Below are 113806 nucleotides of genomic sequence, written 5' to 3'. Positions count from 1 at the left end.
CGCGTTGGCGCTCGTGAGGCCGCCCGGCTGGCCGTTCACGCACGGCGAGTCGTGGCCGTCGTTGCACAGGTTCGGCGTGATGAAGTTGAAGTTGGCCGTGGTTACGGTCAATTGCAGGTCATTCTGCAGCTGGTTCAGGTTCACGACGTTCGTCCCGCAGTCGGGCGAGTCGATGATCGAGTGGAAGTACATGAACGGATTGTGGCGCGTCGCGTACTGGTCGCCCTGCGGCACCGCCGCGCTCGGCGCTTCCGCTCGCTGCGTCTGGTCCGCGGTGTTCAGGGCCGGGTGGCCGCAGGTGGCGGCTTCGCGCGCCGGGTCGTTGCCCATGTCCTCCGCGTAGCCCTTCCACGTGTAGCCCGCCGCCTTCAACTGGTCGGGCAGCGTCTTGATGCTCGCCGGGAACACGCAGCCCGTGCCGATCGCCTGCCCATCGGAGGTCATCCCGGTCAGGTTGTAGTCCTCATAATCCGTGCAGTCGTTATCGGTTTGCGGGGTGGGCGCCTGGCCGCTGACCATCGCGATGTAGTTGTCGAGGCTCACGTGGCCCGTGCCGTAGTAGTTCTGCACGAGCGCCCCCTGCGAAGCCAGGGTCTGGGCCAGATAGGGCGCCTTCGAGCTGGAGCCGAAGGTGCTTGCGTAGTTCTCGTTTTCGAGCGTGATGACGAAGACGTGGCGGATTTGCTGCTGGCCGGTTGCGGCAGGCGTTGAAGAAGAGCCGCAGGCGCTCACGAAGAGCGCGGCGAAAAGCGCAGCGAAGACGGACGCGTAAAGCGCCCAGAGCTTGCCCCGGAAACGTATAGCCATGGATGTCCTCTGTTTTGTGGAGTTGTTGTGGGATTCTTTGTGAGTACGCGCTGCATGCACGCCGTTTGGAGCCGCGAAGGTTAGGCAGCCCGTGTGACGAACGCGTGAAAAAAGATGCTGATCTCGCACTAAAACGCGTGCATCGTCCAAATGAACTATGCCCGTGCACACAACCGCATGGCCTGACCAGCGCCCTCCAGAGATGCACGGCATGTGGGCGCCGTTATGTGTGCATGCATGGCGGCTGCCTGTGTTTTCAGCCGGTGTCACGCCAAGGGGCTATCATGTGCGTTCGAACTGTAGATGGAACGAACGAATCACATGGCCTCCCCCCAGGAAAACGTCAGCATGGCGGTGTTTTGCGACTTCGAGAACGTCGCGCTCGGTGTGCGCGACGCGAAGATCGACCGCTTCGATATCAAGCCCGTGCTCGAGCGGCTCTTGCTCAAGGGCAGCATTGTCGTGAAGAAGGCCTATTGCGACTGGGACCGCTACAAGGGCTTCAAGGCGTCGATGCACGAAGCGAGCTTCGAGCTCATCGAGATTCCACACGTGCGCCAGTCGGGCAAGAATTCCGCCGATATCCGCCTCGTCGTGGACGCGCTCGATCTCTGCTATACGAAGTCGCACGTGGACACCTTCGTGATCGTGAGCGGCGACTCCGACTTCTCGCCGCTCGTCTCCAAGCTGCGCGAAAACGCCAAGAAGGTGATAGGCGTGGGCGTGAAGCATTCGACCTCGGACCTGCTCGTCGCGAACTGCGACGAGTTCATCTTCTACGACGACCTGGTGCGCGAGCTCGCGCGCGAGCAAAAAGAGCGCGCCAAGGCCCGCGGCGAAAGCGGTGCGAACGCGAAGCGCCAGCCTGGCGACGACAGGCGCAATACTGCCGAAAGCGCCGCCGAGAGCGCCGAGGAGCGCGGCGAGGAACGCAAGTCCAAGGCGATCACGCTAGTGGTCGAGACGCTCGACGCGCTCGGCTACGAACGCGGCGACAGCGGCAAGATCTGGGCCTCGGTGCTCAAGAGCGCGATCAAGCGGCGCCGCCCCGACTTCAACGAGGCGCGCTACGGCTTCCGCGCGTTCGGCAACCTGCTCGACGAGGCGCAGGCGCGCGGCCTGCTCGAAGTGGGCCGCGACGAGAAGTCGGGCACCTATGTGACGCGCACAAGCCAGCCGGCGAGCGCCGCGACGAGCCCGGTGGAAGAAGCCCCGGCACCGCGCGCGGACGAATCGCGCTCGCGACGCAAGGGCCGGCGCGGTGGCCGCGGTGCGGCTGCGGCGGGCGAGAATGGGCACGAGCAGGAACGCGAAACGAGCGACCTGCGCGAAGTACGCGAGGCGCAGGAAACGGCCGAGGCGCACGTGTCGTTCGAATTCGAACAAACGCGCGAGTCCGAAGCCAGCGCGGCGATGTCGAACGGCGACCTCTTCACCGAGACCGCCAAGACGCAATCGCGTGGCGCGCGTGCACGCGAGCGCGCACGTGAACACGCGCATGGGCACGCCCACGAGCACGACGAAGCGCGGCACGCCGCCGACATGCCGCTGTTCGGACAGCCGCCGCACGGCGCGCACGAAAGCACGGCCGGCGGGGCGCCGGCCGAGGCGCATCAAGAGCATCAAGCGCATCAAGCGCCTGATGCCCCCGAAGCGCCCGCAGCACCGCGACGCGCACGCAAGACCGCATCGCGCAAGAGCGCCGCACGCAAGAAGGCCGCCCCGCCGGCGGCGCAGGAGGCCCATGCGGAGCCGCGCGAGGTGACGGAGCCGCCCGCGCCTGAAGCCGACGCGGACCGCGAACCCGCCAGGAAGAAAGCAAAAGCGCCGAAGAAGACAACGGCGCGTGCACGCCGTCCGCGCAAGGCGCCTGAGGAAAGCTGAGCGCCGCGAGCTCAGGCTGCAGGCGGCCTGAGATGTACCTTCAAAAGCGGCGCATGAGGCGGCGTCAATCGGCGGCATCAATCGTCGCCGAACGGGTTCGCCGAGCGCTTGCGCGGCGCCGGTTCGCTTGCGCTGCCCTTCTCAGACGAAGCCGTGCCGAACGGGTCGCCGCCCGCCTTCGATGGATCGGACGGCTTCGCCTCGGCGAACGGATTAGCTGCCGGCGCAGGCGTGGGTTCACCGAACGGATCGACGCTCGCCGGTGCGTGCGTGCCGCCGAACGGGTCGTCAACTGGAGCGCGCGGCGCCTCGCTCTCCTCCCCGCCGGACGCCGAGAGGTTGTACTCCGCCTGCACCAGCGCGAGCACGCCGGCGATGCTCGCCTCGAACCCCGCCGCGTTGCCAAAATTGCGCATCGTCCAGTTGCAGCCCGTGCGGTCGGGGGTCTGCAGTTGCGGACGCGGCACGCCGATCTTCACGCCGTCGTCCACGACTTCCTGCAGCCGGTGAATCCGGCGCTTCACTTCCTCCTGCAGCCGCGACGCGTTGAGAGTCTTGCGCAGCATCGGGCACCTCCTTTTCCATGCTCGAATCGAAGAGCGAGTCTAGCGCACGTGTGGCAAGAAGCGGCACGGCGCGAGCACGGCGGGCAATGCCACGCGAAGGCTCGCGATTACACGAGCGCCAGCCCGCTCATTGCTGCTGTGGCGCCTGCGGCGCCAGCGTGCGGTTCATATGGGCAAGCGCGTCGCGCATGGAATCGCTCGGGATCACGATTTCCCCCGTAAACGGCGTGTCGAAATCGACGATCACATACACCGTCGACGAAATCGACACCGCACCCAGCACGATCATCACCATGGCGAGCGCGTTATGTGGCGCGATCAGGCCGAAGCTCAGGAAGATCAGCATGAGCCACAAGGTGAGCATCGCGAAGAAGGGCCGCGAGATGGTGGCGTGCGCCTCTTCGATCAGGCGCCAGCGCGCATCGCGCACGCGCCCGAACAGATCGGTCAGGCGCGCCGCGAGCGCAGCCTGATAACGTTCGTGCGGCTCGAAACGGCCGATCTCCTGGCCAACCGTATTGAGCAGCGCCCCCAGCGTCTTGCTTTCGATCTCGCCGTCGGTTGCGGGTTGCACGCGCGGATAGTAGTCGCCAGGCGGCGGGCTTTCCTGCGGCCACGTGGAGGCAATGGCCGCCGCGGTGTAGCTGCGCAGGGCGTCGCGCGCGGCGGTGGCGTCGGGACCGTAGTCGCGCAGGCGATCGTCGAGCTGGATCAGATCCGCCGAGTAGGCGCGCATGTCGTCGGTGGCCGTGTCGTAGCTCGTTTTCGCCGACGCGATGAGCAAGCTCAGCACCAGCGCCGCGAACGTCACGAGCATGCCGAGCACCAATTGCACGAGCTGCACCGTTTCATGCTTGCGATGCTCTTCGGGCAGCAACGGCTTGAGCAGCACGCCGAGCCCCGTGCCGCCCAGCAACAGCACGAACACCAGCAGTGCGCTCCCGATTTCGGTCATGGCGCAGCGCCTCGCTGTGCTTCGTTTGCGTCGCTTGCGGTGCTTTCGGTGGTATCGGTGGTATCGGGAGTATCGTCGCGTGCCGCCGTCGCAACGGGCGCTGCCGTGCCTTGCACTTCGGGCGTGGGCGCTGCTTGCGCGTTTGCTTGTGCGTTTGATTGCGCGTTTGATTGCGCGTCCGCTCCAGTGCCGGCGAACGCCTTCGGCTCGCCGACGCCCCCCGCCTGTGCGTGCGCACCGTCCCCCAGCAGCAAGTCCGGATGCGCGCGCGGCACCGCCCGCTTCCAGGCCGCGTCCAGCTCGCGGCGGATCGAATCGTAGATCTCCTTCGAAATCGAGCGGTCCTCGTACATCGCCACCACGCGCGCGCGCCCTTCGCGCAGCGCGTAGAGCAGCATCATGCGACGCTCGAGCGCGTCCGCGCCGTTCCCGCCAAAGCACCGCCGCACGTTGTCCAGCCCGCGCTCGGCCTTCTCGATGCGACTCTTGAGTATCGTGCGGAGCAATTTGGCCAGCCGCTCGCCCAACAGCGGCGTGAGACTACCATCGGCGAATTCCAGCAGCTCGTGCAGCACCACGCGGCGACACATCAGGAGTTCGAACTGATCGGCGAGCGCATCCGCGTATGGCTGGTTGATATGCAGCCAGCGTGCCACGAAGCGCGCGACACGCAGCCCCGGCGGCTCGGCGAGTATCTTCGCCGCCGCGCGCTGGTAGCCAATGCGCCCGCTTTCGCGGGCCGCCTCGATCATCGCGTCGGTGTTGCGCATCATCGCGTCGAGATTGCGGATCGTGATGATGCCGCTGCCGTACCGTGGAATCAGGTCGCGCTCCTTGCTCGCGAGCGTGGCGAGCCCGATGGCAAGACGCTCGCGCTCGGAAAGCGCCGCCTCGATATCGAAGGCCGTCGCGCTCAGGTCGATGCTGTGCCTGAAGCTGTTGCAAGCTTCGTCGGCGATCGACTCGGGTATGCGAAAGGTACGCGCCGCCAGATGCACCTGCTCGAACACGCCCAGCGAAGACAGCCGCACCGCCTGCTGCTGCAACGCCTCCTCCTGCGGCGAAAGCAGATCGAGCTTGAGCCGCTTGATGAGCAGCTTGAGCGACGAGCCGTTCACGATCAGGCTCACCAGCACAAAGCCGGTGGCGAGGATGGCGACGAAGCGGCGCGTGGTCTCGGGCAGCGCCTCGTTGTGCGCGAGGCCGAGCGCGAGCACGAGCGTGACCGCGCCGCGCAGCCCGCCCCATGCGATCACGAGCTTGTACGCGGCGCTCACGGGCTCGGTGAGCCTCAGGCGGCTCAAGAGCGGCAGCATGCCGAACGCCACGACGAGGCGGGCCACCAGTGCCGTCACCACCACCACCACAAGCGCGATCAGATCGAGCCAGTGCGCGTCGCGCAGCGTGGCGGGAATCTGCATGGCCGCGAGCAGGAAGATGGCCGCGCCCGCCATGGCCGCCACCTGCTCCCAGATCAGCTGCAGGTGCTGCCAGTTCACGGGCGAAAGCCGCGTGCGGCCAAGCCCGCTGATGACGAGCCCCGCCGCAACCACCGAGACCACGCCGGAGACATGGAGCGTTTGATCGGCGAACAGATAGAGCGGATACGGCAGCGCAAAGCTCAGCGAAATCTCGGCCTTGCCCTCGCCGCCGAGCGCCGGCAGCAGATACGCGAACGCGCGCCCGGCAAGCGCGCCCACTGCAAGGCCGCCGAGCAGTTCGATGGCAAGCGTGCGCAGCGCAGCACCACCCGTTGCGGCGGCGGTGTCGCCGGTAATGGCGGCGATCAGCACGGTCGCAATGGCGATGGCGGCCGCGTCGTTGAGCAGGCTCTCGCCCTCCACGAGGCGCACGAGACGCTCGGGCGCGCCCACTTCGCGGAACACGGCAAGCACGGCGGAAGGGTCCGTGGTCGCGATCATCGCGCCAAGCAGCAGACCATCGGTGAGCGGGCCAAGGCCCGTGAGACCGATCGCGCCCCCCACCATCGCCGTGGCGACGAATACGGCCACCACGGCAAGCAGCAAAATGGGCGCGGCGTCGCCCAGCATCTCGCGCACGTTGACGCTCAACGCGGCCTGAAACAACAAGAGCGGCAGGAAGATCCACAGATAAGCTTCGGGCGGTAGACGCGGCGCGAGCGCCGGCGTGAAGACGCTCGTGGCCAGTTGCGGCCAGGCCTCGCCACTCACGAGATAGATGCCGCCAAGCGCGAAGCCCCACGCGGCCAGCAGCACCGATTCGGAGAGTGCGAAGCGCAGGCTCACGGCCTGCACCAGGGCGATGCTCGCCAGCAAAAAGCCGCTCAGGAGTAGTACGTGGATGATCATTGTTACCCGCGTGACTATTTCAGCGCGCCGCCATCCATACCACGGTCAGCGATCTCACCCCTTGCGCGCCCTGTATCAGCACGCCCTCGATATCGGCCGTCGCGGAGGGCCCCGTCACCAGCGCCGCGTAGCGCGCGCCGCGAAAGTCGTCGCGCCGGTAGGCGTCCTGAAGACCCGCCACGAGTTCGCCGGGATCGAGCAGCACGTAAACATGCTGCACGAGGTAGCCCAGCGCATTCACCACGTACTCGCGCTCGGAAAGCCATACCGAGCCCGTCTCCGCCACGCCGAAGCGCGAGCGCACGACGCCCACCTCCACGTCTTCGAGCGACACGGGCGGCGTGGCCGCGTTCAGCGCACGCGTGCCCTGCACCTCGGGCGCGGCCGACGCGATCGACACCTGCGCGCCGAAGCGCTCGCGTATCAGCGCGAGCACGGCCTCGCCCGATTCGGCCAGCGCTTCTTTGCCGCCCATCAGCGCGAGTGCGGCGCCAAAGCGCGCGCGCAAGTCTCCGGGCGGCGTGTCGAACAAGGGCACCTCGGGCAGCGCCTGGGCTGCGGGCTGCGCGGCGCGCACGCGCGCGAGGAACGCTTCACGACTCGCCATCGCCGCCTCCCTTTCCACCTTTAGCGCCTTTGCCGCCTTTGCGATTCTTGCGGTACCACGCATGAAAGGTCGTGGACGGCGCGTGCGGCAGCGTGCGCTGCCGGCCCCAGAGATTGAGGGGGTTGTAGAGCACGAAATTGGGCAGGCGCCGCAGCGCGCCGTCGAGCGATGCCACGGCAGCCCGATACATCTTCGGACTCCCGAGCAGCCGCCCCGCCATCTTGAGCACTTCCTGCTTCACGAACGGCACTTCGTGCTGCGCGGCAATCACCTCGCGCCACTGATAGATCTGCTCGTGAATGTTGATCTTCACGGGGCATACGTTCGTGCAGCTGCCGTTGAGCGTGGACGCGAACGGCAAGGCGCTAAAGCGCTTCAGGTCGAAGGTCGGATTGATGATCGCGCCAATCGGCCCCGCATAGGTGCTGCCATACGAGAGGCCGCCGCTGCGCCGGTAGACCGGGCAGGTATTCATGCACGCGCCGCAGCGGATGCACTTGAGCGAGTACCAGAAGTCCGGCATCGCAAGCCGTGCGCTGCGGCCGTTGTCCACGAGGATGAAGTGCATCTCGGCGCCCTCGCGCGGCGCGCGGAAATGCGAGGTGTATTGCGTGATCGGCGAGCCCAGCGCGCTGCGCGAGAGCATGCGGATGAACACGCCCAGATCGGATACGCGCGGAATCAGCTTCTCGATGCCCATCGAGACGATGTGCACCGGCGGCACGTTGGCCGAAAGATCCGCGTTGCCTTCGTTGGTGCAGACCACCACCGTGCCGGTCTCGGCCACCGCGAAGTTGCAGCCCGTCATGCCCGCCGTCTTGTCGCGCACGAACCACGGGCGCGTGTTCATGCGCTGGCGCTCGGCGAGATAGTGGATGTCGTTGTTGGAAGGGTCGGTGCCTATCGTGCGGCCGAACACTTCGGCCACGTCGTCGCGCAGCTTGTGCACGGCGGGCACGACGATATGGCTCGGCGGTTGCCGGTCGAGTTGCTGGATGCGCTCACCGAGGTCGGTTTCCATCACCGCGATGCCGTGCTGCTCGAGGTACGCCCGCATCTCGCACTCGTCCGTGAGCATCGACTTGCTCTTCACGAGCGCCGTGATGCCGCGCTCGCTCAGGATGCGGGCGACCGTCTCGTTGTGCTCGCCCGCCGTATCGGCCCAGTGCACCTGCACGCCGTTCGCCTCGGCGGTGCGCGAGAACTGGTCGAGGTACTCGGACAGATGCGAGAGCGTGTGCGCCTTGATGGCCGATGCCAGCTCGCGCAGCGTCTCCCATTCGGCAATCGCATGGACTTGCGCATCGCGCTTCATGCGCAAGTCCCAGAGCCGTTTGTCGTGGAAGTCGACATGCTCGGGACGTGAAAGAAAGGCGCCCGCGAGCTTCGCATGCTCGACCCGCTTCGGGCGATCATCGGGTGACTTAGGTGTACTCATTCGCGCGCTCCGTTGAGCACCTGGGCGATATGGATGAAGCGCACGTCGGACTGCATGCGCTCCGCGCAGCCCTGCTGATGCATGAGGCACGACATGTCGCCCGAGACGATGTATTGCGCACCCGCGCTCACGTGGTCGACGACCTTGTCCTGCCCCATGCGCACGGAAACCGCTTCTTCGGTCACAGCGAACGTGCCGCCAAATCCGCAGCATTCGTCGGGGCGCTTCGGCTGCACGAATTCGATGCCCTTCACGCCCTGCAGCAACGCGAGTGGCTTCGAAAAGGGCTTGCCCGGCACCTCGGAAGTCGAGGCCTCATGGAGATGGCGCAGCGCGCTGCAGCTGTTGTGCAGCCCCACGCGCCAGGGGAATTCAGCCCACGGAAATTCGCGCACGCGCAGCACGTCGTGCAGGAACTCCACGAGCTCGAAGGTATGGGCGCGCACGCCACGAACGGCTTCGGTCTGCTCGATGGCGGTGAAATGATCGCGTACGTGGTTCACGCAGCTTGCCGAGGGGCCGACGATAAAGTCGTAGCCTTCGAAGGCGCGCGCGAACACGCGCTCCGCGCCGGCCGCTTCGGCCCGCGCGCCGCTGTTGGCCATGGGCTGGCCGCAGCAGGTTTGATCGAGCGGGTAGTCGACCTCGCAGCCGAGGCGCTCCAGCAATTCGAGCGTGGCGATCCCAACCTCGGGATAGAACGCGTCGATGAAGCACGGAACAAAAAGGGCGACTTTCATGCGAGGGCTCACGCGGGAAAGCGGACCAGAACATTCTAGCGCCGATCCGCCCGGCCGGCGCGCGAGGCGGGCCGTGCCGCCCTGCACACACCACGCTGGCCGCACCAAGCTGGCCGCACCATGCGGGCCACACCGCCCTGCTGCCATGCCGGCTCATTTTCCGCGCTGCAGCGAGACTCAAATCAAGGCACCGATCCCGCAGCCAATTACGTGATAACCGTGACCCTACAATTCGCGGACCGGCCGTTCACGGCATACCGGCGTTTAACCGCACGTTCGAATCGAAAATCAGCCCGTCTAACCAGGATCTCTGAACCATGTCACATCCCAATCGCCCCATCGCATTCATACTCGCGGCAACCAATCACGGCACGATGATCGTCAACCGTAACGACTACAACGTCAGCGAAGCACGCGGTGCTTTCGGTGTGGGCTATCAGCTCCTGCAGAAGTCGTGTTTCGATGCGAATGAGGTTGGATTCGTGCTTGCACTCCTCGACCGGCGACGCCAGTATTTCGGCGATGGCATTCTGGCGATCGATGGTGGCGCGAACATCGGCGTGCATACGATCGAATGGGCGCGGCACATGCATGGCTGGGGACGCGTGCTGAGCTTCGAAGCGCAGGAGGTCGTCTACTATGCGCTGACCGGCAACATCGCCCTCAACAATTGCCTGAATGCGCGGGCGAAGCTGGCTGCGCTTGGCGAGCGCGACGGCCAATTGGCCGTGCCGCAGCCGGATTACTTTGCGCAGGCCAGTTTCGGCAGCCTCGAATTGCGCCAGCAAGAGAGCACCGAGGATATCGGCCAACCCATTTCATACGACCCGTCACGCGGGCAAACCGTGCCGATGGTGAGCATCGATGCGCTTGCCCTCGAGCGCGTCGATTTCATCAAGCTCGATGTCGAAGGCATGGAAGTCGAGGTATTACGTGGGGCCAGAGCGACGCTGCAGAATCACAAGCCGATCCTGTTGATTGAAATTATCAAGTCCGATCAGGCCATCATCGAAAGCCTGCTCGGTGAGCTGGAATATCGCATTTTCCCGGCTGGCGTGAACCTGATTGCGGTTCACGCCAGCGATCCTGTGCTGCAACACCTGAGCCATCGTGATGGCACGACCGTCCTGAATTGAGGCGCGCCCGTTCACTACCAAGAAATGAACCCTGGCCGCCTTCCCACGGATCGCCGCCTCTTCAGAAGTTATGGCGAATGCCGGCAATGATCGCCAGTTGCTTGTCGGTATCCGAGTTCACGAGATTCGGAATCTGCGCGAGGTTTTGCGTGCCGCCACTGGCATTGATGCCGAGCCCGGCGCCCGACGACTTCTGGCCGATCGCCACGGCATAGAGCGCCGTGCGCTTCGAAAGGTTGTACACCGCGCCCAGGTTGATCTGATGGATGCGCGTGGACGAGCCCTGATCGGGATGCGCGTCGTTGAAGATATACGCGAAGCCAAATTGCAGCGCCGGAGAGAACTGCCACATCGTATTGAGCTCGGCAATGTCGAACGAGATATCGGCGCCTTGCGGCTGGGCCGTGCTCGCGAAATACTGGCTCTGCGAAAGCCGCGTATGCGTGTAGCTCAGCGCGATCGTCACCTTGTCGAGCGCATACGAACCGCCCGCGCCATAGATGTCGATTTTCTGCGCATTCTGTAGTTCGCAATACGAAGCATCGGCGTTGGCGCAGCTGAAGTCGCCGATATAGCCGCTCTCCCCGCCCAGCGCCGCCTGGAGCGGATTGCGCAGTTGCAGATAGCCCGCCGAGAGCGAGAGCGGCCCGTGCGTGTAGTTCGCCGCGAGCGACCAGCCGCGATTCTGCGAGAAATTGCCCGCCACGCCGCCAAGGCTGAACAGCCCGCCGACCGTGAGGCCGCCGAAGCTCGGGCTCGCGTACTTGATCGAGTTGTTGAAGTTGAACGCTTCGTTGAGGTTGTCGACGTCGCCGAAGTGCGAGCCGTAGAGCGTCGCCCAGTTGTTGCTCGACGCATAGGCGCCCATGTTGTCGGAGAACGGGTCGTACTGGCGGCCGAGCGTGAGCGTGCCGTAGTTCGCGTTCGCCACGCCCACCCACGCGTTGCGGTTAAAGAGCGTGCCGCCCTGCAGCAATGCGCCGTTCTGCGTGAAGATGCTGTTCTCCAGCGTGAAGTTCACCGTGGTGCCGCCGCCGATGTCCTCGCTGCCGGTCAGGCCCCAGCGCGAGGGCACGAGGTTGCCGCCGCCCAGTTGCCAGTTCGAATGGCCGTTGGTGCGGCCGTCCGTCTGCGTGGTCTGCTGATTCGTCGAATAGACGAGGCCGGCGTCCACCGTGCCGAAGAGCGTGACCGAGGACTGGGCGTGTGCCCCTTGCGTGAAGGTGGCGAGGGCGCACGAAGCCAGCGCCAGCGCCGTGCGCGTGACGAGTGTGTTTGCCATGTCGATGTCTTTCGTCTCGAAGTGAGCGATCGCGCAAGCGGTGCGACCCGGCCTGGCCTGGCGTGGCCCGCCTTGGCCTGGTCAATACGGGCGAGCGCGACCGGGCCGCGGCGCGCGGCTCGAATGCGCGCACCGCGTGCGGTTTGACTGCCTGGGAAATGCGTGGGTAATGCTTGGGAATGCCTGGAGAACAGCGGCCTGGTAATGCCTGGAGAGCAGCGGCCTGGAGAACGCAGCGCGGGATACCGCGCCTGCCCCGCCCGGCGGCGCCCTGCGCTACTGGCCGAAGCGCGCGTAGACGTCGGGCCGGTGGCGCCTGAACACGAAGCCCAGCGCGATGCCGACTAGCGCCACGGCGAGCACGATCCACGGGAACGCGCGCACGATCGGGCTATCGGAGCCGGAGAGCGCGTCCAGGTTGCCGATCAGCACGAAGCCGATGCACAAGAGGCCCAGCCCGCCCAGCACCGGTGCGACGAACGCGTGCCAGACCCGCGTGTCCTTTTTCGTGGCGCGGAAGTAAGCGGCCACCGAGAAGCTCGTCACGGCCTGCAGCATCACGATGCCGATGGTGCCGAGCGCCGACGTGCAGCTGAACACGATATTGAACGGATCGGCGCCCGCGAGCACGAAGAGTCCCACCGGCACCGCCACCGTGAGCGTCTGCAGATAGCTCGCGAGATACGGTGACCCGTACTTCGCATGCAGGCGGTCGAGCTTCGCGGGCAGGATGCCTTCGACCGAGAGCGCGTGGATATAGCGCACGATCGTGTTGTGGAACGAGAGCAGGCTCGCGAAGATGCTAGAGAGCAGGAGCAAGCTCATCGTCGTGGTCATGGCGCCGCCCAGGTACTTCGTGGACTGGATGAACCAGAAGTCGCCCGGCTGCTTCGTGGCCACGTCGGCCACGTCCTTCAGCCCATAGGCGCAGACGATGGCCCACGTGACGAACGCGAAGAACACGAGGATCAGCGTGACCGACACATAGGTCGCGCGCGGCACCGTGACCTTCGGATTGCGGCACTCCTTGCCGTAGATCGCCGTGGCCTCGAAGCCGATGAACGACGCGAGCGCGAACATCACCGCAATGCCCATGTGGCCGCTGAACACGTGCTTCGGTGCGAACGGCGCGAGCGTGAGGCCGTCGGGGCCGCCGTGATGGATCACGATGGCGATCGAGAGCACGAGCAGGATGCCCATCTCGAGGCTCATCAGCACGCCGAGCAGGCGGCTGTTCAGGTCGATGCCGCGCAGGCCCGTCACCTGCACGATGGCGATGCAGGCGAGCGAATACACGTACCACGGCATCGTGCTATGCAAGAGCGGCCCGAGCACGACCGTGCAGAAGAAGCCAAACAGGCCATACAGCGCGATCTGGATGCAGGTGTACGAGAGCAGCGCGACGAGCGCGCCCGCCATGCCGAGCGGGCGGCCGAAGCCCGCCGTGATGTACGCGTAGAACGCGCCGGCGCGCACGATATGCCGGCTCATCGAAGCGAAGCCGACGCTGAACACGAGCAGCACGACGCCCGCGATCACGAAGGCGCCGGGAATGCCCGCGCCGTTGCCGAGGCTGATGGCGGGCGGCACCGCGCCAAGCATGCCGGTGAGCGGCGCGGCCGCCGAGATCACGAGAAACACGATCTGCCACAGGCCGAGCAGGCTGCGCTGCGGCACGGCGGCATCGTCTGCCTCGACGCCGCCGACGAGTCCGGCTGGCGCGACGGGTATTTGCGATTCGTTCATCGTTGCCTCTGCTTGTATCGATTGGGGTCGCGCCGTGCGACACGATGAAAGACCGCGTGCCCCTGGCGCTCCTAGAAACGAATCTCGCGCATTCGAATGCGAGACTCGACAGGAGCGCATGGTAGGCAGCTAAAAATTATGGCGACCTGGCTGACCGCGCCAAATTCTCGATAAATTGCGCCAACGTACCTGCGGGTTTTTACTTAACGCCTTTGCGGCTGGGGGCGGTGCGGAAAATCGATTCGGATGCCGAATAAATTGGCAGGCGCTTTCCTCAGTCCACATGCTTTCCATTAGCCATCAACGAGCTTACATCCGTGAGCTGATGAGGCCTCATCCAGGCCGACCGGGTCTACGCCGACCGCGTCTAAGCCAAGTGTCTATTCCGACCGAGTCTATCCCGACCGGCCCCAGTTACGCGTCGCGCGCCACAGCACGGTGGCGTCCGCGTAGCCCACCGCACGCGCGACGGCCGCGTTGGTCATGCCCTCCTGCTCGCGCAGCACCGCCACGCTGCGCTGGCGTTCCTCGCGAATGATCTCGCGCACGGACGTACCCGCTTCGGTCAGATGGCGCTGCAGCGAGCGGTTCGAGAGCCCGAGATCGCGCGCGATGTCGGCCACCACGAGCTTTTCGCGTGCGAGCCGCCGCGTCACCAGATCGCGCACCTGATCGACGAGGTCGTGCGGCACCGTATCGCGCGAAATGAGGTCGGTGGCGTGGCGCTCCATCATGCGCGCGAGCTGCGTGTCGGCGCTCTTGAGCGGCGCGTCGAGATCGTGCGGATGAATCACCACGCCGCTCGCCGGCTGCTGGAAGCGCACCGGCACGCGGAAAATGCGCAAATAGGGCTTGAGATCCGCGGGCGCCGCATGCTCGAAATGGATCTCGACCGGTGTCCACGCCGTGCCGCGCACGAGGCGAATCATGTGACACATCGCGCTCACGCTGTATTCGGCGTCCTGGCGGCGCGGCCAGATCTGCGCCTGCGCAATGCGATAGCTCCACATCGGCCACGCGTTATCGCGCACCAGATCGACGAGCGTGCCGCTCTGCCATGAGGCGAGCGCGTCCGTGAACTTGCGGATCGCCGAACCCAGCGTGGGCGACGACATGAACACGAGCCCCGCGGGCCCGAGCTCCGTGAGCTGCAATTCGTTGCCGAGGCGCAGGCCCAGCCACGGCTCGTCGAGCAGCTGCGCCGCGCGCTCGAAGGCGCCCACGTAGCGCCCGAGCGGCAGGATTTCATAAGGATCCGAAAGTTGTCTGCGGCTCAGGCCGAACTCGGCCAGCAACGCATCGCAGTCCGCGCCGGCGGCATCGAGCGCGCGCACGATCGGGCCCATCACCGCGCCGCGAATCATCGGAAAACCGTTGCTGACAGGCACTTTTTTCATGTCTCGCTCCATTCTCCGGCGGCGTGCATTCACGTTCGCACCCAGATTCGTTCGCTCTGTCTCTGGCGCACTCTATCGTCCCTTTGGCGCGTTTTGCAAGCGCGAAAAAAATACGGCGTTTCTACGATGACGTCACGACATCGCCACTGCGGCCACGCCCTCCGCCCCTAAAAAACGCGGCCGGCCAGCCGCCCTTCACGCACTGTTGCGGTCCAACGTCATCCTTACGAAACGCTTATGAACACGAATCCGAACTCGCATCCGCTCGATCCGCTGAGCCTCACCGAAATGCAGCTCGCCTGTGACATCGCGAAGGCTGCCGAACAGCTCGACGAACACGCGCGCTTTCCCGTCACCGAGCTGCACGAGCCACCTAAGGCCGAAGTCGTCGCGTACCAGCCCGGCGACTACTATTCGCGCCGCGCCTTCACGATCGTCATCGATCGCACGCGCAACCAGACGCTCGAACTGGTCGTCGATCTGCGCGAAAAGAAAGTGGAATCGCGCAAGGCGCTCGCGCTGCACAGCGCGCCGTTCGGTCAGCCGCCCGTGATGATCGAGGACTTCATCAACGCCGAGCGCATCGTGAAGGCCGATCCTGCGTGGCGCGAGGCCGTCAAGAAGCGCGGCCTCACCGAAGACGATCTCGAACGCGTGCAGGTCGACCCGTTCTCGGCTGGCGCGTTCGACCGGCCCAACGAAGGCGGCCGCCGCCTCGTGCGCTGCGTGAGCTACTACCGCGAGAACCTGACCGACAACGGCTACGCGCATCCGATCGAAGGCGTGGTGGCCGTGGTGGATCTGCTCGAACACAAGGTGATCGAGCTCGTGGACGACGGACGCATCATTCCGATTCCGCGCGCCAAGCACAACTACGACACGCCGAGCATCGGCAAGCCGCGCGACACGGTCAAACCGCTGTCCATCAGCCAGCCCGAAGGGCCGAGCTTCACAATCGACGGCTGGCAGGTCGCCTGGCAGAACTGGACATTCCGCGTGGGCTTCACGCCTCGCGAAGGCCTCGTGCTGCATCAGATCACGTGGGACGACGGGAAGAGCGCACCGCGCCCCATCGTCTACCGCGCAAGCGTGACGGAGATGTGCGTGCCCTATTCCGATCCCACCACGAACCACTACTGGAAGAGCGCATTCGACGCGGGCGAGTACGGTCTCGGGAAGCTTGCGAACCAGCTCGAGCTCGGCTGCGATTGTCTCGGCACGATCCGCTATTTCGACATTCCGTCCGCCGACGATTTCGGAAACGGCTTCACGATGAAGAACGCGGTGTGCCTGCACGAAGAAGACTACGGCACGCTCTGGAAGCACTATGAATTCCGCACCGGCGTGTTCGAGATGCGCCGCTCGCGCCGCCTCGTGATCTCGTTCTTCGCGACGGTGGGCAACTACGACTACGGCTTCTACTGGTACTTCTATCAGGACGGCACTATCCAGCTCGAGTGCAAGCTCACAGGCATCGTCCAGACCTCGGCGGTCGCGGACGGCGACGCCTACCCGTGGGGCGGCATGGTCACCGAAAATCTCGGCGGCCCGACGCACCAGCACTTCTTCAATGCGCGCCTGCACATGATGGTGGACGGCGAGAAGAACTCCGTGACCGAGCACGAGTTCGTGCCGCGTCCGATGGGCGCGGAGAACCCGTACGGCAACGTCTTCGACACCACGAAGCGCGTGCTCAAGACCGAGCAGGAAGCGGCGCGCAACGCCAACGGCCAGACCGGCCGCTTCTGGAAGATCGTGAACCCGAACGTGAAGAACCGCGTGGGCGCGAATCCCGGCTACAAGCTCATCATCAACGACTCGCCGCTGATGCTCGCCGATCCCCACTCCAAGGTGCGCCAGCGCGGCGGCTTCGCGACACGCCACGTGTGGGTCACGCCGTACGACACGACGCAGCGCTACGCGAGCGGCGACTATCCGAACCAGCACGCGGGCGGCGACGGCCTGCCGCGCTATATCGAGGCGAACCGCAACGTGGAGAACGAGGACATCGTGCTGTGGCACAGCTTCGGCCACACGCATGTGTGCAAGCCCGAGGACTTCCCCGTGATGCCCGTGGAATACGCCGGCTTCATGCTCAAGCCGAACAACTTCTTCTACGGCAATCCGGCGATGGACCTCCCGGGCGGGCGCGATCCGCACAGCGTGCAGGACGGTGCGCCGGATGCGGGCAGCGCGCCGTCGTGCTGCCACGGCAAGCAGTAAGCCCGCGATGAAGCCCCGCGCGCGCCGCCCTATGACGCCGAAGGTCCGCGATACCCTTGCTGCCGCCTGCGTTTGGTGTGCGGTAACCGGCGGCGCCGCGGCGCTCGCGGCGGGTGTCATGCTGGGCGCGATGCGGGTCGGCGCGACTGCCACCGCACTCGCGGGAAGCGCGGTTGCGCTGCTTGCGATGGCGTTGCTGCCTGCGGCGCTCGCGCGCCGCTTCGTCTCGCGGGCCACCGTGCCGGTGGCCGCCTCGCTCGTCCTCGCCATGGCGGCGATGACGGCAGCCGCGGCGCACGCACGCGCGGGCTCGGTACCGGACGCCATGCCGGCCGTGCTCGCGTTGGCGGGTCTCGCGCTGCTCACAGCAGCCTGGCCGCACCTGAGCGCGCGGCACACACAATCTTCAGAGCCGCCACCGCAGATCGACAGGACTCCGATTCAACGCGCGCAGCAGGGTTTCATTGTCGCGCTGCCCGGCAGTGCCGCCCTGCTCGCACCCGCGTTGCTCGCGGGGCTTTCCAGCGGCGTGCTCGCGCGCTTCCAGTTCTTCGCGCTGTGCGGCGCTGGGCCTTTCTCGTACGCGCAGATGGCCGTCTCGCTGTGCGCGGCGGTTGGCTTCGGCCTGCTTGCCGAGCGCATCGATCATCGTTACGCATTGCTCGCGCTTTTCGCGCTGCGCGGCGCGTTGCTTGCCGCGCTCACGCTCGATGCGCTCGCGCCCTGGGCAGCATTGGCCGCGCCCGCGTTTGCCGTGCTCGACGCGCTCACGCTGCCCACGCTTTTGCGCATCGGCCGCGCCGCGCAAGCCGGCTGCCCCGGCGTCGCGCATCACATGGGCATGCTCGCGGGCGCCGCGCTGGCCACGACCTCGTGGGGCTTCGGCCAGGGCTTCCATGCGCTCTTTCTCGCGGTGGCCGCGCTCAATCTCATGCGTGCATGCGCACTCGCGGCACGCCGCTGCATGCGCACGGCCACGCAGCACCAACCGCATTCCACGCAGCACTACGCATCCCGCTTCACATCCCGTCATACACCGCACTTCACCGATCGCCCCGCATCGCCCGCACTCGCATCGGGCGGCGCGATCGAGATTCGCTGACACCCACGCACAGGACCGAACCGAGGAAACGACATGGACCGCCAGGACTTCACGCACACGATCCGCACACAGATGTTCGTCGACGGCCGCTTTTGCGCCAGCGACAACGGCCACACGTTCGCCGTATTCAACCCCGCCACGGGCACGGAAATCGCCCAGGTGCCGGACGCCGGCGACACCGACATCGATGCGGCCGTCACCGCCGCGCGCCGCGCCTTCGAGGCCGACACGTGGCGCCGCCTGCCGCCCGCCGAACGCGAGCGCCTGCTCCTGAAACTCGCCGATCTCGTCGAGCAAAACGGCGACGAGCTCGCCGCGCTCGAAACGCTCAATCAGGGCAAGCTGCTCGGCTTCTCGAAGATGCTCGAAGTGGGCGGCAGCGTGCAATGGCTGCGCTATATGGCGGGCTGGGCCACCAAGATCGAAGGCAGCACGGTCGATCTCTCGCTCGCCTTCCCGCCCGGCGTGCGCTACAACGCCTCCACGCGGCGCGTGCCCGCGGGCGTGGTCGCCGCCATCGTGCCGTGGAATTTTCCGCTGTTGATGGCGGTGTGGAAGATCGCGCCCGCGCTCGCCTGCGGCTGCACGGTCGTGCTCAAGCCCGCCGAGGAAACGCCGCTCACCGCCATTCGCCTGGCCGAGCTCGCGCACGAAGCCGGCTTTCCGCCGGGCGTGCTCAACGTCGTCACCGGCCAGGGCGAGACCGCGGGCGCGGCGCTCGTGCGCCATGCGGGCGTGGACAAGGTCACCTTCACCGGCTCCACCGAAGTGGGCCGCATCATCGGCAAGCAGTGCGCCAACGACCTCAAGCGCGTCTCGCTAGAGCTGGGCGGCAAGAGCCCCGTGATCGTGCTCGACGACTGCGACCCGCAACGCGCCATCGAAGGCGCGGCGGGCGCGATCTTCTTCAACCACGGCCAGGTCTGCACCGCCGGATCGCGTCTCTATGTGCCGCGCGCGCGCTTCGACGAGATCGTCGAAGGCATCGCTCAAGTCGCGCGCAACACCGTGCTCGGCTCCGGCTTCGACGCGGCCACGCAGATGGGCCCGCTCGTCTCCGCCCGCCATCGCGACAAAGTGGCAGGCATGATCGCGCAGGGCCGTGCGGAAGGCGGCGAAATCCTGGCGGGTGGTGGCGACGGCAAGCGCGCGGGCTACTTCGTCGAGCCCACCGTGATCGCGAACGCCGCGAACAAGCCGCTCACCGTGGTGCGCGAAGAAGTCTTCGGCCCGGTGCTCGTGGCGATGCCCTATGACGACGTCGATGAGGCCATTGCCGCCGCTAACGCGTCCGAATATGGACTCGGCGCGAGCGTGTGGACCAACCAGCTCGACCGCGCGCTGCGCGTGGTGGACGCCGTGCAGGCCGGCACGGTCTGGGTCAACACGCACAACATGGTGGACCCGGCGCTGCCCTTCGGCGGCTTCAAGGCCTCGGGCATCGGCCGCGAGCATGGCCGCGCCATCATCGACGCGTACACCGAAACGAAATCGGTCTGCATCGCGTATTGACGCGGAACGCGCTGACCAGCAACCGGCGCGCGCGGAGGCTGCCCGCCTTCCCGCGCGCCGCCTCGTGCATTGTTAATCGAAATGGAATAATGAAGCCAGGCGCCAGGCAATGATCGGGCGCCCGAATTCCTTCATGATCGACTCCGTTCCCGCTTCACCCTTTGCCCGAACCCGAACGAAAGGACCTCGATCATGAACACCGCAACGAACCACGCAGCGAACAACACCGTGAACGCCGCGCGCGGCGTCGCCATCGTCACGGGCGCCGCGCGCGGCATCGGCGCCGCCGTGGCGCTGCGGCTCGCGCGCGACGGCCACCCTGTCGCCGTCAACTACGCCGCGAGCGCACGCGAGGCCGAGGCGCTCGTCGCGCAGATCGTCGCCGCAGGTGGCCGCGCAATCGCCGTGAAGGCCAACATCGCCAAAGCCGACGAGGTGCGCCACCTGTTCGAGACCACGGCGGCCCAGCTCGGCGAGCCCGCCGTGCTCGTCAACAATGCCGGCGTCATGAAGGTGACGACGATCGCCGAATCGACCGATACGCTCTACGACGAAATGTTCGACATCAACGTGCGCGGCACGCTGAATACGATGCGCGAGGCCGCGGCAAGGCTCGTGAATGGCGGGCGCGTCATCAACTTTTCGACCACGGCGCTCGCGCTGAACCTGCCGGGCTACGGCATCTACAACGCCACCAAGAACGCCGTCGAAGCGCTCACGCGCGTCTTCGCGAAGGAATTGCGCGGACGCGGCATCACGGTCAACGCCGTCGCGCCAGGGCCGGTGGCCACGGCCCTCTTCCTCGAAGGCAAAACCGAAGAGCAGATCCGGCATTTCGCGAGCATGCCCCCGCTCGAGCGGCTCGGCGAACCCGACGACATCGCCGCAGTGGTCTCGTTCCTCGCGGGCCCGGACAGCGGCTGGGTGGACGGCCAGACGCTGCGCGCCAACGGCGGCCTCGCCTGAAGCCGGCGGCCACGCTTGTGGCGCGCGCCGCACGCGTGTCGTGTGGGTGTCAGGCACCTGGTGGGCCCAACAGCCGGCGCGCATCGCGGTGCTAAACTCCGGGGTCGAAAGCGGGACGCAATGGCAGGCAACGACTGGCCAGGCGGCGTCGCCTTTCATTGCGCCTACAACGACTCCACACCATGTATCTCTCGATTCTCGCCGTCGGCATTGGCGGCGCGCTCGGCTCGCTGCTGCGCTGGGTGCTCGGCCTGCGCCTGAACGCCGTCTTCCCCACGCTGCCGCTCGGCACGCTCGCGTCCAACATCATTGCGGGCTACATCATCGGCGTGGCGCTCGCCGCGTTCGCACGCCTGCCCGACGTCTCGCCGCAGTGGCGCCTGTTCGTCATCACCGGCTGCATGGGCGGGCTCTCCACGTTCTCGACCTTCTCCGCCGAAGTCGTCGCGCATCTGCAGAACGGCCGCTTCGGCTGGGCTGCGGGCGAGATTGCCATTCACGTCTGCTCATCCTTGCTGATGACGATACTCGGCATCGCAACGGTCGCCGCCGTGATGCGCTGAAGCCGCACCGCACGGTGCGAGCGCAGATGAGAAAGGCCGCGGCGCTTCACGCACGCGGCCTTTGTTTTTGACGGATCGGCCCTGTTTCAGGGCATCGTTGCGCTTGCAGCGATCACACCTGCGGCCGGCGATAGCCGCCGGGCAGTCCGTTCTTCGTCAGCACGTACTGCCACAACTGAATGTCGCGCGCGCGGAAAGCACCGGCGCACGAGAGCAGGTAGTAGCGCCACATGCGGTAGAAGCGGTGGCCCATTTCGGCCTCGAAGCGCGGCCACGCGGCCTCGAAGTTCGCGTGCCACGCCATGAGCGTGCGGTCGTAATCGGCGCCGAAGTTGTGCAGGTCCTCGACAACGAAAAGCCCGCCCGAAGCGTCCGCGACCTGGCCGATGGTGGGCAGCTCGCCGTTGGGGAAGATGTACTTGTCGACCCACGGATCGGGCGTGGTGTCGCGGCGGTTCTTGCCGATCGTGTGCAGCAAGAAGATGCCATCGTCGGCGAGGCAGCGATGCGCCACTTCCATATAAGTGCGGTAATTCTTGGGCCCGACGTGCTCGAACATGCCCACGCTCGCGATGCGGTCGAACTGCTCGTCGAGCAGGCGATAGTCCTGCAGGCGGAATTCCACGGGCAGGCCTTCGCAACGCCCGGCGCCCAGCGCGGCCTGCTCCTTCGAGATCGTGACGCCCACGCATGACACGCCGTAATTTTCCGCGGCGAATTTCATGAAACTGCCCCAGCCGCAGCCGATGTCGAGCAGACGCATGCCAGGCTTCAGGCCAAGCTTCCTGCAGATCAGGTCGAGCTTGGCTTCCTGCGCTTCGTCCAGCGTCTTCGCGCCGCCCGACCAGTAGCCGCAGGTGTAGGTCATGCGCTTGTCGAGCATGGCCTCGTAGAAAGCGTTGCCGATGTCGTAGTGCTGCTGCCCCACCTTCCACGCACGGCGCGCGGTCTGGCGGTTCATGAGGCGCGCCTTGAGCGCGTGAAAAACGAGCCGGGACGGATCGATCTGATCGTCTACATGCGCACGCAACACATGGGCGAAGAATTCGTCGAGCTGCTCGCAGTCCCACTGGTCGTCCATATAGGCTTCGCCGAGACCCAGATTACCGAGTGCGACTACGCGCTCCAGCGCCCGCGGATCGTGTACGCGCATATCCCACGGACGGGTGCCGTCGATCCTCACATCGGCGCGCGCCAATAGCTGGGCTGCGAACCGCCAGGCCCCTGATGCGGTGGCCTCGCGGGCGTGTTGGACTGCTTCGAGATCTGTCGTTGCCATACGCCCTCCGTATCAAGACGTTCGTCATCGCGCTCGCTGCGAGAAACATTATGATGCACCCACTTCAAAAAAACTGCAGGAAGCCCGACAGCCTCCCGGCGTGGGCGATAATCGGCGCTGCGCACCGCATTGCAAGGCGGGCGGACCCATAGGGCGGCCCGCCCGGGGCAGCCAGCCCGCAGCACGGCACTCACCTGCCCGCGCATGGCGGCGCAGCGTAGCGGCGCCCGGCGCTCCGTGCGGGGCGCCGCCTGCTTGATCCGCGCGGCGAGCATACGCCGCGCCCGAGACACTACCGAGGAACCCATGGCTTACGACGACAACAACATCTTCGCGAAACTCCTGCGCGGCGAAATCCCCTCCATCAAGCTGTGCGAGAACGACGCGGCGCTCGCGATCATGGACGTGATGCCGCAATCCGAAGGCCACGTGCTGGTGCTGCCGAAGGAGCCGGCTGAAGAGATTTACGAGCTCTCGCCCGAAGCGGTGTCCGCCGCAATGGCGATGGTGCAGAAATTGGCCATCGCCGTGCGCAAGGCGCTCGAGCCCGATGGGCTCCTGATCGCGCAGTTCAACGGCGCAGCGGCGGGGCAAACCGTGCCGCACGTGCATTTCCACCTCATCCCGCGCCGCAAGGGCGAAGAGTTGCGCCTGCACGCGCGCGACATGGCCGACAAGGCCGAGCTTGAAGCGACCGCTCAGCGCATCCGCGCGGCGCTGTAAGCCACGCGGCAAGTCACGCATCGGGTCACGCACCTGGCCACGCATTTGCCCCGTGTGGCGCGCGCGGCCCAATCGCGCGCGCCGTCCGCTCAGAACTTGTGACGGATGCCGACCACGGCAAGCGCCTGCGTATCCGTGCCCGAATTCACGCCGAAGTCGCCGATCGACGCCTGCGCATCCACGGCAGCACCTATCGCATTGAGCGTGTGGCCACTGGCCTGCTGCCAGCCGGCCAGTGCATAAAGCTCCGTGCTCTTCGAGAGCGCGTAGTCGCCGCCCACGTTCACCTGGTTGTAGTGCGCCGAGGCCGGCCCCGTGAGCGACGTGTAGTTGTAGCCCACGCCCGCACGCAACGCGGAGGTGACCTGATAGTTCACGAAGGCCGAGAGGCGTTGCATGTGCGGGTTCCGTAGCGTTTGTGTTTTGGGTTATCGGTTGCCGATGGGGGGCTGTCTTGCGATGGCGGCTTGCTGGAAGCCAATCGGCAAGATCAGACGGCAACGATACGGAATGCCCGCCGAGCGGTGAACGAAGCAATTCTTCGATGCTTTGCAGGGGGCTTGGCGGGGCGCGGGTGGCACGGATCCGGGGATGGATGACCCCGGCGCGATACGCGGCTACGGCGGCCCGGAAACGCATGCGGCACTGGACCGCATGGTCGATGCAGAGGCAGACTCTTGACGCCCTCTCCCACGCCGCCAAGAGTCTGCTATAATTCGCGTCCCGCCGGAGAGATGGATGAGCGGTTTAAGTCGCACGCCTGGAAAGCGTGTATAGGTTAATAGCCTATCGGGGGTTCGAATCCCCCTCTCTCCGCCAGGACACCAATGAATACGGGCCTCTCGGCCCGTTTTTCTTTTCTACCCGCCAAACAGCCCGCCAAACCGGGGAAAGCGGTTCCGCTGTCGCAGAAGTCCCAAACAATAAGCCCGTTAAGAGCATATGGACATCACGAGCGTCGACAAACTCCTTCTCGCAGTTGTCTTTCTTATCCCGGGCTTCGTGGCCATGAAAGTCTATAGCGTGCTCACGTCGAGCGAGCGATTAGACGCCTCGAAGGCTTTGGTCGACGCCCTCGCGTTCAGTTGCTTGACCTATGCCGCATTCTCTTGGGCAATCCTATGGGTCCGCGAGGTACAACTCGCTGCATTTCATCCGGTGTGGTTCGGGGTGTTTTGCGTGGCACTTCTGTTTATCGCACCCGCTATCGCGGCGGTCGCGCTCTTTGCGGCACGCCGCCTTCGCTCGGTCGCGCGATGGCTACCGCACCCTGTTGGAAAGCCTTGGGACTTCGTTTTCAGCCGTCGAGAACAAGCCTACGTTATCGTTACACTCAATTCCGGTCGCAGAATTGGCGGCTTTTACGGAGGTGAGTCGTTTGCCTCTAGCCACCCGTATGAAGAGCAAATCTTTATTGAGACAGTGTGGGACATCGACGACGAGCAAGGTTTCAAAGAGAAACACACGCGTTCGCGCGGTATGATGATCTCTGGCGCGAACATTGAAACGATTGAGTTCATAGGGCTATACGATGACGACGAACAACGGCAAGCCGACGCGGGGAATCGCGAACGAAGGGTATCAACCAACGGTGCAAAAGGGGTATCAACCGACCAACAAGGTGGGAGGCGGGTACCAGCCGCCGAAGAACATCGCCCCACCTCCTCCGCCGCCGGCACCCAAGAATAAAGGCTAGTTCGGCAATCCCCCAGAAGCCTTCGGCGTGCGCCGAGGGCGCCGAGTTCTTCACGCTTTGCGGCATCCACACTACGCATCGCGTGGTCACGCGGGCCGATTTTCGCCCTGTCGATGCACCGCGGATATTGGCGATCGCCGTTCGACGTGGGCCACATAGTGTGACGAATCAGGTGCCCAGTCGAAATATACGCCCGAGTCAGCTTCCTGCATTTCTCGTGCGATGTGTGGTGCGAGTTCCAGCACGTCAGTGAACAAGAGTTTTTGTTGCCTGTCGCCCAGCACATGGGCGAACACCTCAACTTGATAGCGGCCTGCGCCAAACCTGAAGGCACTCGAATCGGGTGCCACCAGAAAGTGATGATTGGCTTCTACGCCTGTCTCCCCTACAAACAGGCCGCTGCCCCGAACCAGCTTTCCCATCTCGCCATAGACCCAGATGTTGAACGTACTCTGGTGCTCACCATCGCGAGCGATCACTACATGCATGTTCTCGACTACGCGGCCACGCTTGGAAGTGGCGAACAGCAGCGCGCGAAGATAGATTTTTGGAGTCGGCGTATGGTCGCCCCAGCGCGAGCTATCTGCACCAAAGAATATTTGGGTTGGCCGGGTCATCTTCACCGTTCCTCGGTGGAAGAGTGTCAACCAGGCAGTCACCGCTGAGACGGCTAGTGCAAGCACGGAGACGCCCGTCGCAATTGGATCGGCAGTCATCTGATTCCTTTGGCTGAAGGCCAGAATCATCACCGCTGTAAACGGTGCGCGGCTTGACACTCGCCGACATCATCGACGCTTGCTTGTAGTGGCCAAACTCAGCGCTTCGAAGTTATGTTTCTTAACGATGGACTGAACACCAGCCAGACTCCCCGTCAACTTCGCGTCACGGTACGCACGCAGAACCACGGGTCTACCGCCGCGGGCAATCTCGAAGATCCAGCTGCGTTCCGACAACCAGCGCATCTGGTCGGCACGCCGCTTGTAACCCGTCAGCGACACAAGCTCATCGGCCGTTAGGTAGTCGTCCATGGTTTTTGACTGCTCCGGTAGTGTCAACACCCTCGCTGCGGCCCGGTCATCCGGGCGTCCGGCATACTAGATTACCCTGAACACAACGCTACCGCCCCGATCGTGTGGGACCGGTGGTCACATCAAATCTGCATCGTGTGGCTTGGCGGTCATTTCAACTGCGGCAATGGCGTCGTTCAATAGCCGTGCTCACCCCGGAATGTGTTCACACACTGACGCACGCGAGTCAGGCAGAACGGGGCTTTCAGCCGGAAAAGCCTGTGACAGTAGCTGCACTGTTACAGTGACATGCCTGATTTTGGCGGTCGCAAACGTCACAGCTACGCGCGCACGCGCGCACGCGCGAGACGGCGGCAAGTCAGGGCGCCCGATTCACATCAACCTCGCGCGCACACGCGCGAGGCAGCGCCGTAAGCCATGGTGCCCGATTCTTCGCAGCTACGCGCGTGCGCGCGAGGGCATCGATGGGCGTCGCAACGACGTATCGTCGCTTGCGCTGTTCACAGACCCTGTTTTAGTTGCCGCGATTCTCTACACTCACGCGCGTGCGCGCGCGAGGCAGCGATTCGGCATCCTATGGCTGAAGCCTGCATGTGTGATGGCACGCAGACTGGCAAGCGATATGGCCCAACCCCCTCTTGCATCGATGTAAACTTTTTATCGTTCTCGATTTGGGGCGCGCACGCGCGCGCGCGAGGGCAGCGGCGGCAAATCGTGCGCAACATTTGTCGCATCTTCGCGCACGCGCGCGTACGAAGGAACAAAAGACCTGAACAGGGGAAAACATGGACGCGTTCATTTTCGACTTCGGCGTACTCGTTGGGATCGCTGCACCGTTTGCCATTCTGTTTGCCCTGGCGGCGGCCACCTTCAAGATAGCGCTTAGCAAAGCTGTACGTCGGTGGCTTGTTGGCTACTGCGTACTAGCAATCATGCTGCTCTACAAGGGCGCCACCCAGAACCCCTACGCTCGCCTGGAACACGACACCCGCTATATGGGCGCAATGACTCTCATTGTTGGCCTGATCGTCGCGGCCGTGCTGTACTACCCTCGCCGGGACAAATTGCCCGTTGCTTGACGCACGCAAATTGTCGGCGCTTGCCGCCCGTACGCAGTTGGGCCTGTACTTCGGCGTGTTACTCGCTCAGCGCCAGTTGTACTACGCCTGAATGCACGTGATCGAGTCCGTTGTCGCCGCACATAGCGCCAGGCAGGCTACGTTGAGACCCGGCCAGTAAGCGAAGCGCCTGGATTGCCGGTAGACCGTAGTACGATGGTCGTGACGCAATTTGCTGAACGAGAGCAGGCTACCAGGCGAAACGATACCCATGAGCGACAGCCCGATGAAGAGTCACGTGTTTGCGGTGTTGGACGAACCGTACTGCGTGTGGGAACACCCTGAAGACAATAACAACCTGGAGTTCTTGAACGGGATTGACCCGGCCTATTTCAGCTTTGTGGCTGAGCGCATGCGCTCAACAGAGGCGTCTGCCGAAGAAGATCGCCGCGCGGCAACCGCGCTTCGGTCTACCTATCACCATGCGTTGGAGACTTTCTTTTCGCTTGTCGGAGCGCTGGTTCAGGCACCGACTTGCGTGTATGGATGGTTGGCGCAGTGCAGTACCCCAACACTGCGAACGCTGGTTGAGCAGATATCCGAGAACAGGTTCAGTTCGCCGAATGTCGTGCAAGGGGCGCCGGTAACGTGGGAAACGATTTCGGCGGTGGTGCACGGCAGGATGGACGTAAGCGAGCCCGAGCGTGCGCGTGTCATCAGCGGCTTCGCGGACCTGTGGGCGCGCAGCGCACTACTGTTTCTCAGGCGCGAGAACATTGACGAGTACAACAGCCTCAAACACGGCTTTCGCGTGCATGCTGGCGGATTTCAACTGTCTATGGACGTGGCCGCCAATGAGCAGGTAGGAGCACCAACCACCAAGTTTGACTTGGGAGGAAGCAAGTACGGTTCGCGGTATCTGCTCATCGAGCGCATAGGCGGCACAGCGAAATCCAACCGGAGCTTCATCCCTCGGCGCCACTACGTCAACTGGAGCGCCGAGCAGACATCTTTACTGCTGGTTCTCCTCAGCGCTTCAATCAGAAACGTCGTCACGTTTCTGAAGCTCCTTAACGGTGGTGGCGATCAAACCAACTCCGCATGCCCTACGGACGATGAGTTTCAGGCCCCCTGGGGCCACACTGTCGGGGTCGTCAGGATGGATCTAGCTCGAAAAATCCCAGACTGGGCGGTGAGCGCAACGACGAGACAAAATCTAGACGAACACCTGGCAACAATTGGTTTCAAACGTGCGACTGGCAAATAGCAATCTCGTTGCGTCGTGACGCTTGGCGGTTCTCACACTACACATCGCGAGGTCACTCCAACGGTGGGAGCTTTTCGCCGTGCTGCCCACACAGCGTGATGAATCCGGTGCCGAGTCGAAATATACGCCTCTTGAAATCGGATTCCTTGTCTCCATCTTTGGCATGTCGAAGGCAAACTCGAAGGAGGTGTCCCATGACACAATTTTTGAGATGCCCGAGGGAGACCGAGTGTTGCCGGATTGCACGCGTTGCATCCGTGCTGCAGGCGATTAGCCGGGTGAGAGCAAATCGGGCGTCTGCGAAGATGCTTCTCCCTTACTTCGACATCCAATTGGCCACCTAGTCTTGATTCTGGACGACCCAAACGCTTATGCCTTTTTGGCGGGTTGTATGGTGGGTATGTGTCTTGAACATGCCTGCAAGCGCCACCACTGTTCACACTCCGGCGGAAGCCGTCTCCGCATGGCACGCGCCAGCGACGATTACGCTCCCCAGCATTCCAGTGCTGTAAGGCTAAGCTCGGGGGCACTCGCCAGGCACTCGGCGATGAACAGATCCCGTTCATTTGGCGGCCGGCGATGGGCGAACAGCATCGGTGAGTCGACCACCATCAATTCGCCGGGCAAGAGCTCTTCCACGCTGCCGACCGGTCGCGGGTTCGGCGTGCCTGGCGGCAGGTGGCATGCATACAGAACATTGGCCGGTACTTGCACGATAGCCTCCAGTGAGCGCTTTTCATCCGGGCTGCCCGGTGTTCAGGCTAACACCTTTTTCGGGTGGCGAATGTGGCAGATCGCGCGCACGCGAGGGGACCGCTGGCGATCCTCACACGGCGACGCTTTGATGTTCACAGGTTAGCCCTCGATCGACATCACCGCGTGCGCTTCCTTCAGCCGATCGTCCAGCCAGTTCACCATGGCATCGAATGGCGCCGCCAGCAATGCGAACCACACTGCCGTGCTCACGCGCAGCGATTCCCGTACGTATTCGCCGGACGCCGGCGCGGTGCCGGCACCGTCACACATTCCGCAGGGCTCGTACGTTGGCAGCCGTAGCCATTCGCCCGTGTCACCGTCCAGTACATCATGCGAGCCAGTCAGCAACCGGCCTGCCCCATGGCAATGCGCACACGGCCTCGGTGCCGCAAACGCCTGTAGCGTCGCCGTGACAAGTGACAGCCCAAGATGCTCGATCGGGCCGCCTCGGAACCCGCTGAGGGCGTACAGACGGTCGCGTGTGTGACGTAGCCCGTCAGCATCAAGCAGGTACATCGCTCGTGCAAGGTCTGCCGTGTCGGTCGGCATGTGTGCGAGCGCTGACGCTACAGCTTCCCACCCTTCGCCTTTGGTCGGATTGCCGTCGACGCGCTCCTCAAAGCGTGACGTTTTCAATGAAAGCAGCGACAGCGATTCAATGCGGTCACGTTCAGGAAGGCTGCAGTTTTCGGCTTGCTGGATGGGCTGTGGTGCACGCGCCAGTTCGTCCGCGTCATCGATCACGTCGTCTGGTACGGTCTCTTCATGTGTGGCGTAAGCGTCTTCCTGTTCCGGGAGCCACGGGGCGAGCTGGCGCAGCATCGAATTAGAGAACGGCATCGTTATCTCGTCGGGGGTAAAGCACAGGAACGCATGAGGCTGCACGTCAACCGTGCAGCCCATCCGGTGTCCGGCTGTTGCCGCTTACTCGTTGTCTTGTCGCTTGAGTTCTGCTCCGCTGATGCGCTGCGCGAGCTCGTTGCGTTGCTGGTCGATCCGGTTCAGCATCGCGCGCTTCGTGTCGGCCGACAGAGTGGGGCTGTCAAGGATTCGCTTCTCCTGCAGCGCGAGCCGTGATTCGATCGTCGCTGCGTTCTGGGCCATCTCGTGCTCGAATATCAACGTGCGGTTGTCGGGTCCCAGCATGTGCTCACGATTCAGCACGTCCTGTGCCTTGTCGAACTGCCCGGTATTGAGCGAGGCGTGATACGACGCATAGGCTTGCTGGATCGCGGTGAGGTTGTTGCTCATGACGTCCGCGTATCGACTCGCGTTCTCAGGCAGCGACGATGCAAAGCCCATCGTGTAGTCGCGCAGCTGCAGTGCTGGCTTGGGGCCGTTGTCCGAGAAGGGCCGCGTGGCCACGTCGACGGCTGCCGTCGCCGTGGTGCCTAGCCAGCCGAAGTAGCCGTTCACCAGATAGTCGATCTGCACGGGCGACAGCTTGCTGTACTCCCCTTGCATAAGCCGCACGGGGTCAGGCAAACCGAGCTGCCCAAGGAACCGGGCTGCCATCGACGTGTACGGCGTATAGCGGTCTTCCGGCTGCATCGATTGCAGGCTCTGCGACTCGATCGCACGCCCTGTGAAATCGTCCTTGTTGGCATAGACCTGGTAAAGCGGCCGGACGATCTGAGGCACTGGGTTCAGGTTGAACTGGTTGACGAGCAAGCTGCGCAACTCGCCGATGTACCGGCTGTTCGTCATCTCGGGGTCGGTCAATGCCTCCCATGTGCGCTCGGCGAGCGTGCCCACCGCGCCCACTTCGAACGGCTTCGGGATGCGATAGGCGGTATCGCCGATCTTGAACCACCAGTAGTTATCCCGGTCCCAGTCGGGCCGCGCTTGCCAGTCAGGGTCGTTGCGATAGGCGAGCATCAGGCCAAGGCTCGCCATTGCAACAGCGCCCATCACCGTGCCGGCCCGTCTCGGGTTCTCGGCAACTGCGCGCCCCAGCTTGTAAGCGCCTTGAATCCGCGCGTTCAGGAACGGCACCGCGGTCGTGAGGAACCGCACAACCGGGAACTGGCCCTGCAGCGAGAAGTCCATCAGGTCGCGGGCATGAAACGATGCCTCGTCGTGGCCCATGCCCTGGGCCGTCAGTTGCTCATAAAGCGCCGCACGGTTCGCGTTTTCCACCTTGTTGCCGAACTCGTGATACAGCTCGGCGAGATGCTGCGCCTTCGTCCACATCGCACTGACGGCGCCTTCATTGTTCAGGATCGTTGCGGCGTCGACACCCTGCTCGATCAGGCGATGCGCCCGTGTCGCCTCGTTGCCCTCCAGCATCGTGCCAAAGTTGATGATGCCGCCCGAAGCGAGCATCGAGGCGTGCGTCTGCGTCCCGCGAGTGGCGCCGCGATAGCCCTGCACGACGTTCGATACCGGGTTCAGCTTGATGTCAGTGGTGCCGAGCGCCGTCAGCGTATCGCGGATCAGGTTGCGAATCCGGAAGCCTGGCGCCAGTGTCGTGCCGGTGGTGAGAATCTGCTTGAACGTCGCCAGCGGTCGCATCCAGCCGGGAACCTGCGCGGACATTGCCGATACGGCCGACAACAGATGCGGGTCGCTGACCTCGTAGAACTCAGGCTTGCCGTCAACAAGCACCTTGACGGCACCTTTGCCGGCGTCGGCCGCTGTCACCCTGTCAGCGGCTCCCACTCGTGTAGCCGCGTCCATCGTGAGTTGCGCGGCCCGGTTCTTTGCCGCAGCGCCGAGCAGATGCCCCCAGTTTGACAGCGTGTTCGCGAGCAGATCCTGGTTGAGTTGGCCGGTGCCGCCCTTGAGCTTCTTGAACGCGTACTGGTTGACGAGCCCGCCAGTCTTGCCCGGCCCCCGCATTCCCTCACCTTCGTCCATCGCGCGATAGAACGGCACGTACGGCTGATCCTTGAAGAGCTGGCGCGTCGACGCATCGAGCAGCCCCGAATCTTCGGCAACCTTGAGCACGGCGTCGTTGAAGTCGTTGTAATCGCTCAGCGCCGCGGCAAACTTCTGCTGGCGCTGCGGGTGCTCAGCGTCGCTACGATCCAGTGTCTTCAGTGCGGAAATGTCGCTGTCGGTGAACAGGTTCTCTTTGCCCTGCGCCATCAGTTGCTCGGCACGCTGCGCCGCCACCCACAGGAAGAACCGCCCCTGTTCGCCATCGAGGCCCGACAGCACTTTCGCGAAGCCCGTGTCATGCACATCGACATCGAGCACCCCATCGCGCAGGACCGGCTTACCGTACAGGAGCATCGCTTCTAGACCGCCAGTCTCGGCGCCCTTGGCTAGGCGCGTATGCATGTACGCGTTCGCATCGAGCTGCTTGATCGGATAGAACTGGTCGGCAATGCCCTGCGTCAGCTTTGCGCCAAGGTCTTTCTTAAGGGCATCGATCCGCTCTTTGTAGGTCTGCTTCTGTGTGATCGCTCCAACGGATCGCGCTGCCGCTTCCTGGGCTGCATCGAGGTTGCCCAGGTACAGCGCACGCTCACCGCTGGCGCGCACCTGTGGATCGCCCGACAGGGGGTTTGCCTTCGCGGCATCAGGCCCGCTCTCTTCGGGCTCGGCGTTTTCTGCTTCGACTACGCCCCGTCCGCCTCCAGTTCCGCGTCGGTAGTGTCCGGAAATCTCGCTTTCAGGTCCGCGATCACCTGATCCCGGGTTCTCGCTCCCGCCAGGATGTCGTCCGGCTTCATCTGCCGGGGGTCCGTTCCCTGCGTCTCGGGTTGCGTCGGTGTCGCTTGCGACTGGCGTTGAGGCTTTGGTGTCTGCATTTCGCGCCTCCGGTTGGTCAGGAGACAGCTTATCCCGATCCGCTGCCGCCTGCGCCGGCTCCTGTGTCTCGAGCGCGCGCTCATCGTTGAATCGGGCGACCGGCTGGCGGAACATCCGGGCAGCAGCCGCGTCCTGCGTCGGCTCGGGCTCGCGAGCGGGCGACTCCACGGCGCGCCGATCGCCAAAGCGCGCCACTGGCTGGCCGAATTTCCGGACGGGTGCCGTACCCTGCGTCGGCTCGGGCGAACGGTCCTGAACGGGTGCCGGTGAGCTCCGGTCCGGCACTTTGCCAACGAAGGCGCGGTCGTTCCGGACCGGCTCCACAAGCTGCGTCGGCTGCGTGCCTTCGTTACGGTTCGCCACCTTCGCGCGCAGCATGTCAGCCTCGTGCTGCATCGGCCTGCTGCCGGCCTGGGTTGCGTATTCGCTGAGCGCTCGACGCACCTGCGTTCGCACACCCTGCAGGTTGTTCACCATGTCATCGGTCGCAAACTTCTTGAAGCCAACGTTGGTGAGCAGTTTGTCGATGAACGACGTGACGAAGTCGGCGATGCGATACACCAGCGAACGGTTTGCCTTTGGCCCTGCGGCATCGGCGAACACCTGTTGCCACGTGCGGTATTCGCCGAACCGGTTGCCGACCAGGTCCGCGATGAATTCATCCGTCATGCGTTGGCGCACACCCGGATCGGCGGTCGCCTGGCGCACCTGCTCATCGCTCATGTCACCGCGATTCATGTAGTACCGGTAGAACCGGTTCTCGCCACCTTCGCCGACGTGTGCCATCAGCGCGTCCTGCATCCCCTTGTACAGGTTCGGCGCTTCGGCCTGCATCTGGTGTGCGAGCTCGTGCCCGACCACAACCAGGTGGTGTGCGCCCGACGCGTCCGCGTTCACGTAGATCGCCTTCGAGTCACCCGGCAGCACGGCGCCGTCGAGTGACCGCCCGGCCGTGTCGCCTTCCTGGCGGAACAGCACGACGCGCTTGCCGAAGATCGCCGCCGACTTCTGCAGCAACCCGACATCGTCGCGCGAAAGCGTTGTCGCGCCCTCGACGCCGTTGCTGGCCGGCGTGCGGACATCCGGCAGCGACGTCGGGTCGACGGGCACGAGTCCGGTTCCGGAGTCAGCCTGCCCGCGTGCGCGTGCATCGGAGTCCATCGCTGCCTTCAGCGGCTGCAGTTCCGGCGCCGTATCGGCGAGGGAACGGGCCGGAGCGGTCGCAGGCGCCGTTCCCGTGGCTTCGGCCTGGGTGTCAGTCGTCTCGGCGCCCTGCAGCCCGCTGTGGGCCGGGGGCATCGTTGTTACGACCTCGGCTGGCCTTTCAGTCACATCCGGCTGCTCGAGATGCGCGGCATCCTGCAGAATGCCTGCGCGCTGCTGGCTGAACTCCGGTTCCTGCGGCGCGGCGACGCCGTGCAGCATGTCGCCATTCGCGCTGACCGTGCTGACGCGCTCCGGGTTCTTCGTCACCTCGGCCACGAGCTGCGCGTTGCGCCGGCCTGCGGCGATCTGCTGCGCCTGTTCACGGATCGCCGGGTCGGGATGATGCGCCGCAAGCGCGCCGAGCTGCGTCGTGGTCAGGTTGTTCAGGTCCCGGTTGCCCAGGCGCGTCAGCTCGGCGGACATCGCCGTCGACAGCGGCGACGGAGCTGCCGGCTCATTGAATCCCTGCGCCTCGGTTACAGCCGGTGCCTGCGCCGCCTGCTGCTCGCGCTGGGCCTGCTCGGCAGCTGCGAAGCCCCGCTCGCGCGCCTGCTGGTCCTGGGCGGCCAGTTGCGTCTGACGCTGGGCAAACGCATCGGCGGGCGCGGCGAGCGGCGCGTTGGTCGCCTGCGTCTGGTCGAAGGCCTGCGTCCGCATGGCCTGCTGCGCCTGGTTCGCCTGATCGGCGTAGAACGCACGCTCCGCGGTGAGCGCATCCGGTGCCGGCGTGGCTTCCGCTTCGGCTGGAGTCGGCACGCCCGCGCTGCTCAGGATGCCGCGTGCCTGCATGACACCTTCAGCCGCGCTCTTGCCAACGACCTGTTCAGCCGCGGCGATTGCATCGTCCACCGACCCGGCATGCATGATCGTGCCGATGGTGTCGGTGATCGACGGCGGCGCGACCTCCGGCACAACCGGCGAGGACGGGATGGGAGCGCCCGCTGCCTTCAGCCATGAGGGGCTGTTCTCTACGTTCCCGATGTCTGCCGCAGCTGCCTGCTCATCCGTCTGCCGTGGTGCAGCCGTTGCCCAGGAAGGCAGCCCCGGATTGGTGTTGTCGGGCGCGTTCGGGTCGAAAAGTGCGCTGGGTGCCGCGCCTGCCGCTTCGTCGCCGGTCGGCGTGAAGTTCGGGAAGGCCTGCCCGATCGTTCCGCGTGCGCGCTGCTGCGCCTGCGCGTCAGCGTCGGACTGCTGCTGGCGGATTGCATCGGCGAAGCCGGTGTACATCGCATCGGGACCGATCTCGATCGGCTGGCCTTTCAGGATCTGGTTCTGGGCGTAGAGCCCGAAGTCATTCGCCACGTCCGGTGACTTCGTGGCAATCAGCGCGGCGGCGCCCAGTGCGGCGTTCGCGCGCGCGTCCGGGTCGGCCTGTGGGTCGGCCAGCAGCTTCGCCGTGCCGCCCGCGCGCACGCCCTGCACGGTCGCGCCGGCAGCGTGCATTACACCGCCGAATGCTGCCCCCTGTACCGCCGCATCGATCAGGCCCGAGGCGGTCGGCCCGTCGCCCGCTCCATACGCCGCCTCGGTGCCCTGCACGCCGGCCTGCGTCGCGGTGTTGACGGCCGCGCCCTCGGCTGCAGCTGCAGCGCTCCCCTTCGCCACATTGCCCAGCGTCTGGGTGAACGCTGTTTTGACGAGCTGCCCCTCGGCGGCGCTGGCGAGCCGGTTGACGAGGGGTTCGAGAGCGTTGCCGAGGCCGATCCGGTTGAACGCATACTGGGCAGCGCCCGCGATGGTGCCGGTGATTGTGCCCGCGCCCAACGCCCGGTTCTCGGCCTGCTGCGCTGGCATGCCTGCTTTCGTGCTGGCGGCCTGCACCCGTTCGAAGGATGACTCGGCAAACTGGCCGATCATCAGGCCCAGTTGGCCCAGCAGCCCGATCGACAGACCGATCCCGGCACCTGCCACGGTGCCAGGGCCAGGGAGAATCGAGCCGAGCGCCGCGCCAAGCGTCGCGCCCCCGAGCGCGAGAGAGCCGGTTTGCCCGATCATCTCACCCATGCCGTACATGTTGCGCCGGACCACCCCGCCTTCCTGACCTTGCGCTGATTGCTGCGTACCTGGTCCTTGTTGGCTCTGCTGCGCCTGGATCTCCTCGGACATGCGCTGCACGAGGTTGCTGCCCAGATCCTCGATCGTGTTCGAGTCGACGACGGCGCCGAGTGCATGAACAGCATGGCCGATGAACTGGCCGCCCTGCTCCAGCGTTGGGACGATGCTGGACTCGCCGTGCGCGACGCCGTGTGCAGCATCGCTCAGCGCGCCCGGGTCGGGGCCTTCCAGCTGGGCGTAGGGGTTGCCGGCGGCCTGCTGGGCCTCGATCTGGGCATACGGATTGGCGCCAGGTTGCTGCGCGGTCGGCTGGCTGGTTTTCGGGGCGGTGGGTTGCGTGTTGTCGACCATGTCTGCCTCAATAGTTCATGTTGCCCGTGATCAGGCCGGTGGGGTCATTGCCGAGCGCGAGACCCGAACCAAGCTGGCCCGGTTGCGGAACGTTCGTGATCGTCGAACCGGCCGGCGCAGTCGGTGCAGCGGGCGCGCTCGAAGCCGCGGGTGCGGGCTGGGTCGCCGCAGTAGATACGGCTGCAGCCGCCGATGGCGCAAAAGGATTCGATACCGTCTGCCCGGAAGCATCGGGCGCCGCGCCTGGTGTCTTGCCTCCTGCGGCAAGCGCCTTTGAAGCCTGGCCAGCACCGAACTGCGCATCGAATTGCGCCGCTGTTTCAGGGTGATCGAGCAGGTACTGGACCGACTGCATCGACGGCGCCTTGCCATCGGTCGGCGGCAGCTGCCCTGTCGTCAGCACTTGTCGCGCAGCCTGGAAGTCCTGACCGGCGCCGGCCGTGTCGCCCATGCCGATCTTCCGGCTGCCTTCACTCATCAGGCTCTGCGCGAGGAGGACCGTGCGCTGGTCGAGATTCTTCATCCCCATCAACGGCTTGTTCGGATCGTTCGGGTCCATCAAGGGATTGACCGTCTGCTTCAGCGTGCCCGGATCGATACCGATCGCTACGATGCGGCCGTCGCCGAGCGTCTGGATCGATTTGGCTGCGGCCATCAGGCGCGCATTCGCCATCGATGCCTGAGTGGCAAGCCGGGCAGCGCCCAGCTCGGCCCCGGCATGGATGCTGGCCGCCCCGAGCTCGCCCTGCACCTGCAACTTGCCGAGCGTGACGGCGTTCGAACGGTTGGCTTCGCCTTCACCCTTCAGGAACGTCTGCTGACTCGACTGCATCTCACTTTCATGCGTAAACTGCGCGCCTTGCTCTTCCGTGCGAAAGCCGTGCTGCTGCTCGGCGATGCGCAGCTCCTTCTCAGTGTCCAACTGCTCCTGCAACTTCACGAGATCAAGCTTCTGTTCCTGCTCCTGCATCGACTGCAGCCCAGTGTTGGCTGATTTGCCGGCGCCCTCTGCGCCGCCAGCCAGGGCCGCTCCCAGAATTAAGCTCATGGTGTTCATCCTTCCAGTTCAATTGTGTGATGAATGGCGGCGGACTGCCGGCGCGTTCATTTGCTTAGGAGTGTTAACAGTTGATGCTGTTTTTGTTCACATTCGACAATCCTTGAAAAGGGGCAAGCGGTGTTCAGTCCAGAAAAGAACCCCCCGCCGTTTGCTCCATCACCCCCGTTACCCCCGTTTCGCCGGTTACACAGTCGCAAGCCTTATCTGGCAACGGTTCCAGCGTAACTAGGTCACTTTCCGGCGCACCTTCAAAAACCGCCGTAGTTACGCTGGAACCCCCGCCAGTATTGGCTTGTGTCTGTGTAACTGGCGAAACGGGGGTGAGCGGGGGTGAAGGTAGATAACGGGCGAATGCATCAGCAAAATGCCCTATGACAAATCCCCTCGAGACCTTGTAACCATCCCGCAGCGGTTTTGCCTGAATCCCGAATTCGGCCAGCTTCGCGCCCAGTTGGCGTACGGACATCGGGCGGCCACGGCTCCATGTACGCCACGGCGCATCGTCATCCCGGAGCAGTTCCGTAAGCAGATCCGCCATCGAGACGCGCGACGCGTCCAGCCTTTCGAATGCCGCCTTGATGTCACCGAGAAGTTCAACACCCGAGCTCGGCGATTCGTTGAACTCGCCTGACAGCATCAGCGCCGCCCGTTTCGCCGTCTCGGGCCACGAACCGCCCACAATCTCGGCGACCTGCAGCAAGGGAAACCAATTATCAGCGGCGCGGTCGTGCAGTTCGTTTGGTACAACGGGACGCGCGGCGCGCACGGCGCCGGCATTGTCACGCGACCAGCGCGCCAGCTTCGAGCAAAGCGCGCCGAACAGTTCCGGGTCTGCATCGCGCAGTTTGTCGACGCGTTCGCTTGGCAGTTTGCGGCGAAGCTCAAGTGCAATCGATCGGTCCATCAGCGTGTCGGAGAGATGCCCGATCCCGGCGATTGCCTTCGCACCAAAGACATCGAAGCGGGTGGGAGTGTGGTCTTCACCCACCGTGCGCACTACGTAGGCGGTATCGCGCGTGTGGCCCGCGTTGAGAATTCCGCGCAACTCCTCGTTCTCCCGCATAAAAGCGTCTGCCTCGTCGAGGAGCAATGTCGGTTGCCACGCTTCGAGCGCGCGAAACAGTGCGGCCGGTGAGATGTTGCTCGCTGATATCGGACGTTGGCAAATGCGGCTCATAACGGAGAGAAGCTGCGTTTTCCCGCAGCGTTTTTCCGGGGCGGTTATAGCTGCGATGGGAGCGACGCTGACCGAATCGATCAGCCAGGTCATGACGACCCACAGGGCAGCAGCTTGTGCCGTCGCCTCGCTGCACACGATGAAACGCCGAAACGTTGCAGCCAGTTCGTCAAGGAGCATCGCACCGTCAACGGATTCGGGCCACGGCTCAACCTTTTCAAAAAAGCCGCTGCTGTCCTCGTCTTCGCCGTCGCTGCCATCTACATCAGCGTTTCCCGCAGTGCGGCGTGCCTTCTTTACCGCGTTGTCCAGCGGTCCGACACGAACGTTGATCCGTTCGGCTTCAGCCTTGCGGATCTGCTCATAACGCTCGATGGGCAGTCGAGCGAGCCACTTGACGACATCTTCAACGGGTGCCTGTGCGCGGGCGTCTTCCGCCAGCTTGATAAGCGTTCCGACCGACACTACGTTGCCTTCCTTCCGGTCGGCCCGAAGAGTGCTCCATTCGCGATCGAGCGTGTCTGGGTCATACATCGGTACGGTCTCGCCGGTGCCCTTGTCGACGCACGTACGGTCGTCCCGTGAAGAGATGTTGTGTGCCAGCTCGCGTCCCTCATCGGAGCCCCTGAACTGATGGTGTAGACCGCCAAGCAGCTTGGTTAGCCAGGTCGAACGGTCGAATATCTCGGGGGTGTGGATCATCAACCACCGTAGCCAAGGCACCAGCTCAGCCTTGACGCGTTCAAGGGTCCAACGCGGGTCGGGCTGCTTCAGCATCAACGGATCGACTTCACCAATTACATGCAAGTCCGGCGTCCGCGCTCGTGGCGCGACCGTCGGCCCGGGGGCATTCCCATTCGCGGCGGCAATCGCGAGGTAGTAGTCCGGATTGAGGTAACCGTGGCCGGGATGCTTGCCGTGCAGGAAGTCGGCCCCCTTGTTCTGCACGGGTAAGAACATCATCTGTGCCGGCTTGATCGATGCAGGGTCGAGGGCTGAATTGAACAGCGCTGCAACCGCTGCGCAAAGCGGGCGGTACTCCGCTGGCGACACGTCGCGGGCAAGCGGGATGATGACCCGCAACCGCGGCGCATCGGCGCTGTGCGATCGTGTGGTGTGCCACAGCGATGCAAAGTCGCCGAATGTCCTGCCGCAGTCCAGATCAAAGAACAGGTTTCCCGCATCTTTGTCGAAGTCGAGCGTGATTGCTGAACGGGACACCAGATGCTCATCGTCGCGGACGCCATCGCGGCACGTGCCAAACAGCACGAACCGGTCTTTCTTTTTCAGCTCGTCCCGCTTTGCCTTCGGGTAGGCAAGGTAAGTCCGGTGGTCGACCGCAGAATGCACCGGCTCCTCTAGCAGCGCGCTCAGCTCATCCCAGTTATAGGTCCGTGTCGGTTCGACGACACCCAGATTACTCCGCCCGGTCGCCGCACCGATGGGGCGTTCCTCCCCAATCGTGAGCGCTCGTGGCGTAGATACGGCGCTTTCTGTTAACATAGGGTTCCTGATGTTTTTGCCCGGCCTATGTGTCATCAAAGGCCGGGCTTTTTATTGCTGCGGCTCGGGGCGAATGATTGCGTTCGGATTACCACGCCCGGGAGCACGGCGCACGCGGTAGAAGCCCGGTAGCAACAGCGCGGCCAGGATCGCTTCGCCGTTCGCTACATGCCGCCCGATGCTCTGCTCGATCTCGTGCTTTAAGCTGTACGAGCCAGATTCACGGCCAAAGACCGAATGCATGAGCGCTAACCACAGCACGGCAAGCTCTACAACGTCCCAGTTGAATCCGGTTTGCGCATGCTTGTCATCGTCAGCGAATCCGTTCGTCCCGAGCGTCGGATGCTCACTCAGCACCCGCTTCGCGCTGTCATGATCGAACGGGAGCATCTTGGCACTCACACGTGCGTTGGGGCCACGTAGGAGCAGTTGAACAACTGCGGCAGTAACGAACCTGTCGTCGTCTTCGTCGTAAATCCGCAGGTTCTCGCGCAGCGCGTCGACAACCAGGCTCGGCATGCGAACGCTCACGCAATCATCACCGTGGATTCGCTGGAATCGCTTCATTTCGGCCTCCTTGCGCTGCGCACGAGAGCATACTTCGCAACGTTATGTTCGGTGCCGTCTGTAGCAACCTCGCGGCTTCGCACCGTGATGATGGCGTGGCCGGCGTGACGCAGCTCCATGACTCTCGCCGCGGGATGCATCACGGCTATCTGTTCGCGAGCGTCGATGGTTGAAAGCGGCCGTTCGTGTAACCAGGCAAGTACACGCGCCCGTTGCGCAGCGGCAGAGTTGGGGTGAGATGTGCCAGGGGAAGCGACTCGGCGATGGGCGGCGCGGTGTGTCATTACGCGGCCCCTGTCAGCAACTTGCGAAGCGCACCGACATTCCACCTAGTGTTGCCACCGATCTTTACTGGCGCGGGAAGCGCACCACGCTTCGTCATGGTCCACACCGTCACTTCATGAACGCCGAGCAGTTTTGCAACAATTTTTGCACTGACGCCTGCCATGTCGGGCAAGTTGTCAATGGCTTTCAGATCAACGTCGTTACGCACTTGTTCCTCCTTTGTTGCCATTGCGATTAATGGCATTGGGGAACGTTACGTCGGCAGATGATCTCCGCGTGTCAGAAAGTCAATTTGATTGTCAGCTTTTCTTTGGGAGCTGAAGAAGCTCCATACCCTTCCCGATGTTTTCGCGGATCTGCGTGTCACCAGCACCACGCGTATTCTCACGCGGGAGCGGGTCAAGCAGCGACCGCACGTCATCTGCAATATTGTCTGCATTCGGCGTGCCGTCGTCCTTCTTGTAACGGTTGCTCTTGTTGGCGAGAAGCATTGCCAGGCCGGCTATTTGCTTTCGATAGGAACGTTCGCGTGTCTCGCTGAGTTCATCAGCGTCGCCCGGGGTAAGGAAATGGTTAACCCATGTGTGATAGGGGATCTCGGATTTGCGCGCGATGTTCAGCCACTGCAGCAGCGTGCGTTGCTCGTTCGTTTTCGTGTTCTGAATCGAGTCGAACAATGCGATCAATCTGCGATGCACGTCACGTGCATCAATGAAGCCCAACCGCTTTCCGTCTTCGTCGTGCATGGAAAGATTAATCGGCGCTGCTTCAATGTCTTCTTGCGCAGCGACTATCTGCGTTGCTGGATTGCCTTTGTAGTGAAGTGGGTTAACACCACATAGCAGCAAGGCGGCCTGCGCTGCAGTGACAAGCCTATCAGGCTTGAGCCAGTCATCGGCGGTCATCCATTCCGCATACCACTCTTTTCCCCTTTCTCCGTCTGGTCTGTTGCTTTGAGCCTGCGTCGGCAGCGGGTCGAATATCGCGGGTCGCAAGCCTCTTTCGTCCTGCTGAGCGTGGATGGCAGGTGTTTGCTTAACAGCCGGTTCTGGCGTCTTTCGCTTCGTAGCCATTAGCATTCCTTTGTATACATGCGCTTCAAGCTCTGCGCCTCTGCCGGGCCGGTGAAATGTCAGACCTTCGTGACGGCACCAGGCAGAGGCAAAAACGGCAGCTCAGCCGTCAGGCGGCTTGACGAAGCATTTTCGCGCGGTCACGGTGAGCGTCTTCCATCGCCATGAAACCGAAGTAGCCCCACAGGTTTTCGAAGGCTTCGGTGTAGGCAATCTCGCGTCCCCTTGCTTCACTGAAATCTGCCGGATCAATGCAACGCGATTCCCCGGATTCGATGAAGCCGTTGTCGAGCGTGATGAAGCAGAGGGTTATCGCGTGATCCGTGTAGATGTATTCCACGGTGGCGATGCGAGCCTCGATGTGCTCGCGTGTTACTGGCGTGCCACCGTTCGCAAACCCACGGTTGCTTTGCGCATCAGCGGTAAAATGGATGTTAGCCATGATTTCAAGCTCCTTGGTAGCTTGGGTTGTGGTCAGGCGGCATGTGGTGTTCCCGCACCCGTGCCGCCGCTTTTGCCTGCAACCGGCAGGCAGCGGTTTTACGCGGCTCTATGCATAGGAATGACCGCGCCTTTCTGCAGCGGCTTCGCGATGAATGTGGCCCATGCGTTCATCAGCTTGCGGCGCCGCTCCAGTACGTCGCCACGCCAATACGCAGCTTCAGATGCATCGCCCTTGACGTGCGCCAGCGCTACTTCGGCCAGCTCGCGCGGAAAGTTTGTGTACTCACCTGCCCAGTCTCGAAACGACGAGCGGAATCCGTGAGGCACGGCTTCGAGATCCATACGACGCATGACGGCGAGGAGGGTCATATCGGACATCATGCCGCCCCGTGGCGCGGGGAAGACCAAATCGACACCTTCGTATCGGGGGAGTGCCTTAAGCATTGCGACCGCAGCGGCCGATAGCGGAACGCGATGCTCCTTCTTCGCCTTCATGCGGTTTGCCGGGACCGCCCATACGCCGCGGTCCATGTCGATCTCGCTCCACGTCGCACCGCGCGCCTCGCCTGAACGGGCGGCGGTGAGGATCGCGAATTCAAGGCAGCGGGCAGCGCCCGTGTTGATCGCGCGTAGCGTTACCATGAACCCACCCATATCAGCGATCGGCAGCGCGGGATGGTTGCGTACCGCCTTGACCTTGCTTGGATTCGCCAAGAGTTGGTCGAGGTTGCCGCGCCATTCCGCAGGGTTGTCACCCTCGCGAAAATCACTGGCTCGAGCCCAGTCCAGAACGTTCGCGATCCGGCCGCGCAACCGTGAAGCTGTCTCTGTCTTCGCCGCCCAGATCGGTTCGAGCACCTGAAGTACGTGCTCCCGGCCTATATGCCGGACGTAGATCTTACCGAGCACGGGATAAGCGTATTGCTCCAGCGTGGCGGTCCATTGAAGTCGATGCTTGGGATTGCTCCACTCGTCAGCCTTCGCCTCAATGAACCGCTTCGCGGCTTCCTGAAACGTGATCTCCGACGCCTGGGCGGCGCGCAGCCGACTGGCGGCGACTTTGCGTGCCATGACGGGATCAGTGCCGTTAGCGATGGCGTCGCGCGTCTCTTGCGCCTTGCGGCAGGCATCGGCAAGCGTCACGGCCGGGTAAGCGCCAAGCCCGATCTCACGCCGTTTGCTGCCTACCATCGTGCGCAAGATCCACGAGCGGGCACCCGCTGGCGTCACCTGAAGCGCCAGGCCAGCCACGCGGCCAACCGAGTGAAGCCCAGGTTGAGTCAGCCGCGATACGGCCAATGCGCTCAGTTCCTTCGCAATCTTCGGCATGTTTGCACCCCTGCTGCTTAAGACCCACCAACCTACCCACCATAAACACTATTATTTATTGCAAGGGATTGCAAGTAATATTTATTAGACCCAGATGGGTGTTAACAGATAAGTTGCTGTTAACACTGCGGAATTATTTATTAATTTTAAGAGGGTGCTATCGATTGCAAGGATTGCAGAAGCGGACCCTCTCTCCGCCAGGACACCAATGAATACGGGCCTTTTGGCCCGCTTTTCATTTCTATCCACACTGGTATCTACACGCCCGCAAGCGGCAGGCTAAGCCTGGCTTACCCCCTCACTGGCGACCGGTTGGCTGCGTTGTCTACGAACAACGCCCGGCTCAACTGTGCTCGATGGCAGCAAGCTGCTCGGCCATTCTGTTGCGGATATCAAGGCACGCACTCCGCATTTGTCCAAGCGTTTTGAAGAACTCCTCAAACCCCGCTCCGTCGATCTCCCGATGATTTGCGAGCATGAAGTCCACTTTTTCACGAAGCTGGCGCACCGTCGCGGTCAGCATCATGACCAGACGGACGAGCTCAGGGGTATTCAAGTCGTGCAAGGGTATCGAAACGGTAACGCGTTCCATCTCCTGCAATTCGGGATAGTCGAAGTGCCTTTCACCCCTGCCTACTTGTTGAACCGCTTCACGGTCGGGTAACTGCGTTACCACGTGCGAAGCGAGGTTCCACGCCGCGGTCGCAATTTCAACGACAGCGCCCGCACGGGTGATCCTTTTTTGGCGTTGGATGTCTCGCTGCAGTCTTCGCGCGCTCGAACCTGACCACCAGATCGCGACAACGGACGCAATCGCTTGAACCCACGTCGCGGTCTCTGTTGATGTATACGGTGCGTGTCTGAGGACCACGCTCGTTACTATGACGAAGGCTAGCACCCCCAGCGGCCACATCCACTCGTTCGGCTTCATCGTCGCCCCTCGTTTTCTTCGACGAGATCATACGTCAGCACCCGACAAGGACGGCCTCACGAAGCCGAATCTGTGTGTCCGCCTCACCACAAAATCGACGTTGAACCTCCATAACGCCATGCCGTAACTATGGCGCGGCTCGCCCCGTTCGGACCACGTCTGTAGCGTTGAGCGACGCGTGCACAAAATCGCCGCCAGCCGATGACCTGTCAGGAACGTCTTCCCACTCGCCGAAGGGCAGTAGAACAGACTGAGTCTCGCCTACAATGCCAAGGTCGTGGCGCATGGCCGCGGCGCGCACTTTATCGCCCAGCACCAGTTCGCGTACGCGGTGCTCGACAACCTTGGCGGCGCGTACAACCGCACACGGTTCATCAATGAACGCCGGGCGATGCAGCAGTGGGCGGACTACCTCGACGGGCTCAAGGCTGGAGCCAAGGTTATCCCGATCACGCCGGCGTCGGGAGCCGCATAGACACTGGGCGCTGCCGCATGCCTGGTCCAACTCGCGATGGTGGTTAATCATGAGCTTGAAGCGCGCCACGGAAATTGCCGACCTCTCCCTGAAGATTCTTTCATGCCTCGCGATTATTGTCGCCGGGGGATGGGCGCTTTGGATCTTTGGCCTGAGTGGCTCGCGAGACTGGCAACTCAACCTCACGATGGATGCGAACGTTCTTCCTTATCGGGACGATTTGCGCCTCGTCGTCGTCCACGTCCACGCGAAAAATCCACGGCCCGTTACGTTCCAGCTAAATAGCAAGGCCGGCGACACGTACGAGTTACGCGTACGTGAGGTTGATCCGAAGAGGGTGGCGAAGGACGTAATCGACGAGGACACTGGAGCGGTCCTAGCCAAGGCAGATCTGATGGCCGGTACCGGAGATCTATACGAGTTCCTGCCCGGCGCCGAAATGGACGACATGCGGACATTCGTTATCCCGGTGGGCGCCACAGTCGCATTTACCGCCGAAGTCACACAGCACAAGGGCAAGCCGGACGAAGATTCCAATTCCGTCTCGAGTGTTGTCCGCGTAACCGATCGATGAGCGGACGCGATTTATTCAACGTGCATTGAACGTTGCTCAAGCATTGACCGACCATTACTATCTGCTTCCGTCACCGACAGAAGCGGAGGCTGTGTGAACCTTGTTCGGACCTATCAGCGAGAACTGCTGGAAATGCTCGCCCAGAGCTACCCCAGGCCGCACGACGTCCGGCAGCTACTCAACGAGATGGACGACGCCGCGGCGAAGCGCTATGCCGCCAACCTAATCTACCTCGAGGAACACGGCTTGGCCGAGAGTGCGATCAAGTATGGGATGGACGGGCACGTGGCGAGCGGCTTGCCTCGCATCACAGCCAAGGGGATGGACTTCTTGGCTGACGACGGCGGCCTGTCGGCCATCCTCGGTGTCGTGACGGTCAAGCTCCACGAGGACACGCTGAAGGAGTTGATTGGGAATCGCATTGCAGAGTCCGATCTGCCGGCGCCAGAGAAGAATCGCCTGCTCGACCAGTTGGAGTCACTGCCGGGTGAGACGATCAAACATCTCACGTTCAAGCTCGTTGACGCGGGACTAGCAAATTGGCCCGCGGCCCTTCAAGCAATAGAGCAGTTCGTTCACCGTGGCATCAGCTAGCCGGGGGCGCGCTTTGGCATCCGCTGGACAAAGACGGGCGGCCATGGTCTGACATCGAGGTGGTTTGGTGGGAGCTATCCTGGCGATTGGCACGGGCAGCGCGAGGCGTTGTCAACGTGTTCGGACCTCGTCGACTCGTTGAAGACCGGCCCATCGAGGAATTTCGCCACAAGTACGCTACTGGTGCCCATGCGAACACGATCTTCGAAAAAATTGAGTTGCCCGAACTCGAACAGAATCCTTTGATAACGTCCATTTTTTATAACGGCCAGCGGTTCAGTTGAACTGCTAGCGTCATATTTGTGCATCAGGGGGTTGTATTACACCGGTGGTCTGCGGACGAAATGCCCACGGGAGGGCAATGTGGTGGCCTTCGCGGATCTAAGACCATCGGCGCCGTCGTCCATCCCGGAAAGTCCTCGATCGTCTTCTCATCAGTAACGGCTGAAACGCGGTCGCCATCACTGGATTGGCCGTCAGAGTTCCTCGGGCAAGATATTTTCATCGGGTCTTTAGTGTCCGTCAGCCACATGAAGTGCCTAAATTGCGATGGTTCTGGTTGAATTGTGGCGAATTCAGTCGGTACTGCAAGGATGGTCACCTTACCCTTTGAGGTTCCCCCTCGATTTTCAGCGTCGGCACTTGCGGTAAAAATCACTTGGTACATCGGTTTTGGCGTGTCTATATACGTGACAGACCAAGCCCCCCCATGTCCATTCAATTGAATGTCATCGACAGACATGCCGCAAAGGACAAAGCCCGGTGGCGTGGGTACGTTATGCACCAATTGAAATCCGTGGTTAAACCAACCAGCATCTGAGCTAACCACGCGAAAAACAGTCCCCATTGCTGCTTGCCATTGCGCAACGTGTCCCGAATTGACTTCAATTTGGACTTGCCATCGCTTGACAGTGAAAACCACTTCGCCGTCAGGTAGGCGGTTGTCGGGCCACGAAAATTGGGGTAATGCTTGCGCAAATACGACTGTTGCTAGTGCGCTCATACCCGTGAGAATAGCCGCTCTCACCAACAGGTATCGTCTGGTTCGCATGAAGGGCTCGCTCGCTAATTCTTGCGACAGCATAGGAACAACATTGGGCACATAATGCAGCGACAACTTATCTTGTTATGTGGGAAGACGTACAGAATTGCCTCGGTTACGCGTTCTCTTGATTCGGATTTGGAAAATGAGCCTCGTGCCATCAGTCGTCGGAGCCGTTGCCACTACCAACGCCGCAGAAGTCGGCATTTCCGGACGCCTCCTCATTTCCATTGCAGCGGCCGTGCTGTTCGGCCTGATCGGGCTCGTGCCATTGCTTGGAGACGAGCCGAAGACGAAGCCCGCGCCGCCGGCTTGGACTGTTGTAGATGCAGGACGAGACGCCCAGTCGCCGATCGAAGCGCGACTGCGGCGCGATGATTTGACCATCGACGGTGAAGTCAGAGAGATCAAGGAGCCGCCCAAACTGGCCGGCGCCGATCAACGGTGGGGGCGGTAGACGCGCAACACTGGGGCAGATTCAGTTCGCTCCGGTCGAACGATGCCCGGCTGCGAGGGTTCATCTGAAAAAGCGCCCGGGCCATAAGGCCCGAGCGAAGCCATCAGGAGCCCAATGGCGGAGGTGTTCGAAATGTGGCTGGCTCGCTGCCGGATATTGCCGCGTTTAGCGAGCCAGTTCTTTAAACAGGAACGCGCTGGGGTGCTGCGCGCTCGGACTGCGATGCTCAGGCCAGATACTTTTGGCGTCCCACCTGTGCGTCCAAAATCAATTCATTACGGGTGGTTGTACATCGCGTTCCAGTCGGCCTTCGACACAGCCGGACGACCTGCGTCCGACGAACCGCTCGCGACACCACCGTAACCGCTCGTTGCGCCGTTTTGCGCAGCCACCTTGGCTTCAGCGGCAAGAATGTCGTCGGGGTAGTGCGGGTCATTACCGCGAGCGGGGCTGTAGCCAGCCTTTTCGAGTTGCACGAGCTCCGCACGCACCTGGGCGCGGGTCACTGGGCCGTTCGACTGGGCGAACGAAGCAACGGGGACGATAAGAGCAGCGGCAAGAGCAACGGCCTGGATCAGGGATTTCATGATTACTACCTCCAATGACTTTTGTGGGCGGTGCGACAACTTGTCTGCATCCGATGACCAAAGTCTAGGAGGATCACGCTCTAGGGTTAACCCCCAGCATTCGAAGACATCTTTCCAGCTGGTCGCAGAATGCTGGCATGCCCGCGCAAACGCCCGTCCAGCAAGGCGAAGCAGCACGTGGGCTGGGAGCCGCGACGAGCTTTCTGGCTTTGGGCGGCCGTCTACGCTCCCGCGCCCCGAACGCGCATGATCGTTTGGCGACTTGTAGAAAACTCCCGGGCAAGCGCCGCAATGCTCTCTCCAGCCGCCAGCCGGTCCAGTACGACACGGCGCTGATCAGCCGACAATGCGGATGGGCGTCCAAATTCCTTCCCTTCAGCTTTCGCCCGCCGCAATCCGGCCTGTGTCCGCTCAATCAGCAAGTCGCGCTCAAACTCTGCTACTGCCGAAATGACCTGCATCGTCATGCGGCCAGCGGGGCTGGTAAGGTCAACGCCGCCGAGCGCCAGGCAATGCACCCGGACACCGGTTGCTGCCAACTGTTCGACTGTTGACCGCACGTCCATCGCATTGCGTCCAAAGCGATCGAGCTTGGTCACGACGAGAACGTCGCCCGGCTCGAGACGATCGAGCAGCTTGCTGAAGCCTGGACGGTCCTGCGCCGCCACTGATCCGCTAATCGCCTCCTCGATGATCCGACGGCTTTCGATGGCGAAACCAGCGGCCTCAATCTCCCTGCGCTGATTCTCCGTCGTCCGGTCGGTAGTCGACACCCGGCAGTAAGCAAAGACTCGTAGCGGTGTTCACGAAGGACAACGCGCGACGAGGGGATTTGTTTGTCTTCGCAGCCTTTGGGACAGGAGTGCTGTTTCTACTGCTTATCGGGGGTGCCATGGCCGCATCTAAAAGTGCTGATGAGCGCGCAAGCCTCGAGGAACTTCTTTACCTCACCAACTATGAGGTAGAACATCGAAACTACGAACGCGCGCTGATGTTCTTGGAGGACGCTAAGTTGAGACTTCAGACGACCGATGACCGACGCAAAGACCTCGACAATCGCGAAGAGCAGATTAGGAAAATGCAAGTGGGCGCGCAGTAGACCAAGTGTTCGTTGTGAGCGAGCAGGGTTCACGTCCTGCGAATTTGAAACCGGTTGCAAGCTCTTCCGGTACACAACTGCTGGTACACTGATATTTCGCATGCAGGATTAAGTCGCTGATTTTTATGGGATTTCTTTGCGCGGGGAGCCTGCCCCTCTCTCCGCCAAAAGATATAAAAGGCTTCCCACAAGGAAGCCTTTTTCATTTATGCGATTCAATCGGGCTTAGGCGATCCGTTCCCGCTTCAACGAGCTTGGGCTCTATCGGCGCCGAAAAAAACAAAGGTCCGCATGGATAGCGAGCCTTCTCGATTGACAATCGCTTCAGCCAGCCACGTACAGGCTATTCATGCGCAAGCGCCTCTAAAGCCGCGCGCGCCAGAAATCCACTCCTTGTTTCGTGCCGCTTCTCGACGTAGGAGTCGATCTTGCGCAAAACGAACCGGGGAAGGCTAATGTTGATCCTTTCCGGCTTGTTGTCCAGCCTGCTCAAGTCGACCTCAACCAATGCCCAGATTGCGCCCGCGTATTCTGGATTTGCCGCCAGCTCTTCAATGGTCGAACACGCGAAGCCAACGTCTTCACCGAGTTCAACCAACGTAGAAACGTGACCGGCAATCGCTTCTTTGGCATTTCTAATCGCATCATCGATGGTGTCGCCCCAGGAATGCACACCCGGAATGTCCGGGACAGTCACTCCATAGACGCTCCCATCGTCCTTATGAACTGCGATGGGAAATTCCATGTTGTCCTTCCTTGTAAAGTTGAACGATTCCGCTTTTCACGCGTTCCGCGACTAAGGGCTGGCGCGCAGCCAGTCACTTAAGGCCTGCGGCTTTGAGGATGCTCATGACCGTCCCGATCGGAAGATCCTTCTTCGGGTGCGGCACCGTCACGAGGCCTGCCTTTTCGGGGTGCTTAAAGTGATGATGGCTGCCGGTAACCCGTACCTGTTGCCAACCATCTCCCTCCAGCATCCGGATTAGCCCGGATGAGTTCATATTATCGATGCACTCGTGTGTATTTTTACACAAAACCACGCGACCACCAAATTTAATGTGGGCTCGTGTGTACGCGCAATGCTGAAATACTGTGTTTTTATACAGTATTCGGCGTCGTACAGCGCATCGAGCGATCGCGTTCGGGCTCATCCAGATCAACATGCCGACGTTTCGCCGTTCTCCCGGACAGTGCCGACGAACATGGGTGCCTCGAAGACGAGATAGCTAAAGGTCCAAATGCGGCCACTGCACCTCGATGCCCAGTCACCGCGCTCAGTTCCCGAGTCGGGTAGTCATCTGGGCGATCCCATTGCCCGAAGATGCCAGCGCGAAAAACTTGCCGCGAGGTCAATCGATCCAGCGACCGGGTTCCACCAGAAAATCCAAACCCCACACCACCAACCTGCGACCTAATCACCCTTTCCCTTTACCTTGATACATCTCAAGCCACGTCACACGCCGCTGCGCTTCAATATCACGACCCACAACTATCGAGAGGGGTCTACATGATGAAGAAGCTCATACTCGGAGCTATCCTGACCATCGCGGCGGCAGCAGCGCAGGCCAACGATGCGCTGCAGATCAGCGACCTGGGTGCCACCGTCTATGGTGGCGGCGGTAATGGCTATGTGACCGGCACGGCCACCAACACGACCGCAACCAGGATTCAGACCGCGACGATCGCGATCAACCTGCTCGATGCGAGCGGCGCGATCGTTGGCACCACATCGGCGACTGCCGCGGGCATTGAGCCGGGACAACAGTGGAAATTCCGCGCACCGACCACACAACCGTACAACCGCGCTGTGGTCGCCTCCGTCACCGCCTCGTAGCAGTATCGCCTCGCAAGCGCGGCGGCACCTCTCCGTGCCGCCGCTGCACCGCTCGATCTCCCCTCACCCCCACCCACCGGCCACAGCGGCGAAATACAAGGCATTGGCGGCACAGCCCTGAACGCACGTTACGCAGCGTAATGCCGCAAAGATCACGCCTTTGCTAAGGATGCCGAATATAATCCACCAGCGCGACCGAGTACTCATCCGGCTTGCGGTCGATCAGGCTAACAACGATCGTCGCCAGAAAGCCCGCCGGCACGCCGAACACACCAGAGCTGATCGGCTCGATGCCAAACCAGCGCGCGCCTTCGAAGCCCGTGAGCTGCGTAAAGAACGGATACGTCGATACGATGTAATAGATGCACACGGCAAGCCCGGCCACCATCCCTGCCACCGCACCAAGCCGCGTCGTGCGCTTCCAGAACACGCCTAGCACGAGCACCGGAAACAGACTCGAGGCCGCCAGCGAAAACGCCGCGCCCACCAGAAACAGAATATTCCCCGCGTTCAGCGAAGCCACCCACGAAGCAAACAGCGCCACACCCAGCAGCAGGATCTTCGACATGGTCACGCGCCGCTGGCTCGACGCATTCGGGTCCACCATGTGGTAGTACACGTCGTGCGAGAGCACGTTCGAGATCGTGAGCAGCAGCCCGTCCGCCGTGGAAAGCGCCGCCGCGAGCGCGCCCGAGGCCACGAGCCCCGACATCACATACGGCAGCCCCGCGATCTCGGGCGCCGCGAGCACCACCATGTCGGGCTGCATCTGGATGTCGCTCCAGTGCACGATGCCGTCGCCGTTGATGTCGGCTACGCCGATCATGGTCGGCTCCATGCGCCGCCACTGCATCACCCAATGCGGCAGGTCGGCAAAGTGCTGCCCCACCAGGTGCGAAAGGATCTCGAACTTGATGAGCACCGCGAGCACCGGCAACGTCAAATAGAACAACGCGACAAAGAACAGCGTCCACCCCACCGAGCGCCGCGCCGACGCCACCGTGGTCGTGGTGTTGTAGCGCGTGAGGATATGCGGCAGGCTCGCCGTGCCAAGCGAGAGGCACAGCAGCAGCGAAAGAAAATTGCGCTCGTGGATGCGCCGCGCTTCGTCGTTCTCCGCGGGAAACGGTTCGTGCATCGGCACGGCCGGCGCGGCGCGCGCGAGCAGATCGTCGCGTTGCTGCGTCCACGCCACGCGCGCGGCTTCGGGGTCGCGCGGAAAATGCGCGATCTCGTGCTCGAGCGAATCGATGTCGCGCAGCGGGCCGTTGTGGCGGCGCATGTCCGCGAGCGCAACAACGAGGCGCGTCTGCTCCTCGGCATACGACTGCGGCAGCGCGTCGAGCCGCGCTTGCCAGAGCGCCGCGCGGCGCGCGTACTCGTCGCGCACGTTCGCCTCCGCGCTGGTGTCGCGCACGTCGCGCTCGAGCGCCTCCACGCGCTGCATCACCTTGCCGTAATCGAGCTGCGGCAGCCAGCCAAGGCCATTTCGATGCGCGATCAACGAAACCGGAATCAGCATCGCCGCGATCAGGATGATGTATTGCGCGACCTGAGTCCACGTGACCGCCCGCATGCCGCCCAAAAAAGAGCACACGAGAATGCCGGCCAGCCCGCAGAAGATGCCGATGGCGAAGTCCACGCCGATGAAGCGCACCGCGATCAGCCCCACGCCCTGGATCTGCGCGACGAGATAGACGAACGAGCAGATGATCGTCGCCAGCACGGCAAGCGCGCGCACGAGGTTGCTCGAGAAGCGCGTACCGAGGAAGTCCGCGATGGTGTAGCGCGCGAGCTTGCGCACGTAGGGCGCGAGCAGGAACGCGACGAGGCAGTAGCCGCCCGTCCAGCCCATCAGGTAGGCGAGGCCATCGTAGCCGGTCGAGTAGAGCGAGCCCGCGAGGCCGATGAACGAGGCCGCCGAGAGCCAGTCGGCGGCGGTCGCCATGCCGTTGAAGAGCGAGGGCACGCGGCGTCCCGCGACGTAGTATTCGATGAGGTCCGAGGTGCGCGAGAGCAGCCCGATCACGGCATAGACGGCGATCGGCACGAACAGGAACACGTAACCGATCCACATGCCGGGGCCGGTGGCGAGCTCGATACGCCACATCACGAAGACAAAGGTGAGAAAGCCGAGCGTATAGAGCGCGTAGGAGCGGATCAGCCGGTGCGCGAGCTTCATCGTTGCGGCGCCTGGCTGGCGTCGCGAATGGCCGTTTCGGCTTCGCGCGCGGCTTGCAGCTCCCGGTCGGCGCGCTGCATCAGCACGATGTAGACGGCCACGAGCACGATATAGATGAGGATCGCCCCTTGCGCACCGATATAGAACGGCAGGCTGAAGCCGGCGAAACGCACGCCGTCGAGGGCGCGCGCAAACAACGGCACGATGAACGAGACGGCGAAACCGATGCTCATGAGCACGGCGATCAGCGCGACGTTGAAGCGCCAGTAGCGGCGATGCGCGAGCGCCATCGCCTCGCTCACCGCGGGCGGCTCAGGCAAGGGGTTGATGTTGTTCTGCGGTGTGCGGTGTGGCGCGGCCATGCGCCTGTTTAGCAAAAACGCGCATGGCCGGCAATTGGGAACATCCGCCTTGCGTGAGGCCGGAGTGAGGCGCGCGGTGCCCGGGGTCAGTGTTGAAACACCCACCCCGGCCATCGGAGTGCAATCAAGCCGCTATCGAAGCAGCTATCAAAGCAGCAATCAAAGCGACTCGCCGAGCTGATCGAGAATCGCCGGATTCTCGAGCGTGGAGGTGTCCTGCGTGATCGCCTCGCCCTTCGCGAGCGAGCGCAGCAGGCGCCGCATGATCTTGCCCGAGCGCGTCTTCGGCAGGTTCTCGCCGAAGCGGATGTCGCGGGGCTTGGCGATCGGCCCGATCTCCTTGCCCACCCAGGCGCGCAGTTCTGCGGCGAGCTTCACGGCATCCTCGCCCTGCGGGCGCGTCGCCTTGAGCACCACGAAGGCCACCACGGCTTCGCCGGTGGTGTCGTCGGGGCGGCCCACCACGGCGGCTTCGGCCACGAGCGGGTTCGCCACCAGCGCCGACTCGATCTCCATCGTGCCCAGACGGTGGCCCGAGACGTTCAGCACGTCGTCGATACGGCCCATGATCGTGAAGTTGCCGGTTTCCTTGTCGCGCACGCTGCCGTCGCCGGCCAGATACAGCTTGCCGCCGAGTTCCTCGGGGAAGTAGCCCGACTTGTAGCGCTCGGGTTGGCCCCAGACGTTGCGGATCATCGCGGGCCACGGGCGCTTCACGACGAGAATGCCGCCCTGCCCGTTGGGCACGTCCTGTCCGGTTTCGTCGACGATCGCCGCCATGATGCCCGGCAGCGGCAGCGTGCACGAGCCCGGCACGAGCGGCGTCGCGCCCGGCAGCGGCGTGATCATGTGGCCGCCGGTTTCGGTCTGCCACCAGGTGTCGACGATCGGGCAGCGCTTGCCGCCCACGTTCTCGTAGTACCACATCCACGCTTCGGGGTTGATCGGCTCGCCGACCGTGCCGAGGATGCGCAGCGAGGAGAGGTCATAGCTCTTCGGATGGATCTTCGCATCGGCTTCCGCGGACTTGATCAGCGAGCGGATGGCCGTGGGCGCCGTGTAGAACACCGTGACCTTGTGCTTCTGGATCATCTCCCAGAAGCGGCCCGCGTTCGGATACGTGGGGATGCCTTCGAACATCACCTGCGTCGCGCCGGTCGTGAGCGGCCCGTAGGCGATATAGCTGTGGCCCGTGACCCAGCCGATGTCGGCCGTGCACCAGAACACGTCGGTGGGCTTCCAGTCGAAGGTCCACTTCATGGTCTGCGCGGCCCACAGCAGGTAGCCGCCCGTGCTGTGCTGCACGCCCTTGGGCTTGCCGGTCGAGCCCGAGGTATAGAGGATGAAGAGCGGGTGCTCCGCGCCCACGGGCACCGGCGCGCAGGTGTCGCTCTCGGCTTGCGAGAGCTCATGCATCCAGTGGTCGCGGCCTTCGGTCCAGCCGGTCTTGCCGCCCGTGCGCTGGTAGACGATCACGCTCTTCACGGCCTCGCAGCCGCCCATGGCGATGGCTTCGTCGGCGATGTTCTTCAGCGGCAGCGCCTTGCCGCCGCGCATCTGCTCGTCGGCGGTGATGAGCGCGACCGCGCCCACGTCCACCATGCGCTCGTTGAGCGACTTCGACGAGAAGCCGCCGAACACCACCGAGTGCGTCGCGCCAATGCGCGCGCAGGCCTGCATGGCCACCACGCCTTCGACCGACATCGGCATGTAGATGACCACGCGGTCGCCCTTCTTCACGCCGCGCTTCTTGAGTGCGTTGGCGAAGCGCGAGACGCGCGAGAGCAGGTCCTGGTAGGTGATGTTGGTGACGGTGCCGTCGTCGGCTTCGAAGATGATCGCGACGCGCTCGCCGTTGCCCGCTTCCACATGGCGGTCGAGGCTGTTGTACGAGGCGTTGAGTTCGCCGTCCTCGAACCAAGTGTAGAACGGTGCCTTCGACTCGTCGAGCACCTTCGTGAAGGGCTTTTGCCACGTCAGCGTTTCGCGCGCGAGGCGCGCCCAGAAACCCTCGTAATCGCGTTCGGCTTCGGCGCACAGCGCCTTGTATGCGTCCATGCCGGACACCGTGGCGCCCGCCACCGTTTGCGCGGAAGGCGCAAACACGCGGTTTTCATGAAGAACCGATTCAATCGCAGACATCGACAACCCCTTGGTGAAGATGAAACGTCAATCTCGTGGACGCGCACAGGATCTTCGATCCCTGCGCGCGCCGTCTCCTTGCGCCGCCACGCCCCGGCTTCGATGCTCCGATGCCCGGCGCGTACGCGGCATTTTTCATTCCTGCGGCCGGGCCGCCTGGCCCGCCTCGCGTTGCAACTAGTTGCATCAAGTCGCAATCGCGCTCGTATGGCGTCGCGCGCGGACCCACACGCGCAAGATTAAGCGCAGCAACTTACCCGCTACTTACGCGGCGCACAACTTCGCGCATGGCGCATCGTCGAACGAGCGTGCCGACTGGGTGTGCGAACCGCCACACGATGACAGTCAGTTAAGCGGCCATTTAGAATGCTAACTGATCTGTGTGTCCGGATTCCAGCTTGAACCGTCATTCCCTTTTCCTTGTCGCCGCCATGCTGCTGGTGGGCAGCAATGTTGGCATCGGCAAAACGATCGTTGCGTTTTTACCCGTTCCTCTGTTTGCGCTGTTGCGCTTCGTAATCGCGCTCGCCGTGCTCTGGCCCCTGCTGCGCGTCGCGCGCATGCGGCGCGTGAAGCGTGGCGAATGGATCAATCTGTTCCTTCAGGCCCTCTTCGGTACATTCGGGTTTACGCTGCTGATGCTCGGCGGCGTGCATCGCACGAGCGCCGTCGCAGCCGGCGTCATCACGAGCACGATCCCGGCCGTGGTTGCGCTGTTCTCGTGGCTCTTCCTGCGCGAGCGGCCCGACGCGCGGGCGTTCGTGTCGATCGCGCTCGCCATTGCGGGCATCGCCGTCATCAATCTTGCGCATGTCGATGGCGGATCGCCCGATGCGGGGTCGTTCGTGGGCAACCTGATGGTGCTGGGCGCGGTGTGCTGCGAATCGTTCTATGTGATCCTCTCGCGCCGGCTCACGCAAACGCTCGCGCCGCTCGAAATCTGTGCATATACCCACCTGTTCGGCTTTGTGCTGATGCTGCCGGTCGGGTTGCCGAGCGCCCTGTCGTTCGCGCTGTCGCCCGATTATGCGAGCGTGCCCGCGAGCGTCTGGGCACTCGTGCTCTGGTATGGGCTCTCGGCCAGCGTGTTTTCGTTCTGCCTCTGGATGATGGGCATCCGCCATGTGCCGGGCAGCATCGCGGGGGTCTTCACCGCCGTGCTGCCGGTGGCGGCGGCGCTATACGGCATCGCCTTCCTTGGCGAGCGGCCCACGCCCGCGCATGGCATCGCGCTCGCCTGCGTGGTCGGCGGCATCGCGCTCGCGAGCCTGAAGACCAGGCGGCTGCCGCCCGTGGCGTCGTAAGTATTTCGTAATACTCGCCTGTCGGCGTCCCGGCGAAGCGGCGCGCCAACGCGTTACAATAGCGCCCGCCCGGCCCTCGCGGCCAGGCGGCGTGCGCAGCGCGACAAGGACTCGAAACTCGCCACGAGGCAAGAGGAGCCCCGGTCGCCGCACCCCACGCCGCCCGTGCCCAGGTCCGCGCCCGATTTCCGTCACTCGTGAAACGCCCATGTCCGCTGCACGTCCCCAGCCGCCGTCCGCCGCTCGCCCTCGCCGCATGCGCTTGCTGCCCAGCATCATCTTCATGAGCCGCTGGCTGCAGGTGCCGCTCTATCTTGGGCTGATCGTCGGGCAGACCGTCTACTGCGTGCTGTTCGTGAAGGAAGTCTGGCACCTCGTCACCCACGCCATGTCGCTCGACGAGACGAGCATCATGCTCGCCGTGCTCGGCCTGATCGATGTGGTGATGATCTCGAACCTGCTCATCATGGTGATCGTGGGCGGCTACGAAACCTTCGTCTCGCGCATGGGGCTCGAAGGCCACCCCGACGAGCCCGAATGGCTCGACCACGTGAACGCCGGCGTGCTCAAAGTGAAGCTCGCGATGGCGCTCATCAGCATTTCGTCGATTCATCTGCTGAAAACCTTCATCAATCCCGACGCGGTTTCCGAGCGCACGGTGATATGGCAAGTGGCCATTCACGTGGCCTTCCTGCTCTCCGCGCTGGTGATGGCGTGGATCGACCGCATCACCACGCATACGCACCCCGAGCACTACCACGACCTTGCCGCGCGCCATCCGGTGCCCACGAGCGCCGCAGTGCGCGAGGCGGCCGTATCAGACTGACTGCGCGGAGTAAAACCGGCGCGCCGATCACACGATTCAAAACACCCCTGTCCCCACAGAAGCTAGCCATGACCGTCATCAAACAGGAAGACCTGATCCAGAGCATTGCGGATTCGCTGCAATACATCAGCTACTACCATCCGCAGGATTACATCGAGGCGCTCGGCCGCGCGTACGAGCTCGAAGAGAGCCCGGCCGCGAAGGACGCGATCGCGCAGATCCTCACGAACAGCCGCATGTGCGCCGAAGGCAAGCGCCCGATCTGCCAGGACACCGGCATCGTCACGATCTTCGTGAAGGTCGGCATGGACGTGCGCTGGGACGGTGCCACGATGGGCGTCACCGACATGATCAACGAAGGCGTGCGCCGCGGTTACCTGAACCCGGACAACGTGCTGCGCGCCTCGATCGTGAGCCCGCCCGAAGGCGGCCGCAAGAACACGAAGGACAACACGCCGGCCGTGATCCACTACGAGATCGTGCCGGGCGACAAGGTCGACGTTCAGGTTGCGGCCAAGGGCGGCGGCTCGGAGAACAAGTCGAAGTTCGTGATGCTCAACCCGTCCGACTCGATCGTCGACTGGGTGCTCAAGACCGTGCCGACGATGGGCGCGGGCTGGTGCCCGCCGGGCATGCTCGGCATCGGCATCGGCGGCACCGCTGAGAAGGCGATGCTGATGGCGAAGGAATCGTTGATGGAATCCATCGACATCCAGGACATCATCAAGCGCGGCCCGAAGGACTGGGTCGAAGAGTTGCGCGTGGAACTGCACGAGAAGGTCAACGCGCTCGGCATCGGCGCGCAGGGTCTGGGCGGTCTCGCCACCGTGCTCGACGTGAAGATTCACGCGGCTCCCACGCACGCGGCTTCGAAGCCCGTCGCGATGATCCCGAACTGCGCCGCCACGCGCCACGCGCACTTCGTGCTCGACGGCTCGGGTCCGGCCAAGCTCGAAGCGCCGTCGCTCGACGCATGGCCGAAGGTCAACTGGGAACCGAACACGGAAACCAGCAAGCGCGTCGATCTGAACACGCTCACGCCTGAAGAAGTCGCTTCGTGGAAGCCGGGCCAGACGCTCCTGCTCTCGGGCAAGATGCTCACGGGCCGCGACGCCGCGCACAAGCGCATCGCCGACATGCTCGCCAAGGGCGAGAAGCTGCCGGTGGACTTCAAGAACCGCGTGATCTACTACGTCGGCCCGGTCGATCCGGTGCGCGACGAAGTGGTCGGCCCGGCAGGCCCCACCACCGCCACGCGCATGGACAAGTTCACTGAGCTGATGCTCTCGCAAACGGGCCTCATCTCGATGGTGGGCAAGGCCGAGCGCGGCCCGGTCGCGATCGAGGCGATCAAGAAGCACAAGGCGGCCTACCTGATGGCCGTGGGCGGCGCGGCTTACCTCGTTTCGAAGGCGATCCGCGGCTCGAAGGTCCTCGCGTTCGAAGACCTCGGCATGGAAGCCATTTACGAGTTCGACGTGCAGGACATGCCGGTGACGGTCGCCGTGGATTCGTCGGGCACCTCGGTCCACAAGACCGGCCCCGCCGAATGGCAGGCGAAGATCGGCAAAATTCCGGTCGCGACGGCCTGATGCGCAACTGATGCCTGTTGATCGGCTGGTAGTTGATTCAGCCGATGCAAAGACCGGGGCCCAGCGCCCCGGTTTTTTTTGATTAACGCTTGAGTAACGGCCGAGTATCGGCTGAGTAATGGCCGAGTAGCGACTGAGTAACGCGAAGCGGACTGAGATTAATTCGCAGGACGGCACAAATGCCTGATTCAGGCCGGATTTCGGTGCAGATTTGGCCTTGGCTTTTACGGATCGAGCGTTTATTGTTTGAAACCAGTCTTCGAACTACTGCCCCACCAAAGAAGGAACAAAATCATGCAAGGCGATAAAAAAGTCATCGAATACCTGAACGCGCAGCTCAAGAACGAGCTGACCGCCATCAATCAGTATTTCCTGCATGCCCGCATGTACAAGCACTGGGGCCTCGAGAAGCTCGGCAAGCACGAGTACGACGAATCGATCGGCGAAATGAAGCACGCCGACTTGCTCATCGAGCGCATCTTCATGCTCGACGGCCTGCCCAATCTGCAAGACCTGCACAAGTTGCTGATCGGCGAAGAGACCAAGGAAATCCTCGAATGCGATCTGAAGCTCGAGCAGATTTCGCAGTCCACCTGCAAGGAAGCCATCGTCTATTGCGAGTCCGTGCGCGACTTCATCTCGCGCGAGATTTTCGTGAAGATCCTCGACGACACCGAAGAGCACATCGACTGGCTCGAAACCCAGCTCGACCTCATCGACAAGGTCGGCATCCAGAACTACCAGCAATCGGCGATGGGTTCGGTCGAGTCCTGATGAACCCAACGGCCTCCTACTGCGACGCGCCCATCGGCATCTTCGATTCCGGGCTCGGCGGCCTCTCGGTGCTGCGCGCCGTGCGCGCGCATTTGCCCGCCGAGCAGATCGTCTATGTGGCCGACTCACGCTATGCGCCCTACGGCGCGCGCGACGACGACTTCATCGCCGACCGCACGCTCGCCATCTGCGAATGGCTCGTCGCGCAGGGAGCCAAGGCGCTCGTCGTGGCCTGCAATACCGCGACCGCGCAGTCCATCGCGCTCGTGCGTGAACGGCTGTCCATCCCGCTCGTGGGCGTGGAGCCCGGCATCAAGCCCGCCGCATCGATCTCGAAGTCGCGCGTGGCCGGCGTGCTCGCCACCCAGGTGACGCTGCGCAGCGCGCGTTTTCAGGCGCTGGTCGAGCGTCACGCCGCCGATCTGCGCGTGCTGTGCCAGCCGGGCCACGGCCTCGTGGAAGCGGTCGAGCGCTGCGACGTGAGCTCGCCGGCGCTCGTCGAGCTGCTGCGCGGCTACGTGCAGCCGATGCTCGACGCCGGCGCGGACACCCTCGTGCTCGGCTGCACGCACTACCCCTTTCTCGATATGGCCATCCGCTCGATCGTGGGCGAGAGCATGACGCTCGTGGATACGAGCGTCGCCATCGCGCGCCAGCTCGAGCGCGTGCTCGATCAGCATGGCTTGCGCGCCCAACCGGCCACCCCTGGTGACGGCAGCACGGCCAGCGGCACGCCGGCGCGCTTCTGCTCGACGAGCGACGGCGCCCACTTGCGGATGCTCGCGGCGGCGCTGCTCGGCATCGACGCGCGAGTCGAATGCGTGAGCATTCCTTCGCGACGCACGCGCGAACTCGAAGCCGACGCCGCCTGAGTCGCTCACGCACAACGACCTCTCCGCCAGCGGCGACCCAGGTCTCATTCCGGCCCCCGTTTTCCGCTCGCCGCCCATCTTCCCTGCCCCAACCGCCCCCTCCCGCGCCCGCCGGGACTCCGCCTTCCGGCCCTGCTTTATCCCCATCACACCGGGTCCCCAGCCCGCTTTGATTCACAGCAAAATCCCTGCTAAGGGTCCGGTTTTGTTACAAAAAATCCGTCTGCGCGCTTGCCAAAGCGGACAAACATAATGATAATAATTCGCATTACCCCTATCTATTGCGGTCCATCATGATTGTCTGCGTGTGCAAGTCCGTCTCCGACCGGACGATTCGTGCCTCCATCGCGGAGGGCATGGACTCTTTCGACGAGTTGCAGTTCGAACTCGGCGTCGCGACCTGCTGCGGCAAGTGCGAAGAATCCGTTCGCGAAGTGATGGCGCAAAGCGGCGCCTGCGCAACCCGCTGCGGCGTGAGCCATGCGCATCCGGTCGCCGTGCCGCAGGCCGTCCCCCTCACGTTCTACGAGCGCAAGGCCGCCTGAGAACCACAAGGCGCGTCTCGCCCTTTGCGGCGCGCGCCTTTGCTGCACCGCTCGCACGCTTTACGCCCGGGCGCTTTACTGCCGACAGCAAGCCAGTTTCACGACCAGCCAGCTAGCCCCCGTTTCCTTCTAAAGAGGAGTTTACCGGGATGGAATTGCTGATCGGATTCGTGACCACCGTGTGCATCTCGCTGTTGATCTTTCGCAAATAAAGCCGCCCGTCGCGACGCGTTGCCCTGCCAGCGCGCCGTCGTCTTTCGGACGGCCACGCTAACATGCAGGCTTCCCAAACCACCGCCAACGCGCCAGTGCTTCCCGCTTTTCTTACGTCAGGCACGCATCGCCGCGCCGTGACCGCTGGCGCGATCGTCATCGCGCTGCACGCCACGCTCATTGCCGTCGTCCTGACCCAACGCAACGTCGCGACGCCCGTTGCGCTCGAATCCCGCACGATCACGGCCGAACTGCTCCAGCCGGAGCCGGTGGCCGCGCCGGCCGCAATCCAGTCGACACCCACGCCGCCGCCCAAGCCAGTGCCGCACGTGAGCCGCGAAAAACCCAAGGTTCAGCCAAAACCAAAGCCAACGCCCACACCGCTGCCGGTGACCGACGCACCCTCGCAGCACGTGGCCGAGGCACCCGCGCCCGCCGAACCGGCGCCACCCGCCCCCGCGCCGTCCACTGCAGCGCCAGCGCCGCAGGCCGCCGCTCCCGCACAAGGCAAACCGACGATGGCGCTCACCGCGCCCAAGAACGTCTCGCATCTGGACTGCAACATCGTTCAGCCCGACTACCCGATGCTCTCGAAGCGCCGCGGCGAGACCGGCGTCGCCTACGTGCACTTCGTGGTGGGGCTCACCGGCAAGCTCGAGAACATCGAGCTCAAGAAGAGCAGCGGCTACAGCCGCCTCGACGACGCCGCGCTCGCCGCCATGCGCAGCAGCGCGTGCAAGCCGTATATGGAAGACGGCCAGCCCGTGCGCGCGGCCTACACCCAGCCGTTCGATTTCAGCCTGCAAGATTGAGTCTTGCAGGCAAGGGGCCGCTGCGGGCCGCCGCGCGCGCGATGCGGCCGCCTGAGAACTGACCTGAGCATTGCACCGTTTAGACGAATTGAAATAGAGGAAAAACCATGCAGAACTACGGTATCGCCCACGTCTGGGCGCAAGGGGATTTCGTGACGCGCGGCATCGCGCTCGCGCTGTTGATCATGTCGGTGCTGTCGTGGTGCGTGATCGTCGTGAAGGGCTGGAACGTCGCGCGCCTGAAGCGCCTCACGAAGAACGCCGAGACCTCGTTCTGGCATTCGGAGGACTTCGCCGATGGCGTGAAGAAGCTCGGCAACGGCACGCGCGAGGACAACCCGTTCCTCGCCCTCGCCCTCTCGGGCCAGGAAGCCGCCGACCACCATCACCAGACGCAGCCGCATCTGCACGACCGCATGGACGTATCGGACTGGGTCACGCGCTGCCTGAAGGACACCATGGACGATTGCGTTGCGAAGATGCAGTCGGGCCTCGCGATCCTCGCCTCGATCGGCAGCACGGCGCCGTTCGTCGGCCTGTTCGGCACGGTATGGGGCATCTATCACGCACTGCTTACTATCGGCGCGACGGGCCAGACCTCGATCGACGCCGTTGCGGGCCCGGTGGGCGAGGCGCTGATCATGACGGCATTCGGCCTCTTTGTCGCAATTCCGGCGGTGCTCGGCTATAACGCGCTCACGCGCGGCAACAAGGCGGTCGTCACGAAGCTCAACCGCTTTGCGCACGGCCTGCATGCGTTCTTCGTGACGGGCGCGCATATCTCGTCGACGGCGAAGAACGGCAATCTGCGCGTCGCAGCGCGCAACCATTAACGAGCGGAGGCAAGCAACATGGCGATGAGCCCCTTTGCCAGCGACGACGACGATGGCCTCATGAACGAGATCAACATGACGCCGCTCGTCGACGTCATGTTGGTTCTCCTGATCGTTTTCATGGTGACGATTCCCGTGATCCGTCACGCCGTGAAGATCGATCTGCCGCATGCGAGCAGCCAGAAGGAAGACACCAAGCCCGCGCAGATCAACATATCGATCGAGGCGGACGGCACGGTGCTGTGGGACGGCGCGGCCGTCAGCGACGACGCGCTCAAAACGAAGATCGCCGCAGCAGCGCAACAGCAACCGCAGCCCGAGCTGCATCTGAACGCGGACCGCAAGGTCGCCTACGAGAAAGTTGCGCAGGTGATGTCCGCGGCGCAAAGCGGCGGCCTCACGAAGCTCGGCTTCGTCACCGATCCGGCCCGTCATTGAGCGTGCGAAAAGCGGTCTGACGCTTTTCGAAGTACCAAGTAAAAGGCCCTCATCGTCAGATGAGGGCCTTTTTTCGTGCGCACGCGGCGCATTCGGGCGGTGGCGACACTCCCCGACAATCGCTCGGTTCACGTCGGCACATGCGACATGCCGTGTTCGACACGGACTGCGCTTTCAGCCCTGAAGGCCCACTATGATAGCGGCCATCAATTCCCGCTCAAGACCGGTGCTTGGCGAGAAGGACTCCAATATATTCCTCTCGCTGCACACGTTCAATACTTCGGCCATTGAAAGTAACGATTGCCGACGACGCTTGAATGCCTAAATGCAAATTGCGCTTGGCGTGCGATGTGCATTGTCCCAAGTTTCATACAAGCGCACGCCCGTACGCGTTCGCAAAGCGTCTCCCTGTGATGCGCCACGTACGCTTCAAGCGGTTTCGATGTTGCGCACGGCCTTCGTGTGCGGCAGGCTGCTCTCGGCACCTGGCGCGCCTTTCCCAGCGCCCTCGCCCATCAGCGCAACGACATCGCTCCTGAGCGGGCATTCCTGCTGAAGGCTCTTGTCCGCATCGAGCACCTCGACCAGGTAGTCGACGAACGCGCGCACCGCGGGAACCATGCCCTGACGCGAGAGAAAGACCGCGTAGAGCTGCGGCACCGGCAGCGTCCAGCCCGGCATCACCGGCGAGAGCTTGCCCGAGCGCAGCGCGGCGCCATACATCATCTCCGGCAGCGCGGCGATGCCGAGGCCCTGCAGCACGGCCTCGCGAATCATCATGAGGTCGGCGGTGATCAGGCGCGGCTCGTGCTCGTGCGCGTGATGCTTGCCGTCCGGCGCGATCAGATGGAACACGTGACGGCCGTCGCTCGTGGGGGTGTCGAGCGTCTCGAAGCGTTCGAGATCTTCGGGCGTGAGCGGTGGCGCATTCTGCGCGAGCAGGCTCGGCGCGCCCACCAGCATCTGCTCGGTGCGCCACAGCGGCCGCACCACGATGTTGGCGTTCTCCGGCGGCTCCGAGCGCACGCGCAAGGCAATATCGACCGAATCCTCGAAGAGGTCGATCACGCGGTTCGTCACGCGCACCACCACCCGCACTTCCGGGAAGCGATGCATGAATTCGGGAATGATCTGCGCAAAGATGGTTTGCGAAAGCGTGACCGGCACGCTCACGCGCACCGTGCCGCGCGGCGACGAACGCAAGGACTGAACGACGTTCACCGCGGCCTGTGCCTCCGAGAGCATGGCGCGGCAATGCTGGTAGAAGAGCTCGCCCGCCTCGGTGAGCGCGAGCTTGCGCGTGGAGCGCTGCAACAGACGCACGCCGAGCGATGCCTCCAGCTCGCTCACCCGCCGCGAGAGCCGCGACTTCGAAATGCCGAGCACGCGTTCGGCCGCCGAGAATCCGCCGTGCTCCACCACCTGCGAGAAGTACATCAGGTCGTTCAGGTTGTGCGAATCGATTTTCATGTCGTCGTTCCAGCGATGGGACAATCCATTGCGATCAGGCGGTCAAACAGGCCAAATCGGCTACCTATAATAGCGGTTTGTTTCGCATATCGCGTAATTCCCATTTTTTCGAGGTGATATCCATGTCGGCCGTCCGTTCGATCGCCCACGTTTTTCCCGCGGTTCGCACCACCGAAGGCGGTGGATTCATCGTCCATCGCCCGTTCCCCACGCGCCAGCTGATGGATTTCGACCCGTTCCTGCTGCTCGACGAGATGGGGCCTGTCGATTACGCGCCCGGCGCGGCCATGGGCGCGCCCGACCATCCCCACCGCGGCTTCGAGACGGTCACCTATGCGCTCGAGGGGCGCTTCGGCCACAAGGACTCGGCAGGCCACTCCGGCACGCTCGGCCCCGGCGATGTTCAGTGGATGACGGCCGGCGCCGGCGTGGTCCACAGCGAGATGCCCGACCCCGAATTCGCGCGCACGGGCGGTCGCGTGCACGGCCTGCAGCTGTGGGTGAACCTGCCCGCGCGCGACAAGATGATCGCGCCGCGCTATCAGGAGATCTCGCACACGCGCATCCCGCAGGGGCAATCGGCCGACGGCAAGGCCACGGTCAAGGTGATCGCGGGCGAGTCGCTCGGCGTGAACGCGGCCATCGAGACGCGCACGCCCATCCTCTACCTGCACTTCACGCTCGCACCCGGCGCACGCGTGGAACAGCCGGTGCCCGCCAACTGGAATGTGTTCGCCTATGGCCTTTCCGGCACGGCGCAATATGGCGCGAACGATGAGGCTATCGGCGCGCAGCAGATGGTGACGTTCGCCGGCGACGGCGACACGGTCACGATTGCCGCGCCCGCCGACGCAACCGAGCCCGTCGAAGTCCTGCTGATCGGCGGCGTGCCGCTCAACGAGCCGGTCGTGCGCTACGGCCCGTTCGTGATGAGCACCGAGCAGGAGATTCGCGAGGCCGTGCTCGACTATCAGGCCGGGCGCATGGGGCGCATCGCGCACTGAATGCGCTTGAATGCACAGAGCGCACTGAAGCGCGCAGCGCCGGCGGCGCGCCTTCGATGCATCAACAAGGCGCGTTGGCCTGGCGCGCCCAGTCGACACCTCCGCAGCTTTATCCGCTTTCCGTCACAATAAGGCTTTGCATGCCGCGCGCCCGACGGGCCGGCCCAACGGACCGGCCCGACCGGCCGCGGCGTGTTCCCTTTCAACCGTTCCGCCCGCGAGGAGCGCATGGCCGCAACCGCAGTCACCGCACACATTGGCTCGACCAACTATCAGGTCCAGTTCGACGACGGCACCCACACCTGGTTCGCCGACGAACCGGCGAGACTCGGCGGCGGCGACACCGGCCCCGCGCCCTATTCGCTGCTGCTCTCGAGCCTCGGCGCCTGCACGTCGATCACGCTCAAGATGTATGCACAGCGCAAGGAGTGGCCGCTCGACGGCGTGCGCGTGAAGCTCTCGATGGAAACCGGCAATGAAGGTACGACGATCGATCGCCAGATCGTGCTCGAAGGCGCGCTCTCGGACGAGCAGCGCGAACGCCTGCTGCAGATCGCCAACGCCTGCCCGGTCCACAAGGTCTTGACGAACGCGATCACGATCCGTTCGGGGCTCGTCGCCGCGTGAGCGGCGGCGGACGGAAACCGACTTAGAGGCGCCGCCTTGAATTTCGAACACCTCATCCAGATCAACGACCCACTGAACCCGCTCGTCCCGCCCATGACGCGCGAGCAGCTTTGGGAAGGCCTAGTGCTGCGGGCGGAACAGCCGCAGCTTTTCGTGATCGGTCTCGACGACTGCACGATCCTCTCGCGCGAGGGCAACACGCTCGAGCGCGAACTGCACTACGGCCATGCCACGGTGCGCGACCGCGTCACGCTCACGCCGAACGAGAACGTGCGCTACGACATCTCGCCGACCGCCGACTATGTGGGCGGCTCGCTCACGATGACGATCGAGCAGCCCGACGAGCTTCAGCTGTTCCTGCGCTTCGAGTACCGCACCACGCTGCCGACGGCCGATACCGAAGACGACCGCCAGACTTCGGAGATCGTGAAGTCGGCGTATCGCGAGTCGGATATCGACACCGTTCGGCTGATCCGGCAGTACGTGCAAGGTCCGGGCGAGTCCGAAGCGCCGTTGCACTGAGCCGCTTCGAGCGGCCGCTCCTCTCGTGCGCCCGGCTCGATGCCGGGCGTCGTCGTTTGTGGGTCGAGCTATCGCTATTCGGTTTCGATGAATTTAGCGAAGTTGCGAATGGGAACGATTATCATTTATCATCAATCCATCGAATCGAGATCCAACCCCGTCACGCTCATGACCGATTTCAACCGCTCACCGACACTCAGCCTGCGCCGCACCGGCACCGCGTTGACCGGCTCGCATCCGTCGAAGCCCGCTGCGCCCGCTGTCACGCGTAAAGGCGTCAGCCCGGCCGGCATAACGGGCGGCACCGCGGGTGGCTTGAAGGGTGGCGCATCGGGCGGCGCGCAAGCGGCCAGCGAACGCACGCTCGACAGCACGGCGCTGCTGCAAGGCCGCAGCCACGTGAGCATCGTGCATAACGGGGAGACGTACCAGCTGCGCGCGACGCGACTCGGCAAGCTGATTCTGACCAAGTAGGTCGTACCGGGTATTGTGGGGACCGCCTCCCATGAGGGGCGTTGGGCATTAGCCAGCAACGACGGTTTGCACGCGAGATCTAGACCCCTTCGTTCGTGCACACATCCTTCAAGCAGCCGTCCAGCCAGCCAGGCCACTTTTTTGTTCTCACCCATGAAAATCGCCGCGTCGCGCGAAGCGCCCGGCGTACGAAGCAAAAAGCAAAAAGCCGCGGCACCGTCCGCGGCTTTTTGCTTTTGCTGCCTGCCACGGCGCGCGTCACGGCGCGCCTCTTCACGCCGTGACTGCCGCGCTTACTCGAGGTTGAGCGCCTTGATGCCCGCCTGTGCGACGGCCGCATCCTGGTCGGACTTCACGCCCGAGACGCCCACCGCGCCGATCACGTCGCCGCTCACGACGATCGGCACGCCGCCTTCGAGCATGGCCGTGAGCGGCACGCTCAGGAACGCCGTACGGCCCTGGCGGATCACCTCTTCGTAGACGCGGCTTTCGCGGCGCCCCAGCGCGGCCGTGCGGGCCTTGCCCGGCGCCACCTCGCTGCTGATGGCCGGAGCGCCGTCGAGACGGCGCAGATACAGTAGATGCCCGCCGTCGTCGACGATCGCGATCGTCACACTCCACTCGTTCGCACGGGCGTGCGCGATGGCCGCATCGGCCACTTTCGTCACGTCTTCGTCGGTCAGTACTGCTCGCGTTCGCATACGTCTCTCCGAAAAGTCAAAGACCGGGTGGCGCCTCTGCCGACCCGGTTTATTGAGATTAACACTCGCGCTCGCGCCTTTGCGCTGCCCTTCTACGTATACCCGTCATTCGCGATTGACGAGAAGGACGCCGCCTCGCGCGGTTTCCAGCATGTGCTTCAAACACCGTGTGCTCAATGCGTCCAGCCCCAGAACATGAGCCACCAGGCGCTGTCGACCACGGCGAGCGCCGCGCAAAAGCCCGCCAGCGCGAGCGCGCGCTGCCACAAGCGCGTGCTGTAGCGGCCCGTGACGCGCCACGCGAGCCACGCGCTCCAGGCGTTCGTGATCACGAGGATCGCGATGCGCACGTCCGCGGCCCAGTCGAGCGGCACGTGCTCGGCGCGCAGGAGCGAGAGCGTAGTCGCCGAGAGGCCGAGGAACACGCCCGCGCCCGCGAGCGGAATGAGCGACTGGGCGAAGTGGTGGAGCCGGCGCATCTCGAAACGTCCGACACGTCCCACAAGCGCGCTCGAGAGCGCGAGCAGTGCCAACAGCGCGGTGCCGTAGACGAGCCCCGTCGCGACGATGTAGCCCACGATCATGGTGCCGTCGAGCCAGGAGAACACATCGTTTTGCTCCGGATAGTGCGTGAGCAGGAACCACGGCGCATTGGTGTCGAGCGGCCAGGTGATGTTCTGATCGATGAGCCAGCCCGCGATCGACTGCTTGAGGTCGATGAACCACGGCGAGCCGGTCCAGTGAAACGCGCCGATCGCGATGCCAAGCAGGCCGTAGAGAATGAGCGCGGTGTCCCAGCCGCTCGCCGCTTTGTCGCCGAGCTCGACCACTTCTTGCGAGGGCGAGCGCCACGTGAGCGCGATCGCGTCGCGATGGCCGCTGCAGCGCCCGCACATGTGGCAATCCGCGGCGCCCTTCATGTTGCGCAGCGGCACGAGCGGCGCGCAGTTCACAGGAATCACGCGACGCCCGCCGTGCTCGCCGTGCGTGTACGAATTGCGCCAGGCGTCTTCGTCGACCTTGAAGTGAAACGGCGCGAGACGCGCCAGAAGCGAGAAAACCCCGTTCACGGGGCACAGATACTTGCACCAGACGCGCTTTTCGCGCCCGTACAGGAAGCCGATGACCATCGCGCCGAGCGTCGAGCCGCCCAGCACGAGCAGCACCGCCTTGGGGTACTGATAGACGCTCACCATCTGCCCGTAGATGGTGGTGAGACCGAACGCCACGAACGGCCAGCCGCCCCAGCGCATCCAGTGCGGGATGGCCCAGCCGCGTCCGAACTTGCTCGCGAATTCGCTGAGCGCGCCTTCGGGGCAAAGCACGCCGCACCACACGCGCCCGAGCAGCACCATCGAGAGCAGCACGAACGGCCACCAGATGCCCCAGAACACGAACTGCGCCGCGAGCGTGAGGTTGTTCCACAGATGCGCCGTGTCGCCGGGCAGCGGCATGACCGCGGGCACGAGGATCAGGAACGCATAGACCGCCACGACGACCCACTGCACGGCGCGAATGGCCGCGCCGTGCCGCTGCATCCATTGACCCGCCTGGGCGAGCCAGCCCTGCTGCTGAGCGCGCGGGACCCGTGTCTGGCCCGAAGCGCAACTCATGCTGCCCGCCCTCTGGTCACGGCGGCGGCGCGGCCGGTAGCGCGGCGCGCGAGCCACCACACCACGAGCCAGTACGCCGCATAAGCGATCAGGTTCATGAGCGCCGGATGAGCGCGGTAGCCCGTGAGCGTCGCGACGAGCGAGCCGAAGGTGCTCGAATCGTCGAGGATTGCCGACGAGTTCCACACCTGGTCGACGAGCGTCGGCAAGACTTCCTTGTCGATGAGCTTGTCGACGCCGGTCTGGAACAGGCCCGCGCCGAGGAACAGCAGCATGATCTCGGTGACGCGGAAAAAGTGGCGCCACGAGAACACCTTGCCGCCCAGCTGCAGCAGGTAGAACGTGAGGAACGCGAGGCCAAGGCCCAGCAGCACGGCCGCATACTGGCTCGCATCCACGTGGCCCGACTGGCCGAAACCGAGGCCGTACAGGAAGATCACCGTCTCGCTGCCCTCGCGCGCGATGGCGAGCGCGACGAGCACCGTGATACCCCACCAGTTCGCGTCGCGCGTGGTCTCTGCGAGCGACTGCTCCATCTCGCGCTTGAGCGTGCGCCCGTGCTGCTTCATCCACAGCACCATCTGCACGATCAGCACGCACGCGACCAGCACCATGCCGGTCTGGAAGTAGTCCTGCGCGTCGCCGGAGAGCACTTCCGTGAAGCCCACGAGCGCCGCGCCCAGCGCGAGCGCCGCCAGCACGCCGGCGCCCACGCCGGCCCACAGATACGGCAGACCGCGCCTTGCATCGGCGTCGCCGTTCTTCAGCCACGCATACAGAATGCCGACGACGAGCAGCGCCTCGACACTCTCCCGCCAGACGATGAACAAAACCTGACCCATTGAAACACCTCCTGCCGCCAGCTCATGCGCCGGCCACGTTCCCTGCTTCGCGACGAGCGCCGCGCGCAATCCATCGCCTTGCAATGCTCAGCTGCCAACGCTCATCTGGCGCCACGCACCTGGCAACACGCATTGGCAACACTCATTTGGCAACGATCACGCCCTGCGCCTGCTGATGGAAATCGTCGAAGAACTTGTACTCGCCCGGATCCAGCGGCGCGATCACGACGAACGAGTCCGCGCCCGGCGCCAGCACCTTCTCCTTGCGCAACTGGACGCTCTCGAACTCGGCCGCGCCCTTGCCCGTGTTGCGCACCTCGATCTTGATGCGCTTGCCCGCCGGCACCTCGATGCGCGCGGGATTGAGCTTGCCGTCGGCCATTTCCAGCTTGAACGTCGGCAGATCGTCGGCGTACGCCACATTGGCGACGAGCGCGAGCGACGCTGCAAAAGACGCGCTGAGCGCGAGCGCCGCAAACTTCCGGATTCCAGTCATCGGTCTTACCTGCTCCTTGTGTCGTGCCTGCCACCCTTGCGCCACGTCTGTGCGCGAGCGGCCCGCAACCCGCGCGCGCCTCAGTCATGCGCACCGCGGGCCGTCCGGCGTGCCGCGGTGTACTGCGGCGTGCCGCGGTGTGCTGCGCCGTGCTGTGGCGTGCCGCGGCGTGCTTTAGTAGCCGCCCTTCTTGCCGATGCCCGCGAACGGGAAGTCGTATTCAATTGTGATGGGCTTGAACCACGGGCCCACGCCCGTTTCCTTGTCGACGTGACGGCCGAACGCCATGTGGCCCGTCTGCATCGGCGCATCGACGATCAGCTTCAGGTGGTACTTGCCAGGGCCCGCCAGCTTGACGTTGTCGCCGTAGTGCGGGCCGTCGTTGGCCACCATCGGCATCAGGTCGCCCTTTTGCACGTAGCTCGAACCCGGCTTGGTCAGCTCGTAGCGGACTTGCAGATACGGCATCCAGTCGCCTTCGGCAAAGCCCGTCGGGTTGTTCTTGACCGCGTGGATGTCCGACTCCAGGTGGATATCGGAGTCCGACGCCTTGCGCATCATGCCCTCCGGCTCCATCGTGATCGGCTGCAGATAGACCGCGCCGATTTCCATGCCGCCCTGGATTTGCTGCTTGCCGATCGGGTATTCGGCCGCCTGGGCCGCGAACGCCGCGCTCGCGGCCGCAACGACGACGGCGCCGCGCATAAGGGAGTGGATCCGCATCGAAACTCCTGGTTTTTTTATGAGATGACAGTCGAACGGTCCAGCATATGAGCGTAATAACGCTAATGCGAACAATTCTCAATAATGGCGGAGTTTAACACCGATGCTGTAGGGGAACAATCTGGGGTGTAAGGAAAACCCCACTGCCAGACAGGGTGTTGCCGTTCCCTTCCTGACGTTTGCTTACGTAGAGCCTCGAATTACTCTTCAGCGGGCACTGAATCGAAAGCCGGCCTCATGAGTGTCCGCGCCCTGCTATCGGTGAGATGCACCAACAAAAAAAAGCGCGCGGTTGATAGACAACCGCGCGCTTTTTCGCGTTCACCGCGCCCGCGCCGCACGCGAGCCGCACGCCTGGCCTCAGGCCGGGTGGTCGCCCACGTTCGCCCCGAACACGCGCTGACGCAGCACCGCGAGCTGGTCGCGCGCCTGCGCGGCCTTCTCGAATTCGAGGTTCTTGGCGTAGTCCATCATCTGCTTCTCGAGCTTCTTGATTTCCTTGGCGATCTGCTTCTCGGACATGTCCTCGAACTTCGCGCGCTCCTGCTCCTCGCGCAGCACGGCGCGCGCGTCGTCCACGTTGTAGACGCCGTCGATGATGTCCTTGATGCGCTTGACCACGCCGCGCGGCACGATGCCGTGCTCTTCGTTGAAGGCCATCTGCTTGGCGCGGCGGCGCTCGGTTTCGTCGATCGCGCGGCGCATCGAGTCGGTGATGCGGTCGCCGTAGAGAATCGCCTTGCCGTTCACGTTGCGCGCCGCGCGGCCGATCGTTTGAATGAGCGAGCGCTCGGCGCGCAGGAAACCTTCCTTGTCGGCGTCGAGGATCGCCACGAGCGAGACCTCGGGAATGTCGAGGCCCTCGCGCAGCAGGTTGATGCCCACGAGCACGTCGAAGGTGCCAAGACGCAGGTCGCGGATGATCTCCACGCGCTCGACCGTGTCGATGTCGCTATGCAGATAGCGCACCTTCACGCCGTGATCGGCCAGGAACTCGGTGAGTTGCTCGGCCATGCGCTTGGTGAGCGTGGTCACAAGCACGCGCTCGCCCACGGCCACGCGCTCGTTGATCTCGCCGAGCACGTCGTCCACCTGGGTGGCGGCCGGACGGACCTCGATCATCGGGTCGACGAGGCCCGTTGGGCGCACCACCTGCTCGGCGATCTGGCCCGTGACCTTTTTCTCGTAGTCCGCGGGCGTGGCCGAGACGAACACCACCTGGCGCATCTTGCGCTCGAACTCGTTGAACTTGAGCGGCCGGTTATCGAGCGCGGAAGGCAGCCGGAAGCCGTAGTCGACCAGGTTTTCCTTGCGCGCGCGGTCGCCGTTGTACATGCCGTTCAACTGGCCGATCAGCACGTGCGATTCGTCGAGGAACATCATGGCGTCGGTGGGCAGGTAATCGACGAGCGTGGGCGGTGGCTCGCCGGGCAGCGCGCCCGAGAAGTGCCGCGAGTAGTTCTCGATGCCCTTGCAGAAGCCCAGTTCCTGGAGCATCTCCAGGTCGAAGCGGGTGCGCTGCTCCAGACGCTGCGCTTCGACGAGCTTGCCCTCGGTGTGGAAGAACTCCAGGCGCTCGCGCAATTCGGACTTGATCGTCTCCACGGCGCGCAGCACGGTCTCGCGCGGCGTCACGTAGTGCGACGACGGATAGACCGTAAAGCGCGGAATCTTCTGGCGCACGCGGCCCGTGAGCGGATCGAACAACTGGAGCGTCTCCACTTCGTCGTCGAAGAGCTCGAGACGCACGGCCATTTCGGCGTGCTCGGCCGGGAAGATGTCGATGGTGTCGCCGCGCACACGGAAGGTGCCGCGCTGGAAATCCTGCTCGTTGCGCGTGTACTGCATCGCGATCAGGCGCGCGATGACGTCGCGCTGGCCGATGCGGTCGCCCTGGCGCAGCGTGAGGATCATCTGGTGGTACTCGGACGGATTGCCGATACCGTAGATCGCCGAGACGGTCGCGACGATCACCACGTCGCGGCGCTCCATCAGGCTTTTGGTGGCCGAAAGCCGCATCTGCTCGATGTGCTCGTTGATCGACGAATCCTTCTCGATGAAGAGATCGCGCTGCGGCACATACGCTTCCGGCTGGTAGTAGTCGTAGTACGAGACGAAGTACTCGACTGCGTTGCGCGGAAAGAACTCGCGGAACTCCGCGTAGAGCTGCGCGGCGAGCGTCTTGTTCGGCGCGAACACGATGGCCGGGCGACCCAGGCGCGCGATGGTGTTGGCCATCGTGAAGGTCTTGCCCGAGCCCGTCACGCCCAGCAGGGTCTGAAACGAGAGACCGTCCTCCACGCCCTCGATGAGCGTTTCGATGGCCGTAGGCTGGTCGCCGGCCGGCAGGTACGGCTGGTAAAGCTGGAATGGCGAGCCGTCGTACTGGACGAACTTCGACTCGTCGAGCGCGGGCGCGTCGGCGACGGTGTGGTCGGACATGGGTGACATCCTGTGCGCGGAGCAAACAACTATTCTAGCGTCTTGCCGATTGGCAAGACCTGGCAAGCCTGGGCGGGCCGGAGCGGGCCGGAACTGGCTTTTGCCGTAGATGGGGCGCAACAGCCGGCGCTGCAAGGGGCGCGCCGCACCCGAATAGCGCACGCCGCATAGCCCGCCGCATAGCCATGTGTCCAGAATCGTCCGCTCGTGCCGGAAAAATGGCCCCGCTGGCGTCGCAGTCGGCGAAAAACTGGCCTGAGGATTCGTTACAATAGCGAGTTGCATGGCCGGCTGCCCGGCGCTTTCCCCGATGGGGACCGCGCACGCCAGAAGCAACCAGAAACACCCGCAGCGCACGGCCCACCGAGCTTCTCACTCACTTTTGCCGAATCATCATGTCCCTCTTTTCCGCTGTCGAACTCGCCCCCCGCGACCCGATCCTGGGTCTGAACGAAGCCTATAACGCCGATGCACGCGCGACGAAGGTGAACCTCGGCGTGGGCGTGTACACCAACGAAGAAGGCAAGATTCCGCTGCTGCGCGCGGTGCGCGAGGCGGAAAAGGCCCGCGTGGAAGCCGGCCTGCCGCGCGGCTACCTGCCCATCGAAGGCCTCGCCGCCTATGACGCCGCCGTGCAGAAGCTGCTGCTCGGCGACGACTCGCCGCTGATCGCAGCGGGCCGCGTCGTCACGGCGCAGGCGCTGGGCGGCACGGGGGCGCTTAAGATCGGCGCCGACTTTTTGAAGCGTGTGAACCCGGCTGCCAAGGTCGCGATCAGCGACCCGAGCTGGGAAAACCACCGTGCCCTCTTCGAGAGCGCAGGCTTCGAAGTGATCGCCTACCCGTACTACGACGCGCAGACCAACGGCGTGAACTTCGAAGGCATGCTGAGCGCGCTCAACAGCTATGCCGCCGGCACCGTCGTCGTGCTGCACGCGTGCTGCCACAACCCGACCGGCGTGGATCTCACGATCGACCAGTGGAAGCAGGTGATCGAGGCCGTGAAGGCGCGCAATCTCGTGCCGTTCCTCGACATCGCCTACCAGGGCTTTGGCGACGGCATCGCGGAAGACGGCGAAGTCGTGCGTCTGTTCGCCGCTTCGGAACTGAACGTGTTCGTCTCGTCGTCGTTCTCGAAGTCGTTCTCGCTGTACGGCGAGCGCGTGGGCGCGCTGTCGATCATCACCAACAGCAAGGAAGAGTCGGCGCGCGTGCTCTCGCAGCTCAAGCGCGTGATCCGCACGAACTACTCGAACCCGCCGACGCACGGCGGCTCGGTGGTCGCAGCGGTGCTCGGCTCGACCGAACTGCGCGCAATGTGGGAAGCCGAGCTCGGCGAAATGCGCAACCGCATCCGCGCGATGCGCACGGGCCTCGTCGAGCGCCTCACGGCTGCGGGCGTGGACCGCGACTTCAACTTCATCAACGTGCAGCGCGGCATGTTCTCGTACTCGGGCCTGACCGCGGCGCAAGTCGATCGCCTGCGCGAAGAGTTCGGCATCTATGCCGTGAGCACGGGCCGCATCTGCGTGGCCGCGCTGAACCTGCGCAACCTCGACGCCGTGGCCACGGCCGTGGCGCAAGTGCTGAAGTAATTCGCCTTCGTTAGCGGAGCGCGCTGCCTTAAGACAGCGCGCCTTCCCGCAACGCAAAGCAGCGCGAAAAAAAGCGTCCGTTCGAAAGAACGGACGCTTTTTGTTTTCGGGCACGCTCTTTTAACCGCGTACCTACTGCGGCGCACGCCATGCGGCACACGCCACTACGCGCCGCGCTCTCCGCCGTCATGCCCACGGCTGTCACGATGGATATCGTGCGTGACGAAGCCGGAGTCGTTCTCGGGCTTGTCGAGCCAGCCCGGCTGCGCGAGCGACGCGCGAATGTCCTGCAGACCGCTCGCCCAGTGCTCGCGCATCGTCGAGATGCCGAACTGGTAGTCCTTGAACTGGCCCTCGTACTCCTTCTGCCGGTAGATCAGATGGATCACGTTGTACTTTTTCGAGCATGAGAGCTCGTCCGCCAACTTGACCCACTTGTCCTCCCGATGCTCGGGCGCCACGCGGTCCAGCACCTCGCGCAACACGTGCCTGTAACGCTGCGAGCGCTGGAGCACGTCGGTGACGAGGCGCGTGCGGCTCGAATACTGGATGTCCTTCACGCGGCCCTGGACGTCGGCGATGTTGTCGGGCACCGGCCCGCGCGCGCTCCAGAGATCCACCTGGAACGCCAGCGTGTCGCGCCGCGGCGTGGTCTGGATCACCTCGTAGAGCGGCGTATTCGACATCAGGCCACCGTCCCAGTAGTACTCGCCGTCGATCTCCACCGCCGCGAAACCCGGCGGCAACGCCCCCGATGCGATGAAGTGCTCGGGCCGCAGCTTCGTGGTGGTGTTGTCGAAGTAGGCGAAATTGCCGGTGGCCACGTTCACGGCGCCGAGCGACACGCGGGTCTCGCCCGAATTGATGCGATCGAAGTCGCACAGACGCTCGAGCGTGGCCTTGAGCGGCTTCGTGTCGTAGTAGCTCGCCTTCTCCGGATGCCCGGACCCCTGCGGCAACGGCGGCGGGACGCGCGGCACGAAGAAGCCCTTCTGCCCTTCGACCACTGCGCTCGCCGCCTGCATCGCCGTGAAGGTCTTGCGGATGGCCTCGCCGGAGTTGAACAGCGCGTGCTCGATGAAGGCCGGCAGCGGCGGCGTATAGGCCGGCTGGCAGATCGTCTCCCAAAACTCGCGCAGGCGCGCCACGCGATGCTCAGGCGCATTGCCCGCGATCAGCGCCGTATTGAGCGCGCCGATCGAGATGCCTGCGATCCAGTTTGGCGCGATGCCGGCCTCAACGAGGCCTTCGTACACGCCCGCCTGGTAGGCGCCCAGCGCGCCGCCGCCCTGCAGCGTGAGCGCGACGGTCTCCCACTGCGCGGACTCGCTTGCGCAGTTCGAGGCAAACGGCTGCGTGCGGGCGGCGGGCTGCGCGCCTGACGGCGACTCCGACTGCGCTGCCGACTTCGCGCCCAGCGGCGCGCCGGGCTCGTTATCGGATGGCGACCCCTCGGATGGCAACCCCTCGGATGGCAACCCCGCGGATTGCAACCCGGCTCCGGTACGCGCGCCGGCCTCTTCGCCAAGCGCACCCGACTCCACCCGCCCCTTCTTGCGTTGCGCCATGGCCGGCCCTCCGCGTTATTGCATGAACCAGCCGTGGCTCACCACGAACGACTGGCCGGTGAAGGCCGCGCTCGGGAAGGCGGAGAGGAACAGCACCGTCTGCGCCACGTCTTCGACCGTCGTGAAGATCCCGTCCACGGTGCCGCCCAGCATCACCTTCTTGACGACTTCCTCTTCGCTGATGCCCAGTTCCTTCGCCTGCTCGGGAATCTGCTTTTCCACCAGCGGCGTGCGCACGAAGCCCGGGCAGACCACGTGCGAGCGCACGTTGTGCTTGCCGCCTTCCTTGGCGAGCACGCGCGCCAAGCCCAGCAGCGCATGCTTGGCAGCGACATACGCCGATTTCAGCGGCGAAGCCTCGTGCGAGTGCACCGAGCCCATGTAGATCACGACGCCGCCGCGGTCGTCCTTGTACATGTGCTTGAGCGCCGCCTTGGTGGTGAGGAAGGCGCCGTCCACGTGGATGGCCTGCATCTTCTTCCAGTCGGAGAACGCGTAGTTTTCGATCGGGTTCACGATCTGGATGCCGGCGTTCGAGATGAGGATGTCGACCGGGCCGAGTTCGGCCGCCACGCGGTCGATGCCCTGGTTCACGGCTTCTTCGCTCGTGACGTCCATGGCCACGCCGATGGCCTTGCCGCCCGCGCCCTTGATCTCCTCGGCCACGGCGTCGGCGCCGCTCTGGTTGAGGTCGGCGATGGCGACCGCCGCGCCCGCCTGCGCGAGCGTGAGCGCGATCTGCTTGCCGATGCCGCTGGCCGCGCCGGTAACGACTGCAACCTTGCCATCGAGCTTCGTGTTCAGAGTGAGAGACGACATCGAGCACCTCCAGGTAGTAGACGGAATGAGACCTCGACGCGCGCACGCCGTCAAACCTGTCGAACGGCTTAGGACTTCGCCTACGCCATTCGGCCGGATGTTGCGCCGCGGCCAACCGCGCTATTGTGCATGAAGCCGCGCGCCACGCACATCGAGCCGGGCAGCGCGGCGCCCGGTTTCCATACCGTTGCCGCACCACTGCCGCGTCTTTGCCGCAGTGCACCGGCGCGCGCGGCACAGCCCGCTGTACAACCGCTTGTACCGCGCCACAAGTGCTCAGCGCACGCGCGCGGATCATGCTAAGTTTGGCCGCTCTACAAGGAGGCGTTCATGAACTACCGGCGACTGGGCCGCTCGGGCCTGCAAGTCAGCGAACTGTCCATTGGCTCGTGGGTCACCTATGGCAATCAGGTCGATCGCAATCTCGCACGCGAATCGCTCGCCGCGGCGCGCGACGCGGGCGTCAATTTCTTCGACAACGCGGAAGCCTATGCGGGCGGCAAGTCGGAGGAGATCATGGGCCAGGCGCTCAAGGAGCTTGCCTGGCCGCGCGTGAGCTACGTGGTGTCCACCAAGTTCTTCTGGGGCTTGAACGAGGCGCCCAACCAGTATCACACGCTCAACCGCAAATACCTCATGAACGCCATCGATGGCTCGCTCAAGCGGCTGCAGCTCGACTACGTCGATTTGGTGTTCTGCCATCGTCCCGATCCGAACACGCCTGTCGAGGAAACCGTCTGGGCGATGAGCGACATGATCTCGCGCGGCAAGGCGCTCTATTGGGGCACCTCGGAGTGGAGTGCCGACGAAATTCGCGCCGCGTGGGAAATCGCGGAGCGGCATCATCTACACAAGCCCGTCATGGAGCAGCCGCAGTACAACCTGTTCCACCGCCGCCGCGTGGAAGACGAATACCGGCGGCTCTACGAGGACATCGGCCTCGGCCTGACGACCTGGAGCCCGCTCGCCTCGGGGCTGCTCACGGGCAAATACCGCGGGGGCGTGCCGGCCGACAGCCGCGCCCAGTTGCAGGGCTATGACTGGCTGCGCAAGGAAGTCACCGACGCGGACAAGAACGCGATCGTCGGCAAGCTCGCGGACTTCGCGAAGGAGCTGGACTGCACGGTCGGTCAGCTCGCGCTCGCGTGGATTCTCAAGAATCCGCACGTGAGCACGGTGATCACCGGCGCATCGCGCGTTGAGCAGATCGGCGAAAACATGGTGGCTCGCGACGTGGCGGAAAAAATCACGCCGGAGGTCAAGGAGCAGATCGAGGCGATTGTCGGCGAGAACTACGACTGAGACCGCTGACGCGCACGGCGCGGGCCGGGCGGCGCTGCCGGAAAGCTTGAGCCGTCGTGCCCAGTCGTGTCGAAGCGCCCCGAAGCGCGCCCGATCACGCCCAATCGCCGCCAATCGCGCCGGAGCGCGAAGCCCTGGCGGCGGGGCGCTGTACAATACGCGGCCTCGCCGGCGCGCCGCATGCTTTATCGGGCCGTCAGCGCGATTCGCACGCGGCGCGCGAATGGTTCGGCGCGCCGCCGTTTTCGTATCATCTGCAATCGCGCGGCATGCTCGTAACCGTTCATACGCGCTTGCGCGCATTGTCCGCATTTTCGACCGCCACCGACCTCGCGTCCGCCCCATCATGCTGAGCTACCGTCACGCCTTCCACGCCGGCAATCACGCCGATGTCCTCAAGCACGCCGTCACCGTGCAACTGCTGAACTACCTCGGCAAGAAGGACAAGGCGTACTGGTACATCGACACACATGCGGGCGCGGGCGCCTACGCGCTGCGCGAAGGCTATGCCACTAAGAACGCCGAGTTCGACACCGGCATCGGCAAGCTCTGGGGCCGCGCCGACCTGCCGGCGATGCTCGCCGAGTACGTCGATGAAGTCGCGGCGCTCAATCCCGATGGCGACCTGCGCTTCTATCCCGGCTCGCCCTATCTCGCCTGGCGGCTGATGCGCGAGCAGGACCGCATGCGGCTGTTTGAGCTCCACAGCACGGAGATCGACGTCCTGCGCCACCGTTTTCACGATGCGGGCCGCCGCGTGATGATTTATGCGGGTGACGGCTTCGACGGCGTCAAGGCGCTCCTGCCCCCGCCGCCGCGCCGCGCGCTCGTGCTGATCGACCCGTCGTTCGAAGACAAGCGCGACTACGCACGCACCATCGCGTGCGTGCAGGAAGGTCTCGAGCGCTTCGCCACCGGCACTTACGCGGTCTGGTATCCGCAGGTCACGCGACCAGAATCGCAGCGTTTTCCCGAGCAGTTGAAGCGCCTCCAGGAGAAGAACTGGCTGCACGTCTCGCTCTCGGTCAGCCGGCCGCCGGAAGACGGCTTCGGCCTGTACGGTAGCGGCATGTTCATCCTGAATCCGCCCTATACGCTCGCGGCAACTCTCAAGGAAGTCATGCCGTGGCTCGTCAAGACGCTCGGCCAGGACGAGGGCGCGCAGTTCAAGATCGAATCGCGCGGCGACTGAAGCGCGCAGCGGCCGCGCAACGCGGCCTTAGCCGCGCCACCTTATGAGCGCCACTTTATCGGCGCCACATTAACCGCACCGCCCTGACGGCGCCGCCTCGAGCGTGGCCGCGGCGCGCAGGTCGCGCAATTACTGCGGCGGCGCGAATTGTTGCAGCGGTTGCGGCGACGGCCTCGGCGTTGGCCGCGGCGGCCGTCCGCCCCCGCCGGGCACTTGCACATACGGCTCGACGATGATCGGCACCTGCGAGCCATCCGTGCCCGTTCCGTTCAACGCGGGCAACGACTTCATCTGCACCATCGGCTGAGGCGAAAGCGGTGCGTTTTGCAGCACCGTGCCCGACTGCCCATCGCTGATTCCTCGCTGCGTATCCAGAATCAATGGCTGCCCGGACGCATGCGCACCGGCGCTCGCCAGCACCATCGCCATGGCGCTGCCAGCCAACACCGCGTGACGCCTCCATCCGGCACCCGAACGGCGGAATAAGCGATCTGACTTCATGAACGGCCCCCGATCAATGCGACTCCAGTCTTATATCGGCTTGTCGCAAAAAAGACTTTACCTTACCGCGATGGCAAGGTTCAGACTGCATGGCGTGGGCACCGTGAGTGCATCGGAGCCGGCCCAGAAATAACAAAGCCCCGCCAGATGCGGGGCTTGGGGCAGTGCAAAAACTGCTGAGTGCTTATCGCGAGTAGCCGTTCGATTCGATCGTACGGATACGCTGCTCGAGTTGCACGAGGTCTGCCGACGTTGCGAGGTACGCTTCGCGGCGGCGACGTTCTGCAGTTTCGAACCAGTTGCTCAGCTTTTCAAGAAGGTATGCAAACATGATGTTGTTCTCCAAGGATCAGATGTATCCCCGGTGGATTTGCATCAGGGATTACCCTCGTAAGGGATAACCCGCATTATAACGGTTGCACCCAACTTTGCTAGTGAATTGATCGAATAGTGTGCATTCCGTTCTGGAATGGCGCATCGACGATGCTTCGGGCAACATCATGATTTATTGGCACATTTCCCTGCAACTTCGGCAAATTTGCGTGCATCATGCGTCGCGATGCACCAGGATTGTGCGGTGCATCGCAAAAGTTGCGACAATTTGCCAGCGCGGGTTGCACCGCCCGGCTTCGCTCCGGGCGGGCTTCACGCCGCCGGCAGGCTCAGGCTCGAGCGTCGTGTGCAAGCGGCTGCGGGTCGGCGAGCCGCTCGATGATCGGGCAGTCCGGCCGCTCGTCGCCATGGCAGTGGGCCGCCAGATGGCCGAGCGTGTCGCGCATCTGCGTGAGCTCGGCAATGCGCTGGTCGAGTTCGGCCACGTGCTCGAGCGCAATGGCCTTGACCTCGGCGCTGGCGCGCGAGCGGTCGTGCCAGAGCGCGAGCAGGCGCCGGATATCGTCGACGAGAAATCCCAGGCGTCGCGCCTGGCGGATAAAGCGCAGCGCGTGCACCTCCTGAGTGCCGTAGACGCGGTAGCCGGACTCGGTGCGCCCCTTCGGCGCGAGCAGGCCGACGCTCTCGTAGTAGCGGATCATTTTCGCCGTGACGCCCGATTCGCGCGCCGCTTCGCCGATATTCATGCTGCTCTCCTGCGTTGCATTCGATTCTTCGATGCTACACCTTCCTATGATGGGAAGGTCCAGCGCCCTCGCCGCATGCCCACTGGCATAATCGGGCGACGGCCTCATCTCCTCTTTACTTGCTCTGTTCGTTCTCTCTAGAAAGGAAAACACCATGATCCAGTTCAACGTCGAAGGCATGAGCTGCCAGCACTGCGTCGGCGACGTCACGCGCGCGATCCACGAACACGATGCCGCCGCGAAGGTCGAGATCGATCTGGCCGCTGGCCGCGTGAGCGTCGAGTCGCAGCAGAGCGCCGAAGCGCTCAAGGCCGCCATCGACGAGGCAGGCTATACCGTCACGGGCACGGCCAGCGCCTGACGCGAGGCTCGCCATGTTCAAGGTTGCCGTAGCAGGCGCTTCCGGGCTGCTCGGGCGCGCGCTCGGGCGCGAACTCGCGGCCGAGACGGACTGGCAGGTGGTGCCCACTGCCTTTAGCCGTGTGGCCGCGGGGCAAGTGGCGCTCGACATACGCGACGCGCGCGCGATCGAGGCATTCGTCGCCAGCGAGATGCCCGACGCCGTCGTGATCGCCGCCGCCGAGCGCCGCCCCGACGTGTGCGAGCACGACCCGGCCGCGGCGCGCGCGCTCAATGTCGACGCCGTGCGCAGCATTGCCGCCGCAGCGAAGGCGCGCGGCGCGTGGGTGCTGTCGATCTCCACCGACTACGTGTTCGACGGCATGCATCCACCCTATCTGCCCGATGCCACGCCAAACCCGCTCAACGCCTATGGCCGCAGCAAGCTCGAAGGCGAGCGCGCGCTGCTCGACACCACCGACGACGCGCTCGTGCTGCGCCTGCCGCTGCTGTATGGGCCGATCGTCGACTGGCAGGAGTCGGCGGTCACGAGCCTCGTGCCGGCGATCCGCGCTTCGGCGCAGGCGGGCGCCGCGCCTGCGGTCATGGATGCCTGGGCGACGCGCTACCCCACCTTCACGCCCGACGTCGCGTTCGTGATTCGCGAGTTGCTCACGCGCTGCGCGGACGGCAACGCCGTGCGCGGCATCGCGCAGTGGTCCGGCGACGAGCCGATGACCAAGTACGACATCGCGCAGCGCATTGCACACGCGCTCGGTATCGAGGCGCAACTCGTCGCACAGACGGCGCCTGCGGACGCGACGCCGCGTCCGCGCGATTGCCACCTTGATTCGGGGCGGCTCGAAGCGCTGGGAATCGGCCGGCGCACGCCCTTCGACGCGGGCATTCTCGCGGTGCTCGACGCTTTCGCGCGCGACGGCCTGGGCCCCCTTTCTGCTCAATGAAAATCGCGGCTCTCGGTCGCGAGCCGCCCGAGCAGCCGGCTGTGATCCTCCAGCCGATGCGCGACCAGATGCACGACCTCGCCCTCGCGCTGCACGACGCCCGCCACCGCCAGCAACGACGCCCCGAGCAACTCTTTGCGCTGCGACTCCACGAGCGCCGCGTGCACGATCACGTTGATCGACCCGGTCTCGTCCTCGAGCGAGACGAAGATCGTGCCCTTCGCCGTGCCGGGCCGCTGCCGCACCGTGACGATGCCGCATACGCGCGCGAGCATTCCGTGACGGCATTGCGCCAGTTGCGCCGCGCTGCGAAAGCGCTGCTTCGCCAGCCCCGGCCGCAGCAATTCGAGCGGATGGCGGTTGAGCGTGAGGCGCAGGCTCGCGTAATCGGCGACGATCTCCGCGCCCTCCGAGGCGCGCGGCAGTTCGAGCCGCGCCTCGGCCACGGGCGCGTCGCGCAATAGCGCGGGCACCGCGTGCTGTGCGGTCACGGCCCACCACGCCTCGCGCCGATGCCCCGCGATGCTCGCGAGCACATTGGCCGCCGCGAGCGCCTCCAGCTCGCGGCGCGTGAGCGCGGCACGGCGCGCGAGATCGTCGACGTCGACGAACGGCGCCTGCGCGCGTGCGGCCATCACGCGCTGCGCGGCGGCCTCCGAAAACCCCTTGATGAGGCTGAAACCCAGGCGCACCGCCGGACCTCTGCGTCCGTAATGCCGCGGCGCGAGCTCGAGCGCCGCGCGCACGATGCGCTTGAGGCCGTGCATGAATGGGCGAGGCCGTTTTCGCCCGCCATCGCGTCCGCGCTGATCGTCATGCCGATCGCCATCCCCATCGCCATGCCCTGCGCCATGCCCTGTGCCATGCCCTGTGCCATGCCCTGTGCCACGCCCGCCACCAGGCCCGGCTCTGCCGTCCACCGCGCCGCAGCGCATCTGCGCGAGTACGAACGCGGCGGCCCTCAACCGCGCGCGGTAATGCGCCACCTCGGCGCAGCGCTCGGGCACCCCATCCGCATCGAGCCGCACGCCCGGCTGGCCGCGCGCCTCCAGCACGGACGCCCAGTCGCTCAGCGCGATATCGGGCGCGCGCACCTTCACACCGTGCCGCTTCGCATCCTGCACGAGCTGCGACGGCGAATAGAACCCGAGCGGCTGACTATTCAGCAGTCCTGCGAGAAACGCGGCCGGCTCGTAGCGCTTGAGCCACGAGCTCGTGTAGACGAGCAGCGCAAAGCTCGCCGCATGGCTCTCCGGAAAGCCGTAGTCGCCGAAGCCCTCGATCTGCTTGCAGATGCGGTTCGCGAACTCCTCCGTATAGCCCTTGTTCAACATCCGGCGCTTGAGGTCGTCCTGATAGGGCCGCAGATCGCCGTCGCGCCGCCACGCAGCCATCGCGCGGCGCAGCTTGTCGGCTTCCTCGCCGGTGTAGTCGGCGGCGACCATCGCGAGGTGCATGACCTGCTCCTGGAAGATCGGCACGCCCAGCGTGCGTTCGAGCACCGGGCGCAGCGCCTCCTTCGCGTACTCGACCGTCTCCTCGCCATGCCTGCGTTTCAGATACGGATGCACCATGTCGCCTTGGATCGGCCCGGGCCGCACGATCGCCACCTGAATCACGAGGTCGTAATACTCGCGCGGACGCAAGCGCGGCAACATGCTCTGCTGCGCGCGCGACTCGATCTGGAACACGCCGACCGTGTCCGCGTGACAGCACATCTCGTAGACGGCCCGATCCTCGGACGGAATGTCCTGCACGCGATAGGCCGGCAGCCCACGCCTCAACGCGACGAATTCGAGCGAGCGCCGGATCGCCGAAAGCATGCCGAGCGCGAGCACGTCCACCTTCAGAAGACGCAGCGCGTCGATATCGTCTTTGTCCCATTCGATCACGTAGCGGTCCTTCATCGCCGCGTTTTCGATGGGCACGAGGCGCGAGAGCTTGTCGCGCGCGATCACGAAGCCGCCCACGTGCTGCGAGAGATGGCGCGGAAAGCCGCGCAGCTCGCGCGTGAGGCGAATCAGCTGCTGCGTGACGTGCGAGTCGGGCGAAAAGCCCGCTTCCGCCAGATGGTTCGCGATCGAATCCGGCCCGTCCCACCACTGATGCGCGCCCGAGAGCTTTTCGACGAGCGCGTTGTCGAGGCCCAGCGCCTTGCCCACGTCGCGCAGCGCGCTGCGCGAGCGGTACGTGATGAGCGTCGCGGCCAGCGCGGCGCGGCGCGTGCCGTATTTGCGGTAGATGTACTGGATGACCTCCTCGCGCCGCTGGTGCTCGAAGTCGACGTCGATGTCGGGCGGCTCGTTGCGCGCGCGGGACAGAAAGCGCGCGACGAGCATGTTCATGCGCACCGGATCGATCTCCGTGATCCCGAGGCAATAGCAGACCACCGAGTTCGCCGCCGAGCCGCGCCCCTGGCACAGGATGCGCTGCGAGCGCGCAAAGCGGACGATGTCGTGCACGGTCAGGAAATACTTTTCGTACTTCAGCTCGCCAATCAGCCTGAGCTCTTCTTCGATCTGATTGCTGCGCTTCTCGTTCAGGCCGTCGGGCCAGCGCTCGGCGGCGCCTTGCATCACGAGCTTTTCGAGCCATGAAGTGGGCGTCTCGCCCGTGGGCACGAGTTCCTCGGGATACTCGTAGGCCAGCTCGCTCAGGCAAAACGTGCAGCGGCGCGCGACCTCGAGCGTGGCATCGAGCGCATCGCGCGGATACAGCGCGCCGAGCCGCACGCGCGAGCGCAAATGACGCTCCGCATTCGGCTCCAGCGCGCGGCCGCACGAGGCGAGCGGCTTGCCGATGCGCACCGCGCTCAGCGTGTCCTGCAGCGGCTTGCGCGAGCGTGCGTGCATCAGCACGCCGCCCGCCGCGACGAGCGGCAGGCCGCTTTCCTGCGAGACGTGGCGCAGCACTTCGATCTGCGTGTCGTCGCCGCCCGTTTGCCAGAGCTCGAGCGCGAGCCATGCGCGCTCGGCCGCGAAGCCCGCGAGCCAGTGCGCGGCGCGCAGCGTCTGCGCGAGCGTGGCCGCGCGCTGCGGCACGAGCAGCAGCACGCAATCGCGCAGGTGCAACAGATGCGTGAAGGCCGGCTCGGGATCGGTGAAATCGGACGGATGCACGCGGTAATCGCCTTTATCTGCGCGCGAGCGCGCGAGCGTGATCAGCTCGCACAGGTTGCCGTAGCCCTCGCGGTTCATCGCGATCGCCACGAGCGTGCAGAACGGCGCGCCGTTTTCATCGACGAGATTCAGCTCGCTGCCGATCAGCAGATGCAGCGATGGCACGAACGGACCGAGCGCCGCCACGGCGGCTTCGGCCTGTGCTTTGCCCAGCGCTTTGTCCAGATGCGCGCCGTGCTTCGCGTTCAGCGCGCGTGCCTCACGCACGGCTTCGTCGTGCGCTTTTTTGCGTGCCTCGTCGTATTCGTTGAGCGCGCTATACGCGCGCACGACGCCGGCAAACGAGCATTCGTCGGTGATGGCGAGCGCGCGGTAGCCGTGACGGATCGCCTGCTCGACCAGCTCGCTCGGGCGCGACGCGCCGCGCAGGAACGTGAAGTTGGTCAGGCAGTGCAGCTCCGCGTAATCTGGCAAATGCGCGGGCACATGCCCGGACTCCGAGCCCGGCGAAGAAGGTTGCGCAGGCAACGATGCGCCTGTCCCGCTGTTCGACATGATGCTGAAGATGAAGCGGCGTTAGCCGAAAAGTCCCTGCAAATACCACTGCCCGCCAATACGCTCGCGGTACAGCCAGAACATGCGCCCCTGGTCGTCGGCGGCGACGTAGTAATCGCGCCCGACGCCCTCGCCGTCCCACCATCCCGCCTCGATGCGCTCGGTGCGCGTGAGCGTCTTGAGCGGGCGCCGATAGACCGGCCGGTCGTTGCGCACCATCAGCTTGAGCGGCTTTTCGAGCAGCCATGCCGGGCGCGGCTGCGACGGCAGCGGCACCTCGGGCAGATCGAAGGCCGTCTGCACGGGCGCGGCTTCTTGCTGCGCATCGGCTTGACCGTTCGTCTTGCGCGAATCGCGCGGCTTGCGCGCGGCCGTCCGGCGCGCGCCCGCTCGATAGGTGCGCGCCGACATCGCCTGTTCGGGCCGGTGATCGTCCTCGACGAACAGCTGCAGCACGTTCTGCTCGCCGATGCGCGCACCGATGCGCTCGAAGAGCTGCGCGAGCGACGCGTCCGACGCCTCGGGCGAGGGAAAAAGCGTGTCCGTGGGCGGCGCGTAGGCGCTCACCTGATCGGCGACGAGCGCGAGGCCGATCACGGGCGCGGCCAGCTCGGTCTGATTGAGCTTCTCGCGCAACAGCCACAGCAGATGCTCGGCATCGCGCGAAGGCGCGGCCCACGAGAGCGCGAGGCTCGACGTGCGCGGCGCGTGGCGCGACGCCAGCTCGTGCTCGAGACGCAGCTCGAAGCCGCTCAGCGCGCCGTGCTGGGCGGCGAGCCAGCCGGCCAGCTGCATCACGAGGCGGCGCGCGGCGAACAGCAGCGCCTCGGCGCTCTCCACGCGCGCCTGCAATTCGAGCGACGCGTGAAACGACGGCGGCGCGGCGAACCAGGCACGCGGATCGGGTGCCTCGCCGCGTGCCTGCGCGAGCCAGGCGAGCACGCCGTCGCCGAAACGACGCACGATGCCGTCGCGCGGCAGCCGCCGCAAATCGCCGAGCGTCGCGCAGCCGATTTGCGTGAGCGCCTGCTCGTGCTGCGCGGCGAACGGCGCGAGCGCGACCGGCAGCGCGTCGAGCGCGCGCGCAAGCGTGGCGTCCTTGAGCACGCGAAAGCGGCGCGCCGCGTGCGCCCCGGCGCTCGCGCGCGCCTGCGCGAGCGTCCATGCCCCCCAGGCCGTGGGCGCGCAGGCGATGCGCGCGGCGTGGCCGCAACTGGCCACCGTGGCCGCCACCTTGGCGAGCAGCGCGCGCACGCCGCCGAAAAGACGCAGCCCGGAGCCAACTTCAAGCAGGAGCGTATGCGACTGCGCGAGCGACACCTTCGGCGTGTAGGCGAGCAACGCGAGCGCGAGCGCCTCGAACGCGCGCGTCTCGCGCGCCGGGTCGGGATCGAGCAGCGCGAGCCCCGGCGCGAGCGCGAGCGCATGGGCGCGCGTGCTGCCCGGCTGCACGCCGAGATGGAACGCATCGAGATCGGCGATCAGGATGCGCGCGTGATCGGCGAGCGCGAAGCAGCGCGCGTCCTGTCCCGCAGCCTCATCAGGTCGACTGGCCGGCAGGGACGCCGACACCGGCGACGTTGGCGACGTGAGTGACGTGAGCGGCACGGGCGGCCTCACGGCCTCCAGCGGCAACAACGGCAAGGTGACGGCGATCCACAACATGATTGATCCCGGGCCACGGCGCGGCCGGCAATGCGCCCGGCTGGGGCAGCACCGACTCCTGCAGCGGCAAAGTGATGACGAGTGGCTGGGCGGGCGGCGGCCCGCGACGCTTGAAAATATCGACGGACACGGCGGTGAGCTGCATCCATTCACGACGGTTCAGACGCGCGTCTTCGGGCGGCGGAACCGGCGTGCAGACCATGCGCAGCGGCGCCGGCGACGACTGGCTGCGCGCAGCGGGCGGCCGCATGAGAAACGCCAGCGACTGCGAATCCTGCGCGGCGACCTGCAGACGCCGCAGGGCGTCGGCGCGCGCCTTCGGCTGCCAGAGCAGCACGGCGCCGATGCCGTCCTGCTTGAGCGCCTGCTCGGCGGCCCACGGCGCCTCGCTCTCGCTCGCGCGCACCCAGATCAGGCGCTCGAGCGCGATGCCCCACGCCTTGAGCGCGCACGCGTACGGCTGCCACGGTGGCGCGACGAGCAGCACGTGCCGCCCCGCCTGCGCGGTGAGCGTGCGCAGCGCGGGCGCGACGAGCCGCATCTCGCCGATGCCGCCCTGCTCGACGAGCAACTCGGTCAGGCTGCCCGCGGGCCAACCCGCGCCGGGCAACTGGGCGTCGAGCGCGGCGTGGCCGCTCGCCACCGTGCGCTCGCCCGTGGATGCGAGCTGGTTGCCCTGCCAGACCCGGCTTTGCAGCCGGGGCGGCAGGTGCGCGGTGAGCGGCGCAAGCTGGAGTGCTGCCATGGTTGCGCTCTGGAAAAAGGAAATAGATCGCCCTGCCCAACACAAAACGGGGCATGACGGGATTGCTGGCGCGGCACGGAAGACCTCGCCAGCACCTGTATATTTATACAGTATTTGATGGGGTTTGGGGAAGCGAATGCGTTCACGATCCAAACTTCGATCTGTCTTGCAGCAGCGCATGGTTGCGCACCGCCAGTCGGAGCATCCCCGCAAGATCCGCGTGATTAAATTCCCACCCGTTCGATGCACGCCTGCATCTAGCCCCGATATCGCCTCATGAAATCGACGATATTTTCGGAAAAATCCTCTTCAAGAGTAATTACACAACACAAGTAATATTTGCTACGCATAAAAATAAATCCACGTAGAAATAATCTTATTTATTGACCACGCGACATTTGACAGAGTGCTCTATAGCCACCTTCATTTAAAGAGGAAATCTCGCTTACTCAGGAAAACGCCGTGATCAGGAGGAGAAAAGCGATGCGGCGAATCCACGCAATCAGGTCACGAATAAATCGAAATAGAGGCATAATAGGAGTGCTAACCTTGACGCACCATGAAAATCCCACTGATACTCCCAATCACGTCCGCGTCATTATTGCCGATGATCATCCCACCGTACGACTGGCCATTGCCGCAACCTTTACCAACCTGCGTGGATATGAGATTGCTGCATGTGCAAAATCAGGGCTCGACCTGCTGAACATATTGCACAAAGCTCCCTGCGATCTGATCATTACAGATCTTTCAATGTGCTGGAATGCCCCCGAAACCGACGGCATGGCACTGATCCGATGGCTCAGATTCAAATATCCTGCCATACCTGTTGTCGTTTTCACGATGACAACAAGCATCAGCATAATCAGAGAACTAATACAGGCACGCGTTGCCGGCATCGTCACAAAAGACGAGCCGCTGAGCGAACTCATGAAGGTCTGTCAGTATGCGCAGTCTGGCAGCAAAATCGCCGTCTCTGATAGGGTCGCGCGAAGGCTTTCGGAATCTGCTCCACCAGCAGAAATCAAGCGCAAACTCGCGCTTTCGCGCAAGGAGCGCGAAATCGTCCAGTTAATCGCGCGCGGCATGTCGCTAACCGAAATTGCCCGCCGCTCCGGCCGCACGACTTCCACGATCGGCACTCAGAAAATGGCGGCTATGCGCAAACTGGATCTGACATCCAACGCTGAGCTGATTCAGTATGCAATGCTCCACGGGCTGGCCAGTTCTTAAGACATCCGGGAGCCCGCCCGGCAACGCCGCCGCCCGCGCAGAAAAGAAAAAGGGCTTAGCATGCGCTAAGCCCTTGAATATATGGTCGGAGCGATAGGATTCGAACCTACGACCCTCTGATCCCAAATCAGATGCGCTACCAGGCTGCGCTACGCTCCGACGAATTGTCGATTATATCGCCCTTTTTCCCGGAACGTCAAACCAACATCGCTTAAGGCAGATACCTTGCCGCCTCACCCCGCGTGCACCATGCAGGAAACCCTCGTGGGAAACGGCCTCGACACACGCACATCCCCCGCTTCCGACCAGCAAATTCAAGCACTTAGCCCAGTCCTCGCGACTGGGCTTTTTTGCTTTCTGGAATCCGTGCAACTCCCATGCAACCGGATTCGGCCAACGCCAAAGCCCTTGGCCGGCTCACCGAGCCGATGACCAAGACCTCGTTGCGGGTCTGGAAGATTGTCGAACGAGATTTATTCCCCAGACCGACTGCGCGTCACAGCTGCGAACAGCCTGGCTTCCTCGCGATGAAGCGTCGCCTTTGCCTCACGCGCGACCCGGTCTAGATCCTTCTTCAGACGATCGATCTGCGCGTCGATCTCCGCGTCAGTCGCCAGATCCGGGCTTATCGTCGGCGCGACGCCCTCGGTTTCACTGTACTCCGCGATTCCCAGTCTGATGAATGGTGCAACCGGGTAGCCGCCCTTGTTCCGCTTCTTGGGCAGGGTAACGACGCAGAACTTTCCCATAGCAGCTCTCCGACCGCAAAAGGGTTGTCTTGATACTTTCATGCTACGCCGATCCGGGCCCCGCAACCGTTGCTGTGGCCATGGAGAATCCCGGCACATTCGCGCGAAATCCCGGACTGCTCGACGACCACGCGCTTGCCGTGAAATTCGACTCGGCGCAACGACGCCTTTCTGAGTGGCCATATCGCCAGCTTCACCAGGGCTGATAAGAAGCCCAACCACAACGTCACAAATTCTAAAATTTGTGCCATTATTACGGCACAAATTAGATTTTTGCGACATAGCGACATGGGCGAGACGAAATGAAAAGAGCACGATTTGGGACGATCGATCAGATCGGCTATCTGGTCAGCGACCTCGACCAGAGCATCGATCGTTGGCTGACGCAGCTTGGCGTAGGCCCCTGGATGGTCTTCCGCAATGTCACCCTGCAAGGGAGTTACCTCAACCAACCCGTCACGGTCACGATGAACGTAGGCCTCGCTTATCAAGGCGAGACCCAGATCGAGCTGATCCAGGCCACCAACGACAGCGCCTCCCCCTACCGTGACGCACAAGGGCAACCAATTCTCGGCATGCACCACGTGGCCTGGGTGGTCGACGATATCGACGCCGCGATCGAGCGCATGACCGCCGACGGCCTGCAGATGGTGTTCGAAGCAAGCAACCCAGCCACGCGGGTCGCGTATTTCGAAGACGCGTCCGAACCCGGTGTCCGCTATGAGGTCATCCAGGGCGCCGGGATGCGCGAGTTGATCCAGCAAGGCATCGCCGCCGCGCGCGACTGGGACGGCGCCAATCCGATCCACGTCATCGATGCAACGAGCGACGCAACGAGCGACACCACGAGCGCCGAGCACCCCTGACACCCCACCGACAACACAACATTTTTCACAACAGGAGACATCGAGATGAAGCGTCTGGAAGGCAAAGTTGCATTGATCACCGGCGGCGCACGCGGCCAGGGTGCGGCGGAAGCACGATTGTTCGCGGCCGAAGGCGCGCGCGTGGTAATTGCCGACGTCCTGGATGCCGACGGCGAACGTCTGGCCAGCGAGTTGCAAGGCTCCGCGATCTTCCAGCACCTGGACGTTACTCGTCCGGAACAATGGGAAGCTGCCGTGCAAGTCGCCGAAAAACATTTCGGCAACATCGACGTGCTGGTCAACAACGCCGGCATCCTCAAGCTGGCGCCGCTGGAATCGTGCTCGCTCGACGATTACCTGAAGGTCATCAACGTGAATCAGGTGGGTTGCTGGCTTGGCATGAAGTCCGTGCTGCCGTCCATGAAGAAGGCGGGCCGCGGCTCGATCGTGAACGTTTCGTCTACGGCGGGCATGGAAGGCATCGCGGGCGGCACGGCCTACACGTCCAGCAAGTTCGCCGTTCGAGGCATGACCAAGTCGGCAGCGCTCGAACTGGGCCACCTTGGCATTCGCGTCAATTCGATCCACCCGGGCGGCATCGATACCGCGATGGCCCGGCCGCCCGAATTCGCCGACCTCGAACCGTCCGCGATCTACGGTTCGCTGCCGATCGCGCGTATCGGCCGTCCCGAGGAAGTGGCCGATCTCGCGCTGTTCCTCGCGTCCGACGCGTCCTCCTATTGCACGGGCTCGGAATTCATCGTCGATGGCGGCTTGCTGGCGGGCAAGACCTTCCACTGATCGCCGCCGCTGTCGCGCTCAGGCCGGCAATGCCGGCCTGAGCGTGTCGCGGCCAACGCGGTGAACGAACCGCGGTGGACACACTCAAGCCCAGACTCAGGGCACCAGCACGATCTTCCCGCCCACGCCGCCCTGCTCCATCAACGTGTGTGCACGCCCGGCTTCGGCAAGCGGCAGCTTGTGCGCGACGGGCATGGGGAACCGCTGAAGCCTCTCGCGCGCAAAACGCTCAAGACGCGGCCCATCGAAGCTCACGACCAGCGACACGAACCGTTGCGTCGAATTGGCCGGCGGCACAGGCGGCGGAAATGCGCTGGAGCCGACAACGCCATCCGCCTTCACGTAAGCAAAAAGCGCTTCGGCAACCGTCCCGCCCACCGTATCGGCGAGAAAATCGAAGGGCCCCGCTGCGGCCAATGCAGCTTCATCGGCGATATCGATGACACCCGCGACGGGCAAGTCGGCCACTGCATCACGACTCGTTGCACGCACGCCCGCATACACCTGCGCGCCCGCATCGAGTGCCGCGATCACCGCCGCGCGCCCCGTCGAGCCGCCCGCGCCTGTCACGAGCCCCTTCGCGCCCCGTGCCGGACGAATCCCCACCTCGATCAGTTGCGTCCCGGTCAGTCCGCCGGTCGGCATGGCTGACGCCTCGACCAAATCCAGGCCATCGGGCACGTGCACGAACCGGCTGGCGTCGAAGACGATCATCTCCGCATACGCACCGTCACCGAGCGGATTCACCATGCCCATGACCCTGTCGCCGGGGCGAAATGCCGTCACGCCCTCACCCACGGCATCTACGATGCCCGCGACGTCGCCGCCCAGACGGGCCGGAAATGTGAGCGGCATCCACGCATCGAGCCATCCGTTGCGCGCCTTCACGTCGACCGGATTGACCGCGGCGCCCGCGACACGCACGCGGATTTCGCCAGGCCCAGGGTGCGGCTCGGAAACAGTCTGCATAACGAAACGATCGACACCGCCATAGCCGGTCAACTGGACAGCGCGCATCGTGCCGCTCTGCTTCGCCGTCATCGGGGGTATGGCCTCACACGCGTCGCGCGCGCCGCCCGTGCCACCCACGACCGAGGTTGCGCCATAGCTGCGCGCACGTGCCTCCAGCACGCCGACGAAATCGTCAAAACCCGGTGTCGCTTCGAGCAATTCAAGCAGAATGCCCGGCGCCGCCGCGCAGCGGAAATAGCTATAACGCTGCCCCGTGGCGTCGCGTCCTTCGGCGCAATGCTCCATGCCTCTCTCGCACGCCACGCGGACATCGCGGTCCATGTCCCGGCTCATCGCCGCCAGCCGCTGCAGCCCGATGACCGGCCGGTTGAGCGAGTCGTGAAACGGCGATGGCCCATCGCCCGACACCTGAATCAATTCGATCAGTGTCTGTCCGTGCATGCTCAGCGCGACATGCACCGGCAGCGCTATGGGGCGCCCCTCGTACGTCATATTAAGCGTGAGCCCGCGAAAAATGCTCCACGGCCCAACGCCAACCTGCGTTTCCCAGAAGCTCACGAGTTGGTCGAGATTACCGGTCGTGAAGCTGATTTGCCGGATCGGTCCGAGCCAGCCAGTATCCATTGCGATTCCTTGTTGTGGTTCGATCAGTCGAGTGGCTTTGACCCACCGACGCCATCGCGAAGTGCGGCGCAGTGGCGCCCCGCTCGCCTGCCGAAAAACGAGGCCTCGCCAAGGCAGGTTCCCGAGGCATAGCCATCGCTGTCCTGCGCGATATTCGAAGCGCACGCGCCGGCGGCATAGAGCCCCGGAATGGCCTCGCCTTGGGCGTCCAGCACCTGCGCATCGGGCGAGACCTTCAGGCCACCCAACGTGAAGCCCGTATACACGGCCTGCCCGAATGACAGGTCAAACGCGGCATAGGGCCCGTCCGTCAATGGCTTGAGCCATTTGGGATGCTTGTGGAACGCGGGGTCCTCGCCTTGCGCGGCGTGTGCGTTGTAGGCGTCCATCGTGGCTTGCAGCGTGCCGGCATCCAGCCCGAGACCGGCCTCCATCTCGGCGATAGTTTCAAAGCCGTCGATCAGCCGCTGATTCGTCAGTTCTGCAAAACGTGGATACGCGAAGATCGACGCATCCACGATCAGATAGACGCGGCCGTCGGGCTGCCGTGTCGCCGCGATGCTGGAGCGGCTGTGATAGGAATCTTCCGCTACGAAGCGCTGGCCGGCGCCGTTGACGAGAATGCCCTTGAGCAGGTCCTCGGGCGGATAAAACGGCGACGTCAGAAACGGCTGCCCCATGTGCAACGCGACACCGCCGGCGGCCACGCCCATGCGGATGCCCAGACCGTCGTCGTGCGGGCCGCCCTGAACATAGGCGGTTGAGAGAACAGGAACATGCTCGGCCACCATTTCCGGGTTTTGGCCAAATCCGCCGGTGGCCAGCACGACGCCCTCGTTGGCGCGCAGAAAGAACGTCTCGCCGAAGCGCCGCACACGCACGCCAACGATGCGCCCATGCTCATGAACGAGCGCGTCGACCTTGCCGTACGCGAAGACCCGCACGCCGGCGGCCTCGGCGCTCTGCGCGAGGATGCGCAATGCAAGCGCCCCACCGCCCTCTTCGCCGTCGAAGGCAACCTTGTGTCCGCGCGGCGCGGGCTTCGCCATCTCGCGATACGGCCAGACCTCTTCATTACCGGTCCAGATCAGGCATTCCTTGCCGGGCTGGATCACGTTCTTGTGCGGATAGTAGCTCCGCTCGAACGGGATACCCTGCGCCTCGAGCCAGTTGAAATGCTCGACGCTTCCTTCGCAGTACGCATGGATTTTGTCGCGATCGGGTTCGAGCGCAACCGCCTCGAGATAGCGGGCCATTTCCTGCGCGCTGTCTTCGAAGCCGCAGGCCCGTTGTACCGGCGTGCCGCCGCCCAGATAGAAATGCCCCGATGCGGCCGCGGTCGTGCCGGTACCGCCACCACTGCACTCGACGACGAGCACCGAGGCGCCGCACGCGCGTGCCTCGATGGCCGCGCAGGCGCCCGCCATGCCGAAACCGACAACCAGCACGTCGGCCACATCTGCCCACTCGCGAACAGCACTGCCCTCGATGATGCAGGCGTCCCGTACTGCTTCCCCCATGAATGTGTCTCCTCCGGTTCACATGCGGGCGATGTCGCAAGCCACTCCGCTATCGCAACGCCCGGCATAGTCCTGCTCAAGAACTGACGGCTTCGGCCGTGACGCGCGTGGCCGCAATGTGATCGGCCGCGACATAGCCGAACGTCATGGCCGGCCCGATCGTCGAGCCGGGGCCTGGATAGGTCTTGCCCATCACCGCGGCCGTCGTGTTGCCGAGCGCATAGAGGCCGTCGATCACCGAGCCGTCGGGCCGCAGCACGCGCGCCTGGGCATCGGTGCGCAGCCCCCCTTTGGTGCCGATCTCGCCCGGGTCCAGACGCAGCGCATAGAACGGCGCGCGCTCGATCGGCCCAAGACACGGATTGGGCTTGCACGACGAGTCGCCGTAATACCGGTCGAACACATTGCTGCCCTTGCCGAATTCGGTGTCGACGCCACTCGCCGCGTAGCCGTTCATCTGCACGACGGTTTGCGCGAGGCCCCCGGCATCGACGCCGATCTTCGCGGCCAGGTCGGCCAGCGTGTCGGCGCGATAGATGACGTTGTCGAGCCAGCCGGCCGGGATCTTGCTGTCCGGCTGCACGCTGCCGGGCAGCAGCACGCCGCACGGATAGCGCTTGCGGTACTCGGCGTCGAAGATCAGCCACGCGGGCACGTTCGCCTGGGTGCGCGCATGGTCCGCGTACATCGCGTGGATCACATCCGGGTAAGGCGCCGATTCGTTGACGAAGCGCCGCCCGAGCTGGTTGACCATCACGCAGCGCGGCGCCGAGCGCTCGACGAACAGGGCGCGCTGCTTCTCCTCGCCCGGCACGCGCACCGTCGGCACGCCCCAGACGAAATCCATCAACGCGGTGTCGGCGCCCAGCGCGAGCCCGGCGCGAATGCCATCGCCGGTGTTGATCGGCGGCGCGGCGCTCCACTCGGCGCGCGTGGGTTTGGGCAGATACTGTTCGCGCATCGCCTGATTCGCTTCGAAACCGCCGCATGCGAGGATCACGCCGCGCGTGGCGCGAATGCCGAATGGGCGCCCCTCGCGCTCCACGATCACGCCGTCCACGCGTGCGCCGTCGGCGTGCAGCGAGCGCATCGGCGTGTCGAGCCAGAGCTCGATGCCGCGCTGCGCGAGCGCGGCCCGCAGGCTCGCGACGAGCGCATTGCCGAGCGTGAGGCGGCGGTCGCGCGAGGTGCGCCGGCGCCAGCGGAAATCGGTCGCATAGCGCAGCATCAGCCTCGCGGTGAGGCGCAGCCAGCCGCGCTCCTTGGCGAGGATCGTGTGCGCTTCGATCTGCGTCATCGCAATGCGGCCGCCAATCAGCGTGGCCGGCGACGGCGCCCGCAGCTCGTCGAAGTGCTCGCCCAGGCGCGCGGCGTCGAAGGCCGCCGGCTCCATCGTCCGGTAGCCGGGCTTGCCGCCCTTGCGGTCCGGGTAGTAGTCGGGATAGCGCGGCACCGCGTGAAAGTGAGTCTGCGCGTGCTTCGCGAGCCAGCCGACCATCTTCGGCCCGTTCTCGAGATACGCGTCGATGCGCTTCGGATCGAAGTCCTCGCCCACAACGTCGCGCAGATAGGTAATGGCTTCGTCGTACGAATCGCTGCCGCCGAGCGCGGCGATCTGGTCGTTGCAGGGAATCCAGATGCCGCCCCCGGACACCGCCGTCGTGCCGCCGTACACGGCGCTCTTCTCGACGACGAGGACCGACAGGCCCTGATCGTGCGCGCGCAGCGCCGCCGTCATCGCGCCCGCGCCGGAGCCGACCACCACCACGTCGTACGTGGCATGCGTGGAATCGCCGAGCGGATCATGTCGATCGTCGTGCATGATGGCCCTCGCCTCAAATCGTGGAAAGACGGCTCACGGCCTCGGCCGGCACGTCGGGACGCTTGCGCCAGCACGCATCCTCGCGGCGGTACTCGTGCACCTCGACAGCCGCGCGCTGCGCGGGCAGCGCGGCCACGTCGGTATAGAACTGCCGGTACCACTCGCGCAGGCGGTAGATCGGGCCGTCGCCTTCGCACAGCAACGGATTGTCGACGCGCGTCTTGGTGTCCCAGAGCGCCACGTCCTCGCGAAAAGCGGCTTGCGCGGCCTGCACGTAGCCTTCCACCATCGCGCGGTTCTGCTCGTCGGTCAGGGCCGGGTTCTTCTCGACCATCACGCCGAAGCGCAGCTCGAAGCTGTTCGTGTCGATCGGCACGTGGCTGTTGAGCAGGATCGATTTGATCGGTTGCCCCTGCGCCTCACCGGTCATCAGCGTGACGTGGTAGGCCGGGCCGAAATAGGCGGAATCGGCCGTCAAGCCGCCGTCCCCCGCAAGCCGCGGGCTGCCTCCGCGCAACTTCTGATAGGCCACGTGGCCGGTGAACGTATTGCAGAAATAGTCGATGGGCGCGCCATGGACCGGCCCGAAGTGCGCCATGTCCGACTGGTTGTCGATCAGCTCGCGGCAGTTCGTGTTGATCACCCATTTGACGATCGCCCAGCCGCTCCAGGCATCGGAGAAACACGCGTTGATCTTCGGGATCGCAACCGTTGGATCGGGCGCGTTCCCTTCCGGGTCGTTCCACACGAACAGCAGCCGGTTTTGCTCCATCACCGGCCACGATTTGATGCGCGCCTTCGGCGGGATCCGCTGCGAATACGGAATGGCCGCGCACTTGCCGTCCGAGGCCCACTGCCAGCCGTGGAACGGGCACACCACCGTGTCGCCCTCGATACGCCCCTGGCCGAGATCGGCGCCCATGTGCGGGCAATAGCCGTCGAGCACGCGCAACTGCCCGTCCTCGCCCTGGAACACGACCACGCGCGTGCCGAAGATCGACAGTCCGTGCGCCTTGCCGTCCCGGTAGTCGTCGGCGAGACCCAGGCAGTGCCAGCCGCGCGCGTAGCGCTCCTCGATGGGCGCGGCGTGAATCTTGTGAATGGCGTGCTTGCCATCGAGCACGGTGGAATCGGCCATGAGTGTCTCCTCGAGTGGGTGCGGGCAAGCTTCGGCCTCCTGATTGCCGAACGCCGCCCGCGAAAGCGCCAGCCAGCATCGCCCGGATGCGAGCGGCGGCCTGGCTTCGGCGCTATGTCACAAAAACAATGATTTGTGACGCATGATGGCACAAATTCCATTTCTGTGCCATCCCGTGAGAAAATTGCGCCGCAATGGGCTCAATCGATTGATCAGGACAGGAAGGGATATGGATCGGCAATTGCGCTGGGGAGACGCCAGCAGAATGGATAGCGCGAACGATGCGCGCAGCGTGATCCTGCGCGTGGCCCTCGATGCGATGATCGAACAGGGGGTCGACGGCTTCTCGATCGACGACGTCGCGAAGCGCGCGAACATTTCGCGCCGCACGCTCTACCGCTATTTCGGCACCAAGAAGGAGCTGATCCAGGGCGTGATCAGCGTCGAGAACGGCGCGTTCTTCGAAGAGATGCAGCGCAGCCTGGCCGACCTCGAGGACGACTTCGAGGCCTACTGCGAGGCCTGCGTGTGCTTTGCCGTGCGCTACCGGGACCGCCATCACGGCGGCTTTCACCACAACTACCTGGCCAAGAGCGTGTCCACGGAGGTGTTCGGCTATATCGTCGAGGACATCGCGCCCATGTGGCAGCGCGTGCTGGAGAAGCCCTGGCGCCAGTACGTCGCCGCGCGCGGCGCGCAGGTCCCGGCGCTGGACGACATCATCGCGCTGATCAGCCGTATCGGGCTCGCGTACTGTCTGGTTCCCGTGGAAGAGCCCGCGCTGCGTGCGCAGATGCGCATTCTCTGGACCTTCAGCCGCGAGCCGGCCAACCCGCCGCCCGCGCCCAAACGCAAGGCGAAAACGGCGTGATGCGGTCTGAACGCACCGTCGCCCGGGCTCGCACGACGCTCCCCCATCCGTTGCGAAGCTAGCCGGGGCAAACGCACCAGATTCGAGCGGTCGCAAGCCGTTGGCCTGTAACCCGCTTGTGCCCCTTGGCCTTTTCTGCGCCACGCTTGCCGCCGCCCCATCCGGCGCGCACCATTCGGAAAAGCCGCGCAGAAGAACCCCGCGCACACTCATTCCCCCCTGGAGAGACGCCAAATGAACCTGATCCTCTGGCGCCACGCCGAAGCCGAAGACATCGCCGCGAGCGATCTCGCCCGCCAGCTCACCACGCGCGGGCGCAAGCAGGCGCAGAACGTCGCGCGCTGGCTGCGCGCGCGCCTGCCCGACGACGCCGTGATCCTCGCGAGCCCCGCCGCGCGCACGATCCAGACCGCCGAGGCGCTCACCGACCAGTACCGCGTCGTGCGCGAGCTCGCGCCCAACGCGAGCGTCGAAGACGTGCTCGCCGCCGCCGGCTGGCCCGAAGGCATCGCTTCCACGGTGCTCGTGGTCGGCCACCAGCCGACGCTCGGCGAAGTGGCCGCGCGCCTGCTATCGAATGAAGAAGACCGCCGCAGCTGGGCCCTGAAGAAAGCCGGCGTCTTCTGGATCAAGAACCGCGAGCGCAACGGCGATGGCGAGGCCGTCCTGCTCGCCGCCATCACGCCCGATCTCGTCTAGCGCCGAAACACTTCGAAACGCGCCCCCATCCCCGCAGTCGTCCACGAGCCCGCCGCGCCGCCGCCCACACGCCGCGCGGCGCGGCGCAAATCGCCCTCGCGCGCCGCTCCCGCCGCCCTTCTCCTCCGTGCGCCTTACATCGCGTCATTGAATCGTCATTGCGTCTTCATGGAAACGTAACCGCGTCTTACTAAATTGCCGGGAAAGTTCTTTTACTTCCGACCAGGACGCCCCATGCGAGATCTGCCGACGCCCTCCCTGCCGTTCGCCTCGAGACTCTTCGAGTCGAGCCGGCACCTGCCGCGCGCCGAAGAAACGGTCACCCCGCAGCATCGCCTGCAGGTGGCCTGGGCTCGCAGCGACGAAGAGCTGCGCGAGGCGCAGCGCCTGCGCTACCGCGTGTTCGCCGAGGAAATGGGCGCACGCCTCTCGGGCCCGGCGGGCCTCGACGTCGACGCCTTCGACACCTGGTGCGATCACCTGCTCGTGCGCGACCTCGACACGCTCAAGGTCGTCGGCACCTACCGCGTGCTGCCGCCGCACCAGGCCGCGCGTATCGGCCGCCTCTACGCCGAAAGCGAATTCGACGTGTCGCGCCTCGCGCACCTGCGCCCCAAGATGGTCGAAGTGGGCCGCTCGTGCGTGCACCCCGACTACCGCAGCGGCTCGGTCATCATGTCGCTGTGGGGCGGACTTGGCGCGTACATGACGCACAACGGCTACGAGACGATGCTCGGCTGCGCGAGCGTCGCCATGGTCGACGGCGGCCACTACGCCGCCAACCTCTACGCCTCGCTCGGCGCGAACGCGCTCACGGCGCCCGAATACCGCGCGTTCCCGCACACGCCGCTGCCCGTCGAGGAGCTGCGCACGGGCGCGTCCGCCGTGCCGCCGCCGCTCATCAAGGGCTATCTGCGCCTGGGCGCGAAGATCTGCGGCGCGCCGGCCTGGGACCCCGACTTCAACTGTGCCGACTTCCTCACGCTGTTCCGACTCTCGGACATCAACGAGCGCTACGCGCGCCACTTCCTCGGCGACGCCGCGGCACGATAAACGCACCGGACACGCCAGAACACACTTAAGCGGCGCACCCAAAGCACAACGCCCGGCTCAACAGACCGGGCGTTGTTTCTCGAGCGCTTCGAGCGAGACGCGTCGCTCAGACGAATATCACTCGTCGTCGGTATACACCACGCGATACGGTATCCCGACCTTGCCCCACTCCGCCGCTTCCTGAACGAGGTTGTAATCGGTGAGCGGATTGTTCTGCACCCATGCGTTGGGCAGCAGCACTTCGTAGCCGTTGCCTTCCTGCACCACCTTGATCTGTGGCAGGCCGACGTCCGCGCGGCGGCGGCTCAAGAGCCCCGCGAGGCGCAGGCAGAACAGCAGCGGCCATTCCACGTCGCGCGTCTGCGAGAGCTTGCCAAGCTTGCCCACGTGGCCGAGCACGAGCGCGGCGAGCCGCGCCTGGTCGGTGCGCGAGAAGCCGGGCATGTCGGCGTTGCTGGCGATATAGGCCGAGTGCTTGTGATACGCGCTGTGCGAAATCGAGAGCCCGATCTCGTGCAGCGACGCCGCCCAGCCGAGGAACATGCGGTTTTCCTCGCGGCGCTCTTCGTCGGGCTCCTCGAACTGGTCGTAGAAGCTCACCGCCAGCTCGCCGATGCGCGCTGCCTGCGCGCGGTCCACACCATAGCGGCGCATGAAGCCTTCCACGGTGACGGTACGCATGTCCTCGTGCTGCGAACGACCTAGCAGGTCGTACAGCACGCCCAGACGCAGCGCGCCGTCGGTGGTGTCGACGTAGTCGATGCCGAGCTCTTCGAACACGGCGATCATGATCGAGAGGCCGCCCGCGAGCACCGGAATGCGGTCGGGCTTGAGCGCGACGAGCTTCAGGCGGTTGACGTTCTCGGCCTTGATGAGCGCGCGCTTCAAGCGCTCGAGGCCGCCGCGCGAGATGCCGTGCGTGATGCCCGGGTCGTTGAAGCCATTGGCCTCGACGAGCTCGGCGAGCGCACGCGCGGTGCCCGAGGAGCCGATCGCCTGGTCCCAGCCGGTCTTGCGATAGTCGGCCGAAATGATCTGGATCTCGCGCGTGGCGGCCAGCTCCGCCTGGCGCATGGTGTATTCGTCGACGTTGCCGGCCGGGAAGAACTGGCGGCTATGGCTCACGCAGCCGATATAGAGGCTTTCCATGCGGATCGGCGTGTAGTGCGCGCCGATGATGAACTCGGTCGAACCGCCGCCGATGTCCACCACGAAGCGCTTGCCCGCGCTCGCCGGCACCGAATGGGCGGCGCCCGCGTAGATCAGGCGCGCCTCTTCGCGGCCCGCGATCACTTCGATCGGGAAGCCGAGCGCCTTTTCCGCCTCGACGAGAAATTCGCGCGCGTTCTTGGCCACGCGCAGCGTGTTGGTGGCCACGGCGCGCACGTGATCGGGGTGAAAGTCGCGCAGGCGCTCGCCGAAGCGCTTGAGCGCGTCCCAGCCGCGCACCTGGGAGGCGCGGTCGAGCATCTTCTCCTTCGAGAGGCCGGCGGCCAGGCGCACGGGCTCGCGCAGGGCATCCACGGGGTAGATCTGGCTGCCGGCGTCGGTTTCTTCGACCCGGCCGACGATCAGACGAAAGCTGTTCGAACCGAGATCGACTGCGGCAAGCAGTTGCGGATTGGTGACCATCGAGGGGGCAGGCTCCATGCGTGCGAACGCGGCCATCCGGTCTCGCTGGGCGGCCGCCGCGCTGTCCAAATATGCCATTTTAAGCGTACCGGACTTCCCCATGTCGCTCCTCGCGTCGGTTGCGGCCAGTAATGACTGGCAAGCCCCCCCGCTGGGGACGCCCTGACCCAGCCTGCATCTTTGCCACGCAAGGTGTCGAATACGTGAAAATGGGACGTAGAATTTATGACACACCATTTTTCATAATAAAGTCACAAAACTGTGAGACTTTCCGAGCGTCCGTTCGAATCACCCCCTGGAATTACGCTTTCAATACCAATGTCCATCCGCTATCCCCTCCTTAATCGCGAACTGGGCATCCTGGGATTCAACGAGCGTGTGCTTGCACAGGCCGCCGACCCCGCCGTTCCCTTGCTGGAGCGCCTGCGCTTCATCTGCATCACCAGCAGCAATCTCGACGAATTCTTCGAAGTCCGCATGGCCGGGTTGCAGGAGCAGATGCGCGACAACCCGGGCTCACTCTCGCCTGACGGCATGTCGCTGCAGCACGTCTACGATCTCGTGGTGGAGCGCGCGCAACGCCTCGTGCACCGCCAGTACGCCATGCTGCACGACATCGTGCTGCCGGCGCTCGAACAGGAAGGGATCTACTTTCACGGCACCGACGCCTGGAACGAGGCGCAAACCGCGTGGGCGCGCAAGTATTTCCTCGACGAGCTGCTGCCCGTGCTCACGCCTATCGGTCTCGACCCCGCGCACCCCTTCCCGCGCGTGCTCAACAAGAGCCTGAACTTCGTGGTCGAGCTCGAAGGCAAGGACGCCTTCGGGCGCCAGGCCGTCATGGGCATCGTGCAGGCGCCGCGCGCGCTGCCGCGCCTCGTGCGCATGCCGCAAGAACTTTCGGGCTTCCAGCACGGCTTCGTGCTGCTCGGCTCGCTCTTGCAGCGCTTCGTGGGCGAGCTGTTTCCGAGCCTCGTCGTGCGCAGCTGCAATCAGTTCCGCATCACGCGCAACAGCGAGCTGTTCGTCGACGAAGACGAAATCACCAACCTGCGCGTGGCGTTGCAGGGCGAGTTGCCCGCGCGCCATCTGGGCAACGCGGTGCGGCTCGAAGTCTCGGCCGAGACGCCGCTGCCTCTCGTCAAGCGGCTGCTCGATGAAAGCGGTTTGAACGAAAAGGACTGCTATTACGTCGATGGCCCCGTGAATCTCGTGCGCCTGATGCAGTTGCCCGAGATGGTCGACCGCCCCGATCTCAAGTTCGTGCCGCACGTGCCCGCCATTCCGCAGCGCATCGCGGCGAACAGCAACATGTTCGACGTGATCGACCAGGGCGACGTGCTGCTGCATCACCCGTACGAGAGCTTCCAGCCCGTGCTCGAGCTGCTGCTGCAAGCGGCCATCGATCCGAATGTCGTCGCGATCAAGCAGACCATCTACCGCACCGGCACCGACTCGCCGCTCATGGACGCGCTCATGCAAGCCGCGCGCAACGGCAAGGAAGTGACCGTCGTGGTGGAGCTGCTCGCGCGCTTCGACGAGGAAACCAACATCAACTGGGCCTCGCAGCTCGAAGCCGTGGGCGCGCATGTGGTCTACGGCGTGGTGGGCCACAAGTGCCACGCCAAGATGATGCTGATCGTGCGCCGAACGCCCGTGAACGGCCGCATGATGCTGCGCCGCTACGTGCACCTTGGCACCGGCAACTACCATCCGCGCACGGCGCGCCTCTACACCGACTTCGGCCTCATGACTTCCGAGCCGAAAATGTGCGAGGACGTCCACCACGTGTTCCAGCAGCTCACCGGCATCGGCGGCGAGCTGCAGCTGCACGAGATGTGGCAGTCGCCGTTCACGCTGCACCCGAAGATGATCGAGGCGATCCGCGCCGAGGCCGACGCCGCGCGCGCCGGCAAGAAGGCCCGCATCGTCGCGAAGATGAACGCGCTGCTCGAGCCCACGGTGATCGACGAGCTCTACGAAGCGTCGCAAGCCGGCGTGAAGATCGACCTGATCATTCGCGGCGTGTGCTCGCTGCAGCCGGGCGTGCCGGGGCTTTCGGAGAACATCACGGTGCGCTCGATCGTCGGGCGCTTCCTCGAGCATCACCGCATCTACTACTTTTACGCGGGCGGCGCGGAGCACGTCTATCTGTCGAGCGCCGACTGGATGGACCGCAACCTGTTCCGCCGCGTCGAGGTGGCGTTCCCGATCCACGACCGGCGCCTGAAGCGCCGCGTGATCGCCGAGGGCCTCTCGACGTTCCTCGGCGACAACCAGTGCGCGTGGCTCATGCAAAGCGATGGCCATTACCGCCGCAGGCGCGCCGGCAAGTCCGTGCGCAATGCGCAGATGAGCCTGCTGGCGAAATTCTGTCCGTGATGTTTGAGCGCGGGCGCAGCGATGGCGTGGCGCTCGCTCAAAGCGCGCCAGCCATGATGCAAAAATGCCGCTTCATTGAAGCGGCATTTTTTATTCTGCAAACCTGAGCAAAACGCGCTGCACCCAGTCCTGGCGCCTCACACCGGCGCCGGTTGCCGGCGTGCCGTGCGCGCGGCCGGGAAGCGCACCGTGAACGTGCTGCCCCGCCCTTCCTCGCTCTTCACTTCGAGCACCGCGTCATGGCGTTGCAGCACGTGCTTGACGATCGCGAGACCTAGCCCCGTGCCACCCGTGTCGCGCGAGCGGCTACGATCCACGCGATAAAAGCGCTCGGTGAGGCGCGGAATGTCGCTCGCCGGAATCCCATAGCCGCTGTCCGTGACCGCGAACACCGCCTGACCGCCTTCCGTGCGCCACGACAGATGCACCGTGCCGCCCTCCGGCGTGTAGCGCACCGCGTTGGTCGCGAGATTGCCGAGCGCGCTCAGTACTTCGGTCTCCGATCCAGTCACGCTCAGGCCGTCGTCGAACTCCGCCGTGACGCGATGATGCCCGCCCGAGAGGCTCTCCGCGTCCTCGCGCACGTGGCCGAGCACGGCCCGCATGTCGATCATCTGGTCGCCGGGCTGGCGCCCCTCGCCTTCGAGCTTCGCCAGCACGAGCAGGTCGGTCACGATATGGCGCATGCGCGCGGCCTGCTGCTCCATCAAATCGAAATAGCGCTCGCGCTCGTCCTCGGAGAGCGGCAGCTCGCGCATCGTCTCGAGAAAGCCCGAGAGCACGGTGAGCGGCGTCTTCAGCTCGTGCGAGACGTTGGCGACGAAGTCGCGCCGCATGGCGTCGGTGCGCTCGAGCTCCGTGATGTCCTGCGACAGCACGAGCTTGCGGCTCTCGCCGTACGGAAACACCTGCACGGACAGCACGTTCTGGCGCTTCGCCCCCATGCCGCGCATGATCAGCATGTCCTTGTAGTCGTGCGAATTGAGGTAGCGCACGAAGTCGGGCTGACGCACGAGATGGGTGATGTGCTGGCGCAGGTCGCGCTTCGCGTCGAGGCCGAAATGCACTTCGGAGATGGCGTTGCACCACTCGATCTGGTCGTGGTCGTCGAGCATGGCCACGCCGTTGGGCGACGCCTGGATAGCCTGAATGAAGCGCGAATGCTGCTGCTCCACCTGGCGCACCTGGGCGTGCCAGCGCTTGGCGAGCTTGTGCAGGCGGTAATAGATTTCGCCCCAGATGCCGGGGGCGCTCGGCACTTCGCCGTAGACGGGCGCGTCGAGCAAACGCCAGAGGCGCTGCTTGTGGAAGGTGCTGAAGAGCATTTGGCCGATCAGCGCAAGCACAGCGACGGCCAGCGCGATCTTGACGCCGAAGAGCGCACCAAGACCTGCGCAGACGAGCGCGAGCAGTACGATCGATACGAGGGCGCGCGCCCAGATGATGTTCATGTTCCAGCGATCGAAGAGAATGACGGTCCGGACCGGGGCGCTACGGATTCGGAACGCTGGCGCCGCGTGAAACGCCGCGCCAGCGCGCTACTGCCGTGGTACTGCTGTGATGCAGGCAAGCGGGCTTCAGGCGCTCTTCGCGAGACGGTAGCCGCTGCCACGGACCGTTTCGATCATAGCATCGCACCCCGCGGGCTTGAGCGCGGCGCGCAGACGCTTGATATGCACGTCCACGGTGCGCTCTTCCACGAACACGTGATCGCCCCACACCTGATCGAGCAACTGCGTGCGGCTATGCACGCGCTCGGGGTGCGTCATGAAAAAGTGCAGCAGACGGAACTCGGTCGGGCCGAGATCGAGCTTGATCTCCGAGCCTTCCGCATGGGCGGCGACGCGGTGCGTGGCCGGATCGAGCTTCAGGCCGTTGATCGCGACCACGTCTTCGGTGAGCTGCGGTGCGCGGCGGCGCAGGACCGCCTTGATGCGCGCCATCAGCTCCTTGGGCGAAAACGGCTTCGTCACGTAGTCGTCGGCGCCGATCTCGAGGCCGAGCACCTTGTCCTGCTCGTCGCCGCGCGCGGTCAGCATGATGATCGGGATATGCTTCGTGCGTTCGTTGTTACGCAGATCGCGCGCGAAATTCACACCCGATTTGCCCGGCAACATCCAGTCGAGCAGGATGAGATCGGGCAGCACGTCGCTGATCAGGTTCTGGGCCTGCTCAGCGTTGTAGGCACGGATCGGACAATGACCCGCGTGCTGCAGATTCACGGAAATCAGCTCGGAAATTGCGGGCTCATCTTCGATGACGAGTATGCTGCTAGGCATCGGCACCTCTTGACCTTAAGACCTGTTGATACGGTTGAATGCGCGTTCGACCATGCGCCTGAATGGCGCCTTAGCTGAGCGCTTCGCGTTCGAGCGCGTCGCGCGACTTGTGCCGCACGTCGGTGCCCTTCACGATGTAGATGATGAATTCGGCGATGTTCTTCGCGTGGTCGCCGATGCGCTCGATCGCCTTGGCGATGAACAGATAGTCGAGGCCCACGGAAATCGTGCGCGGATCTTCCATCATGTAGCTCACGAGCTTGCGCACGAACGCGCGGAATTCCTCGTCGATGGCCTTGTCGTCGCGCACGATCTGCGCGGCGGCGACCGTATCGAGACGCGCGAACGCGTCGAGCGCGCGGCGCAGGATCGACACGGCCATCTCGCCCGAGACCTTGATCTCGGCGATGTTCACGCTGCGCGAAGCGCCGTCTTCCATCAGACGCTTGGTGCGCTTGGCGATCTTCTCGGCCTCGTCGCCCGCGCGCTCCAGGTTCGTGATGGTCTTCGAGATCGCGAGCACGAGGCGCAGGTCGCGCGCGGCCGGCTGGCGGCGCGCGATGATGTTGCTGCACTCCTCGTCGATCTCGACTTCCATCGTATTGAGGCGGTCTTCGGCAATGATCACGCGCTCGGCGGCTTCGCCGTCGAACTCGTTCAAGGCCTGCATCGCCGTGATGATCTGCGACTCCACGAGGCCGCCCATCTCGAGCACCTTCGACGAAATCAGGTTCAGGTCGGCGTCGAACTGGCTGGACAGATGCTTGTCGGACATGTTTTTCCCCTTCTCGGCGCGATGGATCAGCCGAAGCGGCCGGTGATGTAGTCTTCGGTTTCCTTGCGGACCGGCTTGATGAAGATCTTCTCGGTGTCGCCGAATTCGATCAGCTCGCCGAGATACATGTACGCAGTGTAGTCCGAGCAGCGCGCGGCCTGTTGCATGTTATGGGTCACGATCACCACCGTGTAATCGCTCTTCAGTTCCGCGATCAGCTCTTCGATGCGGCCCGTCGAGATCGGGTCGAGCGCCGAGCACGGCTCGTCGAGCAGCAGCACTTCGGGCCGGATCGCAATGCCGCGCGCGATGCACAGGCGCTGCTGCTGGCCGCCCGAAAGACCGTAGCCGCTCTGGCCGAGCTTGTCCTTCACCTCGTTCCAGAGCGCGGCCTTGGTGAGGGCCCACTCCACGCGGTCGTCCATCTCGGGGCGCGAGAGCTTCTCGAACATCTTCACGCCGAACGCGATGTTGTCGTAGATCGACATCGGGAACGGGGTCGGCTTCTGGAACACCATGCCGATGCGCGCGCGCAACAGCGAGATGTCACGCCGCGTCGTGAGCAGGTTCTCGCCGTCCATCAAGATTTCGCCTTCGGCGCGCTGCTCTGGATAGAGCGCGTACATCTTGTTGAACGTGCGCAAGAGCGTGGACTTGCCGCAGCCCGACGGGCCGATGAACGCCGTCACCTTGCCTTCGGGAATCTGCAGGTTGATGTTCTTGAGCGCGTGATACTTGCCGTAGAAGAAGTTCAGGTCCTTCACTTCGATCTTCGGCGAGCCCGACATCGGGACGCGGTTGCCCTGGGCGGGGTCGAAGCCCGACGGGGCCGTAGTGTTCAGGTGACTTTCTGCCATATTCATCGGATGACTCCGCCCTTACTTTTTCGAAAAGATGGTGCGCGCAAGGATATTCAGACCCAGCACGCCCAGCGTGATCAGGAAAACGCCGGCCCAGGCAAGCGACTGCCACTGCGCGAACGGGCTCATCGCAAACTTGTAGATCGTGACCGGCAGGTTCGCCATCGGCTGATTCATGTCCGCGCTGAAGAACTGGTTGGACAGCGCCGTGAAGAGCAGCGGCGCGGTCTCGCCGGCGATACGCGCAATCGCGAGCAGCACGCCCGTCACGATGCCCGCGATCGACGCCTTGAGCGTGATCGAGAGCACCATCTTCCACTTCGGCGTGCCGAGCGCGAAAGCCGCTTCGCGCAGATTGTTCGGCACGAGCTTGAGCATGTTCTCGGTCGTGCGGATCACGATCGGGATCTGCAGCAGCGCGAGCGAAATCGCACCCGCCCAGCCGCTGAAGTGGCCCATCTTCGCGACCACGAGCGCGTAGACGAACAGGCCCACGACGATCGACGGCGCCGACAGCAGAATGTCGTTGATAAAGCGCGTCGCGCTCGCGAGCCAGCCCTTCTGGCCGTATTCGGCGAGATAGACGCCTGCGAGAATGCCGATCGGCGTGCCCACGAAGGTCGCAATGCCCACCAGCATCAGGCTGCCGACGATCGCGTTGGCGAGACCGCCGCCGTCGGTGTTCGGCGGCGGCGTCGACTGCGTGAACAGCTGCACCGAAAGTCCGCCAATGCCGAGCGAGAGCGTCGTGTAGAGAATCCACACGAGCCAGATGAGGCCGAAGGCCATCGCGGCGAGCGAAAGCGTCAGCGCAATGGCATTGATCACTTTGCGGCGGCTCTGCAGCCTCGCGCGCATGCGATCCAGTTCGGGGCCGTAGGCCGCGCCGGGGATTTTCATCGTCGGTTCGCTCATCGTGCGCCCTCCGACTTTTCAAGACGCAGCAGAAGCAGCTTCGAGATCGCGAGCACGATGAACGTGATCACGAACAGAATGAGGCCGAGCTCCATCAGCGCGGCGGTGTGCAAGCCGGGGCCCGCTTCGGCGAACTCGTTGGCGAGCGCCGAGGTGATGCTGTTGCCGGGCGAGAACAGCGACACGTTGTCGAGCAGGTTCGTATTGCCGATCACGAACGTGACGGCCATGGTCTCGCCGAGCGCGCGGCCCAGACCCAGCATCACGCCGCCGATCACGCCAGTCTTGGTGAACGGCAGCACGATCTTCCACATGACTTCCCACGTCGTGCAGCCGATGCCGTAGGCCGACTCCTTGAGCAGCACGGGCGTGACTTCGAAGACGTCGCGCATCACCGAGGCGATGTACGGAATGATCATGATCGCGAGAATGACGCCCGCGCACAGCATGCCGATGCCGATGGGCGCGCCCTGGAACAGCGCGCCGATGATCGGCATGCCGCCCAGCAACTGGCCGATCGGCTTCTCGAAGTACTGCGCGAAGATCGGCGCGAACACGAGCAGGCCCCACATGCCGTAGACGATCGACGGGATCGCGGCCAGCAGCTCGATGGCGATGCCGAGCGGGCGGCGCAGCCAGGCGGGCGAGAGCTCGGTGAGAAAGAGCGCGATGCCGAAACTGACGGGCACGGCGATGATGAGCGCGATCAGCGAGGTGGCGATCGTGCCGTAGATGGGCACGAGCGCGCCAAACTGCTCGCTGGGTGGATCCCAGTCGGAAGTCCAGAGGAATGAGAGGCCGAACTTGTGGATCGTCGGCAGCGAAGCGACGATCAGCGACACGATGATGCCGCCGAGCAGCAACAACGTGACGATGGCGGCGCCGCGTGCGAGGCCGCCGAAAATGATGTCCCCTGCCGGGCTGGGCGCTTGCTGCTGCGCGGCGCTGCCAGGCGGGTTCGAGACGAGCGGGACGTCGGACATGATGAGCTGTATCCAGTGGCCGCGAGCGTCAGGCTCGCGACGTTGATGCGGTTCCGAAACCGCTGTCCGCCCGGCATCCGGCCTTGCGGCGGGACTTCGGACGGCACGTCGTAGCGGGTGTGTTACGTGCGGTATTGCCTACCGCGTGACTGCGAGCGCCGGGTTGCACCACCGGCCGGGAAGCAGAACGGGCCGCGCGCGGTGTGCGCGGCGGCCCTCGCATTGCCCCGGTTATGCAACCAGGCTAGTCCGCCTTACTCGGCGACCGGCTTGCCGCTGGCGTCCTTCACCTTCGCTTTCCACTGCGATTCGATTTCGCTCACGACCGAATCCGGCAGCGAGATGTAGTCGAGATCGTTGGCCGCGCCCGTGCCGTTCTTGAAAGCCCACTGGAAGAACTTGAGCGTTTCCTTGCCCTGCTCCGGCTTGTCCTGCGCCGTGTGCAGCAGCACGAAGGTCGCGCCGACGACCGGCCATGCGTCCTTGCCCGGCTCGTTCGTGAGGATCTGGTAGAACGACTTCTTCCAGTCCGCGCCGGCCGCTGCGGCCTTGAACGTTTCGGTGGCCGGCTGAACGACCGCACCCGATTCGTTCTTCATGGCAGTGTAGACCATGTGATTTTGCTTCGCGTACGCCCACTCGACGTAGCCGATGGCGCCCGGCAGTCGCTGCACGAAGGCCGCGACGCCGTCGTTGCCCTTGCCGCCCGTGCCCGTCGGCCAGTTCACGGTCGTGCCTTCGCCGACCTTGCTCTTCCAGTCGGGGTTGACCTTCGAGAGGTAGTTCGTCCAGATGAAGCTGGTGCCCGAACCATCGGCGCGGCGGACCACGGCGATGTCCAGATCAGGCAGCTTGACCTTCGGGTTCAGCGCGACGATAGCCGGATCGTTCCACTTCTTGATCTTGCCGAGGTAGA

The 113806-nt window shown here is 64.3% G+C and carries 102 protein-coding genes, 2 tRNA genes and 2 pseudogenes (1 of these 106 cut by a window edge); 43 read left to right on the top strand and 63 right to left on the bottom strand.

Features of this window, described 5'->3' with window-relative positions; translation table 11 throughout:
- Window positions 1-807 carry the 5' portion of an alkaline phosphatase family protein gene (locus EYW47_RS04635; protein WP_133193718.1) on the bottom strand. Its footprint begins 480 nt before the window's first position, so 807 of the gene's 1287 nt are visible here — the first part of the coding sequence; the start codon lies at window positions 805-807; the stop codon falls past the left edge of the window.
- Window positions 808-1128: 321 nt separating this feature from the next.
- Between EYW47_RS04635 and EYW47_RS04630 the strand changes: the two genes are divergently transcribed.
- Window positions 1129-2691, top strand: coding sequence for an NYN domain-containing protein (locus tag EYW47_RS04630; RefSeq protein ID WP_133193717.1), 1563 nt, complete (start codon window positions 1129-1131; stop codon window positions 2689-2691).
- Between the two features lie 332 nt (window positions 2692-3023).
- Here the strand turns inward: EYW47_RS04630 and EYW47_RS04625 are convergent.
- From EYW47_RS04625 to EYW47_RS04600, 6 genes and pseudogenes are all read right to left on the bottom strand, one after another.
- Window positions 3024-3257: pseudogene (locus EYW47_RS04625) on the bottom strand (hypothetical protein); the annotation flags it as partial.
- A gap of 127 nt (window positions 3258-3384) precedes the next feature.
- Window positions 3385-4212: a bestrophin-like domain gene (locus EYW47_RS04620; protein WP_133193716.1), complete on the bottom strand. Its 828-nt coding sequence runs from the start codon at window positions 4210-4212 to the stop codon at window positions 3385-3387.
- On the bottom strand, window positions 4209-6542 hold the full coding sequence (locus EYW47_RS04615) for a cation:proton antiporter (RefSeq protein ID WP_133193715.1): 2334 nt from the start codon (window positions 6540-6542) through the stop codon (window positions 4209-4211). The genes EYW47_RS04620 and EYW47_RS04615 overlap by 4 nt, the downstream gene beginning before the upstream one ends.
- A gap of 19 nt (window positions 6543-6561) precedes the next feature.
- Window positions 6562-7149 (bottom strand): LutC/YkgG family protein, encoded by a 588-nt coding sequence (locus tag EYW47_RS04610; RefSeq protein WP_133193714.1) that lies wholly within the window; start codon window positions 7147-7149, stop codon window positions 6562-6564.
- Window positions 7136-8587: a lactate utilization protein B gene (locus EYW47_RS04605; protein ID WP_133193713.1), complete on the bottom strand. Its 1452-nt coding sequence runs from the start codon at window positions 8585-8587 to the stop codon at window positions 7136-7138. The genes EYW47_RS04610 and EYW47_RS04605 overlap by 14 nt, the downstream gene beginning before the upstream one ends.
- Window positions 8584-9327 (bottom strand): (Fe-S)-binding protein, encoded by a 744-nt coding sequence (locus EYW47_RS04600; RefSeq protein ID WP_133193712.1) that lies wholly within the window; start codon window positions 9325-9327, stop codon window positions 8584-8586. The genes EYW47_RS04605 and EYW47_RS04600 overlap by 4 nt, the downstream gene beginning before the upstream one ends.
- Before the next feature lie 317 nt (window positions 9328-9644).
- Here EYW47_RS04600 and EYW47_RS04595 point away from each other — a divergent pair, with 317 nt between their 5' ends.
- A complete protein-coding gene (locus tag EYW47_RS04595; protein WP_133193711.1) occupies window positions 9645-10463 on the top strand; it encodes an FkbM family methyltransferase in 819 nt (272 codons plus the stop codon).
- Window positions 10464-10524: 61 nt separating this feature from the next.
- On the opposite strand, the gene EYW47_RS04590 is transcribed toward EYW47_RS04595, so the two are convergent.
- From EYW47_RS04590 to EYW47_RS04580, 3 genes are all read right to left on the bottom strand, one after another.
- Entirely contained in the window at window positions 10525-11745 is a 1221-nt protein-coding gene (locus EYW47_RS04590) for a porin (protein ID WP_133193710.1), read from the bottom strand.
- 276 nt (window positions 11746-12021) lie between these two features.
- Window positions 12022-13491 carry an APC family permease gene (locus EYW47_RS04585; protein ID WP_133193709.1) on the bottom strand — a complete coding sequence of 490 codons (1470 nt, stop codon included), beginning with the start codon at window positions 13489-13491 and terminating at the stop codon, window positions 12022-12024.
- Window positions 13492-13886: 395 nt separating this feature from the next.
- The gene (locus EYW47_RS04580; protein ID WP_133193708.1) at window positions 13887-14888 is read right to left on the bottom strand and encodes an AraC family transcriptional regulator; all 1002 of its coding nucleotides are present in this window, start codon (window positions 14886-14888) and stop codon (window positions 13887-13889) included.
- Window positions 14889-15125: 237 nt separating this feature from the next.
- On the opposite strand from EYW47_RS04580, the gene EYW47_RS04575 reads away from it, so the two are divergent.
- From EYW47_RS04575 to crcB, 5 genes are all read left to right on the top strand, one after another.
- Entirely contained in the window at window positions 15126-17111 is a 1986-nt protein-coding gene (locus EYW47_RS04575) for a primary-amine oxidase (protein ID WP_133193707.1), read from the top strand.
- 31 nt (window positions 17112-17142) lie between these two features.
- Window positions 17143-18213, top strand: coding sequence for a hypothetical protein (locus EYW47_RS04570; RefSeq protein WP_133193706.1), 1071 nt, complete (start codon window positions 17143-17145; stop codon window positions 18211-18213).
- Between the two features lie 33 nt (window positions 18214-18246).
- On the top strand, window positions 18247-19725 hold the full coding sequence (gene styD, locus EYW47_RS04565) for a phenylacetaldehyde dehydrogenase StyD (protein ID WP_133193705.1): 1479 nt from the start codon (window positions 18247-18249) through the stop codon (window positions 19723-19725).
- Window positions 19726-19917: 192 nt separating this feature from the next.
- Entirely contained in the window at window positions 19918-20691 is a 774-nt protein-coding gene (locus EYW47_RS04560) for an SDR family oxidoreductase (RefSeq protein WP_133193704.1), read from the top strand.
- Between the two features lie 182 nt (window positions 20692-20873).
- A complete protein-coding gene (crcB, locus tag EYW47_RS04555; protein WP_133193703.1) occupies window positions 20874-21254 on the top strand; it encodes a fluoride efflux transporter CrcB in 381 nt (126 codons plus the stop codon).
- Window positions 21255-21366: 112 nt separating this feature from the next.
- Here crcB and cfa read toward each other — a convergent pair whose 3' ends face one another.
- Window positions 21367-22533 (bottom strand): cyclopropane fatty acyl phospholipid synthase, encoded by a 1167-nt coding sequence (gene cfa, locus EYW47_RS04550; protein WP_133193702.1) that lies wholly within the window; start codon window positions 22531-22533, stop codon window positions 21367-21369.
- Window positions 22534-22839: 306 nt separating this feature from the next.
- Here cfa and EYW47_RS04545 point away from each other — a divergent pair, with 306 nt between their 5' ends.
- Window positions 22840-23256, top strand: coding sequence for an HIT family protein (locus EYW47_RS04545; protein ID WP_133193701.1), 417 nt, complete (start codon window positions 22840-22842; stop codon window positions 23254-23256).
- A gap of 89 nt (window positions 23257-23345) precedes the next feature.
- Here EYW47_RS04545 and EYW47_RS04540 read toward each other — a convergent pair.
- Window positions 23346-23642: pseudogene (locus tag EYW47_RS04540) on the bottom strand (porin); the annotation flags it as partial.
- 342 nt (window positions 23643-23984) lie between these two features.
- On the opposite strand from EYW47_RS04540, the gene EYW47_RS04535 reads away from it, so the two are divergent.
- Both EYW47_RS04535 and EYW47_RS04530 read left to right on the top strand, forming a co-directional pair.
- Window positions 23985-24075: transfer RNA gene (locus EYW47_RS04535), tRNA-Ser, on the top strand.
- A 123-nt stretch (window positions 24076-24198) separates the two neighbouring features.
- Window positions 24199-24945, top strand: coding sequence for a DUF6338 family protein (locus tag EYW47_RS04530; RefSeq protein WP_133193700.1), 747 nt, complete (start codon window positions 24199-24201; stop codon window positions 24943-24945).
- Window positions 24946-25038: 93 nt separating this feature from the next.
- Here EYW47_RS04530 and EYW47_RS04525 read toward each other — a convergent pair whose 3' ends face one another.
- Complete coding sequence (locus EYW47_RS04525; protein WP_133193699.1) at window positions 25039-25668, bottom strand: hypothetical protein; 630 nt, start codon at window positions 25666-25668, stop codon at window positions 25039-25041.
- 69 nt (window positions 25669-25737) lie between these two features.
- Window positions 25738-25980, bottom strand: a complete 243-nt coding sequence (locus tag EYW47_RS04520; RefSeq protein WP_133193698.1) for a DUF4224 domain-containing protein — start codon at window positions 25978-25980, stop codon at window positions 25738-25740.
- A gap of 785 nt (window positions 25981-26765) precedes the next feature.
- Between EYW47_RS04520 and EYW47_RS04515 the strand changes: the two genes are divergently transcribed.
- A complete protein-coding gene (locus EYW47_RS04515; protein WP_133193697.1) occupies window positions 26766-27059 on the top strand; it encodes a hypothetical protein in 294 nt (97 codons plus the stop codon).
- A 250-nt stretch (window positions 27060-27309) separates the two neighbouring features.
- Window positions 27310-28305 carry a hypothetical protein gene (locus EYW47_RS04510; RefSeq protein ID WP_133193696.1) on the top strand — a complete coding sequence of 332 codons (996 nt, stop codon included), beginning with the start codon at window positions 27310-27312 and terminating at the stop codon, window positions 28303-28305.
- 483 nt (window positions 28306-28788) lie between these two features.
- Here EYW47_RS04510 and EYW47_RS04505 read toward each other — a convergent pair whose 3' ends face one another.
- The 12 genes from EYW47_RS04505 to EYW47_RS04450 all read right to left on the bottom strand — a co-directional run bounded on the left by EYW47_RS04505 (window position 28789) and on the right by EYW47_RS04450 (window position 44801).
- Window positions 28789-29019, bottom strand: coding sequence for a hypothetical protein (locus EYW47_RS04505; protein ID WP_133193695.1), 231 nt, complete (start codon window positions 29017-29019; stop codon window positions 28789-28791).
- 141 nt (window positions 29020-29160) lie between these two features.
- A complete protein-coding gene (locus EYW47_RS04500; protein ID WP_133193694.1) occupies window positions 29161-29964 on the bottom strand; it encodes a hypothetical protein in 804 nt (267 codons plus the stop codon).
- Between the two features lie 21 nt (window positions 29965-29985).
- Window positions 29986-36432 (bottom strand): LPD38 domain-containing protein, encoded by a 6447-nt coding sequence (locus EYW47_RS04495; RefSeq protein WP_133193693.1) that lies wholly within the window; start codon window positions 36430-36432, stop codon window positions 29986-29988.
- Between the two features lie 7 nt (window positions 36433-36439).
- Window positions 36440-37480: a hypothetical protein gene (locus EYW47_RS04490; RefSeq protein ID WP_133193692.1), complete on the bottom strand. Its 1041-nt coding sequence runs from the start codon at window positions 37478-37480 to the stop codon at window positions 36440-36442.
- 133 nt (window positions 37481-37613) lie between these two features.
- Window positions 37614-40172, bottom strand: a complete 2559-nt coding sequence (locus EYW47_RS04485) for a DUF3631 domain-containing protein (RefSeq protein WP_165976493.1) — start codon at window positions 40170-40172, stop codon at window positions 37614-37616.
- Between the two features lie 51 nt (window positions 40173-40223).
- A complete protein-coding gene (locus tag EYW47_RS04480) occupies window positions 40224-40739 on the bottom strand; it encodes a hypothetical protein (RefSeq protein WP_133193690.1) in 516 nt (171 codons plus the stop codon).
- Complete coding sequence (locus EYW47_RS04475; protein ID WP_133193689.1) at window positions 40736-41023, bottom strand: helix-turn-helix domain-containing protein; 288 nt, start codon at window positions 41021-41023, stop codon at window positions 40736-40738. Before EYW47_RS04475 ends, EYW47_RS04480 begins: the two co-directional genes overlap by 4 nt.
- Window positions 41023-41232, bottom strand: a complete 210-nt coding sequence (locus EYW47_RS04470; protein ID WP_240763539.1) for a helix-turn-helix transcriptional regulator — start codon at window positions 41230-41232, stop codon at window positions 41023-41025. The genes EYW47_RS04475 and EYW47_RS04470 overlap by 1 nt, the downstream gene beginning before the upstream one ends.
- A 91-nt stretch (window positions 41233-41323) precedes the next feature.
- Entirely contained in the window at window positions 41324-42097 is a 774-nt protein-coding gene (locus EYW47_RS04465) for a hypothetical protein (protein WP_133193688.1), read from the bottom strand.
- A gap of 109 nt (window positions 42098-42206) precedes the next feature.
- Window positions 42207-42539 (bottom strand): Gp49 family protein, encoded by a 333-nt coding sequence (locus tag EYW47_RS04460; protein WP_133193687.1) that lies wholly within the window; start codon window positions 42537-42539, stop codon window positions 42207-42209.
- Window positions 42540-42637: 98 nt separating this feature from the next.
- Window positions 42638-43870, bottom strand: coding sequence for a tyrosine-type recombinase/integrase (locus EYW47_RS04455; protein WP_133193686.1), 1233 nt, complete (start codon window positions 43868-43870; stop codon window positions 42638-42640).
- 343 nt (window positions 43871-44213) lie between these two features.
- Entirely contained in the window at window positions 44214-44801 is a 588-nt protein-coding gene (locus EYW47_RS04450) for a hypothetical protein (protein WP_133193685.1), read from the bottom strand.
- 277 nt (window positions 44802-45078) lie between these two features.
- On the opposite strand from EYW47_RS04450, the gene EYW47_RS04445 reads away from it, so the two are divergent.
- From EYW47_RS04445 to EYW47_RS04435, 3 genes are all read left to right on the top strand, one after another.
- Window positions 45079-45276 (top strand): hypothetical protein, encoded by a 198-nt coding sequence (locus EYW47_RS04445; protein WP_377784843.1) that lies wholly within the window; start codon window positions 45079-45081, stop codon window positions 45274-45276.
- 49 nt (window positions 45277-45325) lie between these two features.
- Window positions 45326-45850, top strand: coding sequence for a hypothetical protein (locus tag EYW47_RS04440; protein WP_133193684.1), 525 nt, complete (start codon window positions 45326-45328; stop codon window positions 45848-45850).
- A 93-nt stretch (window positions 45851-45943) separates the two neighbouring features.
- Window positions 45944-46444, top strand: a complete 501-nt coding sequence (locus EYW47_RS04435) for a hypothetical protein (protein ID WP_205710020.1) — start codon at window positions 45944-45946, stop codon at window positions 46442-46444.
- 307 nt (window positions 46445-46751) lie between these two features.
- Here EYW47_RS04435 and EYW47_RS04430 read toward each other — a convergent pair whose 3' ends face one another.
- Window positions 46752-47561 (bottom strand): hypothetical protein, encoded by an 810-nt coding sequence (locus tag EYW47_RS04430; protein WP_133193683.1) that lies wholly within the window; start codon window positions 47559-47561, stop codon window positions 46752-46754.
- Between the two features lie 70 nt (window positions 47562-47631).
- Here EYW47_RS04430 and EYW47_RS04425 point away from each other — a divergent pair, with 70 nt between their 5' ends.
- Window positions 47632-47943: a hypothetical protein gene (locus tag EYW47_RS04425; RefSeq protein WP_133193682.1), complete on the top strand. Its 312-nt coding sequence runs from the start codon at window positions 47632-47634 to the stop codon at window positions 47941-47943.
- Between the two features lie 275 nt (window positions 47944-48218).
- On the opposite strand, the gene EYW47_RS04420 is transcribed toward EYW47_RS04425, so the two are convergent.
- Both EYW47_RS04420 and EYW47_RS04415 read right to left on the bottom strand, forming a co-directional pair.
- The gene (locus EYW47_RS04420; protein ID WP_133193681.1) at window positions 48219-48530 is read right to left on the bottom strand and encodes a DUF4148 domain-containing protein; all 312 of its coding nucleotides are present in this window, start codon (window positions 48528-48530) and stop codon (window positions 48219-48221) included.
- Window positions 48531-48751: 221 nt separating this feature from the next.
- On the bottom strand, window positions 48752-49303 hold the full coding sequence (locus EYW47_RS04415) for a recombinase family protein (RefSeq protein WP_133193680.1): 552 nt from the start codon (window positions 49301-49303) through the stop codon (window positions 48752-48754).
- Window positions 49304-49329: 26 nt separating this feature from the next.
- On the opposite strand from EYW47_RS04415, the gene EYW47_RS04410 reads away from it, so the two are divergent.
- Entirely contained in the window at window positions 49330-49629 is a 300-nt protein-coding gene (locus EYW47_RS04410) for a hypothetical protein (RefSeq protein ID WP_133193679.1), read from the top strand.
- A 343-nt stretch (window positions 49630-49972) separates the two neighbouring features.
- On the opposite strand, the gene EYW47_RS04405 is transcribed toward EYW47_RS04410, so the two are convergent.
- Together EYW47_RS04405 and EYW47_RS04400 are read right to left on the bottom strand one after the other, a co-directional pair.
- Window positions 49973-50374, bottom strand: a complete 402-nt coding sequence (locus EYW47_RS04405; protein WP_133193678.1) for a type II toxin-antitoxin system HicB family antitoxin — start codon at window positions 50372-50374, stop codon at window positions 49973-49975.
- Between the two features lie 73 nt (window positions 50375-50447).
- A complete protein-coding gene (locus EYW47_RS04400; protein ID WP_133193677.1) occupies window positions 50448-50630 on the bottom strand; it encodes a type II toxin-antitoxin system HicA family toxin in 183 nt (60 codons plus the stop codon).
- Between the two features lie 506 nt (window positions 50631-51136).
- On the opposite strand from EYW47_RS04400, the gene EYW47_RS04395 reads away from it, so the two are divergent.
- The gene (locus EYW47_RS04395) at window positions 51137-51463 is read left to right on the top strand and encodes an FxLYD domain-containing protein (protein WP_133193676.1); all 327 of its coding nucleotides are present in this window, start codon (window positions 51137-51139) and stop codon (window positions 51461-51463) included.
- A 163-nt stretch (window positions 51464-51626) separates the two neighbouring features.
- On the opposite strand, the gene EYW47_RS04390 is transcribed toward EYW47_RS04395, so the two are convergent.
- The 3 genes from EYW47_RS04390 to acs form a co-directional block, all read right to left on the bottom strand.
- Window positions 51627-53645, bottom strand: coding sequence for a sodium:solute symporter family protein (locus tag EYW47_RS04390; RefSeq protein WP_133193675.1), 2019 nt, complete (start codon window positions 53643-53645; stop codon window positions 51627-51629).
- On the bottom strand, window positions 53642-54007 hold the full coding sequence (locus EYW47_RS04385; protein ID WP_133193674.1) for a DUF4212 domain-containing protein: 366 nt from the start codon (window positions 54005-54007) through the stop codon (window positions 53642-53644). Before EYW47_RS04385 ends, EYW47_RS04390 begins: the two co-directional genes overlap by 4 nt.
- A 159-nt stretch (window positions 54008-54166) precedes the next feature.
- Complete coding sequence (gene acs / locus EYW47_RS04380) at window positions 54167-56149, bottom strand: acetate--CoA ligase (RefSeq protein ID WP_133193673.1); 1983 nt, start codon at window positions 56147-56149, stop codon at window positions 54167-54169.
- 398 nt (window positions 56150-56547) lie between these two features.
- On the opposite strand from acs, the gene EYW47_RS04375 reads away from it, so the two are divergent.
- The 9 genes from EYW47_RS04375 (at window position 56548) to EYW47_RS04335 (ending at window position 64358) form a co-directional block, all read left to right on the top strand.
- Window positions 56548-57453 (top strand): DMT family transporter, encoded by a 906-nt coding sequence (locus tag EYW47_RS04375; protein ID WP_133193672.1) that lies wholly within the window; start codon window positions 56548-56550, stop codon window positions 57451-57453.
- Window positions 57454-57661: 208 nt separating this feature from the next.
- Window positions 57662-58279 carry a TIGR00645 family protein gene (locus EYW47_RS04370; protein ID WP_133193671.1) on the top strand — a complete coding sequence of 206 codons (618 nt, stop codon included), beginning with the start codon at window positions 57662-57664 and terminating at the stop codon, window positions 58277-58279.
- A 68-nt stretch (window positions 58280-58347) separates the two neighbouring features.
- Entirely contained in the window at window positions 58348-59871 is a 1524-nt protein-coding gene (locus EYW47_RS04365; protein WP_133193670.1) for a fumarate hydratase, read from the top strand.
- Window positions 59872-60165: 294 nt separating this feature from the next.
- Window positions 60166-60645 (top strand): bacterioferritin, encoded by a 480-nt coding sequence (gene bfr / locus EYW47_RS04360; protein WP_133193669.1) that lies wholly within the window; start codon window positions 60166-60168, stop codon window positions 60643-60645.
- Window positions 60645-61517: a glutamate racemase gene (gene murI / locus EYW47_RS04355; protein ID WP_133193668.1), complete on the top strand. Its 873-nt coding sequence runs from the start codon at window positions 60645-60647 to the stop codon at window positions 61515-61517. Before bfr ends, murI begins: the two co-directional genes overlap by 1 nt.
- A gap of 293 nt (window positions 61518-61810) precedes the next feature.
- Window positions 61811-62062, top strand: a complete 252-nt coding sequence (locus tag EYW47_RS04350; RefSeq protein WP_133193667.1) for a (2Fe-2S)-binding protein — start codon at window positions 61811-61813, stop codon at window positions 62060-62062.
- Window positions 62063-62337: 275 nt separating this feature from the next.
- The gene (locus tag EYW47_RS04345) at window positions 62338-63087 is read left to right on the top strand and encodes an energy transducer TonB (protein ID WP_133193666.1); all 750 of its coding nucleotides are present in this window, start codon (window positions 62338-62340) and stop codon (window positions 63085-63087) included.
- Window positions 63088-63194: 107 nt separating this feature from the next.
- Window positions 63195-63920, top strand: a complete 726-nt coding sequence (locus EYW47_RS04340) for a MotA/TolQ/ExbB proton channel family protein (protein ID WP_133193665.1) — start codon at window positions 63195-63197, stop codon at window positions 63918-63920.
- An 18-nt stretch (window positions 63921-63938) separates the two neighbouring features.
- A complete protein-coding gene (locus tag EYW47_RS04335) occupies window positions 63939-64358 on the top strand; it encodes an ExbD/TolR family protein (RefSeq protein WP_133193664.1) in 420 nt (139 codons plus the stop codon).
- Between the two features lie 429 nt (window positions 64359-64787).
- Here the strand turns inward: EYW47_RS04335 and EYW47_RS04330 are convergent, their stop codons facing one another.
- A complete protein-coding gene (locus tag EYW47_RS04330) occupies window positions 64788-65828 on the bottom strand; it encodes a LysR family transcriptional regulator (RefSeq protein WP_133193663.1) in 1041 nt (346 codons plus the stop codon).
- Window positions 65829-65950: 122 nt separating this feature from the next.
- Between EYW47_RS04330 and EYW47_RS04325 the strand changes: the two genes are divergently transcribed.
- The 4 genes from EYW47_RS04325 (at window position 65951) to EYW47_RS04310 (ending at window position 68455) form a co-directional block, all read left to right on the top strand.
- Window positions 65951-66832, top strand: a complete 882-nt coding sequence (locus EYW47_RS04325) for a pirin family protein (protein ID WP_133193662.1) — start codon at window positions 65951-65953, stop codon at window positions 66830-66832.
- Window positions 66833-67060: 228 nt separating this feature from the next.
- Window positions 67061-67459, top strand: a complete 399-nt coding sequence (locus EYW47_RS04320) for an OsmC family protein (RefSeq protein ID WP_133193661.1) — start codon at window positions 67061-67063, stop codon at window positions 67457-67459.
- Window positions 67460-67495: 36 nt separating this feature from the next.
- On the top strand, window positions 67496-67981 hold the full coding sequence (locus EYW47_RS04315; RefSeq protein ID WP_133193660.1) for an SRPBCC family protein: 486 nt from the start codon (window positions 67496-67498) through the stop codon (window positions 67979-67981).
- A 168-nt stretch (window positions 67982-68149) separates the two neighbouring features.
- Window positions 68150-68455, top strand: a complete 306-nt coding sequence (locus EYW47_RS04310; RefSeq protein WP_133194185.1) for a hemin uptake protein HemP — start codon at window positions 68150-68152, stop codon at window positions 68453-68455.
- A 293-nt stretch (window positions 68456-68748) separates the two neighbouring features.
- On the opposite strand, the gene EYW47_RS04305 is transcribed toward EYW47_RS04310, so the two are convergent.
- From EYW47_RS04305 to uvrB, 6 genes are all read right to left on the bottom strand, one after another.
- A complete protein-coding gene (locus EYW47_RS04305; RefSeq protein WP_133193659.1) occupies window positions 68749-69156 on the bottom strand; it encodes a GlcG/HbpS family heme-binding protein in 408 nt (135 codons plus the stop codon).
- 173 nt (window positions 69157-69329) lie between these two features.
- The gene (locus EYW47_RS04300; RefSeq protein ID WP_133193658.1) at window positions 69330-70769 is read right to left on the bottom strand and encodes a 4Fe-4S binding protein; all 1440 of its coding nucleotides are present in this window, start codon (window positions 70767-70769) and stop codon (window positions 69330-69332) included.
- The gene (locus EYW47_RS04295; protein WP_133193657.1) at window positions 70766-71611 is read right to left on the bottom strand and encodes an FTR1 family iron permease; all 846 of its coding nucleotides are present in this window, start codon (window positions 71609-71611) and stop codon (window positions 70766-70768) included. The genes EYW47_RS04300 and EYW47_RS04295 overlap by 4 nt, the downstream gene beginning before the upstream one ends.
- A gap of 142 nt (window positions 71612-71753) precedes the next feature.
- On the bottom strand, window positions 71754-72107 hold the full coding sequence (locus EYW47_RS04290) for a cupredoxin domain-containing protein (RefSeq protein ID WP_133193656.1): 354 nt from the start codon (window positions 72105-72107) through the stop codon (window positions 71754-71756).
- A gap of 174 nt (window positions 72108-72281) precedes the next feature.
- Window positions 72282-72830 carry an iron transporter gene (locus EYW47_RS04285; protein ID WP_133193655.1) on the bottom strand — a complete coding sequence of 183 codons (549 nt, stop codon included), beginning with the start codon at window positions 72828-72830 and terminating at the stop codon, window positions 72282-72284.
- A 360-nt stretch (window positions 72831-73190) separates the two neighbouring features.
- A complete protein-coding gene (uvrB, locus tag EYW47_RS04280; protein ID WP_133193654.1) occupies window positions 73191-75272 on the bottom strand; it encodes an excinuclease ABC subunit UvrB in 2082 nt (693 codons plus the stop codon).
- 395 nt (window positions 75273-75667) lie between these two features.
- Here uvrB and EYW47_RS04275 point away from each other — a divergent pair, with 395 nt between their 5' ends.
- Window positions 75668-76867, top strand: coding sequence for an amino acid aminotransferase (locus tag EYW47_RS04275; protein ID WP_133193653.1), 1200 nt, complete (start codon window positions 75668-75670; stop codon window positions 76865-76867).
- 164 nt (window positions 76868-77031) lie between these two features.
- Here the strand turns inward: EYW47_RS04275 and EYW47_RS04270 are convergent, their stop codons facing one another.
- Complete coding sequence (locus EYW47_RS04270) at window positions 77032-78435, bottom strand: DUF3734 domain-containing protein (RefSeq protein WP_240763538.1); 1404 nt, start codon at window positions 78433-78435, stop codon at window positions 77032-77034.
- Window positions 78436-78450: 15 nt separating this feature from the next.
- The gene (locus EYW47_RS04265; RefSeq protein WP_133193652.1) at window positions 78451-79254 is read right to left on the bottom strand and encodes a 3-hydroxybutyrate dehydrogenase; all 804 of its coding nucleotides are present in this window, start codon (window positions 79252-79254) and stop codon (window positions 78451-78453) included.
- 330 nt (window positions 79255-79584) lie between these two features.
- On the opposite strand from EYW47_RS04265, the gene EYW47_RS04260 reads away from it, so the two are divergent.
- Window positions 79585-80556: a potassium channel beta subunit family protein gene (locus tag EYW47_RS04260; RefSeq protein WP_133193651.1), complete on the top strand. Its 972-nt coding sequence runs from the start codon at window positions 79585-79587 to the stop codon at window positions 80554-80556.
- Window positions 80557-80902: 346 nt separating this feature from the next.
- On the top strand, window positions 80903-81748 hold the full coding sequence (locus EYW47_RS04255) for a 23S rRNA (adenine(2030)-N(6))-methyltransferase RlmJ (RefSeq protein WP_133193650.1): 846 nt from the start codon (window positions 80903-80905) through the stop codon (window positions 81746-81748).
- 129 nt (window positions 81749-81877) lie between these two features.
- On the opposite strand, the gene EYW47_RS40760 is transcribed toward EYW47_RS04255, so the two are convergent.
- The 3 genes from EYW47_RS40760 to cueR form a co-directional block, all read right to left on the bottom strand.
- Window positions 81878-82195, bottom strand: a complete 318-nt coding sequence (locus EYW47_RS40760) for a hypothetical protein (RefSeq protein WP_165976492.1) — start codon at window positions 82193-82195, stop codon at window positions 81878-81880.
- Window positions 82196-82433: 238 nt separating this feature from the next.
- Window positions 82434-82580: a DUF3563 family protein gene (locus EYW47_RS04250; protein ID WP_084688587.1), complete on the bottom strand. Its 147-nt coding sequence runs from the start codon at window positions 82578-82580 to the stop codon at window positions 82434-82436.
- Between the two features lie 331 nt (window positions 82581-82911).
- Window positions 82912-83328, bottom strand: coding sequence for a Cu(I)-responsive transcriptional regulator (gene cueR, locus EYW47_RS04245; protein WP_133193649.1), 417 nt, complete (start codon window positions 83326-83328; stop codon window positions 82912-82914).
- A gap of 154 nt (window positions 83329-83482) precedes the next feature.
- On the opposite strand from cueR, the gene EYW47_RS04240 reads away from it, so the two are divergent.
- The gene (locus tag EYW47_RS04240; RefSeq protein ID WP_133193648.1) at window positions 83483-83689 is read left to right on the top strand and encodes a heavy-metal-associated domain-containing protein; all 207 of its coding nucleotides are present in this window, start codon (window positions 83483-83485) and stop codon (window positions 83687-83689) included.
- 13 nt (window positions 83690-83702) lie between these two features.
- Window positions 83703-84632 (top strand): dTDP-4-dehydrorhamnose reductase family protein, encoded by a 930-nt coding sequence (locus EYW47_RS04235; protein WP_133193647.1) that lies wholly within the window; start codon window positions 83703-83705, stop codon window positions 84630-84632.
- On the opposite strand, the gene EYW47_RS04230 is transcribed toward EYW47_RS04235, so the two are convergent.
- The 3 genes from EYW47_RS04230 to imuA are packed head-to-tail and all read right to left on the bottom strand — an operon-like array spanning window position 84626 to window position 90716.
- Window positions 84626-88306, bottom strand: coding sequence for an error-prone DNA polymerase (locus EYW47_RS04230; RefSeq protein ID WP_133193646.1), 3681 nt, complete (start codon window positions 88304-88306; stop codon window positions 84626-84628). The genes EYW47_RS04235 and EYW47_RS04230 overlap by 7 nt on opposite strands.
- A gap of 21 nt (window positions 88307-88327) precedes the next feature.
- Entirely contained in the window at window positions 88328-89962 is a 1635-nt protein-coding gene (locus EYW47_RS04225; protein ID WP_240763580.1) for a Y-family DNA polymerase, read from the bottom strand.
- Window positions 89847-90716: a translesion DNA synthesis-associated protein ImuA gene (imuA, locus tag EYW47_RS04220; RefSeq protein ID WP_133193645.1), complete on the bottom strand. Its 870-nt coding sequence runs from the start codon at window positions 90714-90716 to the stop codon at window positions 89847-89849. Before imuA ends, EYW47_RS04225 begins: the two co-directional genes overlap by 116 nt.
- Window positions 90717-91265: 549 nt before the next feature.
- Here imuA and EYW47_RS04215 point away from each other — a divergent pair.
- The gene (locus EYW47_RS04215; RefSeq protein ID WP_165976491.1) at window positions 91266-91949 is read left to right on the top strand and encodes a response regulator; all 684 of its coding nucleotides are present in this window, start codon (window positions 91266-91268) and stop codon (window positions 91947-91949) included.
- Between the two features lie 82 nt (window positions 91950-92031).
- On the opposite strand, the gene EYW47_RS04210 is transcribed toward EYW47_RS04215, so the two are convergent.
- Window positions 92032-92108: transfer RNA gene (locus EYW47_RS04210), tRNA-Pro, on the bottom strand.
- A 314-nt stretch (window positions 92109-92422) separates the two neighbouring features.
- Complete coding sequence (locus EYW47_RS04205) at window positions 92423-92698, bottom strand: hypothetical protein (protein WP_133193643.1); 276 nt, start codon at window positions 92696-92698, stop codon at window positions 92423-92425.
- Between the two features lie 302 nt (window positions 92699-93000).
- On the opposite strand from EYW47_RS04205, the gene EYW47_RS04200 reads away from it, so the two are divergent.
- Together EYW47_RS04200 and EYW47_RS04195 are read left to right on the top strand one after the other, a co-directional pair.
- Window positions 93001-93564, top strand: a complete 564-nt coding sequence (locus EYW47_RS04200; RefSeq protein WP_133193642.1) for a VOC family protein — start codon at window positions 93001-93003, stop codon at window positions 93562-93564.
- A gap of 45 nt (window positions 93565-93609) precedes the next feature.
- Window positions 93610-94365, top strand: coding sequence for an SDR family NAD(P)-dependent oxidoreductase (locus tag EYW47_RS04195; RefSeq protein WP_133193641.1), 756 nt, complete (start codon window positions 93610-93612; stop codon window positions 94363-94365).
- Window positions 94366-94461: 96 nt separating this feature from the next.
- On the opposite strand, the gene EYW47_RS04190 is transcribed toward EYW47_RS04195, so the two are convergent.
- The 4 genes from EYW47_RS04190 to EYW47_RS04175 form a co-directional block, all read right to left on the bottom strand.
- Window positions 94462-95961, bottom strand: a complete 1500-nt coding sequence (locus EYW47_RS04190; protein WP_133193640.1) for an alcohol dehydrogenase catalytic domain-containing protein — start codon at window positions 95959-95961, stop codon at window positions 94462-94464.
- A 23-nt stretch (window positions 95962-95984) separates the two neighbouring features.
- Window positions 95985-97481 (bottom strand): FAD-binding protein, encoded by a 1497-nt coding sequence (locus tag EYW47_RS04185; RefSeq protein ID WP_133193639.1) that lies wholly within the window; start codon window positions 97479-97481, stop codon window positions 95985-95987.
- Between the two features lie 76 nt (window positions 97482-97557).
- The gene (locus EYW47_RS04180; protein ID WP_133193638.1) at window positions 97558-99303 is read right to left on the bottom strand and encodes an FAD-dependent oxidoreductase; all 1746 of its coding nucleotides are present in this window, start codon (window positions 99301-99303) and stop codon (window positions 97558-97560) included.
- 13 nt (window positions 99304-99316) lie between these two features.
- Window positions 99317-100441: a 3-ketosteroid-9-alpha-monooxygenase, oxygenase component gene (locus EYW47_RS04175; RefSeq protein ID WP_133193637.1), complete on the bottom strand. Its 1125-nt coding sequence runs from the start codon at window positions 100439-100441 to the stop codon at window positions 99317-99319.
- 229 nt (window positions 100442-100670) lie between these two features.
- Between EYW47_RS04175 and EYW47_RS04170 the strand changes: the two genes are divergently transcribed.
- The 3 genes from EYW47_RS04170 to EYW47_RS04160 all read left to right on the top strand — a co-directional run bounded on the left by EYW47_RS04170 (window position 100671) and on the right by EYW47_RS04160 (window position 103064).
- Window positions 100671-101312, top strand: a complete 642-nt coding sequence (locus EYW47_RS04170) for a TetR/AcrR family transcriptional regulator (protein WP_165976490.1) — start codon at window positions 100671-100673, stop codon at window positions 101310-101312.
- Between the two features lie 234 nt (window positions 101313-101546).
- Window positions 101547-102011, top strand: a complete 465-nt coding sequence (sixA, locus tag EYW47_RS04165) for a phosphohistidine phosphatase SixA (protein ID WP_133193635.1) — start codon at window positions 101547-101549, stop codon at window positions 102009-102011.
- Window positions 102012-102245: 234 nt separating this feature from the next.
- Window positions 102246-103064, top strand: coding sequence for a GNAT family N-acetyltransferase (locus tag EYW47_RS04160; protein ID WP_133193634.1), 819 nt, complete (start codon window positions 102246-102248; stop codon window positions 103062-103064).
- Between the two features lie 117 nt (window positions 103065-103181).
- Here EYW47_RS04160 and ppx read toward each other — a convergent pair whose 3' ends face one another.
- A complete protein-coding gene (gene ppx / locus EYW47_RS04155; protein WP_205710019.1) occupies window positions 103182-104774 on the bottom strand; it encodes an exopolyphosphatase in 1593 nt (530 codons plus the stop codon).
- A 240-nt stretch (window positions 104775-105014) separates the two neighbouring features.
- Here ppx and ppk1 point away from each other — a divergent pair, with 240 nt between their 5' ends.
- Window positions 105015-107078 carry a polyphosphate kinase 1 gene (ppk1, locus tag EYW47_RS04150; RefSeq protein WP_133193632.1) on the top strand — a complete coding sequence of 688 codons (2064 nt, stop codon included), beginning with the start codon at window positions 105015-105017 and terminating at the stop codon, window positions 107076-107078.
- Window positions 107079-107215: 137 nt separating this feature from the next.
- Here the strand turns inward: ppk1 and phoR are convergent, their stop codons facing one another.
- The 7 genes from phoR to pstS all read right to left on the bottom strand — a co-directional run.
- Window positions 107216-108529 carry a phosphate regulon sensor histidine kinase PhoR gene (gene phoR / locus EYW47_RS04145; RefSeq protein WP_133193631.1) on the bottom strand — a complete coding sequence of 438 codons (1314 nt, stop codon included), beginning with the start codon at window positions 108527-108529 and terminating at the stop codon, window positions 107216-107218.
- 126 nt (window positions 108530-108655) lie between these two features.
- A complete protein-coding gene (gene phoB, locus EYW47_RS04140; RefSeq protein ID WP_027817258.1) occupies window positions 108656-109357 on the bottom strand; it encodes a phosphate regulon transcriptional regulator PhoB in 702 nt (233 codons plus the stop codon).
- Window positions 109358-109427: 70 nt separating this feature from the next.
- Entirely contained in the window at window positions 109428-110132 is a 705-nt protein-coding gene (phoU, locus tag EYW47_RS04135; protein ID WP_133193630.1) for a phosphate signaling complex protein PhoU, read from the bottom strand.
- Window positions 110133-110158: 26 nt separating this feature from the next.
- Window positions 110159-110995, bottom strand: coding sequence for a phosphate ABC transporter ATP-binding protein PstB (gene pstB / locus EYW47_RS04130; protein ID WP_133193629.1), 837 nt, complete (start codon window positions 110993-110995; stop codon window positions 110159-110161).
- Window positions 110996-111010: 15 nt separating this feature from the next.
- The gene (gene pstA, locus EYW47_RS04125; RefSeq protein WP_133193628.1) at window positions 111011-111907 is read right to left on the bottom strand and encodes a phosphate ABC transporter permease PstA; all 897 of its coding nucleotides are present in this window, start codon (window positions 111905-111907) and stop codon (window positions 111011-111013) included.
- Window positions 111904-112890, bottom strand: a complete 987-nt coding sequence (gene pstC / locus EYW47_RS04120) for a phosphate ABC transporter permease PstC (RefSeq protein ID WP_133193627.1) — start codon at window positions 112888-112890, stop codon at window positions 111904-111906. The genes pstA and pstC overlap by 4 nt, the downstream gene beginning before the upstream one ends.
- 254 nt (window positions 112891-113144) lie before the next feature.
- Window positions 113145-113806: phosphate ABC transporter substrate-binding protein PstS (gene pstS / locus EYW47_RS04115; protein ID WP_133193626.1), on the bottom strand; the 662-nt coding region annotated here is incomplete at its 5' end.

Source organism: Paraburkholderia silviterrae, assembly GCF_004353915.1.
Taxonomy (GTDB): domain Bacteria; phylum Pseudomonadota; class Gammaproteobacteria; order Burkholderiales; family Burkholderiaceae; genus Paraburkholderia; species Paraburkholderia silviterrae.
The sequence above is the reverse complement of the archived record's forward strand: the minus strand, read 5'-3'. Positions and strand labels throughout refer to the sequence as shown.

Bases quoted from the DNA above. Each gene is read 5' to 3' on its own strand.
- EYW47_RS04630 (WP_133193717.1), top strand. From the start codon at position 1,129: ATGGCCTCCCCCCAGGAAAACGTCAGCATGGCGGTGTTTTGCGACTTC.
- EYW47_RS04620 (WP_133193716.1), bottom strand. From the start codon at position 4,212: ATGACCGAAATCGGGAGCGCACTGCTGGTGTTCGTGCTGTTGCTGGGC.
- EYW47_RS04615 (WP_133193715.1), bottom strand. From the start codon at position 6,542: ATGATCATCCACGTACTACTCCTGAGCGGCTTTTTGCTGGCGAGCATC.
- EYW47_RS04610 (WP_133193714.1), bottom strand. From the start codon at position 7,149: ATGGCGAGTCGTGAAGCGTTCCTCGCGCGCGTGCGCGCCGCGCAGCCC.
- EYW47_RS04605 (WP_133193713.1), bottom strand. From the start codon at position 8,587: ATGAGTACACCTAAGTCACCCGATGATCGCCCGAAGCGGGTCGAGCAT.
- EYW47_RS04600 (WP_133193712.1), bottom strand. From the start codon at position 9,327: ATGAAAGTCGCCCTTTTTGTTCCGTGCTTCATCGACGCGTTCTATCCC.
- EYW47_RS04595 (WP_133193711.1), top strand. From the start codon at position 9,645: ATGTCACATCCCAATCGCCCCATCGCATTCATACTCGCGGCAACCAAT.
- EYW47_RS04590 (WP_133193710.1), bottom strand. From the start codon at position 11,745: ATGGCAAACACACTCGTCACGCGCACGGCGCTGGCGCTGGCTTCGTGC.
- EYW47_RS04585 (WP_133193709.1), bottom strand. From the start codon at position 13,491: ATGAACGAATCGCAAATACCCGTCGCGCCAGCCGGACTCGTCGGCGGC.
- EYW47_RS04580 (WP_133193708.1), bottom strand. From the start codon at position 14,888: ATGAAAAAAGTGCCTGTCAGCAACGGTTTTCCGATGATTCGCGGCGCG.
- EYW47_RS04575 (WP_133193707.1), top strand. From the start codon at position 15,126: ATGAACACGAATCCGAACTCGCATCCGCTCGATCCGCTGAGCCTCACC.
- EYW47_RS04570 (WP_133193706.1), top strand. From the start codon at position 17,143: ATGACGCCGAAGGTCCGCGATACCCTTGCTGCCGCCTGCGTTTGGTGT.
- styD (WP_133193705.1), top strand. From the start codon at position 18,247: ATGGACCGCCAGGACTTCACGCACACGATCCGCACACAGATGTTCGTC.
- EYW47_RS04560 (WP_133193704.1), top strand. From the start codon at position 19,918: ATGAACACCGCAACGAACCACGCAGCGAACAACACCGTGAACGCCGCG.
- crcB (WP_133193703.1), top strand. From the start codon at position 20,874: ATGTATCTCTCGATTCTCGCCGTCGGCATTGGCGGCGCGCTCGGCTCG.
- cfa (WP_133193702.1), bottom strand. From the start codon at position 22,533: ATGGCAACGACAGATCTCGAAGCAGTCCAACACGCCCGCGAGGCCACC.
- EYW47_RS04545 (WP_133193701.1), top strand. From the start codon at position 22,840: ATGGCTTACGACGACAACAACATCTTCGCGAAACTCCTGCGCGGCGAA.
- EYW47_RS04530 (WP_133193700.1), top strand. From the start codon at position 24,199: ATGGACATCACGAGCGTCGACAAACTCCTTCTCGCAGTTGTCTTTCTT.
- EYW47_RS04525 (WP_133193699.1), bottom strand. From the start codon at position 25,668: ATGACTGCCGATCCAATTGCGACGGGCGTCTCCGTGCTTGCACTAGCC.
- EYW47_RS04520 (WP_133193698.1), bottom strand. From the start codon at position 25,980: ATGGACGACTACCTAACGGCCGATGAGCTTGTGTCGCTGACGGGTTAC.
- EYW47_RS04515 (WP_133193697.1), top strand. From the start codon at position 26,766: ATGGACGCGTTCATTTTCGACTTCGGCGTACTCGTTGGGATCGCTGCA.
- EYW47_RS04510 (WP_133193696.1), top strand. From the start codon at position 27,310: ATGAGCGACAGCCCGATGAAGAGTCACGTGTTTGCGGTGTTGGACGAA.
- EYW47_RS04500 (WP_133193694.1), bottom strand. From the start codon at position 29,964: ATGGGCTGCACGGTTGACGTGCAGCCTCATGCGTTCCTGTGCTTTACC.
- EYW47_RS04495 (WP_133193693.1), bottom strand. From the start codon at position 36,432: ATGGTCGACAACACGCAACCCACCGCCCCGAAAACCAGCCAGCCGACC.
- EYW47_RS04490 (WP_133193692.1), bottom strand. From the start codon at position 37,480: ATGAGCTTAATTCTGGGAGCGGCCCTGGCTGGCGGCGCAGAGGGCGCC.
- EYW47_RS04485 (WP_165976493.1), bottom strand. From the start codon at position 40,172: ATGTTAACAGAAAGCGCCGTATCTACGCCACGAGCGCTCACGATTGGG.
- EYW47_RS04480 (WP_133193690.1), bottom strand. From the start codon at position 40,739: ATGAAGCGATTCCAGCGAATCCACGGTGATGATTGCGTGAGCGTTCGC.
- EYW47_RS04475 (WP_133193689.1), bottom strand. From the start codon at position 41,023: ATGACACACCGCGCCGCCCATCGCCGAGTCGCTTCCCCTGGCACATCT.
- EYW47_RS04465 (WP_133193688.1), bottom strand. From the start codon at position 42,097: ATGGCTACGAAGCGAAAGACGCCAGAACCGGCTGTTAAGCAAACACCT.
- EYW47_RS04460 (WP_133193687.1), bottom strand. From the start codon at position 42,539: ATGGCTAACATCCATTTTACCGCTGATGCGCAAAGCAACCGTGGGTTT.
- EYW47_RS04455 (WP_133193686.1), bottom strand. From the start codon at position 43,870: ATGCCGAAGATTGCGAAGGAACTGAGCGCATTGGCCGTATCGCGGCTG.
- EYW47_RS04450 (WP_133193685.1), bottom strand. From the start codon at position 44,801: ATGAAGCCGAACGAGTGGATGTGGCCGCTGGGGGTGCTAGCCTTCGTC.
- EYW47_RS04440 (WP_133193684.1), top strand. From the start codon at position 45,326: ATGAGCTTGAAGCGCGCCACGGAAATTGCCGACCTCTCCCTGAAGATT.
- EYW47_RS04425 (WP_133193682.1), top strand. From the start codon at position 47,632: ATGAGCCTCGTGCCATCAGTCGTCGGAGCCGTTGCCACTACCAACGCC.
- EYW47_RS04420 (WP_133193681.1), bottom strand. From the start codon at position 48,530: ATGAAATCCCTGATCCAGGCCGTTGCTCTTGCCGCTGCTCTTATCGTC.
- EYW47_RS04405 (WP_133193678.1), bottom strand. From the start codon at position 50,374: ATGGAATTTCCCATCGCAGTTCATAAGGACGATGGGAGCGTCTATGGA.
- EYW47_RS04400 (WP_133193677.1), bottom strand. From the start codon at position 50,630: ATGAACTCATCCGGGCTAATCCGGATGCTGGAGGGAGATGGTTGGCAA.
- EYW47_RS04395 (WP_133193676.1), top strand. From the start codon at position 51,137: ATGATGAAGAAGCTCATACTCGGAGCTATCCTGACCATCGCGGCGGCA.
- EYW47_RS04390 (WP_133193675.1), bottom strand. From the start codon at position 53,645: ATGAAGCTCGCGCACCGGCTGATCCGCTCCTACGCGCTCTATACGCTC.
- EYW47_RS04385 (WP_133193674.1), bottom strand. From the start codon at position 54,007: ATGGCCGCGCCACACCGCACACCGCAGAACAACATCAACCCCTTGCCT.
- acs (WP_133193673.1), bottom strand. From the start codon at position 56,149: ATGTCTGCGATTGAATCGGTTCTTCATGAAAACCGCGTGTTTGCGCCT.
- EYW47_RS04370 (WP_133193671.1), top strand. From the start codon at position 57,662: ATGTCCGCTGCACGTCCCCAGCCGCCGTCCGCCGCTCGCCCTCGCCGC.
- EYW47_RS04365 (WP_133193670.1), top strand. From the start codon at position 58,348: ATGACCGTCATCAAACAGGAAGACCTGATCCAGAGCATTGCGGATTCG.
- bfr (WP_133193669.1), top strand. From the start codon at position 60,166: ATGCAAGGCGATAAAAAAGTCATCGAATACCTGAACGCGCAGCTCAAG.
- murI (WP_133193668.1), top strand. From the start codon at position 60,645: ATGAACCCAACGGCCTCCTACTGCGACGCGCCCATCGGCATCTTCGAT.
- EYW47_RS04350 (WP_133193667.1), top strand. From the start codon at position 61,811: ATGATTGTCTGCGTGTGCAAGTCCGTCTCCGACCGGACGATTCGTGCC.
- EYW47_RS04345 (WP_133193666.1), top strand. From the start codon at position 62,338: ATGCAGGCTTCCCAAACCACCGCCAACGCGCCAGTGCTTCCCGCTTTT.
- EYW47_RS04340 (WP_133193665.1), top strand. From the start codon at position 63,195: ATGCAGAACTACGGTATCGCCCACGTCTGGGCGCAAGGGGATTTCGTG.
- EYW47_RS04335 (WP_133193664.1), top strand. From the start codon at position 63,939: ATGGCGATGAGCCCCTTTGCCAGCGACGACGACGATGGCCTCATGAAC.
- EYW47_RS04330 (WP_133193663.1), bottom strand. From the start codon at position 65,828: ATGAAAATCGATTCGCACAACCTGAACGACCTGATGTACTTCTCGCAG.
- EYW47_RS04325 (WP_133193662.1), top strand. From the start codon at position 65,951: ATGTCGGCCGTCCGTTCGATCGCCCACGTTTTTCCCGCGGTTCGCACC.
- EYW47_RS04320 (WP_133193661.1), top strand. From the start codon at position 67,061: ATGGCCGCAACCGCAGTCACCGCACACATTGGCTCGACCAACTATCAG.
- EYW47_RS04310 (WP_133194185.1), top strand. From the start codon at position 68,150: ATGACCGATTTCAACCGCTCACCGACACTCAGCCTGCGCCGCACCGGC.
- EYW47_RS04305 (WP_133193659.1), bottom strand. From the start codon at position 69,156: ATGCGAACGCGAGCAGTACTGACCGACGAAGACGTGACGAAAGTGGCC.
- EYW47_RS04300 (WP_133193658.1), bottom strand. From the start codon at position 70,769: ATGAGTTGCGCTTCGGGCCAGACACGGGTCCCGCGCGCTCAGCAGCAG.
- EYW47_RS04295 (WP_133193657.1), bottom strand. From the start codon at position 71,611: ATGGGTCAGGTTTTGTTCATCGTCTGGCGGGAGAGTGTCGAGGCGCTG.
- EYW47_RS04290 (WP_133193656.1), bottom strand. From the start codon at position 72,107: ATGACTGGAATCCGGAAGTTTGCGGCGCTCGCGCTCAGCGCGTCTTTT.
- EYW47_RS04285 (WP_133193655.1), bottom strand. From the start codon at position 72,830: ATGCGGATCCACTCCCTTATGCGCGGCGCCGTCGTCGTTGCGGCCGCG.
- uvrB (WP_133193654.1), bottom strand. From the start codon at position 75,272: ATGTCCGACCACACCGTCGCCGACGCGCCCGCGCTCGACGAGTCGAAG.
- EYW47_RS04275 (WP_133193653.1), top strand. From the start codon at position 75,668: ATGTCCCTCTTTTCCGCTGTCGAACTCGCCCCCCGCGACCCGATCCTG.
- EYW47_RS04270 (WP_240763538.1), bottom strand. From the start codon at position 78,435: ATGGCGCAACGCAAGAAGGGGCGGGTGGAGTCGGGTGCGCTTGGCGAA.
- EYW47_RS04265 (WP_133193652.1), bottom strand. From the start codon at position 79,254: ATGTCGTCTCTCACTCTGAACACGAAGCTCGATGGCAAGGTTGCAGTC.
- EYW47_RS04260 (WP_133193651.1), top strand. From the start codon at position 79,585: ATGAACTACCGGCGACTGGGCCGCTCGGGCCTGCAAGTCAGCGAACTG.
- EYW47_RS04255 (WP_133193650.1), top strand. From the start codon at position 80,903: ATGCTGAGCTACCGTCACGCCTTCCACGCCGGCAATCACGCCGATGTC.
- EYW47_RS04250 (WP_084688587.1), bottom strand. From the start codon at position 82,580: ATGTTTGCATACCTTCTTGAAAAGCTGAGCAACTGGTTCGAAACTGCA.
- cueR (WP_133193649.1), bottom strand. From the start codon at position 83,328: ATGAATATCGGCGAAGCGGCGCGCGAATCGGGCGTCACGGCGAAAATG.
- EYW47_RS04240 (WP_133193648.1), top strand. From the start codon at position 83,483: ATGATCCAGTTCAACGTCGAAGGCATGAGCTGCCAGCACTGCGTCGGC.
- EYW47_RS04235 (WP_133193647.1), top strand. From the start codon at position 83,703: ATGTTCAAGGTTGCCGTAGCAGGCGCTTCCGGGCTGCTCGGGCGCGCG.
- EYW47_RS04230 (WP_133193646.1), bottom strand. From the start codon at position 88,306: ATGTCGAACAGCGGGACAGGCGCATCGTTGCCTGCGCAACCTTCTTCG.
- imuA (WP_133193645.1), bottom strand. From the start codon at position 90,716: ATGGCAGCACTCCAGCTTGCGCCGCTCACCGCGCACCTGCCGCCCCGG.
- EYW47_RS04205 (WP_133193643.1), bottom strand. From the start codon at position 92,698: ATGGGAAAGTTCTGCGTCGTTACCCTGCCCAAGAAGCGGAACAAGGGC.
- EYW47_RS04200 (WP_133193642.1), top strand. From the start codon at position 93,001: ATGAAAAGAGCACGATTTGGGACGATCGATCAGATCGGCTATCTGGTC.
- EYW47_RS04195 (WP_133193641.1), top strand. From the start codon at position 93,610: ATGAAGCGTCTGGAAGGCAAAGTTGCATTGATCACCGGCGGCGCACGC.
- EYW47_RS04190 (WP_133193640.1), bottom strand. From the start codon at position 95,961: ATGGATACTGGCTGGCTCGGACCGATCCGGCAAATCAGCTTCACGACC.
- EYW47_RS04185 (WP_133193639.1), bottom strand. From the start codon at position 97,481: ATGGGGGAAGCAGTACGGGACGCCTGCATCATCGAGGGCAGTGCTGTT.
- EYW47_RS04180 (WP_133193638.1), bottom strand. From the start codon at position 99,303: ATGCACGACGATCGACATGATCCGCTCGGCGATTCCACGCATGCCACG.
- EYW47_RS04175 (WP_133193637.1), bottom strand. From the start codon at position 100,441: ATGGCCGATTCCACCGTGCTCGATGGCAAGCACGCCATTCACAAGATT.
- EYW47_RS04170 (WP_165976490.1), top strand. From the start codon at position 100,671: ATGGATCGGCAATTGCGCTGGGGAGACGCCAGCAGAATGGATAGCGCG.
- sixA (WP_133193635.1), top strand. From the start codon at position 101,547: ATGAACCTGATCCTCTGGCGCCACGCCGAAGCCGAAGACATCGCCGCG.
- EYW47_RS04160 (WP_133193634.1), top strand. From the start codon at position 102,246: ATGCGAGATCTGCCGACGCCCTCCCTGCCGTTCGCCTCGAGACTCTTC.
- ppx (WP_205710019.1), bottom strand. From the start codon at position 104,774: ATGGCATATTTGGACAGCGCGGCGGCCGCCCAGCGAGACCGGATGGCC.
- ppk1 (WP_133193632.1), top strand. From the start codon at position 105,015: ATGTCCATCCGCTATCCCCTCCTTAATCGCGAACTGGGCATCCTGGGA.
- phoR (WP_133193631.1), bottom strand. From the start codon at position 108,529: ATGAACATCATCTGGGCGCGCGCCCTCGTATCGATCGTACTGCTCGCG.
- phoB (WP_027817258.1), bottom strand. From the start codon at position 109,357: ATGCCTAGCAGCATACTCGTCATCGAAGATGAGCCCGCAATTTCCGAG.
- phoU (WP_133193630.1), bottom strand. From the start codon at position 110,132: ATGTCCGACAAGCATCTGTCCAGCCAGTTCGACGCCGACCTGAACCTG.
- pstB (WP_133193629.1), bottom strand. From the start codon at position 110,995: ATGAATATGGCAGAAAGTCACCTGAACACTACGGCCCCGTCGGGCTTC.
- pstA (WP_133193628.1), bottom strand. From the start codon at position 111,907: ATGAGCGAACCGACGATGAAAATCCCCGGCGCGGCCTACGGCCCCGAA.
- pstC (WP_133193627.1), bottom strand. From the start codon at position 112,890: ATGTCCGACGTCCCGCTCGTCTCGAACCCGCCTGGCAGCGCCGCGCAG.